Annotated in this window: 100 protein-coding genes and 1 other RNA gene (1 of these 101 cut by a window edge); 75 read left to right on the plus strand and 26 right to left on the minus strand. The window is 66.7% G+C overall.

The genetic code is table 11. The annotated features are described in order from the left end of the window. The 27 genes from rplC to AC06FA_RS05645 form a co-directional block, all read left to right on the plus strand. Positions 1-373 carry the 3' portion of a 50S ribosomal protein L3 gene (rplC, locus tag AC06FA_RS05515; protein WP_004145336.1) on the plus strand. Its footprint begins 278 nt before the window's first position, so the window shows 373 of its 651 coding nt (coding positions 279-651); the start codon falls outside the window, past its left edge; its stop codon occupies positions 371-373. A 12-nt stretch (positions 374-385) separates the two neighbouring features. Beyond that, on the plus strand, positions 386-991 hold the full coding sequence (gene rplD, locus AC06FA_RS05520) for a 50S ribosomal protein L4 (RefSeq protein WP_102944279.1): 606 nt from the start codon (positions 386-388) through the stop codon (positions 989-991). Beyond that, the gene (gene rplW, locus AC06FA_RS05525; protein WP_049470489.1) at positions 988-1287 is read left to right on the plus strand and encodes a 50S ribosomal protein L23; all 300 of its coding nucleotides are present in this window, start codon (positions 988-990) and stop codon (positions 1285-1287) included. The genes rplD and rplW overlap by 4 nt, the downstream gene beginning before the upstream one ends. 10 nt (positions 1288-1297) lie before the next feature. After that, positions 1298-2125, plus strand: coding sequence for a 50S ribosomal protein L2 (rplB, locus tag AC06FA_RS05530; protein ID WP_108748657.1), 828 nt, complete (start codon positions 1298-1300; stop codon positions 2123-2125). A gap of 6 nt (positions 2126-2131) precedes the next feature. Next, positions 2132-2401, plus strand: a complete 270-nt coding sequence (rpsS, locus tag AC06FA_RS05535; RefSeq protein ID WP_005415413.1) for a 30S ribosomal protein S19 — start codon at positions 2132-2134, stop codon at positions 2399-2401. Between the two features lie 12 nt (positions 2402-2413). Further along, positions 2414-2749 carry a 50S ribosomal protein L22 gene (gene rplV, locus AC06FA_RS05540; RefSeq protein WP_080375339.1) on the plus strand — a complete coding sequence of 112 codons (336 nt, stop codon included), beginning with the start codon at positions 2414-2416 and terminating at the stop codon, positions 2747-2749. A gap of 18 nt (positions 2750-2767) precedes the next feature. Beyond that, positions 2768-3502 (plus strand): 30S ribosomal protein S3, encoded by a 735-nt coding sequence (rpsC, locus tag AC06FA_RS05545; RefSeq protein WP_005415414.1) that lies wholly within the window; start codon positions 2768-2770, stop codon positions 3500-3502. A gap of 5 nt (positions 3503-3507) precedes the next feature. Next, positions 3508-3921, plus strand: a complete 414-nt coding sequence (rplP, locus tag AC06FA_RS05550; protein WP_025879305.1) for a 50S ribosomal protein L16 — start codon at positions 3508-3510, stop codon at positions 3919-3921. After that, positions 3921-4106 (plus strand): 50S ribosomal protein L29, encoded by a 186-nt coding sequence (gene rpmC / locus AC06FA_RS05555; RefSeq protein ID WP_004154487.1) that lies wholly within the window; start codon positions 3921-3923, stop codon positions 4104-4106. The genes rplP and rpmC overlap by 1 nt, the downstream gene beginning before the upstream one ends. A gap of 11 nt (positions 4107-4117) precedes the next feature. Then, complete coding sequence (rpsQ, locus tag AC06FA_RS05560; RefSeq protein WP_004145355.1) at positions 4118-4387, plus strand: 30S ribosomal protein S17; 270 nt, start codon at positions 4118-4120, stop codon at positions 4385-4387. 12 nt (positions 4388-4399) lie between these two features. After that, positions 4400-4768 carry a 50S ribosomal protein L14 gene (gene rplN / locus AC06FA_RS05565; protein WP_010483978.1) on the plus strand — a complete coding sequence of 123 codons (369 nt, stop codon included), beginning with the start codon at positions 4400-4402 and terminating at the stop codon, positions 4766-4768. A gap of 16 nt (positions 4769-4784) precedes the next feature. Next, positions 4785-5102 (plus strand): 50S ribosomal protein L24, encoded by a 318-nt coding sequence (rplX, locus tag AC06FA_RS05570; protein WP_108748658.1) that lies wholly within the window; start codon positions 4785-4787, stop codon positions 5100-5102. Positions 5103-5113: 11 nt separating this feature from the next. Beyond that, a complete protein-coding gene (rplE, locus tag AC06FA_RS05575) occupies positions 5114-5656 on the plus strand; it encodes a 50S ribosomal protein L5 (protein ID WP_004145361.1) in 543 nt (180 codons plus the stop codon). An 18-nt stretch (positions 5657-5674) separates the two neighbouring features. Further along, positions 5675-5980 carry a 30S ribosomal protein S14 gene (rpsN, locus tag AC06FA_RS05580; protein WP_199932085.1) on the plus strand — a complete coding sequence of 102 codons (306 nt, stop codon included), beginning with the start codon at positions 5675-5677 and terminating at the stop codon, positions 5978-5980. A gap of 258 nt (positions 5981-6238) precedes the next feature. Further along, entirely contained in the window at positions 6239-6637 is a 399-nt protein-coding gene (rpsH, locus tag AC06FA_RS05585) for a 30S ribosomal protein S8 (RefSeq protein ID WP_005408210.1), read from the plus strand. An 18-nt stretch (positions 6638-6655) separates the two neighbouring features. Beyond that, a complete protein-coding gene (gene rplF, locus AC06FA_RS05590) occupies positions 6656-7180 on the plus strand; it encodes a 50S ribosomal protein L6 (RefSeq protein WP_478067452.1) in 525 nt (174 codons plus the stop codon). A gap of 56 nt (positions 7181-7236) precedes the next feature. Beyond that, positions 7237-7590, plus strand: coding sequence for a 50S ribosomal protein L18 (gene rplR, locus AC06FA_RS05595; protein WP_478067453.1), 354 nt, complete (start codon positions 7237-7239; stop codon positions 7588-7590). Between the two features lie 160 nt (positions 7591-7750). After that, a complete protein-coding gene (rpsE, locus tag AC06FA_RS05600) occupies positions 7751-8293 on the plus strand; it encodes a 30S ribosomal protein S5 (RefSeq protein ID WP_053448882.1) in 543 nt (180 codons plus the stop codon). After that, positions 8286-8477, plus strand: a complete 192-nt coding sequence (gene rpmD, locus AC06FA_RS05605; protein ID WP_004145412.1) for a 50S ribosomal protein L30 — start codon at positions 8286-8288, stop codon at positions 8475-8477. The genes rpsE and rpmD overlap by 8 nt, the downstream gene beginning before the upstream one ends. Positions 8478-8483: 6 nt before the next feature. Continuing rightward, positions 8484-8927, plus strand: a complete 444-nt coding sequence (rplO, locus tag AC06FA_RS05610) for a 50S ribosomal protein L15 (RefSeq protein WP_004154498.1) — start codon at positions 8484-8486, stop codon at positions 8925-8927. 7 nt (positions 8928-8934) lie between these two features. Next, positions 8935-10302, plus strand: a complete 1368-nt coding sequence (gene secY / locus AC06FA_RS05615) for a preprotein translocase subunit SecY (RefSeq protein ID WP_108752276.1) — start codon at positions 8935-8937, stop codon at positions 10300-10302. 347 nt (positions 10303-10649) lie between these two features. Further along, positions 10650-11006, plus strand: a complete 357-nt coding sequence (gene rpsM, locus AC06FA_RS05620; RefSeq protein WP_004145437.1) for a 30S ribosomal protein S13 — start codon at positions 10650-10652, stop codon at positions 11004-11006. A gap of 11 nt (positions 11007-11017) precedes the next feature. Continuing rightward, positions 11018-11407 carry a 30S ribosomal protein S11 gene (rpsK, locus tag AC06FA_RS05625; protein WP_042614211.1) on the plus strand — a complete coding sequence of 130 codons (390 nt, stop codon included), beginning with the start codon at positions 11018-11020 and terminating at the stop codon, positions 11405-11407. A gap of 15 nt (positions 11408-11422) precedes the next feature. Continuing rightward, positions 11423-12052: a 30S ribosomal protein S4 gene (gene rpsD / locus AC06FA_RS05630; RefSeq protein ID WP_004145446.1), complete on the plus strand. Its 630-nt coding sequence runs from the start codon at positions 11423-11425 to the stop codon at positions 12050-12052. 55 nt (positions 12053-12107) lie between these two features. After that, entirely contained in the window at positions 12108-13106 is a 999-nt protein-coding gene (locus AC06FA_RS05635) for a DNA-directed RNA polymerase subunit alpha (RefSeq protein WP_010483975.1), read from the plus strand. A gap of 199 nt (positions 13107-13305) precedes the next feature. After that, complete coding sequence (gene rplQ, locus AC06FA_RS05640) at positions 13306-13689, plus strand: 50S ribosomal protein L17 (protein WP_053519752.1); 384 nt, start codon at positions 13306-13308, stop codon at positions 13687-13689. A 252-nt stretch (positions 13690-13941) separates the two neighbouring features. Next, positions 13942-14448, plus strand: a complete 507-nt coding sequence (locus tag AC06FA_RS05645; RefSeq protein WP_478067454.1) for a disulfide bond formation protein B — start codon at positions 13942-13944, stop codon at positions 14446-14448. 66 nt (positions 14449-14514) lie between these two features. Here the strand turns inward: AC06FA_RS05645 and AC06FA_RS05650 are convergent, their stop codons facing one another. Further along, positions 14515-16641 (minus strand): TonB-dependent receptor, encoded by a 2127-nt coding sequence (locus AC06FA_RS05650; protein WP_478067455.1) that lies wholly within the window; start codon positions 16639-16641, stop codon positions 14515-14517. 230 nt (positions 16642-16871) lie between these two features. Between AC06FA_RS05650 and AC06FA_RS05655 the strand changes: the two genes are divergently transcribed. Next, the gene (locus AC06FA_RS05655; RefSeq protein ID WP_478067456.1) at positions 16872-18263 is read left to right on the plus strand and encodes a class II 3-deoxy-7-phosphoheptulonate synthase; all 1392 of its coding nucleotides are present in this window, start codon (positions 16872-16874) and stop codon (positions 18261-18263) included. Between the two features lie 542 nt (positions 18264-18805). Here the strand turns inward: AC06FA_RS05655 and AC06FA_RS05660 are convergent. From AC06FA_RS05660 to AC06FA_RS05690, 7 genes are all read right to left on the minus strand, one after another. Next, the gene (locus tag AC06FA_RS05660) at positions 18806-19252 is read right to left on the minus strand and encodes a DUF192 domain-containing protein (protein WP_478067457.1); all 447 of its coding nucleotides are present in this window, start codon (positions 19250-19252) and stop codon (positions 18806-18808) included. Positions 19253-19273: 21 nt separating this feature from the next. Beyond that, on the minus strand, positions 19274-19921 hold the full coding sequence (rpiA, locus tag AC06FA_RS05665) for a ribose-5-phosphate isomerase RpiA (RefSeq protein WP_478067458.1): 648 nt from the start codon (positions 19919-19921) through the stop codon (positions 19274-19276). Positions 19922-19943: 22 nt separating this feature from the next. Then, positions 19944-20423, minus strand: a complete 480-nt coding sequence (locus AC06FA_RS05670) for an EVE domain-containing protein (protein ID WP_478067459.1) — start codon at positions 20421-20423, stop codon at positions 19944-19946. After that, positions 20420-21013, minus strand: a complete 594-nt coding sequence (locus AC06FA_RS05675) for a 5-formyltetrahydrofolate cyclo-ligase (protein WP_478067460.1) — start codon at positions 21011-21013, stop codon at positions 20420-20422. The genes AC06FA_RS05670 and AC06FA_RS05675 overlap by 4 nt, the downstream gene beginning before the upstream one ends. A gap of 83 nt (positions 21014-21096) precedes the next feature. After that, positions 21097-21282, minus strand: a non-coding RNA gene (gene ssrS, locus AC06FA_RS05680) — 6S RNA. Between the two features lie 97 nt (positions 21283-21379). Beyond that, complete coding sequence (locus AC06FA_RS05685) at positions 21380-21676, minus strand: cell division protein ZapA (RefSeq protein ID WP_108750986.1); 297 nt, start codon at positions 21674-21676, stop codon at positions 21380-21382. After that, positions 21673-21894: a TIGR02449 family protein gene (locus AC06FA_RS05690; protein WP_079223080.1), complete on the minus strand. Its 222-nt coding sequence runs from the start codon at positions 21892-21894 to the stop codon at positions 21673-21675. Before AC06FA_RS05690 ends, AC06FA_RS05685 begins: the two co-directional genes overlap by 4 nt. A gap of 151 nt (positions 21895-22045) precedes the next feature. On the opposite strand from AC06FA_RS05690, the gene AC06FA_RS05695 reads away from it, so the two are divergent. Both AC06FA_RS05695 and AC06FA_RS05700 read left to right on the plus strand, forming a co-directional pair. Beyond that, positions 22046-22594 carry a UPF0149 family protein gene (locus AC06FA_RS05695; protein WP_478067461.1) on the plus strand — a complete coding sequence of 183 codons (549 nt, stop codon included), beginning with the start codon at positions 22046-22048 and terminating at the stop codon, positions 22592-22594. Between the two features lie 5 nt (positions 22595-22599). Then, positions 22600-23922, plus strand: coding sequence for an aminopeptidase P N-terminal domain-containing protein (locus AC06FA_RS05700; protein WP_478067515.1), 1323 nt, complete (start codon positions 22600-22602; stop codon positions 23920-23922). A gap of 509 nt (positions 23923-24431) precedes the next feature. On the opposite strand, the gene pepQ is transcribed toward AC06FA_RS05700, so the two are convergent. From pepQ to rph, 7 genes are all read right to left on the minus strand, one after another. Then, positions 24432-25763, minus strand: coding sequence for a Xaa-Pro dipeptidase (gene pepQ / locus AC06FA_RS05705; RefSeq protein ID WP_478067462.1), 1332 nt, complete (start codon positions 25761-25763; stop codon positions 24432-24434). Positions 25764-25838: 75 nt separating this feature from the next. Beyond that, complete coding sequence (locus tag AC06FA_RS05710) at positions 25839-26213, minus strand: PilZ domain-containing protein (RefSeq protein WP_478067463.1); 375 nt, start codon at positions 26211-26213, stop codon at positions 25839-25841. Next, a complete protein-coding gene (locus AC06FA_RS05715; protein ID WP_478067464.1) occupies positions 26210-28495 on the minus strand; it encodes a DUF1631 family protein in 2286 nt (761 codons plus the stop codon). Before AC06FA_RS05715 ends, AC06FA_RS05710 begins: the two co-directional genes overlap by 4 nt. A gap of 84 nt (positions 28496-28579) precedes the next feature. After that, positions 28580-29812 carry a radical SAM family heme chaperone HemW gene (gene hemW, locus AC06FA_RS05720; RefSeq protein WP_478067465.1) on the minus strand — a complete coding sequence of 411 codons (1233 nt, stop codon included), beginning with the start codon at positions 29810-29812 and terminating at the stop codon, positions 28580-28582. Between the two features lie 27 nt (positions 29813-29839). Then, positions 29840-30436 carry an RdgB/HAM1 family non-canonical purine NTP pyrophosphatase gene (gene rdgB / locus AC06FA_RS05725; protein ID WP_478067466.1) on the minus strand — a complete coding sequence of 199 codons (597 nt, stop codon included), beginning with the start codon at positions 30434-30436 and terminating at the stop codon, positions 29840-29842. Continuing rightward, positions 30433-30822 carry a VOC family protein gene (locus AC06FA_RS05730; protein ID WP_108754036.1) on the minus strand — a complete coding sequence of 130 codons (390 nt, stop codon included), beginning with the start codon at positions 30820-30822 and terminating at the stop codon, positions 30433-30435. Before AC06FA_RS05730 ends, rdgB begins: the two co-directional genes overlap by 4 nt. Continuing rightward, the gene (gene rph / locus AC06FA_RS05735) at positions 30819-31544 is read right to left on the minus strand and encodes a ribonuclease PH (protein ID WP_108750979.1); all 726 of its coding nucleotides are present in this window, start codon (positions 31542-31544) and stop codon (positions 30819-30821) included. The genes AC06FA_RS05730 and rph overlap by 4 nt, the downstream gene beginning before the upstream one ends. Before the next feature lie 128 nt (positions 31545-31672). Between rph and AC06FA_RS05740 the strand changes: the two genes are divergently transcribed. From AC06FA_RS05740 to recG, 6 genes are all read left to right on the plus strand, one after another. Further along, positions 31673-32533: a YicC/YloC family endoribonuclease gene (locus AC06FA_RS05740; RefSeq protein ID WP_478067467.1), complete on the plus strand. Its 861-nt coding sequence runs from the start codon at positions 31673-31675 to the stop codon at positions 32531-32533. Beyond that, positions 32530-33195, plus strand: coding sequence for a guanylate kinase (gmk, locus tag AC06FA_RS05745; RefSeq protein WP_108754034.1), 666 nt, complete (start codon positions 32530-32532; stop codon positions 33193-33195). Before AC06FA_RS05740 ends, gmk begins: the two co-directional genes overlap by 4 nt. A 110-nt stretch (positions 33196-33305) precedes the next feature. Next, positions 33306-33605 (plus strand): DNA-directed RNA polymerase subunit omega, encoded by a 300-nt coding sequence (gene rpoZ / locus AC06FA_RS05750; protein WP_108750976.1) that lies wholly within the window; start codon positions 33306-33308, stop codon positions 33603-33605. A gap of 105 nt (positions 33606-33710) precedes the next feature. Next, positions 33711-35867 carry a RelA/SpoT family protein gene (locus AC06FA_RS05755; protein WP_108750975.1) on the plus strand — a complete coding sequence of 719 codons (2157 nt, stop codon included), beginning with the start codon at positions 33711-33713 and terminating at the stop codon, positions 35865-35867. Positions 35868-35998: 131 nt separating this feature from the next. Continuing rightward, on the plus strand, positions 35999-36385 hold the full coding sequence (locus AC06FA_RS05760; protein ID WP_108750974.1) for a RidA family protein: 387 nt from the start codon (positions 35999-36001) through the stop codon (positions 36383-36385). A gap of 7 nt (positions 36386-36392) precedes the next feature. Then, complete coding sequence (recG, locus tag AC06FA_RS05765; protein ID WP_478067468.1) at positions 36393-38504, plus strand: ATP-dependent DNA helicase RecG; 2112 nt, start codon at positions 36393-36395, stop codon at positions 38502-38504. 235 nt (positions 38505-38739) lie between these two features. Here the strand turns inward: recG and AC06FA_RS05770 are convergent, their stop codons facing one another. Beyond that, on the minus strand, positions 38740-39150 hold the full coding sequence (locus AC06FA_RS05770) for a hypothetical protein (RefSeq protein WP_478067469.1): 411 nt from the start codon (positions 39148-39150) through the stop codon (positions 38740-38742). 701 nt (positions 39151-39851) lie between these two features. Between AC06FA_RS05770 and AC06FA_RS05775 the strand changes: the two genes are divergently transcribed. From AC06FA_RS05775 to AC06FA_RS05830, 12 genes are all read left to right on the plus strand, one after another. Next, positions 39852-40790 (plus strand): nucleoside hydrolase, encoded by a 939-nt coding sequence (locus tag AC06FA_RS05775; protein ID WP_478067470.1) that lies wholly within the window; start codon positions 39852-39854, stop codon positions 40788-40790. Between the two features lie 88 nt (positions 40791-40878). Next, positions 40879-41121, plus strand: a complete 243-nt coding sequence (locus AC06FA_RS05780; RefSeq protein WP_079223041.1) for a type B 50S ribosomal protein L31 — start codon at positions 40879-40881, stop codon at positions 41119-41121. A 296-nt stretch (positions 41122-41417) separates the two neighbouring features. After that, positions 41418-42695, plus strand: coding sequence for a citrate synthase (locus AC06FA_RS05785; protein ID WP_312709837.1), 1278 nt, complete (start codon positions 41418-41420; stop codon positions 42693-42695). 631 nt (positions 42696-43326) lie between these two features. Beyond that, positions 43327-43608, plus strand: coding sequence for a hypothetical protein (locus AC06FA_RS05790; RefSeq protein WP_478067471.1), 282 nt, complete (start codon positions 43327-43329; stop codon positions 43606-43608). Positions 43609-43660: 52 nt separating this feature from the next. Further along, complete coding sequence (locus AC06FA_RS05795; protein WP_478067472.1) at positions 43661-43939, plus strand: hypothetical protein; 279 nt, start codon at positions 43661-43663, stop codon at positions 43937-43939. A gap of 73 nt (positions 43940-44012) precedes the next feature. Then, positions 44013-45605 carry a class III lanthionine synthetase LanKC N-terminal domain-containing protein gene (locus tag AC06FA_RS05800; protein ID WP_478067473.1) on the plus strand — a complete coding sequence of 531 codons (1593 nt, stop codon included), beginning with the start codon at positions 44013-44015 and terminating at the stop codon, positions 45603-45605. Between the two features lie 262 nt (positions 45606-45867). Then, positions 45868-46374 carry a CS1 type fimbrial major subunit gene (locus AC06FA_RS05805; RefSeq protein ID WP_478067474.1) on the plus strand — a complete coding sequence of 169 codons (507 nt, stop codon included), beginning with the start codon at positions 45868-45870 and terminating at the stop codon, positions 46372-46374. A 50-nt stretch (positions 46375-46424) separates the two neighbouring features. Next, positions 46425-49151: a TcfC E-set like domain-containing protein gene (locus AC06FA_RS05810; RefSeq protein ID WP_478067475.1), complete on the plus strand. Its 2727-nt coding sequence runs from the start codon at positions 46425-46427 to the stop codon at positions 49149-49151. Beyond that, a complete protein-coding gene (locus tag AC06FA_RS05815; RefSeq protein WP_478067476.1) occupies positions 49148-50281 on the plus strand; it encodes a CfaE/CblD family pilus tip adhesin in 1134 nt (377 codons plus the stop codon). The genes AC06FA_RS05810 and AC06FA_RS05815 overlap by 4 nt, the downstream gene beginning before the upstream one ends. 16 nt (positions 50282-50297) lie before the next feature. Then, positions 50298-51005, plus strand: coding sequence for a pilus assembly protein (locus AC06FA_RS05820; RefSeq protein WP_111205127.1), 708 nt, complete (start codon positions 50298-50300; stop codon positions 51003-51005). Positions 51006-51073: 68 nt separating this feature from the next. Further along, complete coding sequence (locus tag AC06FA_RS05825; RefSeq protein WP_478067477.1) at positions 51074-55393, plus strand: ESPR-type extended signal peptide-containing protein; 4320 nt, start codon at positions 51074-51076, stop codon at positions 55391-55393. Between the two features lie 3 nt (positions 55394-55396). Continuing rightward, the gene (locus tag AC06FA_RS05830; protein WP_478067478.1) at positions 55397-56200 is read left to right on the plus strand and encodes a hypothetical protein; all 804 of its coding nucleotides are present in this window, start codon (positions 55397-55399) and stop codon (positions 56198-56200) included. A gap of 37 nt (positions 56201-56237) precedes the next feature. On the opposite strand, the gene AC06FA_RS05835 is transcribed toward AC06FA_RS05830, so the two are convergent. Both AC06FA_RS05835 and AC06FA_RS05840 read right to left on the minus strand, forming a co-directional pair. Further along, a complete protein-coding gene (locus AC06FA_RS05835; RefSeq protein ID WP_478067479.1) occupies positions 56238-56882 on the minus strand; it encodes a hypothetical protein in 645 nt (214 codons plus the stop codon). A gap of 458 nt (positions 56883-57340) precedes the next feature. Continuing rightward, positions 57341-59758: a penicillin-binding protein 1A gene (locus AC06FA_RS05840; protein ID WP_478067481.1), complete on the minus strand. Its 2418-nt coding sequence runs from the start codon at positions 59756-59758 to the stop codon at positions 57341-57343. A 219-nt stretch (positions 59759-59977) separates the two neighbouring features. Here AC06FA_RS05840 and AC06FA_RS05845 point away from each other — a divergent pair, with 219 nt between their 5' ends. The 14 genes from AC06FA_RS05845 (at position 59978) to tkt (ending at position 76168) form a co-directional block, all read left to right on the plus strand. Further along, positions 59978-61036: a pilus assembly protein PilM gene (locus AC06FA_RS05845; protein WP_478067482.1), complete on the plus strand. Its 1059-nt coding sequence runs from the start codon at positions 59978-59980 to the stop codon at positions 61034-61036. Then, positions 61036-61926 carry a PilN domain-containing protein gene (locus AC06FA_RS05850; RefSeq protein WP_478067483.1) on the plus strand — a complete coding sequence of 297 codons (891 nt, stop codon included), beginning with the start codon at positions 61036-61038 and terminating at the stop codon, positions 61924-61926. The genes AC06FA_RS05845 and AC06FA_RS05850 overlap by 1 nt, the downstream gene beginning before the upstream one ends. Beyond that, positions 61923-62588, plus strand: a complete 666-nt coding sequence (locus AC06FA_RS05855; protein WP_478067484.1) for a type IV pilus inner membrane component PilO — start codon at positions 61923-61925, stop codon at positions 62586-62588. The genes AC06FA_RS05850 and AC06FA_RS05855 overlap by 4 nt, the downstream gene beginning before the upstream one ends. Before the next feature lie 26 nt (positions 62589-62614). Next, positions 62615-63121 carry a pilus assembly protein PilP gene (locus AC06FA_RS05860; RefSeq protein ID WP_478067517.1) on the plus strand — a complete coding sequence of 169 codons (507 nt, stop codon included), beginning with the start codon at positions 62615-62617 and terminating at the stop codon, positions 63119-63121. A 21-nt stretch (positions 63122-63142) separates the two neighbouring features. Then, the gene (locus tag AC06FA_RS05865; RefSeq protein ID WP_478067485.1) at positions 63143-65119 is read left to right on the plus strand and encodes a type IV pilus secretin PilQ; all 1977 of its coding nucleotides are present in this window, start codon (positions 63143-63145) and stop codon (positions 65117-65119) included. A gap of 163 nt (positions 65120-65282) precedes the next feature. Beyond that, positions 65283-66308 (plus strand): AAA family ATPase, encoded by a 1026-nt coding sequence (locus tag AC06FA_RS05870; RefSeq protein ID WP_478067486.1) that lies wholly within the window; start codon positions 65283-65285, stop codon positions 66306-66308. Positions 66309-66316: 8 nt separating this feature from the next. Continuing rightward, a complete protein-coding gene (locus AC06FA_RS05875; protein ID WP_478067487.1) occupies positions 66317-67231 on the plus strand; it encodes a DUF58 domain-containing protein in 915 nt (304 codons plus the stop codon). After that, positions 67228-67677 carry a DUF4381 family protein gene (locus AC06FA_RS05880; protein ID WP_478067488.1) on the plus strand — a complete coding sequence of 150 codons (450 nt, stop codon included), beginning with the start codon at positions 67228-67230 and terminating at the stop codon, positions 67675-67677. The genes AC06FA_RS05875 and AC06FA_RS05880 overlap by 4 nt, the downstream gene beginning before the upstream one ends. After that, complete coding sequence (locus tag AC06FA_RS05885) at positions 67674-68678, plus strand: vWA domain-containing protein (protein WP_478067489.1); 1005 nt, start codon at positions 67674-67676, stop codon at positions 68676-68678. The genes AC06FA_RS05880 and AC06FA_RS05885 overlap by 4 nt, the downstream gene beginning before the upstream one ends. Next, positions 68675-70480: a tetratricopeptide repeat protein gene (locus AC06FA_RS05890; protein WP_478067490.1), complete on the plus strand. Its 1806-nt coding sequence runs from the start codon at positions 68675-68677 to the stop codon at positions 70478-70480. The genes AC06FA_RS05885 and AC06FA_RS05890 overlap by 4 nt, the downstream gene beginning before the upstream one ends. Continuing rightward, positions 70477-72168 (plus strand): BatD family protein, encoded by a 1692-nt coding sequence (locus AC06FA_RS05895; protein WP_478067491.1) that lies wholly within the window; start codon positions 70477-70479, stop codon positions 72166-72168. Before AC06FA_RS05890 ends, AC06FA_RS05895 begins: the two co-directional genes overlap by 4 nt. Before the next feature lie 56 nt (positions 72169-72224). Next, a complete protein-coding gene (locus AC06FA_RS05900; RefSeq protein WP_478067493.1) occupies positions 72225-73544 on the plus strand; it encodes a dicarboxylate/amino acid:cation symporter in 1320 nt (439 codons plus the stop codon). A 77-nt stretch (positions 73545-73621) separates the two neighbouring features. After that, positions 73622-74044, plus strand: a complete 423-nt coding sequence (locus tag AC06FA_RS05905; RefSeq protein WP_233614725.1) for a hypothetical protein — start codon at positions 73622-73624, stop codon at positions 74042-74044. Between the two features lie 126 nt (positions 74045-74170). Beyond that, positions 74171-76168, plus strand: coding sequence for a transketolase (gene tkt / locus AC06FA_RS05910; RefSeq protein ID WP_478067494.1), 1998 nt, complete (start codon positions 74171-74173; stop codon positions 76166-76168). Positions 76169-76331: 163 nt separating this feature from the next. On the opposite strand, the gene AC06FA_RS05915 is transcribed toward tkt, so the two are convergent. The 3 genes from AC06FA_RS05915 to AC06FA_RS05925 all read right to left on the minus strand — a co-directional run bounded on the left by AC06FA_RS05915 (position 76332) and on the right by AC06FA_RS05925 (position 79556). Continuing rightward, positions 76332-76880 (minus strand): NADAR family protein, encoded by a 549-nt coding sequence (locus tag AC06FA_RS05915; RefSeq protein ID WP_478067495.1) that lies wholly within the window; start codon positions 76878-76880, stop codon positions 76332-76334. Positions 76881-77011: 131 nt separating this feature from the next. Beyond that, complete coding sequence (locus AC06FA_RS05920; protein WP_478067496.1) at positions 77012-78964, minus strand: acetyl-CoA hydrolase/transferase C-terminal domain-containing protein; 1953 nt, start codon at positions 78962-78964, stop codon at positions 77012-77014. Positions 78965-78998: 34 nt separating this feature from the next. Next, complete coding sequence (locus AC06FA_RS05925; protein WP_478067497.1) at positions 78999-79556, minus strand: flavin reductase family protein; 558 nt, start codon at positions 79554-79556, stop codon at positions 78999-79001. Positions 79557-79674: 118 nt separating this feature from the next. Between AC06FA_RS05925 and AC06FA_RS05930 the strand changes: the two genes are divergently transcribed. From AC06FA_RS05930 to AC06FA_RS05940, 3 genes are read left to right on the plus strand one after another with little or no spacing between them, the layout of a single operon-like run. Next, positions 79675-80040: a BlaI/MecI/CopY family transcriptional regulator gene (locus AC06FA_RS05930; RefSeq protein ID WP_478067498.1), complete on the plus strand. Its 366-nt coding sequence runs from the start codon at positions 79675-79677 to the stop codon at positions 80038-80040. After that, positions 80033-81229: a M56 family metallopeptidase gene (locus AC06FA_RS05935; RefSeq protein WP_478067499.1), complete on the plus strand. Its 1197-nt coding sequence runs from the start codon at positions 80033-80035 to the stop codon at positions 81227-81229. The genes AC06FA_RS05930 and AC06FA_RS05935 overlap by 8 nt, the downstream gene beginning before the upstream one ends. Next, the gene (locus AC06FA_RS05940; RefSeq protein WP_478067500.1) at positions 81226-81789 is read left to right on the plus strand and encodes a hypothetical protein; all 564 of its coding nucleotides are present in this window, start codon (positions 81226-81228) and stop codon (positions 81787-81789) included. Before AC06FA_RS05935 ends, AC06FA_RS05940 begins: the two co-directional genes overlap by 4 nt. A gap of 57 nt (positions 81790-81846) precedes the next feature. Here the strand turns inward: AC06FA_RS05940 and AC06FA_RS05945 are convergent, their stop codons facing one another. Both AC06FA_RS05945 and AC06FA_RS05950 read right to left on the minus strand, forming a co-directional pair. After that, the gene (locus tag AC06FA_RS05945) at positions 81847-82647 is read right to left on the minus strand and encodes an MBL fold metallo-hydrolase (protein WP_478067501.1); all 801 of its coding nucleotides are present in this window, start codon (positions 82645-82647) and stop codon (positions 81847-81849) included. A 9-nt stretch (positions 82648-82656) separates the two neighbouring features. Beyond that, on the minus strand, positions 82657-83475 hold the full coding sequence (locus AC06FA_RS05950; RefSeq protein WP_478067502.1) for a S1/P1 nuclease: 819 nt from the start codon (positions 83473-83475) through the stop codon (positions 82657-82659). 127 nt (positions 83476-83602) lie between these two features. Between AC06FA_RS05950 and AC06FA_RS05955 the strand changes: the two genes are divergently transcribed. Further along, a complete protein-coding gene (locus AC06FA_RS05955; protein ID WP_478067503.1) occupies positions 83603-84730 on the plus strand; it encodes a GGDEF domain-containing protein in 1128 nt (375 codons plus the stop codon). Positions 84731-85018: 288 nt separating this feature from the next. Here the strand turns inward: AC06FA_RS05955 and AC06FA_RS05960 are convergent, their stop codons facing one another. After that, positions 85019-85648, minus strand: a complete 630-nt coding sequence (locus tag AC06FA_RS05960; protein ID WP_478067504.1) for an OmpW/AlkL family protein — start codon at positions 85646-85648, stop codon at positions 85019-85021. A 193-nt stretch (positions 85649-85841) separates the two neighbouring features. Between AC06FA_RS05960 and gap the strand changes: the two genes are divergently transcribed. The 8 genes from gap to AC06FA_RS06000 all read left to right on the plus strand — a co-directional run bounded on the left by gap (position 85842) and on the right by AC06FA_RS06000 (position 97619). Further along, positions 85842-86846 (plus strand): type I glyceraldehyde-3-phosphate dehydrogenase, encoded by a 1005-nt coding sequence (gene gap, locus AC06FA_RS05965; protein ID WP_019660012.1) that lies wholly within the window; start codon positions 85842-85844, stop codon positions 86844-86846. 127 nt (positions 86847-86973) lie between these two features. Further along, complete coding sequence (locus AC06FA_RS05970) at positions 86974-89607, plus strand: DUF2339 domain-containing protein (RefSeq protein WP_478067505.1); 2634 nt, start codon at positions 86974-86976, stop codon at positions 89605-89607. Beyond that, positions 89604-90980 (plus strand): DUF3999 domain-containing protein, encoded by a 1377-nt coding sequence (locus AC06FA_RS05975; RefSeq protein WP_478067506.1) that lies wholly within the window; start codon positions 89604-89606, stop codon positions 90978-90980. The genes AC06FA_RS05970 and AC06FA_RS05975 overlap by 4 nt, the downstream gene beginning before the upstream one ends. Before the next feature lie 641 nt (positions 90981-91621). After that, the gene (locus AC06FA_RS05980; RefSeq protein WP_478067507.1) at positions 91622-92797 is read left to right on the plus strand and encodes a phosphoglycerate kinase; all 1176 of its coding nucleotides are present in this window, start codon (positions 91622-91624) and stop codon (positions 92795-92797) included. Then, positions 92797-93465 carry an HAD hydrolase-like protein gene (locus AC06FA_RS05985; protein ID WP_478067508.1) on the plus strand — a complete coding sequence of 223 codons (669 nt, stop codon included), beginning with the start codon at positions 92797-92799 and terminating at the stop codon, positions 93463-93465. The genes AC06FA_RS05980 and AC06FA_RS05985 overlap by 1 nt, the downstream gene beginning before the upstream one ends. Before the next feature lie 313 nt (positions 93466-93778). After that, positions 93779-95245: a pyruvate kinase gene (pyk, locus tag AC06FA_RS05990; RefSeq protein WP_478067509.1), complete on the plus strand. Its 1467-nt coding sequence runs from the start codon at positions 93779-93781 to the stop codon at positions 95243-95245. Positions 95246-95453: 208 nt separating this feature from the next. Beyond that, on the plus strand, positions 95454-96458 hold the full coding sequence (locus AC06FA_RS05995) for a class I fructose-bisphosphate aldolase (RefSeq protein ID WP_312710356.1): 1005 nt from the start codon (positions 95454-95456) through the stop codon (positions 96456-96458). Between the two features lie 120 nt (positions 96459-96578). Then, positions 96579-97619: an ABC transporter substrate-binding protein gene (locus AC06FA_RS06000; RefSeq protein ID WP_478067510.1), complete on the plus strand. Its 1041-nt coding sequence runs from the start codon at positions 96579-96581 to the stop codon at positions 97617-97619. A gap of 6 nt (positions 97620-97625) precedes the next feature. Here AC06FA_RS06000 and AC06FA_RS06005 read toward each other — a convergent pair whose 3' ends face one another. Both AC06FA_RS06005 and cysK read right to left on the minus strand, forming a co-directional pair. Then, complete coding sequence (locus AC06FA_RS06005; protein ID WP_478067511.1) at positions 97626-98222, minus strand: O-acetyl-ADP-ribose deacetylase; 597 nt, start codon at positions 98220-98222, stop codon at positions 97626-97628. Between the two features lie 334 nt (positions 98223-98556). Then, a complete protein-coding gene (gene cysK / locus AC06FA_RS06010) occupies positions 98557-99516 on the minus strand; it encodes a cysteine synthase A (RefSeq protein WP_478067512.1) in 960 nt (319 codons plus the stop codon). Between the two features lie 207 nt (positions 99517-99723). On the opposite strand from cysK, the gene AC06FA_RS06015 reads away from it, so the two are divergent. Beyond that, positions 99724-100707: a LysR family transcriptional regulator gene (locus AC06FA_RS06015; RefSeq protein ID WP_312710361.1), complete on the plus strand. Its 984-nt coding sequence runs from the start codon at positions 99724-99726 to the stop codon at positions 100705-100707. Positions 100708-100828 lie beyond the last annotated feature (121 nt).

Raw genomic sequence — 100828 nt, forward strand, 5'->3', positions numbered from 1 at the left:
GCTCGGCGATTTCGCCGTTGGCGGCGAAGTCAAGGCGGACATCTTCGAAGTCGGCCAGATCGTCGACGTCCAGGGTGTCACCAAGGGTAAGGGTTTCCAGGGCACCATCAAGCGCCACAACTTCCGTATGGGCGATGCAACCCACGGTAACTCGCTGTCGCATCGCGCGCCGGGTTCGCTGGGTCAGCGCCAGACCCCGGGTCGCGTTTTCCCGGGCAAGAAGATGTCGGGCCACATGGGCGCGGTGCAGCAGAGCACCCAGAACCTGGAAGTGGTCAAGGTCGACGTCGAGCGCGGTCTGATCGCAGTTCGCGGCGCCGTTCCGGGCGCGGCGGGTGGCGACGTGATCGTCCGTCCGGCGAGCAAGGCATAAGGAGAGATGACGATGGAACTCGTTATCACGGGTAGCAACAACAAGGTCTCGGTCTCCGACGCCGTGTTCGGTCGCGATTTCAGCGAAGATCTGGTCCACCAGGTCGTCGTTGCTTACCGCAACGCCGGTCGCGCCGGCACCAAGGCGCAGAAGACTCGCTCCGAAGTGGCAGGTACCACCAAGAAGTCGAAGAAGCAGAAGGGCGGCGGCGCGCGTCATGGCGCACTGACGGCTCCGATCTTCGTCGGCGGCGGTGTCACCTTTGCGGCCAAGCCGCGCAGCTTCGAGCAGAAGGTCAATCGTAAGCAGTACCGTGCCGCCATGTGCGCGATCCTGTCCGAGCTGAACCGTCAGGGCCGTCTGACCATCGTGGAGTCCTTCGACGTCGAAGCGACCAGCACGAAGGGTCTGATCGCCAAGCTGGCCGGCCTGGAAGTGGGCAAGCGCCCGCTGATCGTCACCGAGGAAGCCTCCGAACACCTGTACCTGTCGGCTCGCAACGTTCCCTACGTGGAAGTGCGTGACGTGCAGGGCCTGGATCCGGTGTCCCTGGTTGGTGCCGACACGGTCGTCATCACCGCTGACGCGGTCAAGAAGGTCGAGGAGTGGCTGGCATGAACAGCAACGAAAAAATCTTCAGCGTGCTGCGTGCCCCGCGTGTCTCCGAAAAGACCGCGCGCCTGCAGGAACTCTCCAATCAGTATGTCTTCGAAATTTCGAACGAAGCCACCAAGGCCGATGTAAAGGCCGCGGTTGAGCAGCTGTTCGACGTCAAGGTCGAAGCCGTCAACGTGGTCAACGTCAAGGGCAAGAACAAGTCCTTCCGTAACCGTGCTGGCCGCCGCGGCGATTGGCGCAAGGCGTACGTTCGCCTGGCCGACGGCCAGTCGATCGATGTAACGGCCAAGGCCTGAGGTACATCCCATGCCATTGATGAAATTCAAGCCCACTTCCCCCGGCCGCCGTTCGGCCGTGCGCGTGGTCACTCCCGACCTGCACAAGGGTGCTCCGCACGCCGCGCTGGTCGAGTCGCAGAGCCGCTCGGGTGGTCGTAACCACCATGGCCGCATCACCGTGCGTCACGTCGGTGGTGGCCACAAGCAGCACTACCGCATCATCGACTTCAAGCGCAACAAGCTGGGCATCCCGGCGCGCGTGGAACGCATCGAATACGATCCGAATCGCACCGCCCACATCGCCCTGCTGTGCTACGTCGACGGTGAGCGCCGCTACATCATCGCCCCGAAGGGTCTGAAGGCTGGTGATCAGGTGATCGCTGGTTCGGACGCCCCGATCAAGGCCGGCAACACCCTGCCGCTGCGCAACATCCCGGTCGGTACCACCATCCACTGCATCGAACTGAAGCCCGGCAAGGGCGCTCAGATCGCCCGCGCCGCTGGTGCGGCCGTGCAGCTGGTTGCCCGCGAAGGCATCTACGCCACCCTGCGCCTGCGCTCGGGTGAAATGCGTAAGGTTCCGGTCGAGTGCTGCGCCACCATCGGTGAAGTCGGCAACGACGAGCACAGCCTGGAAAAGCTGGGCAAGGCCGGTGCCAAGCGTTGGCGCGGCGTCCGCCCGACCGTTCGTGGTGCTGCCATGAACCCGGTTGACCACCCGCACGGTGGTGGTGAGGCGAAGGCCGGCCAGGGTAACCCGCATCCGGTCACCCCGTGGGGTGTTCCGACCAAGGGTTACAAGACGCGCCATAACAAGCGCACTCAGCAGTTCATCGTCCGCGATCGTAGGGGCTAATCGACCATGGCACGTTCACTCAAGAAGGGCCCGTTCGTCGATCACCACCTCGTCAAGAAGGTGGAGGCCGCTGCGGGCAGCAAGAAGCCGATCAAGACCTGGTCGCGCCGTTCGATGATCCTGCCTGACATGGTAGGCATCACCATTGCCGTGCATAACGGCAAGAACCACATCCCGGTTCTCGTCAACGAGAACATGGTCGGCCACAAGCTCGGCGAATTTGCCATCACCCGGACCTTCAAGGGTCACGGTGGTGACAAGAAGTCGGGCAAGTAAGGAGAGATGACAATGGAAGCGAAAGCCATCCTGCGCACTGCGCGCATCTCCCCGCAGAAGGCTCGTCTGGTCGCTGACCAGGTGCGCGGTCTGCCGGCCGAACGTGCGGTCAACCTGCTGAAGTTCTCGGACAAGAAGGCTGCCCACCTGATCAAGAAGGTGGTGGAGTCGGCTATTGCCAACGCCGAGAACAACCAGGGCGCCGACGTCGACGAGCTGAAGGTTCAGACCATCATGGTTGATGAAGGTCCGACCCTGAAGCGTTTCATGGCGCGGGCGAAAGGCCGCGGTACCCGCATCCTCAAGCGCACCAGCCACATCACTGTGGTTGTGGGCGCCGGCAAGTAAGCGGATAAGGAAAAGACCATGGGTCATAAAGTTCATCCGATTGGTATCCGTCTCGGTATTTCCAAGGACTGGAACTCCAAGTGGTACGCCAACAAGGCCGAGTTCGCTGGTTACCTGGCAGCCGACCTGAAAGTGCGCGACATGCTGCGCAAGAAGCTGGCTCAGGCCGGCATCAGCAAGATCCTGATCGAGCGTCCGGCCAAGACCGCTCGCGTGACGATCCACACCGCCCGTCCGGGCGTGGTGATCGGCAAGCGCGGTGAGGACATCGAGAAGCTGCGCAAGGAAGTGAGCGAAATGATGGGCGTCCCGGCGCACATCAACGTCACCGAAGTGCGCAAGCCGGAACTGGACGCGCAGCTCGTTGCCGAGTCGATCGCCCAGCAGCTGGAGCGTCGCATCATGTTCCGCCGTGCAATGAAGCGCTCGGTCGGCAACGCGATGCGCCTGGGTGCCCTGGGCATCAAGGTCAACGTCGGTGGCCGCCTCAACGGTGCAGAAATCGCCCGTTCGGAGTGGTACCGCGAAGGCCGCGTGCCGCTGCACACCCTGCGTGCCGACATCGACTATGGCTTCGCTGAAGCTAAGACGACCTACGGCATCATCGGCATCAAGGTCTGGATCTACAAGGGCGAGGTCTTCGATTTCTCCCAGGTTGGCCAGGAAAAGCAGGACGACACCCCGTCGCGCAACGATCGTCACGATCGCGGCGACCGCGGTGACCGTCAGCGCCCGGCTCGTGAAGCGAGGTAACGACAATGTTGCAACCCAAGCGAACCAAGTACCGCAAGGTACACAAGGGCCGTAACGAAGGCCTGAGCTGGAGCGCCAACGCTGTCAGCTTCGGCGAGTACGGTCTGAAAGCAACCGCCCACGGTCAGCTGACCGCGCGCCAGATCGAAGCGGCCCGCCGCTCGATCAGCCGCTACGTCAAGCGCGGCGGCAAGATGTGGATCCGTGTGTTCCCCGACAAGCCCATCACCAAGAAGCCCATCGAAGTTCGAATGGGTTCGGGTAAGGGCAACGTGGAATACTGGGTGGCCCAGATCCAGCCCGGCCGCATGATCTATGAAATCGAGGGTGTTACCGAAGAAGTGGCACGCGAGGCATTCCGCCTGGCCGCCGCCAAGCTCTCGGTCACCACCACTTTCGTGACCCGGACGGTGCGCTGATGGATATCAAAACTCTCCGTGAAAAGTCGGCTGACGAACTCAAGGCCCACCTGATCGACCTGCGTAAGGAACAGTTCTCTGTCCGTATGCAGCAGGTCACCGGCCAGCTGCCGAAGACCCACGACATCCGCCGGGTCCGTCGCGAGATTGCTCGCGTCAAGACCCTGCTCGGCAGCACGAAGTAAGGATGGCCGCTATGAGCGACAATACTGAAAACAAGGCGCTGCGCACGGTCGAAGGCCGTGTCGTCAGCAACAAGATGGACAAGACGGTTACCGTCCTGGTTGAGCGTCAGGTCAAGCACGCGCTGTACGGCAAGTACATCAAGCGCTCGACCAAGCTGCACGCCCACGATGCCGACAATGCCTGCAAGGAAGGCGATGTCGTCCGCGTGACCGAGATTGCTCCGATGTCCAAGACCAAGAACTGGCGCGTGGTGGAAGTCATCACGCGTGCGGCTGAATAAGGAGTCTGAATCATGATCCAGATGCAGAGCTACCTTGACGTCGCGGACAATTCGGGTGCCAAGCAGGTGATGTGCTTCAAGGTGCTGGGTGGTTCCAAGCGCCGTTACGCCGGTATCGGCGACATCATCAAGGTCACCGTGAAGGATGCGATTCCGCGCGGCAAGGTCAAGAAGGGTGAAGTGTATGACGCCGTCGTGGTGCGTACCCGCAAGGGTGTGCGTCGCGCCGACGGCTCGCTGATCCGCTTCGACGGCAACGCTGCCGTTCTGCTGAACAACAAGCAGGAGCCGATCGGTACCCGTATCTTCGGGCCGGTGACCCGTGAACTTCGTTCGGAGAAGTTCATGAAGATCGTCTCGCTCGCTCCCGAAGTGCTGTGAGCGACAGGAGATAATCATGGCTAACCGTATCAAGAAGGGCGACCAGGTTGTCGTCAATGCCGGCAAGGACAAGGGCGAGCGTGGCGAAGTGCTTCGCGTCGACGGCGACCGCGTGGTCGTTGCCAACGTGAACATCGTCAAGCGCCACACCAAGCCGAATCCGCAGGCAGGCGTTGCCGGCGGCGTGGTCGAGCGTGAAGCGTCGATCCATATCTCCAACGTGAATGTGCTGAACCCGGCTTCGGGCAAGGGCGAACGCGTTGGCTTCAAGGTGCTGGAGGATGGACGCAAACTGCGTGTGTTCCGCTCCAGCGGTGAGGCGCTCGACGCCTGAGGAATGTGAAGATGACTTCCCGTCTCGAAAAATTTTACAAGGAAGAAGTGGTGCCGGCGCTGATGAAGCAGTTCGGCTACACCAATCCGATGGAAGTGCCGAAGCTGGTCAAGGTCACCCTGAACATGGGTGTCGGCGAAGCGGCCACCAACAAGAAGATCCTGGAAAACGCCGTCGGCGACATGACCAAGATTTCCGGCCAGAAGCCGGTTGTCACCAAGTCGCGTATCTCGGTTGCGTCGTTCAAGATCCGTGATGGTTGGCCGATTGGCTGCAAGACCACGCTGCGTCGCCACAAGATGTACGAGTTCCTGGACCGCCTGATCAACATCTCGCTGCCGCGCGTGCGCGACTTCCGTGGTGTTTCCGGTCGTTCCTTCGACGGTCGCGGCAACTTCAACATGGGTGTGAAGGAACAGATCATCTTCCCGGAAATCGACTTCGACGCTGTCGACGCGATCCGCGGCATGGATATCGCCATCACCACCACTGCGAAGACCGACGCGGAAGCGAAGGCGCTGCTGGCAGCGTTCAAGTTCCCGTTCCGTAACTGATCTGTCGAGGAAACCGAAATGGCAAAGACCTCCATGGTCAACCGCGACATCAAGCGGGAAAAGCTGGCCAAGAAGTACGCTGAGAAGCGTGCGGCTCTGAAGAAGATCGTGTCCTCGCAGGACGCGACCTACGAAGAGAAGATCGACGCCGCAACCAAGCTGGCCAAGCTGCCGCGCGATTCGTCGCCGAGCCGTCAGCGCAACCGTTGCGAGCTGTCGGGCCGTCCGCGTGGCGTCTACAGCAAGTTCGGCCTGGGCCGCAACAAGCTGCGTGAAGCCACCATGCGTGGCGACGTGCCGGGCCTGCGCAAGGCCAGCTGGTAGTCCCAGCCGGTCCTGCGATCAGGAGCCCCTTCGGGGGTTCCTGAACAGGTCAGGGCAGGCATTCAGCCTTGCCCAAGCAAAAAACCCGAAGAGCCCGGCGCAAGTCGGGCTCTTTTGGCGTATACTCCCGCGTCTTGCCCTGCGCGAGCGGGGTTGTAGGGGTAGGCCATTGGCCTGCCGCAAGAAGGGACCTGGCCCGTTTCCAGGAGACAACAGATTTTCGCGAAAGCGGATATCGGTGCACTCAAAGGTACTCATATGAGCATGACTGATCCCATCGCCGACCTGCTGGTCCGCATCAAGAATGCGGCCGCGGTTGGCAAGCAGACGGTGAAAGCCCCGTCGTCCAAGATCAAGGTTGCGATCGCCCAGGTCCTGAAGGACGAGGGTTACATCACCGACCTGCGCGTGACCCAGCTGGAAAACAACAAGTCCGAGCTGGAAATCGTGCTGAAGTATTTCGAAGGCAAGCCGGTCATCGCGACCCTGAAGCGCTTCTCGCGTTCGGGCCTGCGCCAGTACCGCGGCAAGAGCGAACTGCCGAAGGTCATGAATGGCCTGGGTATCTCCATCATTTCCACCTCCAAGGGCATCATGACTGATGCGCAGGCGCGCCAGCTGGGCGTCGGCGGCGAAGTCCTGTGCTTCGTGGCCTAAGGCGAGAGGAGTAAGAATATGTCCCGCGTAGCCAAGAAGCCCGTCGTCCTGGGTAAGGTTGAACTGAACGTCCAGTCCGAATCCGTCACCGTCAAGGGCCCGAAGGGCACCCTGTCGCTGCCGAAGCCGGCCGGCATTGCCATCAACGTCGAGAACGGCGTTGCCACCCTGAGCGCCGAGAATGCGGATCTGATCCCGCTGACCGGTACCGTCCGCGCCATCCTGTCCAACATGGTCAAGGGTGTTTCCGAAGGCTTCGAGCGCAAGCTGGAGCTGGTCGGCGTGGGTTACCGTGCTGCCATGCAGGGCAAGGACCTGAGCCTGTCGCTCGGCTTCTCGCACCCGGTGGTGTTCGTTGCTCCGGAAGGCATCACCATCACCACCCCGACCCAGACCGAGATCCTGGTCCAGGGCGCCGACAAGCAGGTCGTTGGTGAAGTTGCCGCCAAGATCCGTGCGTTCCGCAAGCCGGAACCGTACAAGGGCAAGGGCGTGAAGTACTCCGACGAAGTCATCATCCGTAAGGAAGCCAAGAAGGCCTAAGCGCGAGTCCCTCACCAGGGAAAAGCCTGACCTTCAGCTTTCAAGGAAAACACATCATGAACAAGAACATCGCCCGCCTGCGTCGCGCCAAGTCGACCCGTGCTCACATCCGCGACCTGGGTGTGGCCCGTCTGTCGGTGCTGCGCACCGGCCAGCACCTGTACGCACAGGTCTTCACCGCCGACGGCTCCAAGGTGCTGGCTGCTGCCAACACCACCCAGGCCGACATCAAGGACGGCCTGAAGAACGGCAAGAACGCCGACGCCGCTGCCAAGGTTGGCCGCATCGTTGCCGAGCGCGCCAAGGCCGCTGGCATCGAGAAGGTGGCCTTCGATCGTTCGGGTTACCGTTACCACGGCCGCATCAAGGCCCTGGCTGACGCCGCCCGCGAAGCCGGCCTGCAGTTCTAAGAGGTCAGGGCAGGGCACCTTCGTCTCCTGCCCGCCTGCTCGCCCGCCTGAGTGAGGCGGGGCGGCGCCGCTCTTCTGCAGCGGCCCACCGCAACAACGCGGTACTTCACAACCATAAGCGGCTTCGAGCCGTACATACCCAAACAACCAAGGAATCAAGATGGCAGAAGAACGTCAGCAGCGGGGTCGCGATCGCGACCGCAACCGCGAAGAGAAAGTCGACGACGGCATGATCGAGAAGCTGGTCGCGGTCAACCGCGTCAGCAAGACCGTCAAGGGCGGTCGCCAGTTCACCTTCACCGCCCTGACCGTGGTCGGCGACGGCGAAGGCAAGGTCGGTTTCGGTTACGGCAAGGCGCGCGAAGTGCCGGTCGCCATCCAGAAGTCGATGGAACAGGCTCGCAAGAACCTGGTCAGCGTTGACCTGAACAACGGCACCCTGTGGCACACCATCAAGGATGGCCACGGCGCTGCACGCGTGTTCATGCAGCCGGCTTCGGAAGGTACGGGCGTCATCGCCGGCGGTGCCATGCGCGCCGTGCTGGAAGCGGTGGGCGTGAAGAACGTGCTGGCCAAGGCCACCGGTTCGCGCAACCCGATCAACCTGGTGCGTGCCACCGTGAAGGGCCTGACTGCTGCGCAGTCGCCGGCTCGCATCGCGGCCAAGCGCGGCAAGAAGGTGGAGGAACTCAACCATGGCTAATGAGTCCAACAAGACTGTGAAGGTGCGCCTGGTGCGCGGCCTGCGTGGTGCTCAGTCGCGTCACCGCCTGTCGGTGCGTGCTCTGGGTCTGAACAAGCTCAACGATGTGCGTGAACTGAAGGACAGCCCGCAGGTTCGCGGTCTGATCAACACCGTTCACTACCTCGTCAAGGTTGAGGAGTAATCGATCATGACTCTGCGTCTCAATGAACTGAGCCCGGCACCGGGCGCCCGCACCGAGCGCACCCGCGTCGGTCGCGGTATCGGCTCGGGCCTGGGCAAGACTGCCGGCCGCGGCCACAAGGGTTCGTTCGCCCGTAAGGGTGGCGGCAAGATCAAGGCTGGCTTCGAAGGCGGCCAGACCCCCATGCAGCGTCGTCTGCCGAAGATCGGCTTCCGTTCGCCGATCGCCAAGGACACCGCTGAAGTGCTGCTGTACGCGCTGGACAAGCTGCCGGCCGGTGAGATCGACTTCGCCGCCCTGCGTGCTGCCAAGCTGGTGCCGAGCACTGCCAAGAAGGCCAAGGTCGTCGTCAAGGGCGAAGTGACCAAGGCGTTCACCCTGAAGGGTATTGCTGCCACGGCTGGTGCCAAGGCCGCGATCGAAGCTGCCGGCGGCAGCGTAACGGAGTAAGAAAATCATGGCGCAAGCTGGCATCGGTAACCTCGCGGGCGGAATGGGCAAGTTCACTGAACTTCGCCAACGTTTGCTGTTCGTCGTCGGGGCTTTGATCGTCTATCGCATTGGCTGCTACGTGCCGGTGCCGGGCGTCAATCCCGATGCCATGCTTGCCATGATGCAACAGCAGGGCGGCGGCATCGTGGACATGTTCAACATGTTCTCGGGCGGCGCCCTGCACCGTTTCAGCATCTTTGCGCTGAACGTGATGCCGTACATTTCGGCATCGATCGTGATGCAGCTGGCCGTCCACATCTTCCCCGCGCTGAAGGCGATGCAGAAGGAAGGTGAGTCCGGTCGCCGCAAGATCACCCAGTATTCGCGCATCGGCGCCGTGCTGCTGGCAGTGGTGCAGGGCGGTTCGATCGCGCTGGCCCTGCAGGGCCAGGTCTCGCCGTCGGGCGCTCCGGTTGTCTACGCGCCGGGCATGGGCTTCGTGCTCACCGCCGTGATCGCGCTGACCGCCGGCACCATGTTCCTGATGTGGGTCGGTGAGCAGGTGACCGAGCGTGGCATCGGCAACGGCGTGTCGCTGATCATCTTCGCCGGCATCGTGGCCGGTCTGCCGACCGCGGTCATCCATACCTTCGATGCCTACCGCGACGGCAACATCCAGTTCATCCAGCTGCTGCTGATCGCAATCGTGGTGCTGGCCTTTACCTTCTTCGTGGTGTTCGTCGAACGCGGCCAGCGCCGCATCACGGTGAACTACGCACGTCGCCAGGGCGGCCGCAACGCGTACATGAACCAGACGTCGTTCCTGCCGCTGAAGCTGAACATGGCGGGTGTGATCCCGGCCATCTTCGCCTCCAGCCTGCTGGCCTTCCCGGCCACGCTGACCATGTGGGCCGGCCAGGCCGCCAACCAGAGCACCTTTGGCCAGATCCTGCAGAAGGTCGCCAATGCCCTGGGCCCGGGCGAGCCGCTGCACATGATCGTGTTCGCTGCGCTGATCACCGGCTTTGCGTTCTTCTACACCGCGCTGGTGTTCAACTCGCAGGAAACCGCCGACAACCTGAAGAAGTCGGGCGCGCTGATTCCGGGCATCCGTCCGGGCAAGGCCACCGCCGACTACATCGACGGCGTGCTGACCCGCCTGACTGCAGCCGGTTCGGCCTACCTGGTGATCGTCTGCCTGCTGCCGGAACTGATGCGCACGCAGCTGAACGCCTCGTTCTACTTCGGCGGTACTTCGCTGCTGATCGTGGTGGTGGTGGTGATGGACTTCATCGCCCAGGTGCAGGCGCACCTGATGTCGCACCAGTACGAGAGCCTGCTGAAGAAGGCCAACCTGAAGGGCGGCAACCGCGGCGGCTTTGCTCGCGGCTGATCAGCCTGTTATACTTTCGTCTTCCTGACGTGATGGTCCCTCCGCTTCGCGGACTCCGGCCACACAAACGAAGGGCGGCCCCCGCAGCGGTTCCGGGTGGGGGTGTGATGAGGTGGTCCCGCGCAGGAGTAGCGCGGGCGGCCCCGGAGGCAACTCCAGGTCCAACCCCATCCGGCGCCGGAGCCTGGGCACACTCCCCGGGCCGGGTTCATGAAACCAATGGTTTCACGGGCTTCCATGTAAACCGGAACCTTGTTAGTATCGCTAGTTCACTTTTTTGATCCATCCTGCCGGATAGGCGCGCCCACGGTGCGCTGTCGGCCATCACTCAGCTGGAGAACCGCGTCATGGCGCGTATTGCAGGCGTCAACCTGCCAGCCCAGAAGCACGTCTGGGTCGGGTTGCAAAGCATTTACGGCATCGGCCGTACCCGTTCGAAGAAGGTCTGCGAAGTCGCAGGCGTTGCTTCGACCACCAAGATCCGCGATCTGTCGGAGCCGGAAATCGAGCGCCTGCGCGCCGAAGTCGGCAAGTACATCGTGGAAGGCGATCTGCGCCGTGAGATCGGTATCGCGATCAAGCGCCTGATGGACCTGGGCTGCTACCGCGGCCTGCGTCACCGTCGTGGCCTCCCGCTGCGTGGCCAGCGCACCCGTACCAACGCCCGCACCCGCAAGGGTCCGCGCAAGGCGATCAGGAAGTAAGGGACTGACAAATGGCTAAGCCCGCTGCTAAGACCAAGAAGAAGATCAAGCGCGTCATCACTGATGGCGTTGCCCACGTCCACGCTTCGTTCAACAACACCATCGTGACCATCACCGACCGCCAGGGCAACGCTCTGTCGTGGGCGACCTCCGGTGGCGCTGGCTTCCGCGGTTCGCGCAAGTCGACCCCCTTCGCTGCCCAGGTGGCTGCTGAAAAGGCCGGTCGTGCTGCGCTGGACTACGGCGTGAAGTCGCTGGAAGTCCGCATCAAGGGCCCGGGTCCGGGCCGTGAGTCGGCCGTGCGTTCGTTGAACAACGTCGGCTACAAGATCACCAACATCATCGACGTGACGCCTATCCCGCACAACGGGTGCCGTCCGCCGAAGAAGCGTCGCGTCTAAAGGGAGCGATAAGAAATGGCTCGTTATATCGGTCCTACCTGTAAGCTCGCCCGTCGCGAAGGCGCCGACCTGTCCCTGAAGAGCCCGGCGCGTGCGCTGGACTCCAAGTGCAAGCTGGAGCAGAAGCCCGGCCAGCACGGCGCCACTGCCCGCAAGGGCAAGCTGTCCGACTACGCCACCCAGCTGCGCGAAAAGCAGAAGGTCAAGCGTATCTACGGTCTGCTGGAGCGTCAGTTCCGCAACTACTACAAGAAGGCCTCGACCAAGAAGGGCAACACCGGCGAGAACCTGCTGCAGCTGCTGGAAACCCGCCTGGACAACGTCGTCTACCGCATGGGCTTCGCCGTGACCCGTCCGGCTGCCCGTCAGCTGGTGTCGCACCGCGGCGTCACCGTGAACGGCAAGTCGGTCAACCTGGCTTCGTACCAGGTCAAGGCTGGCGACGCCATCGCTCTGTCGGAAAAGGCTGCCAAGCAGCTGCGCGTCCAGGAAGCCCTGACCGTCGCCGCCCAGCATGACCTGAGCCCGTCGTGGGTCGAAGTGGATTCCGGTAAGTTCACCGGCATCTTCAAGGCTGTTCCGGATCGTTCGGACCTGCCTGCGGACATCAACGAAGCGCTGATCGTCGAGCTGTATTCGAAGTAATTCACATTGGAGAGCCCCCGGCGACGGCCGGGGGTTCACTAGGAGAACCCGCAACATGACGGTTACCGCCAACCAGGTTCTGCGTCCTCGCGGTCCGCAGATCGAACGCCTTACCGACACCCGTGCAAAGGTCGTTATCGAACCTTTGGAGCGGGGTTACGGGCATACGCTGGGCAACGCCCTGCGTCGCGTGCTGCTGTCGTCCATCCCGGGCTTCGCCATCACGGAAGTCGAAATCGACGGCGTGTTGCATGAGTACACCACGGTCGAAGGTCTGCAGGAGGACGTGCTCGAAGTCCTGCTGAACCTGAAGGACGTGGCCATCCGTATGCACTCCGGCGACAGCGCCACCCTGTCCCTGTCCAAGCAGGGCCCGGGCGTTGTCACCGCTGCCGATATCAAGGTCGACCACAATGTGGAGATCCTGAACGGCGAACATGTGATCTGCCACCTGACCAAGGACACGGCAATCAACATGCGTCTGAAGATCGAGCGTGGTTTCGGCTACCAGCCGGCCGCTGCGCGTCGTCGTCCGGACGAAGAAACCCGTGCCATCGGCCGTCTGGTCCTGGATGCCTCGTTCTCGCCGGTCCGCCGTGTCGCCTACGCCGTGGAAGCGGCGCGCGTCGAACAGCGTACCGACCTGGACAAGCTGGTCATCGATATCGAGACCAACGGCACCATCGATGCCGAGGAAGCCGTGCGCACCGCCGCCGACATCCTCAGCGACCAGCTGTCGGTGTTCGGTGACTTCACCCACCGCGACCGCGGTGCGGCCAAGCCGGCCAACAACGGCGTGGATCCGGTGCTGCTGCGCCCGATCGACGACCTGGAACTGACCGTGCGCTCGGCCAACTGCCTGAAGGCGGAAAGCATCTACTACATCGGCGATCTGATCCAGAAGACCGAAGTGGAGCTGCTGAAGACCCCGAACCTGGGCAAGAAGTCGCTCACCGAAATCAAGGAAGTGCTGGCCCAGCGTGGCCTGTCGCTTGGCATGAAGCTGGAGAACTGGCCGCCGGCCGGCGTCGCCAGCCACGGCATGCTGGGCTGATACGGCCCCCTGCTGTACCCGGAGGCTCCACCGGCAACGGTGGAGCCTTCAACCGGTTTACGAAACACGCCACGACGAACCCAATGTTCGCGGGCAGGTCGTCCAGGACGGATGACCAGGACCATCCGCAGTCCGTGCAGCAACGTCAGGAAGGCGACATCGATCCACAGCGCCTCATCATTAACCAAGGAATTCCACCATGCGTCACCAGAAGTCTGGCCGTAAGTTCAGCCGCACCAGCGCCCACCGCGAAGCGATGTTCAAGAACATGGCCGCCTCGCTGTTCAAGCACGAGCTGATCAAGACCACCCTGCCGAAGGCCAAGGAACTGCGCCGCGTTGCCGAGCCGCTGATCACCCTGGCCAAGGTCGACTCCGTCGCCAACCGCCGTCTGGCCTTCGCCCGCCTGCGCGACAACGAAGCCGTGGGCAACCTGTTCACCATCCTGGGCCCGCGCTACGCGAACCGTCCGGGCGGCTACCTGCGTCTGCTGAAGTGCGGCTTCCGCGCCGGCGACAATGCGCCGATGGCCTACGTCGAACTGGTCGACCGTCCGGCCGTGGCCGAGGAAGTGGCCGAGTAATCGGACCGCTCCAACGCGACACAGCGAAAGCCCGGCAACTGCCGGGCTTTTGCGTTTCCGGGGGCGGATCCGGGGTCGGATCCCGTGCCGCAGGCACGGGTTCTGACCCCATGATCGCCGCGTACCGGGTCAGAGCCCTTTGCCTGCGCAAAGGGATCTGACCCACACCGTTCCGACAAGCGTGGCCTGCAGCGGTTCGAACGGCGCAGGGTCTCGGTTACGCTTGGCGCCTGATCCATTCGAGCGTTGCTGATGAATCCTCTGCGTTGGCCCTTCCGCGCCCAGTTCCTGCTGGGCTTCCTGATCTGCGCAGGCCTGCTGGGCTACGCCATCTTCCTGCAGTTGAAGATGGGGCTGGAGCCCTGTCCGCTGTGCATCTTCCAGCGCCTGGCCTTTGCCGCACTCGGCCTGCTGTTCCTGATCGGTGCGCTGCACGGGCCGTCGAACCGGCCCGGCCGCGCCACGTATGGCGTGCTGGCCTTCATCGCCGCCGCGGTCGGTTTCGGCATTGCCGCGCGCCACGTGTACGTGCAGCTGCTGCCGCCGGAAATGGGCGCAACCTGCGGCCCGCCGCTGAGCTTCCTGAGCGAAACGATGGGCCCGCTGGAAGTGTTCCGCACGGTGCTGACCGGCACCGGCAACTGCGGCAACATCGACTGGACGTTCCTGGGCCTGACCATGCCGATGTGGTCGGGTGTGTGGTTCGCGCTGCTGGCGCTGTGGGCGCTGCTGGTGTCGCTGCGCAAGGTTGCGCGTTGAGAACCAAGCGGGGTCAGAGCCCTTTGCTGCGCAAAGGGATCCGACCCCTGTCTGACCCCTGTCTGCTTAGAAGTCCTGCTGCAGGCTGAGGTAAGCGCCGCGGCGCGGCCCCCACTGCGGGGCAAAGACGCCTACGCCGCCGCCGTCACGCAGCTGGTAGCTGCGGTCCAATGCGTTGATGACCGCCACCTGCACGTGCAGCGGGTGGCCACTGTCGGCGTTGAAATCGTGCCCGGCGCTCAGGTTCACCTGCAGGTACGACGGCAGCTCGCCGCCATTGGGCGCGGTGTCGGTGTCCGAACGCAGGCCGCTGCCGAACACGTAGTTCGCGCCCACCCGGTTGTGCCCGGCGAAGGCGTAGCTCAGGCCGCCGGACGAGGTCAGGCGCTGGTCGTGGTCCAGGTGGATCCAGTGCTGGGCGGCATAGGCCAGCGCGTCCGGATCGAGGTTGTACTGGCCGGTAACGACGTCGGTGCCGATGGCCTTGCTCAGTGCCGCGTTGAAGTAGGCGCTGAAGGGCCCGTTGCTGTAGTCGGCGCTGAATTCCAGCCCACGGATATGGCCGCGGCGGTAGTTGAAGGTGGAGTAGATGTAGGCAGCGCCGAACTGGCCTTCGTCCTGCAGGCGGTCCACCCGGCGGTCGTAGGCATCCAGGCCCAGGGTGAGGTGATCGCCCACCTGCTGTGAAACGCCGATGTCGTAATAGTCGCTGCGCTCGGCCAGCGGCGTGGTCGTGCCGCCGGCGGGCTGTGCGTTGGTGGTGCCGTCGTAGAGGGCGATGTCGGTGCTGCCGATCAGTTCGCTGGCCGGTGGCGTGAAGTAGCGCGAGTAGCCGGCGTGGACGGTGGTGCTGTCGCTGGCGTTCCAGACCACGCCCAGGCGCGGGCTCAACTGGCCTTCGGTATGGCCGAAGGCCGTGTAGCGGTCGCCGCGCAGGCCGTAGTTCACGGTCCAGTCGTCACCGATGCGCCATTCGTCCTGCACATACAGCGCGGCGGTGCGCGCGGTGAATGCATTGGCGTCGGCAATCTGCAGCGGCGTGGTACTGGCCTGCTGGCCCTGCGCATCCACCGGGAACACCCAGCTGGCGTTGCTGGCCCGCGCATCTTCGTGGTTGCCGTACAGCCCATAGCGCAGGGTGTGGTTCATGCCCAGCGGCGTGGAGAAATCGGCCTGCACGGTGCTGGCGCGGTTGCTGCGCTGCACCTGCGATGCGACGCCGCTGAACACCAGGTCGCCGGCGACGTCGGGATTGAAGCCCACATCGCTGTAGCGCTGGCCGGCCGAGAGCTGGTAGGCGGTGTCGCCCAGGTTGCCCTGCAGCACCAGCATGCCGAAGCGGGTGGTTTCGCGCTGGGTTTCGTCCAGCTGGCTGGAGTCGAAGGTGGTGGTGTCCAGGTAACCGAACTGCGGATCCTGTCCGGGGTTCACCGGAATCTGGAAGCGGTTGTTGGCAAAGCCGGCGAACAGGCTCAGGCGTGTGCTGTCGTTGACCAGATAGGTCAGGTCGGCGAACGCCTTGCCCTGGTGGGTGTCGTCATGCTGCGGCCGGCGGGCGTTGGTCGGGCTTTCCAGGCCGACCTCGTTCTGGTCGTAGTTGCCGGTCAGGAACCAGCTCCAGCGCCCCTGGCTGCCCCACCACGAGGCGTTGGGGTTCACCTTGCCGTAGGAGCCCGTGGTGAGGCCGACGCTGCCGCCATTGCCCAGCTCGGCGCCGCTGCGGGTGGTGATGTCGACCACTGCGGCGGTGCGCTCGCCGAACTGGGCCGGGAGTGCGCCGTCCATCAGGCGGATGCTCTTGATGGTGCGCGCATCCAGGGTCTGGCCGAAGCCGGAAATGGATTCGGGCAGCAGCACGCCGTTGATCCGGTACTGCAGATTGGCGTGGTCGCCGCGCACGTGTACGCCGCCGTAGGAGTCCTGGACCACGCCCGGTGCCTGCAGCAGCACCTGGCTGAGCGGCGCCGCAGCGCCCAGCGGCTGTTTCTGGATGTCCTCGGCGGTGATCTGGTACTGGCTGCTGCCGATGTCCGGGGAGAGCGCATTGCGTGCCTGGTCGAGCTGGGCGCTGACGGTGACCACGTCCAGGTCTTTCACGGCCGGGGACGCGCTGTCGGCGGCCTGGGCCAGGGTGGGCAGGCTGGCCAGGGCCAGGACGAGGGTGACGGCCGTTGCGAGCGGGGAGGGCTTCATGGTCGGGAGAGGGTCGAAGGGAGGGAAGGGCCGGTCCATGACGGGAAGTGTTACTTCCTAACAACTGAGTGCGGATCATGCGCCTGCGCGGGGCCGGTGGGGCATGCCGGATGTGGCGGATCGGCGTGCGCTTTCTGCGCCGTTCAGCTGGCCGACCCGGACCAGGTGCTTTGCGTCAGCCGCGGCCTCTGCGACCATGAACGCTCCCCCCGTTCCTCCGGATGTCCGCAATGAGCCTGTCCGCTGTTCCGCCTGCCGTTGACCCCGCTGCCCCTGCCGTTGGCGCTGGCTGGTCGCCGGAGAGCTGGCGCGGCAAGACCGCCCTGCAGATGCCGACCTACCCGGATCCGGTGGCCTTGGATGCGGCCCTGCATGAACTCAAGCGGCTGCCGCCGCTGGTGACCTCCTGGGAGATCCTGGCGCTGAAGCAGCAGTTGGCCGACGCGCAGGAAGGCAAGCGCTTCCTGCTGCAGGGCGGAGACTGCGCGGAGAATTTCAGCGACTGTGAGTCGGGCACGATTTCCAATCGGCTGAAGGTGCTGCTGCAGATGAGCCTGGTGCTGGTGCATGGCCTGCGCCAGCCGGTGATCCGCGTGGGTCGCTTCGCCGGCCAGTACGCCAAGCCGCGCTCGGCCGACACCGAGACCCGCGACGGTGTGACCCTGCCCAGCTACCGCGGCGATGTGATCAACGCGCCGGCGTTCACCGAGGCGGCGCGCCTGCCCGACCCGAAGCGGATGCTGCAGGCGCACGCCCATTCGGCAATGACGATGAACTTCGTGCGTGCGCTGATCGACGGCGGCTTCGCCGACCTGCATCACCCCGAATACTGGAACCTGGACTGGGTGCGGCATTCGCCGCTGGCCGCCGAGTACCAGAAGATGGTGGCCTCGATCGGTGACGCCGTGCATTTCATGGAAACCCTGGCCGGGGCCCGGGTGCACAACCTCAACCGCATTGATTTCTACACCTCGCACGAAGCCCTGCTGCTGCACTACGAGCAGGCGTTGACCCGACAGGTGCCGCGCCAGCAGGGCTGGTTGAACCTGAGCACGCATTACCCGTGGATCGGCATGCGCACGGCGGCGCTGGATGGCGCGCACGTGGAATACCTGCGTGGCGTGCGCAATCCGATCGCGATCAAGGTGGGGCCGTCGGTGCAGCCGGACCAGTTGCTGCGCCTGATCGATGTGCTCAACCCCGAGGACGAACCGGGCCGCCTGAGCTTCATCCACCGCATGGGCGCAGCGCAGATTGCGGAAAAGCTGCCGCCGTTGCTGGACGCAGTCAAGCGCGATGGCCGTCGCGTGCTGTGGGTCTGCGATGCCATGCATGGCAATACCGAAAGCACGGCGAACGGTTTCAAGACGCGCCGCTTCGACAACGTGCGCAGCGAAGTGGAGCTGTCCTTCGATCTGCACGCGGCAGCGGGCACGCGGCTGGGCGGCGTGCACCTGGAGCTGACCGGCGAGGATGTGACTGAATGCACCGGCGGTGCGCGTGAACTGACCGAGCGCGACCTGGAGCGTGCCTACCGTTCGACGGTGGACCCGCGCCTGAACTACGAACAATCGCTGGAGATCGCGATGGCGATCGTGCGCAAGCAGGAACAGGCACGGTAAGGGGTTTTTGGGCAGGGCTTGCAGCCCTGCACCTGCTTTGGAGCAACGTCAACGGCAAAAGCGGGTTTTCCGCGAGTGGGCGGGGCGGTGTCGCAGTGCGGGGACGCCGCAAGTACGTCCGTGTAGGCTTGGCCGCCGCATCCATGCGGCGGACACCCCGCACTGCGACACCGCCCCGCCTCTGACAGGTTCACGCGTCTGTTGGGGCGCGCGGTTGTTGGTAGGTGTCGACCTTGGTCGACACGGTTTTTCTGTCAGATATCGAAATCCATCTGGGGTCGGAGCCCGTTGCGCAGCAACGGGATCCGACCCCGTGCCGTTCCGACGGATCGCGGCCAACTGTCGAAGGCGGGGTGGGTCCGGTTGCGGGGGTGTCCGCGGCATGGATGCCGCGGCCAAGGCTACAGGGACGTACTTGCGCCGTCCCCCGCAACCGGACCCACCCCGCCATCCTTCGAAATGCGCGAATTTGACGTTGACGTTGACGTTGACGTTGACGTTGACGTTGATTCGGCGGGTGCCGGGCGCAGCCCGGCCGTCCCTCAGTTCGCGATGCCCGGGCCGAAGGTCAGCTCGGTACCGTCCTTCAGCTTCAGCTTCTCAGCCTGGCCCGCGTTGAGTTCCAGCACGTAGCGGGCAGGGCCGCTGCTGGGGTAGGGCGGGCACAGGTCACCGGCCGAGCAGGGCGGCACATCGCGCTGCTGGCTGACCAGCCGGCGCTGGCTGTCGAAGTACAGGATGTCCAGCGCGATCCGGGTGTTCTTCATCCAGTACGCCTGCATGTCCTCCTGCTCGTGCACGAACAGCATGCCGTGGTCGGCCGGCATCTGGTCGCGGAACATCAGACCGCGGGCGCGGGTGGCATCGTTGGTGGCCAGCTCGACCTGGTAACGGGCACCGTCCAGTTCCACCCAGTGGCGGGCGGCGTCGGTGGCACAGCCGGTCAGGGCCAGCAGCGGAAGCATCAGCAGCGAACGCAACAGCGACATCGTCAGGGTCCTTCGCAGGGGTCAGAGCACGACCGGCGGTTCGCCGCCGACAATCACCACATCGGCGCGGCGGCGGGCGAACAAGCCCACGCAGACCACGCCCGGCAGCTGGTTCAGTTCACGCTCCAGCTTTTCCGGATCGGTGATCTGCAGGTTGTGGATGTCCAGGATCTGGTTGCCGTTGTCGGTCACCACGCCCTCGCGCCAGGTCGGCTGGCCGCCGGTCATGTCGCGGATCTGCCGGGCCACCAGGCTGCGTGCCATCGGAATCACTTCCACCGGCAGCGGGAAGGTGCCCAGCACCGGTACCTGCTTGCTGGGATCGACGATGCAGACGAAACGCTCGCTGGCCTCGGCGATGATCTTTTCGCGGGTCAGCGCGGCACCACCGCCCTTGATCAGGCACTTGCCCGGATCGCACTCATCGGCGCCGTCCACGTACAGCGACAGGGTGCCGGTGTGGTTCAGCTCGATCACCTCGATGCCGTGCTGCTTCAGGCGCGCGGTGCTCTGCTCCGAGCTGGACACCGCACCCTTGATGCGGTGCTGGATGCGGGCCAGCGCATCAATGAAGTAGGCCACGGTGGAACCGGTGCCGACCCCGACGATCATGCCGTCTTCGACGTATTCGATGGCTTTTTCAGCGGCCAGGCGCTTGGCTTCGGACATGGGAGAACTCTCAGGCAGGGAATCAGGATTTCTTTTCCAGCGACAGCAGCAGCTTCCACTGCGGCGCCGTGACCGGGAACACCGACAGCCGGTTGCCCTTGGCCACCAGCGGGAAACCTTCGCCGAGTTCGTCGGCGTGCAGCTTGATCTCGTCCAGCGCGATCACCTGCGGCAGCTTGCGCTCGAAGGCCACGTCCACCAGCATCCAGCGCGGGTTCTCGCGCGTGCTCTTGGGGTCGTGGTAGTCGGATCCGGGGTCGAACTGGGTGTCGTCCGGGTAGGCCGGGCTGGCCACCGTGGCCAGGCCGACGATGCCGGGCACCTTGGTATTGGAGTGGTAGAACAGGATGCCGTCGCCCACCTGCATGCCATCGCGCATGAAGTTGCGCGCCTGGTAGTTGCGCACGCCGTTCCAGGGCTCGACCTTCACTTTGGCCAGGTCATCGATGGAAAAAGCGTCCGGTTCGGACTTCATCAGCCAATAGCGCTTGCGGGCGGTCATGCGTTCACGGGGGCAGCGGAGGGGAACAGGGTGCCGTCTTCGGTGCAGATCGCATCCACCGGCACGTCCCACGACGCCACCGGCAAGGACTCGACCTGCTGCGCCGCGAACGCCGCACCGACCAGCCAGGGCGGTGCCGGCCGATCATGGCGGAAGGCGAAGCTGCGATCATACCAGCCGCCCCCCATGCCCAGCCGCCGGCACTGTGCGTCGAAGCCCACCAGTGGGGTGACCACCAGCGCCATCTGTGTCGCATCCAGGGTGTCGGCCGTGGCCACGTCGGGCTCGGGAATGCCGTAACGGTTGCTGGTCAAGGGCTGGCCCGGCCGCCACGGGGCGAAGCGCAGCACCTCGCCGGCCAGCACCGGCAGGCAGTAGGTCACGGTGTCAGGCAACTGCAGCTGCCAGCGGTGCAGGGCGATCTCGCCATCCAGCGCCCAGTAGCCGGCCACGGCGCCTTCGCGCGGGGCGAAGGGCAGGGCCAGCAGGGCGTCGGCCAGCGATTCGGCCGCAGCGATGCGGAGAGGCGCGGAAAGTGCGCGGCGGCGTTGCCGCAGGTCGTGGCGCAGGGCCTGGCGCAGGTCGGTCATGGCAGGTGGCGGCAGGAAACAGCGGCCATTGTGCCGGAAAGAACAAGGGCGACGCCCGAAGACGCCGCCCTTGCTGGAATATTGCATTCTCCGCAATGTCGATGCATGCGAAACGACCTTGAACCCGGGGGCTCAAGTGGGAACGCTGGAGAACCATCGGGCTTCCCGCTACAAGGCGGACCTGCACTCCCGGTGCTGTCGCGCTCCCGGTGTCGTTCTTAAGGGACAAGGCGAATGTTTGCACATGCCGTCGAGTACCGCAGAGAACGCGTGGCCATTATAGCCAGCACGCACGATCTGGATAGGCCGTTCGTCGGCAACAGTCCGTGCCAATTCAGATATGAGAAGACGTGTTGCGCGCCTTGCTCACACGCTGCTATCGATCGCGCGGTCCAGGCGCCGGTTCAGATCGGCCAGTGTCTGCTGCAGGGCCACGGCCTGGCGTGCGTTTTCGTCGCGCAGCAGCTGCAGTTCGTGGGCCAGGTTCAGTGCGGCCAGCACCGCCACCCGATCCACGGCCGCCATGCGGTTGCTGCCGCGGATCTCGCGCATGCGTGCATCCAGCAGGCGCGCGGCGGCCATCAGGCTGTCGCGTTCATCGCCGCCCACGCCCACGGTGTATTCACGATCAAGGATGCGGACACTGACCGGTTCTGCGCTCATGTGTGCTGCTCCAGTGATTTGAGCCGGCTGATCATCGCTTCCACCCGCGAACGGGCCTGTTCGTTCTTGGCCAGCAGGGTGGACCGCTCGGCCACCAGCTGCTCCTGCTGGTGGCGCAGGCTGCGGTTCTCCTCGGCCAGGCGCTGGTTGCGCTCAAGCAGCGCTTCCACGCGGGCGGCAAAAGCCTGCAGCTGGGCAAGGGGGTCGGCGGGTTCCATGCCGCACGATAGGCAAGCCGGGTGAGGGCGGTCAAGCGTTGTCGCAGCAGGGCCGGACTGCCACGAGGAGGACCCGGTTGGGTTGCTACACTACAGGGCTCACGGGCGCGCGCGTGCGCACCCCGGGTTTCCCTTACGAACGAGCCGCACGATGACCGAACTTCCCTCCGTCGACGACGTTTCCCGCGCCAGCCAGGAACTGGGCCTGGGCGCCACCGCTGCCGAGCTGCATGGCGGCCTGTGCGGCTGGCTGGCCGCCGGCGGCGCCCCCGGCAACGACTGGCCGGCCCGCGTGCTGGCCGACGACAACCTGGCCCCGGTCGCCCCGGGCAGCGCGCTGGCGCAGCTGCTGGAAGCCACCATCAAGCAGCTGGAAGACCGCGATTTCGCCTTCGAGCTGCTGCTGACCGACAACGATGACGTGGCCGCGCAGGCCGATGCCATGTTCAGCTGGACCCGTTCGTTCCTGGGCGGTTTTGGCCTGGGCAGCGGCGGTCGCCGTCCCATCCTGTCCGAAGAGGGCGAGGAAGCCCTGACCGACATGGCCAGCCTGGCACGTGCCTCCAGCGAGGATTTCGAAGCCGGTGGCGAGGACGATGACGAGGCACTGTCGGAAATCGAGGAATTCATCCGCGTGGCGGTGCTGCTGCTGCACGGCGATGTGGTGTTGGCCGCACGCCACCGCCAGCGCCTGAACTGATGGATATCAAGCAGCGCACCGGCATTGCCGCCGGCGAGTACAAGCGCCGCCGCCGCCAGCTGATGGACATGGCCGGCGACGATGCGATCCTGGTCCTGCCGGCGGCCTCGGAGAAGGTGCGCAGCCTGGATACCCATTTCCCGTTCCGCCAGGATTCGGACTTCCAGTACCTGAGTGGGTTCCCGGAACCGGAGGCGGTGCTGGTGCTGATTCCCGGCCGCCGCCACGGCGAAGCCATCCTGTTCTGCCGCGAACGCGATGCCGAGCGCGAAGCCTGGGATGGCAGCCGTGCCGGCCAGGACGGGGCGGTGGCGCACTACGGCATGGACGATGCCTACCCGATCGATGATCTGGACGACATCCTGCCGGGGCTGCTGGAAGGGCGTTCGCGCGTCTACTACCACTTTGGCCGCGAAGCGGATTTCGACCTGAAGCTGATCGGCTGGGTGAACCGCGTGCGTTCGCAGGTGCGCCACGGCGCGCAGCCACCGCATGAGTTCCTGGAACTGGGGCACCTGCTGCACGAGCAGCGCCTGTTCAAGTCCGGTGCGGAAGTGGCGTTGATGCAGCACGCCGCGCAGGTCAGCGTGCGCGCCCACCTCGCAGCAATGAAGGCCGCAAAAGCGGGCATCCACGAGTACGAACTGCAGGCCGAGCTGGAACGCGTGTTCCGCGCCAACGATGCCGTGCCGGCGTACTGCAGCATTGTCGGTGCCGGGCGCAACGGTTGCATCCTGCACTACCGCGACAACAATGCGCGCTCGCGTGATGGCGAGCTGGTGCTGATCGATGCCGGTGCCGAGTACCGTGGCTACGCCAGTGACATCACCCGCACGTTCCCGGTGAATGGCCGTTTCAGCGCCGAACAGCGCGCGCTGCACGATCTGGTCGGCCAGGCGCAGGCGGCGGCACTGGCCCAGGCGCGGCCCGGCGTGGCTTACGAGACGGGCCATCTGGCCGCGGTGCAGACCCTGACCGAAGGCCTGCTGCGTCTGGGCCTGCTGAAGGGCACGCTGGAAAAGAACCTGGCCGAAGGGCTGTACCAGCGTTTCTACCGGCACAAGACCGGGCATTGGATCGGCCTGGACGTGCACGACGTGGGCGACTACCGGCTGGCTGGCGAATCGCGCCTGCTGGAGCCGGGCATGGCGTTCACCATCGAGCCGGGCCTGTACATCGGCGTGGATGACACCACGGTCGAGCCGCGCTGGCGGGGTATCGGCATCCGCACCGAGGATGACGTGCTGATCACCGACGACGGCCATCGCGTGCTGACCGAAGGCCTGGCGCGCAGCGCCGACGAGATCGAAGCGGTGATGGCAGGCTAAGGGGTTTCGGCAGGGCTTGCAGCCCTGCACCCGCTGCAAGCCGAAGCAACGGCAACGGCTAAAGCAAGAGCGGCATTCCGTGGGATGGCGGGGCACTGCGGGTTTGCGGGGACGCCGTAAACCCGTCCATGGGGGCTTGGTCGCCGCATCCATGCGGCTCACACCCCGCAAACCCGCAGTGCCCCGCCTTCGACGGGTTCACGCGGCTGTTGGTAACGGCGATTCTTGAAACGTGCGGTGTTGGTTCACGCGGCCGTTGGTAGGTGTCGACCTTGGTCGACACAGAGCGAGCGCAGCGAGCGACCCGCTCTTGATTTCCTTTTTCTTTTCCGTGGCTGGACGCGCACGGAAACTGTCCGTGGCCGGGCGGATGGGTTGCGCAGGGGCGTGAGCCGCATGGATGCGGCGACCGAGCTTACATGGATGTACTTGCAGCGTCCCCTGCGCAGCCCATCCGCCCGGCCAGGTATCAGTAATCCCGCCGCACCCAGCGCCCAGCCACGAGGGGCTCAGCCGTTGGCCGCTGCAAACACCGGCCGCGTGAGGTTGTCCGCGTCGCCTTCGGTGCACAGCACTTCGTCTTCGATTCGGATGCCGCCATACGGGCGGAAGAAGTCCACGCGGTCCCAGTTGATCGCATCGCCATGGCCGGCGGCCTTCACTTCATTCAACAGCATGTCGATGAAGTACAGGCCCGGTTCGATGGTCACCACCATGCCCGGTTCCAGCACGCGGGTCAGGCGCAGGTACGGGTGGCCAGCCGGGCGCTCGATGCGGCCACCGTCTTCGCTGGCGGCAAAACCCGCCACGTCGTGCACCTGCAGGCCGATCAGATGGCCGATGCCGTGCGGGAAGAACGCGGCGCTGACGCCGGTTTCCAGTGCGGTCTGCGCCGAAACCCTGATCACGCCGAAGTCCTTCAGCACGCCCATCAGCGACAGATGTGCGTCCACGTGCAGCTGCTTGTAATCGAAGCCGGCACGCACCGCCGCGCACATCTGCTGCTGGGCCGCGTCCACCGCGTCGACCATCGCGGCGAATTCGTCGTGGCCATGCGCCGCGTAGGTGCGGGTGATGTCGCTGGCGTAGCCGTGCGCGCTGGCGCCGGCATCGATCAGGAAGCTGCGCAGCGGCTGCGGTGGCTTGCGGCCCAGCTCGGTGTAATGCAGCACGGCGGCGTGTTCGTTCAGTGCCACGATGTTGCCGTAAGGCAGTTCGTTGGCATCCTGGCCGACGGCCTGGCAGTACGCCATGTGGATGTTGAATTCGTCGGCACCGTTGCGGAAGGCAGCCTCGGCCGCGCGGTGGCCGCGTACGCCCAGCACCTGCGCCTGGCGCATCAGCGCGACTTCATACGGCGTCTTGTAGGCGCGGTGCCATTCCAGGTAGTTCACCACCTGCGCGGGGTTGTTCGGCACGTAGGCGCCCAGCGCGCTCTGCGGTTCCCCCAGGATCGCGCAGCGCGCCGGATTGGTCGGCAGCAGCGCCAGCGCATCTTCCGGCGTGCGGATGATGTGGATGTCGAAGTGCTCCACCCACCAGCCGCTGGGCGCATCGGGCACCACGTGCCAGTAGTCGAACGGCTGGTGGAAGATCACCGCCGGGCGCTTGCCCGGGGTGAATACCACCCAGCTGTTGGGCACGCGGGTGAGCGGCAGCCAGGCCTTGAACTGCGGATTCACCGCATAGGGGTAGTCACGATCGTCGAACACCTGGTAGTGCAGGGTGCCGCTGGGCACCACCAGATGGTCGAAGCCGCCGCGTGCCAGCGCCTGTTCGGCGCGTCGGCACAGCACGGCCAGGTGGTCGGAATACAGGGCGCCGGGGTCTTGCTGGATCATTGCGGTGGCTCGACTCGGAAAACGGCCCTAGATTCTGCCGCATACCGCAGAAAACCGCTGTGCCGGAACCGGCACTCAGCCTGTCGAAACCCGTTCGCCGTCGTTGTCTTCGCCAATCCAGCCGCGCAGCAGCTGGCGGTGCTCGCGCGACAGCGTCAGGAAACGAAAGCCCGCCCAGTGCTGGCCAGGCACGTGCGCCGGCTCGCTCCACAGCAGGTGCACGCCGACGTCGATGGTTTCGCTGCGACCGTCGCCCAGCGCCAGCGGGAAGCGCAGCTGGTACAGCGCATCCTCGCGCAGGCCGGTACTGGCCAGCATCAGCATGCCGGTTTCGGAAACGTTGCCCAGCCGGCCGATCACGCAGTCGCGCATCTGGTCGGTGACCGGCACCAGGTCGGCCACCTGCCGGCGCGGTGCGCGGCGGGTATCCACGGGCGGTTGCGTGCTCATGCCTTGGGCTCCGGGGTCAGGCGGCTGGCCAGCGAACGCAGGGCCGACAGGCTGGCCTGCCAGGCGCGGTCCACCAGACGGCCCTTCTCTTCTGTCACCAGCTGGGCCTGGCCGCTGGCCATCTGCCGCGCCAGCGTGTCCAGGCTGGTTTCGCCGGACTTCTGCCCACGGGCGTTCACCAGCAGCACGTGCCCGGTCAGCAGGCTGTACCAGGACAGGCGCTGGCGCCGCTGCGCGCCTTCGCCCTGGTCGATGTCAAACCAGGCGCCGAACGGCAGCGTGACCAGCTGCTGGTAGCAGGCTTCTTCGCTGTCGGTGCGCGCGCTGCGGCCGGCCTCGGCCTGGCTGTCTGTGCCGCTCTCGTTCTGTTCACCCAGGCGCGCACGTGCCTTCAGGCGCGCGCTCAGTTCGGTGCGCGAGGTGCTTTCGTCTTCGCCGCCGGGGGTGGCCAGGCGGCGGGCAACGGCCGCGGCTTCTTCGGCGTGGTAGCCCACCTGCAGCAGCGCCGCTTCCACGTCGGCCGCCAGCGGTGCGTCGGTCATGCCGGCCGCGCTGGCCGGTGCGGCCGTGACCGTGGCGATGCGCTCGGTCTGCTGCAGGCGCTCGCGCCACTGCGGGGAATCTTCGCCGTGGCGCAGGCGGGTGAGGGTGAGCGCATCGGCCCAGGCCTGGCGCAGCAGGGTCTGCACGAAGCGCGGCGGCTGCGTGGTCTGGCACCACTGGTCGATCTGGGCCGTGGCTTCGCGGCGTGCCAGTTCCAGCCGTTCCTTGCCGCGCGCGGCTTCTACGTGGCGGCGCTCGGCCAGCTCGGCGCGGTGCGCGGCGGCGCGCTGGTGCTGCTGGATTTCCTCATTGGCGGCAGCAAACGCTTCCGGCGTGCGTGCATCCTGGCCCAGCAGGCCCTGCACGCTCTGCGCCAGCCGCTGCAGCAGCTGCGGGTCCACGTCGTCGTCGCCCAGCCAGCGTGCGCCGGCTTCGGCCACGTGGTTCAGCAGTTCGCGCGCCGGGTGCTCGTCGCGCACGAAGAAGGCCGGGTCGGCCATCGCCGCACGGGCCAGTGGCACCTGCAGGCGCGCCAGCAGTGCGGCCGGCACCGGGTCGGCGCGTTGTTGCTGCTGCACCTGCTGCAACAGCAGGCGCAGCAGGTCCAGGTTGTCGCGGTCGTGACCGGCCAGCTGTGCCTGCGCGCCGTGTTCGCTGCGCAGTTGGGCCAGCAGGGCGCCCTGCAGGTCGGTCACGCTGGTGGCGGCGCTGGCCTGGCCCTGCAGGCGTGCCAACACCGCGTCCACGGCGGCGGTGGGCAGCGCGGCCGGCTCCAGTGCCAGTGGCTGCGCGGGCAGGCGCCGTGCCTGCTGCAGCAGTTCGTGCAGCACGGTGTTGGCCGGTACGGTCAGCCCGGCGGCGGCCGCGTCGGCGCCGGCGAAGGCGTCCTGCATCAGGTTCGACCACGACCCGGCCGGCGCCGAACCGCCCCAGCCGGTCATGGGGGTGACCGTGCGCGGCGCGGGGCGGCCGCTGCGTTCATGGCCCACCGAACGGGTGATGACCCGGCGGGTGGCGGACGAGCGCGCCAGATAGGGGGTGTAGACCAGGCCGGGCAGGATGCCGTGCTGGGCCAGCAGCGCGTTGGCACGGTCCAGGGTGTCACCCAGGCGTTCCAGGCACTGCCGCTCGAAACTGCGGTACAGCGCCAGCTGCACCTCCATGCTCAAGCCATCGCGTTCGGCCAGGCGCCGCACCATCGCGCACAGCGCCTGTGGCGCCAGCGGCAGCGTGTCGGCATCGAAGGCCGGTGCCGCGGCCAGCACGCCCATGCGCTGGCCCAGCAGGTTCAGGGCGTTGCCCGAGCGCAGTGCTTCCCGACGCACCATCTCGGTCAGCAGCAGGTCGCGGTCGACCTCGTGCTCGGCCACCAGCGACAGGCCCATCATGGCCGGCAACGGGGGCGGCGTGACGGTCGGCGCAGGCGCTGCCGCCGGCTCACGCAGCCGCACCAGCGCATCGGTCAGGGCATCGAGCATGCGCTCGCTGAAGTGGCCGGCGAAGGCGTGCAGCTGGCCGCGCTGGGCCAGCAGGTCGGCCTGCTGCTGCGGGTTGCGCGCGTGGTCGGCGTCATGCAGCAGGGTCTGTTCCAGCGCCTCCACGGTCAGGATCAACGGCGCGGTCAGGGTGTGGTGGCACAGCCCGATCAACGCGCCCAGCACTTCGCGGACCCGCGGCGGCAGGTCGGCGGCGGCCAGGCGCGCGGTGTCCGCGCTGGACAATGAAAAGACGGCAGACATCGACGAGGGGTTCCGGATTCCCGCGGATCGTTGGGGCAATCTACCGTGTCGGCAGGGCAGGGCGCCAGCCGCCGGGCAGGGCGATCAATCTTCCAGGAACAGGCTCACCACGTCGTTGGTGAAGCGCCGGCCCAGCTCGGTGGGCTGCACATGGCCGTCGGCCAGCTGCAGCCAGCCGCGCTGCCGGGCCTGCGCCAGCGGCGCGTCCAGCACGCTGCGCGGCAGCCCGGTCCGCGATTCGAAATCACGCAGGCTGAAACCCTCGTGCAGGCGCAGCAGGTTCAGCATGTACTCGAACGGCAGGCGCTCGGCAGCGATCACCTCGTCACCGCCGAACGAGGCCGGGGTGCCGGCGCTGTCCAGGTACGCCTGCGGGTGCTTGACCTTCCAGCGCCGCAGCACGTGTTCTTCGGCACCGGAACTGATCTTGCCGTGTGCGCCGGCGCCGATGCCCAGGTAATCGCCGAAGCGCCAGTAGTTCAGGTTGTGCGCGCTCTGCCGGCCGGGGCGGGCATAGGCGCTGACTTCGTACTGGCCGTAACCGGCCTGCGCCAGCAGGGCCTGGCAGTGCTCCTGCATGTCCCAGGCGTTGTCTTCATCGGGAATGCCCTGCGGCGGCCGCGCGAAGAACACGGTGTTCGGTTCCAGGGTCAGCTGGTAGTGCGAGATGTGCGTCGGTTGCAGCGCGAATGCGCGTTCCAGGTCGGCCTCGGCACCGGCCAGGGTCTGTTCCGGCAGCGCGTACATCAGGTCGATGTTGAAGTTGTCGTAGCCCGCGTCCTGGGCCATCTTCACCGCACGCTCGGCCTCGCCACTGTCATGGATGCGGCCCAGCCGTTTCAGCGCGGCATCGTCGAAACTCTGGATGCCGAAGCTGAGCCGGTTCACGCCCGCCGCACGATAGCGGTCGAAGCGCCCGTGTTCGGCCGTGCCCGGGTTGGTTTCCAGGGTGATTTCCGCATTCGGCGCAAAGCGAAGCCGCGCGCTGGCCTGCTGCAGGAAGCGGTCGATGGCCTCGGGCGGGAACAGGCTGGGGGTACCGCCGCCGAAGAACACGCTGTGCACCACCCGGCCCCAGACCAGCGGCAGATCCTGGTCCAGGTCGCGCAGCAGGGCGTCGATGTAGGCATCGAACGGCAGCTCGCCCTTGGCCTGGTGCGAGTTGAAATCGCAGTACGGGCATTTGCGCACGCACCAGGGCAGGTGCACGTACAGCGACAGCGGCGGCGGCACCAGCCGCACCGGTGCGGCGTGGCCGTGGTCGCCGTCGCAGGCTTCGCCGGGCAGGTGGTTGCAGTGATCGTGGGCGTGGGACATGACGGCAGAACTACGTGCGGGTGTGGGTCAGAGAGCGGCAGCCAGCTGCAGCTTCAGCTGCTGCAGGGCCAGTGCGCGGTGGCTGATCGCGTTCTTCAGCGCCGGCTCCATTTCCGCGGCGGTCAGGCCGTGGGTGGTGTCCAGGAACACCGGGTTGTAGCCAAAGCCATTCGTGCCGCGCAGTTCGCGGATGATCTGCCCTTCCCAGCGGCCTTCGCAGATCAGCGGCTGCGGGTCGGTGGCGTGGCGCAGCAGGACGATCACTGCATAGAAACGCGCGCTGCGCTGGCCATCGGGCACCTCGGCCATGGCCTGCAGCAGCTTGGCGTTGTTGGCCGCCGCGTTGGTCGGGTGGCCGGCATAGCGCGCGCTGTACAGGCCGGGGGCACCGCCCAATGCATCAACGATCAGGCCCGAATCATCGGCCAGCGCCGGCAGGCCGGTGGCTTCGCAGGCGGCGCGTGCCTTCAGCAGCGCGTTCTCGACGAAGGTCAGGCCGGTTTCCTCCACATCGCCCAGCCCCAGTTCGGCCGCCGAGGTGATCTGCAGCGGCAGGTCGGCCAGGATCTCCTGCATTTCCACCAGTTTGCCGGCGTTGTGGCTGGCAAGGACGAGGTTCTTCATGCGCGGGGCTCCAGCAGGTCCCAGGTGTTGCCATACAGGTCGCGGAAAACCGCGACGGTGGCATAGGGTTCTTCGCGCGGGGCTTCCAGGAATTCCACCCCGGCCGCCAGCATGGCGGCGTGGTCGCGGCGGAAATCGTCGGTGTTCAGGAAGAAACCGACGCGGCCACCGGTCTGGTTGCCGATACGGCTGCGCTGTTCCTCATTGCTGGCGCGGGCCAGCAGCAGGGCGGCGGCGCTGCCGTCGGTCGGCCCGACCACCACCCAGCGCTTGCTGCCCTGGTCGATATCCTCAAGCAGGGCGAAGCCGAGCTTGCCGGTGTACCAGGCAATGGCTTCGTCGTAGTCGGCCACCACCAGGGTGGTCAGGGCGATGCGCCGGTTCATGCCGACAGCGCCGCCTGCTGCGCGGCCAGCAGTTCGCCCACGCCCTTTTCGGCCAGGCCCAGCAGCGCATCCAGTTCATCGCGGCGGAAGGCATGGCCTTCGGCGGTGCCCTGCAGTTCGATGAAGCCGCCGCCATCGTTCATGACAACGTTCATGTCGGTATCGCAGTCGCTGTCTTCGGCGTAATCCAGGTCCAGCACCGGCGTGCCGCGGTACACGCCCACCGACACGGCAGCCACTGCGCCCAGGATCGGGTTGCGCTTGATGTCGCCGCGCTTCATCAGCACGTTCACCGCATCGACCAGGGCCACATAGGCACCGGTGATGGCGGCGGTGCGGGTGCCGCCGTCGGCCTGCAGCACGTCGCAGTCCAGGGTGATGGTGCGTTCGCCCAGCGCGTTGCGGTCCACGCAGGCGCGCAGGCTGCGGCCGATCAGGCGCTGGATTTCCAGCGTGCGGCCGCCCTGCTTGCCGCGCGCGGCTTCACGGTCGCTGCGGGTGTGGGTGGCGCGCGGCAGCATGCCGTACTCGGCGGTCACCCAGCCTTCGCCCTTGCCGCGCAGGAAGCCGGGCACGCGGTTTTCCACGCTGGCGGTGCACAGCACGCGGGTTTCGCCGAAGCAGACCAGCACCGAGCCTTCGGCGTGGCGGGTGAAACCGCGTTGGATGACGACCGGACGAAGCTGGTCGGGCTGGCGGCCACTGGGGCGGGCATCGGACATGGTGCGAATTCCCTGGAGGGTAAGACAGGCAGGTACGCCGCCATGCCCGCACCCGTCAGGGGCAGGCAGGGAGGCTCGAATAGGGCCGCTAGGGTACCATTCCCCCTTTGAGAGCATCGGAAACGCTGATGATTCGAAGCATGACGGCCTATGCCGGTGGCGAGCGCGCCACGGCCTGGGGCACGCTGGGCTGCGAGCTGCGCTCGGTCAACCACCGCTTCCTGGAAGTGGGCACCCGCCTGCCCGAGGAACTGCGTGCGCTGGAACCGCAGCTGCGCGAACGCATCGCCGCGCGCCTGAGCCGCGGCAAGCTGGACCTGGTGATGCGCCTGCGCGCACCCGAAGCCGCCGCCAGCCTGCAGGTGAACGAAGCGCTGCTGGGCCAGCTGGGCCAGTTGGCGCACCGCCTCACCTCGGATTTCCCCAACCTGCAGGTCAGCTTCACCGATCTGCTGCAGCTGCCGGGCGTGACCCAGGGCGAGGCCACCGATGCCGCCGCCCTGCAGGTCGAAGCGCTGGCCCTGCTGGAGCAGGTGCTGGACGGCTTCGTGGCCGCGCGTGAGCGTGAAGGCGACAAGCTGGCCACCGCCATTGCCGAACGCGTGGATGCGATCGAGCGCATCGCCGCCGAAGTACGCACGCTCATTCCGGCCATTCGCGACGGCCAGCGCGCCAAGCTCGCCGCCCGCCTGGCCGACCTGCCGCACCCGGTCGACCCCGGCCGCGCCGAGCAGGAACTGGTCATGTGGCTGCAGAAGCTGGACGTGGATGAAGAGCTGGACCGCCTGGGCAGCCACATCGTGGAAATCCGCCGCGTGCTGAAGCAGCGCGAGCCGGTCGGCCGCCGCCTCGATTTCCTGCTGCAGGAATTCAACCGCGAAGCCAACACCCTGGGTTCCAAGTCGGTGGACAGCCGCACGTCCAATGCGGCGGTGGAACTGAAGGTGCTGATCGACCAGATCCGCGAACAGGTGCAGAACATCGAATGAGCAGCCAGCCCACCCCGATCGGTGCGCCCGCGCGCGGCACCCTGTACATCGTGGCCGCGCCGTCCGGCGCCGGCAAAAGCAGCATCGTCAACGCCACCCTGGCGCGCGACCCGCAGATCGCGCTGTCGATCTCCTTCACCTCGCGCGCCATGCGCCCGGGCGAAGTGAACGGCGAGCACTACCACTTCGTCAGCGCGGAGAAGTTCGAGGAAATGATCGCCGCCGGCGATTTCTTCGAACACGCCTGGGTGCACGGCGACTGGAAGGGCACCGCCCGGCAGTCGGTGGAACCGCAGCTGGCCGCCGGCCAGGACGTGCTGCTGGAAATCGACTGGCAGGGCGCCCAGCAGGTGCGCCAGCTGGTGCCGGGCACGGTAACGGTGTTCATCCTGCCGCCGTCCAAGCAGGCCCTGCAGGACCGCATGCGCAAGCGCGGCCAGGACAGCGAGGCGGTGATCGCCCAGCGGCTGGGCGCGGCGCGCGAGGAAATGCTGCACTTCAACGACTTCGACTACGTGATCGTGAACGAAGTCTTCGACACCGCGGTGAACGAGCTGTGCGCCATCTTCACCGCCAGCCGCCTGCGCCGGGAGGCCCAGAAGGTCCGCCATGCCGGCCTGATCCAGGCCCTGCTGACCCCGGATTCGGGCGCAACTGACTGATTCCAAAAGGCTCCGCCAGGGGTTGGCTTGATTTTGTCCAGCCCCTGGCCGTACACTCCGTCCCCTTTCCCTCATTCGACTGAGCGGCCGACCGGTCGCCGGGAGCCCGTATGGCCCGCATTACCGTAGAAGATTGCCTGGAAGTCGTTAACAACCGTTTCGACCTGGTCATGATGGCCTCCAAGCGCGCCCGCCAGCTCGCCAATGGCGTGCAGGCCACGCTGGACAACAGCGAAACCGAAGACAAGCCGACCGTGCTGGCGCTGCGCGAAATCGCCGCCCGCAAGATCGACAACGCGCTGATCGACGAAGTCGAGAAGGCCGAGCGCGAGCGTGCCGAGCGCGAAGCGCTGGAATGGGCCGCCGCTGAAGTGGTTGCCGACGAAGACATGTCCAAGAACGACGATTGATCGCATCGATCAAGGTCATTGCTGGACAGCCGAACAGCCCGCCCCGTGCGGGCTGTTTCGCATTCAGGGTTTGCCGTAAACGTCGCGCTGGAATAGGCTTCGGGCATGAACCCAGGCCCCACTGCCAAGGTAGCCGCGCCCACCGCCGCGGCCGTACCTGATTACGTCCTCCAGCTTGAACGCGCCGCCCACTACCTGCCCCCCGAGCAGCTGCCGCTGCTGCGCCGGGCCTGGGAAGTCGGTGCGTCGGCACATGCTGGGCAGACGCGCAAGTCGGGCGAACCCTACATCACCCACCCGGTGGCCGTGGCCCAGGTGCTGGCCGAGCTGGGCCTGGATGTGGAAGCGCTGATCGCCGCGATCCTGCACGACACCATCGAAGACACCCCGCTGACCCGCGAGGAACTGGCCGCCGAGTTCGGCGAAGCCGTGGCCGAGCTGGTCGACGGCGTGACCAAGCTGGACAAGCTGAAGTTCCGCGACCGCCAGGAAGCGGCCGCCGAAAGCTTCCGCAAGATGCTGCTGGCGATGTCGCGCGACCTGCGCGTGATCATGATCAAGCTGGCCGACCGCCTGCACAACATGCGCACGCTGGGCGCGCAGAGCCGCGAAGCCCGCGGCCGCATCGCCCGCGAGACGCTGGAAATCTACGCGCCCATCGCCCAGCGCCTGGGCATGAGCCTGGTCAAGAGCGAACTGCAGAACCTGGGTTTCAAGGCGCTGTACCCGTGGCGCCACGCGATCATCGAAAAGCACATCCGCAGCCAGCCGGTGGTGCGCCGCGAGGCCATGGCGCAGGTGGAAGTGCAGCTGTCGCAGCGGTTGGCCAAAGAAGGCCTGGAACACCGCCTGGTCAGCCGCATCAAGACCCCGTGGAGCATCTACAACAAGATGCGCGACGAGAACAAATCCTTCGACCAGGTGATGGACGTGTTCGGCTTCCGCCTGGTCGTGCGCAGCGTGCCCAGCTGCTACCACTCGCTGGGTGCGGTGCATGCCACCTTCAAGCCGCTGGACGGGCGTTTCCGCGATTTCATCGCCATTCCCAAGGCCAACGGTTACCAGTCGCTGCACACCGTGCTGTTCGGGCCGTACGGTTCGCCCATCGAAGTGCAGATCCGCACCGAGGAAATGGACCTGATCGCCGAACGCGGCGTGGCCGCGCACTGGACCTACAAGTTCGGCGGCGACACCCCCAACAGCGCGCAGAGCCGGGCCCATGCCTGGATCGTGGAGCTGATCGATTCGCAGCGTGCGGCCGGTTCGTCGCTGGAATTCCTCGACAACGTGAAGGTCGACCTGTTCCCGGACGAGGTCTACCTGTTCACCCCGAAGGGCAAGATCCTGGCCCTGCCGCGCAACGCTACCGCGCTGGATTTCGCCTACGCCGTGCACACCGACGTGGGCAACATGGCCGTGGCCTCGCGCGTGGACAAGAAGCTGGTGCCGCTGCGCACCAAGCTGGTGTCGGGGCAGTCGGTGGAGATCATCACCGCCCGTTCGGCCACGCCCAAGCCGCAGTGGCTGGAATTCGTGGTGACCAGCAAGGCGCGTACCGCCATCCGCCACCAGCTGAAACAGCTGGAACACGAAGACGCCGTGCAGCTGGGCCACCGCATGCTGGACCGTGCGCTGGAAGCGATGGATTCGTCGCTGGAGCGCCTGCCCAAGGGCCGCCTGGACGCCTTCCTGGCCGAGCACCGCTACCCGCGCCTGGAAGCGTTGCTGGCCGAAGTGGCACTGGGCAACTGGATGCCAACCCAGGCTGCGCAGGCGCTGATGTCCTACGCCGAACTGCGTGGCGGCCCGCGCCACCATTCGCAGGAAAAGATCCTGATCAACGGCAGCGAACGCGGCGTGGTCACCTTCGCCGGCTGCTGCCAGCCGATTCCCGGCGACGAGATCATGGGCTACCACACCGCCGGCAAGGGCATCGTGGTGCACCGCATGGATTGCCCGAACCTGGCAGAGCTGCGCAAATCGCCCGAACGCTGGGTGCCGATCGGTTGGGACACCACCGTGTCCGGCGACTACGACACCGCGCTGGTGGTGGAAGTGGAGAACGGCACCGGCGTGCTGGCGCAGTTGGCCGCCGCGATTGCCCAGAGCCACTCCAACATCGAACGGGTGGACTACCTGGACCGCGACTTCAACGCCGCGGTGCTGGCATTCAACATCCAAGTGCGCGACCGCAACCACCTGGCCGAAGTGATGCGCCGCCTGCGCCGCCTGTCGGTAGTGCAGTCGGTACGCCGCCAATAACGCAGACCTGGGGTCGGATCCCTCTCCAACGGAGAGGGCTCTGACCCCAAGGCCGTAGATCCACGCCATGCGTGGATGCATCCCCACCCGGTACAATCACCGCTCTGTTTTCCCAAAGTACCGGAGCGACCATGTCCCGCCAGATCATCAACACCGAAAAGGCACCCGCCGCCATCGGCCCGTACTCGCAGGCCGTGCGCGCCGGCAACACCGTGTACTTCTCCGGCCAGATTCCGCTGGACCCGGCCACCGGTGACATCGTCGGTGCCGGTGATATCGAAGCGCAGGCCCGCCGCGCCTTCGACAACCTGAAGGCCGTGGCCGAAGCCGCCGGCGGTTCGCTGGACAAGGTCGTGCGCCTGGGCCTGTACCTGACCGACCTGGGCGAGTTCGCCAAGGTCAACGCGGTCATGCAGGACTACTTCCAGGCGCCGTTCCCGGCCCGTTCCACCATCGAAGTCTCGGGCCTGCCGAAGGGCGCCAACTTCGAGGTTGATGCGGTGATGGTCATCGACTGACCCCCACGTGGCACGCAAGGCGGCGGTCACCCCGGCACTGTCACCGTCCGGCGAAGCATCCCTGGCGATGCTGGCCGGCGTGGGTCCGGCCGTGGCCGCCAAACTGCAGGCGCGTGGCCTGGCCACCCTGCAGGATCTGTGGCTGCACCTGCCACTGCGCTATGAAGACCGTACCCGCCTGACCCTGATTGAAGACCTGCGCAACGGCGTGCCGGCGCAGGTGGACGTGCGCGTGGTGGCGGTCGAACGCGGCATGCGCCACCGGCCCATGCTGAAGGTGGCGGTGGAGGATGAAGGCCGCGGCACCCTGGTGTTGCGCTTCTTCCACTTCCGCCAGCAGCAGGTGGGCCAGTTCGCGGTGGGTAACCGGCTGCGCTGCTTCGGCACGCCGAAACCGGGCCATCTGGGGCTGGAAATCGTCCACCCCAGCTACCAGGTGCTGGGCCGCCATGACGATCCCGACCTGGGCGATCGCCTGGACCCGGTCTATCCCACGGTGGAAGGCGTGGGGCCGATGACGATGCGCAAGCTGATCGGCCAGGCGCTGGACCGCCTTCCCGAAGAAGACACGCTGGAGCTGCTGCCCACTGGCTGGCTCGATGGCCTGGGCCTGCCCTCGCTGCGCAGCGCGCTGCTGACCGTGCACCGGCCGCCGCCGGATGCCGATCTGGCCGCGCTGGCCGCCGGCACCCACCCGGCGCAGCGCCGACTGGCGATGGAAGAACTGCTGGCCCACCACCTCAGCCTGCGCCGCCAGCGCATTGCCCTGCAGGCCCACCACGCGCCGCCGCTGGCGGGCCCGGGCAAGCTGGCCAAGGCCCTGCTGAAGCAACTGCCGTTCGCTCTGACCGGCGCGCAGGCACGGGTGTTCAAGCAGATCCGCGAAGACCTGGCACGGCCCAGCCCGATGCTGCGGCTGGTGCAGGGCGATGTCGGCTCCGGCAAGACCGTGGTGGCCGCGCTGGCGGCCATGCTGGCAGTGGAGCAGGGCAAGCAGGTCGCCCTGGCCGCGCCCACCGAACTGCTGGCCGAACAGCACCTCAACAACCTGCGCGGCTGGCTGGAACCGCTGGGCGTGCGCATTGCCTGGCTGGCCGGCAAGGTGACCGGCAAGGCCCGCGCCAAGGTGATCGAGCAGGTCGCCAACGGCGAAGCGCAGGTGGTGGTCGGTACCCACGCGCTGATGCAGGAGGCGGTGGTGTTCCAGGATCTGGCCCTGGCCATCGCCGACGAGCAGCACCGCTTCGGCGTGCACCAGCGCTTGGCGCTGCGTGACAAGGGGGCCGGCGCACACAGCGTGCCGCACCAGTTGGTGATGACCGCCACGCCCATTCCGCGCACGCTGGCCATGTCCGAATATGCCGATCTGGATGTCTCGGCCATCGACGAACTGCCGCCCGGCCGCACCCCGGTGCAGACCGTGGCACTGAACAACGACCGTCGCCCGGAACTGATCGAGCGCATCGCCCTGGCCTGCCAGGAAGGCCGGCAGGTGTACTGGGTGTGCACCCTCATCGAGGAAAGCGAAGAGCTGGATGCCACACCCGCGCAGGCCACCTACGAATCGCTGCAGGCGCTGCTGCCGGGCGTGCGGGTGGGGCTGGTGCATGGCCGGCTGAAGGCGGCGGAAAAGCTGGCGACGATGGTCGCCTTCAAAGCCGGCGACATCGATCTGCTGGTGGCCACCACGGTGATTGAAGTGGGCGTGGACGTGCCCAACGCCTCGCTGATGGTGATCGAGAATGCCGAGCGTCTGGGCCTGGCGCAGTTGCACCAGCTGCGCGGGCGGGTAGGGCGCGGCTCGGCGGTGTCGCGCTGCGTGCTGCTGTACCAGGCGCCGCTTTCGCAGATGGCGCGCGAGCGCCTGCAGACCATGCGCGAAACCAACGATGGCTTCGTCATTGCCGAAAAGGATCTGGAACTGCGCGGCCCCGGCGAACTGCTGGGCACCCGGCAGACCGGCCTGGCCGGCTTCCGCATTGCCGACCTGGCCCGTGACGCCGGCCTGCTGCCGGGCGTGCACGACCTGGCCGAACGCCTGCTGGCCCAGCAGCCCGCGCTGGCCGACCGCGTGGTGCAGCGCTGGATCGGCACCGCCGTGCGCTACGCCTCGGCGTAAGGCACGGGGTCAGATCCCTTTGCGCAGCAAAGGGCTCTGACCCCATGGCTCGCGATGCCCATCCACGCACGGCGTGGTTCTACCCGGTAGCGCCGGGCCATGCCCGGCGGCGCGGCGCGCAGGATTCTGCCGCATGCCCTGTAGAGCCAAGCCATGCTTGGCTGCTGTTCGCGTGGCGGGCGTCAGTCGAGCATGGCTCGACCCTACAAAAAGCCCATCTACCCGGGGCGTGGCCTTACCCGGTCGGCAGTTGCGTGCCCATGTATTCGCACAACCCGCGGCAGGCCAGCAACAGGCCTTCGCGCACGTCGTCCCCCACCTGCTGGTCCGGCTCGCCGTCCACACGCACGCGTTCCGCGGCATGCAGCACTTCCAGCAGAACACCCATGCCGGCCGTAGCGCGGTCCAACCGGGCCAGCACCGCACGCTGGCTGGCAGAACGGCCCCGGCCCGGCACCGGCTGGCCATCGGCGCCGTCGCCCTGGCGAATGTGGCGCAGGCATGTGAGCAGGGTGAGGCCATCGCTGGTGTTGGCAGATTGCGTGGCGGCCAATGTGAATTCCAGCGTACGCGCCAGATCATCCGGCAACCGGCCCGCCGCCTCACCCAGCGTGGCGACAAGAAAAGGGTAGTGGGTAGTGCTCATCGTGGTGTCCTCAGTGGATGACCACCGACGCGGCAGCGTGGGTGGCGGGCGGTGCGTGGCTCCAATACCGGTGATCTGAAGAAAGCCGGTGGGCATGACGCCCTCCACGCACCGCCCGCCGTAGCGCACAGACGGATTGCCTGCCGACGCCGTCCGGACCAGAACGAACGACGCCGACAGGCAAGCGTAAACAACCCTCAGATCAATCGGGATTGGAGTCCCGTGCCATCCGTTGTCGATGGCCCCTCATGTTTTCCACGAGGCCCCTGCCACCTCAATGAGGAAAGTTTGAAACATCGAAATTCGTGCAAGCGCACGACGCCCATTCCAAAGCAGGCATTCGCGACACATCGAATCCATCAAGAACGGGGTCGGAGCCCGTTGCAACGCAACGGGATCCGACCCCATCGCCGTTTCGGCAGATCGCAGGAAACCGTCGAAGGCGGGGTGGGTCCGGTTGCGGGGGCGTGAGCGCCATGGATGGCGCGACCGAGCTTACATGGACGTACTTGCAGCGTCCCCCGCAACCGGACCCACCCCGCCATCCCACGGAATGCCGGCTTTTGACGTTGCTACTTCAGTCGAGCATGGCTCGACTCTACAGGCGGGGCAGGGCGCAGCCCTGCCAGACACCCCACCCCCGTACTTGCAACGGTCATCAACCCGGTCCACACTTCGTTGCCGATCTGAAGACGGCAACGATGACCCACAAGATCCCGCTGTTGATCGACACCGACCCCGGTGTGGACGACGCCCTGGCCCTGCTGATGGCCTTCGCCGACGAACGGCACGACGTGGTCGCCCTGACCATCGCCGCCGGCAATGTCGGCCTCGACTACACCGTCCGCAACGCCCTCAAGCTCTGCGACATCGTCGGCCGCGCCGACGTGCCGGTGTTCGCCGGCAGTCCCGATCCGCTGCTGCACCCCTCGGTGGATGCCGCCCACGTGCACGGCCGCGACGGCTACGGCGACGTGGACCTGCCGCCGCCCAGCCGCCAGGCCGAAACCGAGCACGCCGCGCTGGCCATCCTGCGCCTGTCGCACCAGTACGCCGGCGAGCTGATGCTGGTCATGCTGGGCCCGCTGACCAACCTGGCCCTGGCACTGAAACTCGACCCGACCCTGCCCCAGCGCATCAAGCGCATCGTGGTGATGGGCGGAGCGGTCACCTGCCACGGCAACATCACCCCGGCGGCTGAATTCAACATCGCCTTCGACCCGGAAGCGGCGCACGTGGTGTTCACCTCGTTCAAGCACCTGCTGGTGTCGGACTGGGAAGCCACCGTCGCCCACGGCCTGCCGCTGGAGCAGGCCGAGCAGTGGCTGCAGGCCGATTCCGACCGCGCGCGCTTCTACGAACTGATTTCGCGCAAGACCCGCGCGCTGTCCGAAGACGCCAAGGGCGGCCGCTGGTACACCGCCGATGCGGTGGCCATGGCCTGGGCGCTGAACCCGGAAGGGCAGCTGCAGGTGGAATCGCGTCCGCTGAACGTGGAGCTGAACGGTACGTTCAGCCGCGGCGCCACCATCGTCGACTGGAACCGCCAGACCGGCCAGCCCGACAACTGCGACCTGCTCATGGCCTATGACCAGGCCCGTTTCGAGGCCCTGGTACGCCAGGCCCTGGGCGCGGTCTGAGGCCAATGCCCACGCACCGGTTGCCCCGCGCGGCAACCGGTGCTTATAATGCCGCTCTTGACCACCAGCCCATTTACGGTGTGAGCCCATGAAGGCCGATATCCATCCGAACTACCGCGACGTCGTCTTCGAAGACGTCACCTCCGATTTCAAGATCCTGACCCGCTCGACCATGGCGACCAAGGAAACCACCACCTGGACCGACGGTAACGAATACCCGCTGGTCAAGGTCGAAATTTCCTCGGCTTCGCACCCGTTCTACACGGGCAAGCACAAGGTCATCGACACCTCGGGCCGTATCGACAAGTTCCAGAAGCGCTACGCGCGCTGATACGTCGTTACTGCTTGGAACCGACGGCCGCGCATTGCGCGGCCGTTTGTTTTTGTCCGGCGCCTGCCCAACGGGCGTTTGGATGGACGGAACAGTGCGTTCAGCCCCTGGCATCTTTGCCCATCCGGGCCGCTTGTCGGCAGGCCTGCGGCTGCCTGCTGTCTACGACTTCTGTCTAGCACCCGGCAAATGCTGCTGTGCGATAATGGCGTGATCCCCGGCACAGGCCGAGGACGTCATTCACGTGCCTGACCAATGCGCTTGGGCAGGCGCCTTCCCATGAAGGAGCGCACACAGTGTCCGATCTTGATCAGGTCACGCTCAACGCCGGCGACAAGTCGGTCGTTCTGCCCGTCATCAAACCCACCCTTGGCAACGACTGCGTCGACATCGCGAAGCTGACCAAGGAAACGGGGTTCTTCACCTACGATTCCGGCTTCACCGCCACCGCCAGCTGCAAGTCGGCCATCACCTACATCGATGGCGACAAGGGCGTGCTGCTGTACCGCGGCTACCCGATCGAACAGCTGTCGGAAAAGTCGAGCTACGTCGAAGTGGCCTACCTGCTGATCAACGGCGAGCGTCCCAGCGCCGAGCAGCTGAAGGCCTTCACCGATGAGCTGACCGCCGAAGCCAACGTCGACGATTCGGTCAACGCGCTGATCGCCAGCTTCGCCAAGGATGCCCACCCGATGGCCATCCTGGCAGCCGCCATCGCGCAGCTGTCGGCCATCTACCACGACTCGCTGGACCTGTCCGACGCCGAACAGCGCCGCCAGGCCGCCGTGCGCCTGATCGCCAAGGTGCCGACCCTGTCGGCGCTGATCTACCGCCACGGCAAGGGCCTGCCGGCCAACAAGCCGGACACCTCGCTGGACTACGTCAGCCGCTTCCTGAAGCAGACCTTCGAGTCGGCCGACGGCCAGTACGATCTGAACCCGGACGTGGTGAAGGCGCTGGACCTGCTGTTCATCCTGCACGCCGACCACGAGCAGAACGCCTCGACCTCGACCGTGCGCCTGGTCGGTTCGACCGGTGCCAACCCGTACGCGTCGGTCGCCGCTGGCGTCACCGCGCTGTGGGGTCCGGCCCACGGCGGCGCCAACGAAGCCGTGCTGAAGATGCTGGAAGAAATCGGTTCGGCCGACAACGTCGAATCGGCCGTGGTGAAGGCCAAGGACAAGACCTCCGGCTTCCGCCTGATGGGCTTCGGCCACCGCGTGTACAAGAACTTCGACCCGCGCGCCAAGGTCATCGGTGAGATGACCAGCAAGGTGCTCAAGCAGCTGGGCGTGCAGGATCCGCTGCTGGACGTGGCCGTGAAGCTGGAACAGGCCGCGCTGCAGGACGAGTACTTCGTCGCCCGCAAGCTGTACCCGAACGTCGATTTCTACAGCGGCATCATCTACAAGGCGCTGCAGATCCCGACCGAAATGTTCACCGTCATGTTCGCCCTGGGCCGTACCTCCGGCTGGGTCTCGCATTGGCTGGAACAGCAGGTCGACCCGGAAATGAAGATCGGCCGTCCGCGCCAGGTCTACACCGGCAGCGACGTGCGCGACTACCAGGGCTGATCGCCCCGGCAGGTTGCAATGAAGACGCCCCGCCTGTGTGCGGGGCGTTTTTTTGCGCAGAACGGGGCGCTGCAGCCGTCACCGGACGCGTGAATATGAGAACGCCTGCGAAGCGGAACTGTGCGTGCCCGCGCAGAATGGAATGGTGAATGGGTGCTCATGCAGAAACCCCATTGACCGGCCCGGTGTTGCGGCAGACGCTGCATCGCACACCCTGGGATGGAACGCGGCCAGGGTATCGCCCACACGGCGCCGCCGTCGCATGGCGGCCCTGCCAATGCTGCAGTGCTGATCCGGAACGCAAGGGGATTGCGATGGGGAAGACGAGGCAACGCACGTAGACACACCCGCAGCAGGCCGCACATCGCGCAGGCCTGCGCCGGTGGTCCCGAACTGATTCCGAATGCCGCCGTGCCGGTCATCGACCGTCGCCGCGTGCCGTGCCCGTGCCGCTGGCAGGGGTGTCGGTGCCCGGTCGTGCGCGCGGCACGCGCCACCACCCGTTGACGATGGGGGGCCGTTCACGTGCGCGCGCGGCGCAGGCCGCGGCGCCCCTGCACGCATCGTCGGAAGCACTACCGGCCTGCCGCCGGCACACGCTGTTCCTTCCAACGGAAAGGGAGATACGCACATGGCTGTCCAGACCGAGTTCGTACAGAAACTGTTGTCTGATCCCGCATTCGCCGAGCAGATCCGCAGCCAGGCCCTGGCGGCGGTGGTGGGTGGGCAGGAAAGCCCTGCCTGGAAAACCTACTTCGGCGGCCAGCACTTCGGTGGCCTGGCGACCGATCCGGCCAAGCTGCAGGCCCTGGGGGCCAAGGCCGGCGCGGCGGCCTGCACCTGCAACAGCACCACGGTCACCACCACCACCAGCCCGATCTGCACCGGCACTACCACCACCGGTTCGGGCTGAGGGCATCGCTGCATCGTCCCCCGCGTCCTCATCGATCCACAAGGAGTTGAAGATGGCACTCTCGCAGAAGACAAACGACGTGGTGCAGAAGGCGATCAATGACAAGGCCTTCGCCGACCAGCTGCGCGCGCAGGGCTTGAAAGCGATCCATGCCGGTGCTGGCAGCAACGAATGGAAGACGTACTTCTCGCAGTTCGCTTCCAGCCCGGAAGAGCTGCAGGCGATGTCGGCCGGCGACAGTTCGGTGGCCGCCTGCACCTGTCACAGCCGCACGGTCACCACCACCAGCACGCCGCTGTGCACCACCACCACCACCACGACCAGCAGTTGATGTCCCACCGGTGTGCGGGTGTGCGCTGCGCACCCGCACACCGCTTCCTGCCGTTGCTGCAAGGAGAGCTGCCGTGCTGCATATCGATACCGCAATCGACCACGCGCCCGCACCGGGCACCCCGCCGGTGCCGGCGGCGCACCGCGAACAGGAATGGCGCGCACTGGTGGACCAGTACCTGCCGGTGGTGCCGCAACGGTCGGGCTGGCGCTACCGTCCGCCGCAGGCCGAACATCCGTCGCAGGGCTGGAAGCTGCACGTGTCGGCCACCCTGCCCAATGCCATCGATGTATTCCGCCGCTGCGCGCCGCTGCTGGTGGAGCAGGGCGTGGCGTTCAAATCGGTGAAGACGCTGAACATCCTCAATCGTCTGAACAGTGCCATCCCGTTCGGCTTCAGCCAGATCGGCAAGTTCATCACCGTCTACCCGCGCGATGCGGCGCATGCGCTGGTGCTGGCCGAACTGCTGGACCAGGCCACGCGTGATCTTGCTGCGCCCGCCGTACCGTTTGATCGCTGTTACCGGCGCGGCAGTGCGGTGTACTTCCGCTACGGCGCATTCGGTCATGAAGAAATGGAAGATGCCGACGGGCGCAAGGTCAGCGCGCTGCGACTGCCCAGCGGCGAACAGGTGCCCGACCGGCGCGAACCGGGCAAAGCCGTGCCCGATTGGGTGGAGTGCCCGTTTGAACCGGTCGTCGACGCCGTGGTTCCGCCTACGCCGTTGCAGACCCGTTTCCTGTGCCACGACGCCTTCATGCAGCGCGGCAAGGGCGGCGTGTACCGCGCGGTGGACATCGCCTCGTCACCGGCGCGGCTGTGCGTGGTGAAGGAAGGCCGCCGCCATGGCGAAACCAACTGGCTGGGCCTGGATGGCCGCAGTTTCGTCGAACGCGAAGAAGCCTTCCTGCGTGCCGCAGACGGTGCCGCGTTCGCCGCGCCGGCGGTGATCGATGCGTTCTGCATTGGCGAGCATCGCTACCTGGTGATGGAACACATCGACGGCGAGCCGCTGCTGCAGGCCTGCGCCGACCCGCAGCGCAAGATCGCGCTGGATACCGCGCTGGCCTACGCCGCAGCGGTGGCCACCGTGCTGGCGCACCTGCATGCGGCCGGATGGGTGTGGCGCGACTTGAAGCCGGCCAACCTGATGGTGGACCGCAGCGGTCGCCTGCGCCCGCTCGATTTCGAAGGCGCCCTGCGCGTGGATGCCACCAGTGACGTGCCGTGGGGCACACCCAGCTACATGCCGCCGGAAGCGCGCCACGGCGCGTTCCAGGGTAGCCACCTGCGCGAAGACCTGTATGGGCTGGGTGCCACGATTCACCAGTTGCTGACCTCGTGGCTGATGCACCGCGACGAAGCCGAGCCAGGTGAGTCCGCCAGCGCACAGCAGCGGCCCAGTGTGGGGCGGCTGCGCCGGGGCGTACCGCGCGCGGTACGCGAGCTGGTAGCGGCCCTGATGCACACCGATCCCCTGCAGCGCCCCACCGCCGCCAGCGCCGCCGCGCTGCTGTCTTCCTACGCGCGTGAAGTGCTGCCGGTGCCGGTGCCTCCCACGCGCGATTCGGCGCTGGTGCGGCGCGTGCGCGAGAAGATGTGGAACGAGGTGCAGGAAATGCTGCTGCTGGACCCGATGGAGGCCAGCCCGCCTCCGCAGTTGTAGAGCCGAGCGTTGCTCGGCTGGATTGCAATGAAACTTGTTGCAAACCCGACCTGAGGAAACTTGCATAACTCTCGAACATTGAGCGAATTCAAAGATTCCACTTAACGTTCAACGTTTTAGGAATGCTTGAATAGCCGCAAGGGGGTAGGGATTCCTACCATTCTCTCCGTCGCCCACCCCCACCCAGGCGGGCGGCGCTCCCCTCCCTTACCTCCGTTCGGGAGGGGAGGTTTCCCCATTTTCATGTCCGAGAGAGACACTCATGCACATCTTCAAGAAGGCCGCGCTCGCTGCAGCGCTGGCCACTGCTTCGCTGTCCGCGCACGCCGTGGAAACCAAGATCTCCGTCTACGCCGACGTCGACCCGACCCTGGCGCTGCTGCGCGACGACGGCACCCCGCTGCCGGACATGGTCACCCTGACCCACGATCCGCTGCGCGGCCTGATTCCGAACACGCAGCGCGTGCGCATCCACTCCAACGATGAAACCGCGGACATCGAAGCGCGCATCGATGGCACTTTCTTCCTCGCCAACGAGACCGGCGCCGTGACCGTGCCGATGACCATCAGCCTGAACAATCGCGCGCTGGGTGCGGCCGCCATCGAATACAAGGCCGCAGACCTGTTCAACGGTGCGGGCTCGACCCCGGGCGCCTCGATCTCGATGCCGCTGACCATCGCACAGACCACGCCGGGGCCGATCCTCACCAAGGGCGCGTACAGCGGCCTGGTCAACGTCGTGCTGAACCAGAAGGCGACCACGCCGTAATCCCCCGCGCCGGCCCGCGTTCCGGGCCGGCCGCTTGCAGCGATACCCCCATGACCTTACACGCCCCCGCCGTCACCCGGCTGGCGGTCGCGCTCGCCCTGGCGTTGTCCACTCCGCTGGCGGCCGCGCGCGGCGTCCCGCCCGGTTTTGAAGATCTGGTCGAAGGCCAGACCGAACAACTCGACATCCAGCTGTTCGGCCGCTCGGCCGGGCTGTCGCCGGTGCGCGTGACCCTGGAGCACGTGCAGCTGGAAGATCCCGCGCGCGTGCTGCAGTCACTGGACCTGCCTGCCGAGGCGCAGGCCACCCTGCTGCCTGCGCTGTCGCAGCCGCTGCCGCGCAACAGCCATCTGGCCTGCCGCTTCGGTGGTGCCAGCGCCGGCTGCGGCTACATCGATCCGCCGGAAGCTCCCGACGAGGTGCGCGCGCTGTATGACGAAGGCGAGGGCGCGGTGCGCTTGTTCGTGGCGCGCCAGTGGATTCCAGGCAAGCCTGCCGCCGAGCGTTTCCACACGGTCACCGCCAATGCCGAGAACGCGTTCCTGCATCAGCAGACGCTCAACCTCAGTGGTGGCCGTGATTACCAGTCGCTGTCGGCACGCGGCGTCGGCACGCTGGGCCTGTTCGATCGCGGCCACCTGTCGGCCGAGTGGTACTACAACCAGCAGCGCTATCGCAGCCACAGCGACGACGATTTCCAGTTCGACAACGTCTATTACCGCCACGACCTGGGGCCGGCGCACTACCTGCAGGCCGGGCGCATGGACCGCCGCAACCTGTCCAGCCCGCAGGGCGGCACCTTCAGCTTCAGCATGCTGCCGCTGGACCGCTTCCAGGGCGCACGCCTGGGTACCACCCAGGCCTATGTGGACACCGACGCGGCGGTGCAGGCCAGCCCACTGACCGTGCTGCTGGCACGCGATGCGCGGGTGGACGTGTTCGATGGCGAGCGCCTGCTGCAGACCTTCTACCTGCAGGCCGGCATCAACCAGATCGACACCCGCAATTTCCCGTTCGGCAACTACTTGGTCCGCATGCGCATCTACGAGGACGGTGTGCTGGTGCGCACCGAGGAGGCGCCCTTCGACAAAGGCGGCGACTGGACCAACAGCCAGTGGCAATGGTTCGTGCAGGGCGGCCACCGCAACGAACGCCGCAGCGACGCTTTCGATGGCGAGCGCATCGCGATGGCCGGCGTGCGCGTGCCCTTGGGCCGCGACGCGGCGATGACCGCCGGTGCCGCCACGCTCGGCGGGCACCGCTACGGCGAGCTGCGCCTGGACCTGCGCCGGGTGATGGCCACGCAGGAAGTACGCGCCACCTTCAGCGGCATGCGCGGCAGCGACGGCAGCAATGGGCAGCAGCGCCAGCTGTCGTACCGACGCACGGCGTCGTGGAATCTCTACCAGCAGCGCATGCGTGGCAAGGCCTGCCAGTTCGAGGCCGAGGCGCGCGACCAGTTGGGGTGCACCAATGCGCTCAGTGGCTCGATGTCGCTGCCGCTGGCGGGCGGCAATGTTTACGTGGGCTACACCCGGCGCCAGACCTGGCGCACCGGCTGGCACCGGCCGCAGTTCGAGCAGGATCCGTTGTTCGGGCTTGAGCCGCTGTTGCCGCCGGGGCCTTTGGAACCCCGCCGCGAGCCGCTGCTCAGCCGCACTTGGCAGGCCAGCTTCAGCCGCAGCCATCGCTGGCAGGATTTCAGCGTCTCCACGCGCGTGGGCGTGTGGCGGCAGCACAGCACCGACAGCGTACGTGGCAGCACCGAGCGCGACCGTGGCATCTACGTCAACCTCAGCCTGAGCCGTCGGCACCGCAGTGCTGCCGGCGATGGACAGCGCCGCTATGCCGTGGATGTGCGCCAGCCGCAGCATCAGCGCCCGGCGATCGATTACAGCATCGGCCAGAGCCTGCGCCAGGAACTGGACACACTGTATCGCGAGCTGTCCGGCGAGCTGCGCGCCAACAACAACGAGCGCTACAGCGCTTCACTGGGCGGCCAGCTGCAGAATGGCATCGGTCACACCAGCGCCAGCGTGGCACGCTACCAGCAGCGTGGCCGCAGCGAAACCGGCTACAGCGGCGCACACAGTTCCGGCTTCGCGCTCGGCCGTCGCGGCTTTTACTGGAGCGGTGCCAACGGCGCCGATGCCGGCCTTGCCGTGCAGATAGCCGATACCGATGACGCAGACCTGCGCGGCGTGGCCGCCGAACTGCAGGTGGGCGGGCTGCGCAGGCAACGCCTGCAGATCGGCGAACGCCGATTGCTGCCGCTGCCGGCCTATCAATCGCAACGTGCCGAAGTGCAGGACGCCAGCACGCTGGACAGCATCGCCGCCATCCGCGTGACCGGCGTGGGCGGTGCACGGCCGATGTTCCTGACGCCGGGACGGCTGCTGCGCATGCCGGTGCCGATCGAAGTGACCTACACCTTCATCGGCCATGCCCGTGACCTGGCCGGTGCGCCGCTGGGCGGCGCCCGCATTCTCAACGCGCCGGTGCCCGGCACCAGCGCCAACGGCGGCTTCGTCGCCGATTTCCCGCGTCGCGAAACGACGCTGTACCTGCTGCAGGGCGACCGCCTGCTGCAATGCCCGCTGCAGGTGCGCGAGCGCCGCCAGGTGGTGCTGCTGGTAGGTGCCGTGCACTGCGAGCCGCTGGCCGTGGCCCAGCTGCCGGCCGAGATCCGCCAGCAGGCCCGCGTGACCCGGCTGCTGCAGGAACGCGCGTTGATTGCCGCCACGCCCCGGACCGCTGCTGCAGGAGGTACGCCATGAACCGGCGTTGGATGTTCGTGTTGATGCTGGTGTGTGCGCTGGTGCTGGTGATGCCGCGGGCGTGGGCGCAGTGGCCGCCGGAAACGCATCCGGCCGACCAGAGCCGGGACATCGTAATGAGCTGGGATCGCTCGGCGGTACCGGGTGATGTGGAGTTGTGGGCGCCGCGGACGGTGTTGGGATTCAGTCACGACCTGGCGCTGAAGTATGGGCAGATCCATGTGGTTTGTGAGTCTGCTTCTGACAGTGAATTCGGTCGGTGCCCTCTTGATGGTGAACCGGGAGTGTCACTTGGCAGTAGCAATGTCGATCTGCTGTTCGTGGAGCAGAGGACTGGCCTACGTAGCGAGCTTCGGGCGCAGGGATATTTACAGAGAGTCATGTCGGATTGGGTTTGCGCTATCGACTACTGGGACACGCTCAGAAGGCAGTTGAATGCGTCGTTCTGGTACATATGCAGTTCCGGCCAGCCAGTTGGTACAGGCGTATATCTGGAAATCCCAGCGACCGAGCTCTCCAGACTCGTCGCAGGCCACTGGAAGGCCACGATGCGCCTGAACATCAAGGCCGATCCCACCGCAGCACCCGTCGCCACAGCCACCTTCAACTTCGATTTCACCGTCACCGACTACGACGCGATCTCGATCTACTTCCCGACCTTCGACACCGTCGCGCCGCTGGTCAATCTCGATCTGCGCTACAACCCCATCCAGAAGGTGGTGGGTGGCAGGAAACAGCTGGATATGTGCCTGTACGACGGCCTGGGTTCGCAGAGCGAATACCTCGACGTCACGGTTCGCGACAGCGGTCCACGCCCACCTGCGGGGTCGGACTTCTCGCTCTGGCACCGCGATGGCGGCAGCGATGCCAGCCAGCGCCTGGACTACCGGGTCCACCTGGACTACGGCGGCCATCGCCTGGCGATGAAGCACAACGTCAAGCAGCAGCTGCGCGGTATCGACAGCGCACAGCTGCGGCTGGTGATGCTGCCGGGCATCAGCCAGCCGGTGTACTGCGTGCCGACGCCGCTGACCCTGGAAACACCGCCCACCCCTATCGCCAGCCAGCGCCCCGGCCTGTACGAGGGCGAGCTGACCGTGGTGCTCGATGTCCCCACTGCCAAACCCTGATCCCGAGGAGCCTGCCATGAAGAAGCTGCTGTTCTGCCTGCTGCCGGTGAGCGCCCTGCTTGCACTGCCGGCACACGCCAACCTTTCCATTCACCCGATGCGCGCAGCGGTGGATGCCAAGCGCGGCACCCAGATACGTGTGTACTCGCAGTCGACCATTCCGCAGTACGTGCAGACCCGCCTGCGGCGCATCGTCAATCCCGCCACGCCTGCCGAAGAAGAACAGGAGATGGAGGCCTCGGATGCGGCGATTGCCATCACCCCCGGCAAGTTCGCACTTTCCGGCGGTGGCAACCGCCTGATCCGGGTGATTCCGCTGCAGCAGGTCCAGAAGGAAACGGCCTACCGCCTCTACTTCGAAGGCGTGCGCGGGCCGGATGACGCTCCCCTCGAAGACGGCGAAGGCGCACAGGCAAACATCGGCGTCAGCCTGGTCTGGGGGGCGCTGGTCAACGTCACCCCCGACGACGGTGTGGTGGACCTGCGCCTCCAGGACAACACGCTGCACAACACCGGCACGTTGCGCGTTGGAATCATCGGTGCCGAGCAGTGCACGGCCGCGGGTGCCTGCACGCCACATCCCGTGTCGCACAGCCTCTATCCCGATGCCGCACTGACGCTGCCGTTCCAGCTTCAGCCGGGCAACTCGCTGCAGCTGCGCTACCGGCTCACCCGCGATGGCTATCGCGAACACGTGCGGACAATCGCGCCGACAACAACCTGAGCCCGCACTTTGCCCGCCCCGTGCCTGGCACGGGGCCTCACTTTCCTTGTCCTGTTAAGGAGAAACACATGAATCGAATCTATCGTCGTATCTGGAACCACGCCAAAGGCTGCTGGGACGTAGCCAGCGAACTGACCCGGGCCTGCGGCAGGAAATCCAGCCGTGCAGTCAGCGCCGGCGGAATGCTGATGATCGCGCTGCTGTTGGTGGGCGGGGAGGCGCACGCCAAGACCCGTTACTACATTGGGTGTGATCCCTTCAATCTGGGAAATAGCGAGTTTGTCTCCTGTTCGCCCATCACAGGTCGCTACGACGACACCATGTTCGTCGGCTATGCGCTGACCAACGGCCTGAACTCGCTTGGCTACGGCGCAGGCGTCAACATGAAGGGCGATGGCACTACCGCATTTGGTATCGGCGCCCGGATTGACGGGCAGAACAGCGCCGCGTTTGGCTTCAAGGCACGGACCAGTGGCGTCGATAGTGTTGCCTTTGGGTACAACGCCAGTGCCAATGGCGGCCACGCACTGGCAATAGGTGCCAACGCATACACCGGAGCACTTGGGGCTACGGCCGTGGGCAACGATGCTGCAGCCACCCGGCAGAATGCGGTGGCCCTTGGCAGCGGCTCCAGCGCGGAAAAGGAGAATGCGGTGGCGCTGGGTGCCAACGCATTGTCCAACGGTGTAGATGGAGTGGCGCTGGGAAGCAAGGCAATGGTCGACACCGGTGCGGGCGCGGGTGGCGTCGCCATCGGTGGTGGTGCTCGCGCGGGGAGCTGGGGTTACACCGGTGCCATCGCCATCGGCGGTGAAAGCCGTGCCCTTACGGACGGCGTTGCGCTGGGCTATGCGGCGTCTGCCTCCGCACAGGGCGCCGTAGCCCTGGGTGTTCGCTCGGTGGCCACGGAAGCCAATACGGTGTCGGTAGGCAGCGCCTCGGTGCGCCGTCGCATCGTGAACGTGGCCGATGGTCGTGTCACCGCCTCCAGCACCGATGCGGTCACCGGCAAGCAGCTGCATGCCATGAACGAGCGGGTTGACGGCATGATCAAGCAGGATTCCGCAGGTGGCATCGTGCGCATCGCCAACAGCAATACCGGCTCGGAAGTCAGCATGCGCAATGCGGTGCTGGCCACGCGCAAGGTGAGTGGCGTGTCCGACGGCGCGCTGACGACGACCAGCACCGAAGCCGTGAACGGACGCCAGCTCAACACGACCAATGGCAATGTCATCAAGGCGCAGACCGCTGCGGATGCGGCCAAGGCCGATGCCAGCAAGGCGCTGGCGGCTGCGGGAGAGGCCAAATCTGATGCGAGCAACGCGCTGACTCAGGTGGTGACGCTGGGCGGCCTGGTCGGGGAGGTGTCTGCAACCGGCAATGTCCGCTTGGGTGAAAAGAACAGCGGAACGGTGTTGGATGTGCGCAATAGCGCCAATGCGAACCGGAAACTGACCGGCGTGGCCGATGGGGTGGTCAGCGACAGCAGCTTTGAGGCCGTCAACGGCAGGCAGCTCAATGCCACTAATGACAAGGTGGCGGCGGTGGAGAGTATTGCCATAGCTGCGGGCACAGAGGCGGCGGCGGCAAAGACGGATGCAGCCAAGGCGTTGATCGAGACTGCAGCGCTTGGCGGGCTTGTGGCACAAGTGTCTGCGACTGGCAATGTGCGTCTGGGCGAAAGGAACAGCGGAACGACGTTGGATGTTCGCAATAGCGCCAATGCCAACCGGAAGATCAGTGGTGTGGCGGATGGCTTGTTGAACGCCAGCAGCGCTGAAGCTGTGTCTGGGAAACAGCTCTACTCAACCAATTCACGGGTATCAGCTCTAGAGGACGTAAGTCAGTTCGTGAGCATCGGTGCGGCTCCTGCCAGCGAACCTGCTGAGGCAGGACCACTGGGTGTCGCTATAGGTAATTCGGCTAAGACAGGCAGCGAGGGTGGGACTGCAGTGGGAACACACTCGAAGTCACTGGGTAGAAATTCGGTGGCCGTTGGACGTGCTTCAACGGTACATGAAGGTTCCGACAATGGCTTTGCCCTTGGGGCGGGCGCTGAGGTCGGTATTTCGGAGGGTGGTGCAAGGGGGGGAGTTGCGATTGGCGCTGGAGCGAAGGTTGGGAAAGGGGCGGATGGATCACTGGCGATCGGTGAAGGCTCGCAAGCGAATGAGGCTGGCGTTGCATCATTTGGAAGCGCAACTGCTTATCGCCGCTTAGTGAACGTTGCTCGAGGTGCTGCCGACCACAATGCCACTACCGTCTCCCAGCTCAAAGACTCCCTCGCTACCCTTGGCGGCGGAGCAGGCATGGACGCCAGCGGAAATATCATCGCCCCAACCTATTCGGTACAGGCCGGAACGCAGAACTCGGTCGAAGACGCATTGATGGCGCTTGATGGCGCCGTCATCACCGTAGGCCGCCGTGCGGACAAGGTCGAAGGTCAGCTCAGCTCGATTTTCCAGGACTCGCCGTCGGCCCGTACCGATGGCATGAACCAGATCGCGCTCAGTGGCGCGAACGGCATGGTGCTGACCAACTTGGCTGATGGACGAGTGGCGCCAGGAAGTCGTGATGCTGTAACCGGTAGCCAGCTGTACGCCGCAGAGCAGAAGATCTCGCAGAATCGGAATGATCTGGAGGCGATGCGAAAGGAGCGAGAGGTCGGCGAACATGCAATGCGTGGACTGGATGCTAGCGGCCCAATCGACTTCGGCGGTGCGCGTTTGACTGGCGTGTCGGACGGAGATGTGTCGGTCGGCAGCCGAGATGCCGTCAATGGTGCGCAGCTGAACGAGACAAACGCAAACGTGATCGCTGCTCAAAGTACAGCGGATGTTGCGAGACTGGAATCGACCAAGGCTCTGGTTGAAACATCCACGCTGAGTGGTCTGGTCGGGCAGGTGGCAGAAACGGGAACTGTCCGTTTGGGTGAAAGGAACAGTGGCGCCCTGATCGATGTGCGGAACAGCGATGGCGCTAACCGAAGAGTCACTGGGATAGCTGATGCTAGCCTTGGCGCCGGTAGCAATGACGCTGTGACTGGAGGTCAGCTGTTCTCCTCGAATCTCCGCATTTTGGCGGTTGAAAGAAAGAGCATGCTCTTTGACACTGGAAGGGAGGATGGGGCAGCTCCCGCGCGCGCTGGACAGTACAGCGTGGCACTTGGAAATGGTGCGGTAGCTTCCGTCACTGCAGAGGGCGGCACCGCAGTAGGAGCATTCTCGGGGGCGCACGCGAAGAATTCGGTTGCACTTGGGCGTGCCGCGACCGTAGCGGAGAGCGCAGAAGCTGGTTTCGCATTGGGAGCCGGATCCTACGTCGCCGAGAAAGGGGGAATGGCGCTGGGCACGGGATCTGTAGTTGAGGCCGGCGCCCAATTGAGTGTTGCCTTGGGCCAAGGTTCGGTGGCCGGTGAGAATGGCGTTGTTTCATTTGGAAACAGCGATCTTAAACGCCGCCTCGTAAACATCGCCAACGGCACCGCCAACCACAACGCCGCCACCGTCGGCCAGCTACGGGGTGCGCTGTCCGCGCTCGGCGGTGAAGTCGATGCCAACGGCAACATCGTCGGCCCCAGCTTCACCGTGCAGGGCCAGTCCCAGTCCACGCTCAATGGTGCATTGGAAGCGCTCGACGGCGCAGTGGTCAGCAACCGCTCGCGGGTGAACCAGGTCGAGTCGCAGCTGCGCAGCGTGTTCCAGGACACGCCCTCGGTCCGCGCCGACGGTCTCAACCAGCTCACCCTGGCCGGAACCCACGGCATGGTCATTTCCAACGTGGCCAATGGCCTGATCGCGGCTGGCAGTCGTGATGCCGTCAATGGCGGCCAGCTGCACTCGATGCAGCAGCAGCTCAACGGCCGCATGGACGGGCTGGAGCAGCGCATCGATGCACCGCCGCCGCAGGCAATGGCAGTGGCTTCAGTGCCCGAACCGGAAGCCCCGGTGCCGCAGGCCGAAGGCGGCCAGCAGGTGGCGTCGGTCGGCGAGGGTGAGAAACCCGCACCGCAGCCGAAGACGAAGAAGGAAGACACCCCGAAGCCCCAGGTCGATACCGCTGAACTGGAGAAGATGCTGGCCCGTGCCAACGAGTACACCGATGGTGCGATCAGCAACTTCGAGCGTCGCCTGGACAAGATGGACAAGCGCTTCAACCGCATGGCGGCGATGAGCAGCGCGCAGACCGCGATGGCGATGAACACCGCCGGCCTGGCCACCTACAACCGCCTGGGTGCGGGCGTGGGCTACAGCGAGGGTGAGTCCGCGATGGCAGTGGGCTACCAGCGTGTGCTCAACGAGAAGGGCTCGGCCACGTTCAGCCTCAATGGCGCGTTCACCAACAGCGGTGAACGCACCATGGGCGTGGGTCTGGGCATTGGCTGGTGAACCATGAACACTGACATGCAGAACCCCGAACCGCAGCGCCGTTCCAGTCTGCTGGAACAGGAAATGCGAAACTATCGCTACGTGAGCCGCTTCATCAGCTACCGGCGCTATTACGTGTGGCGTGCGAAGTTCCACTACTACCGGCGCTACGTCAACAAGACTACATTCCTCATCGCGCTCATGGGGCTGTGCGTGGCCACCCTGTGCTGGGTGCAGTGGCGCGCGCTCAATCCCACGGTGCCACGCATCCATCCGCAGGCGGCGCAGGTGCGCATGGAGGCGCTGTCGATCGAGGCGTATCGGCGGATGGGGGCGGTGCGCTATGCCGATGGTCGGGGTCTGACCCCGTTCACTACCCACGCGCGCATCGTGGCCGGTGCGGAGCGCGCCATCCGGGTGCGGCAGGTGCTCCAGGTGCCGGTAGCGCTGCAGCTGCAGGCGGACATGCTGGCCGACATTGCCGACTACATCGGCATGGCCGGCGTATGCGCGCCGTATCCCTGCGATGTGGTGCGTGAGTACGTCCAGACCCTGCATGAAGCGGGCGAGCGAAGCCTGCAGGTGCAGCAGGCGCTGGAGCCGGTGCTGCAGGTGCCCGAGCACGTGGTGCCTGCGCTGGGCGGCGAGCGCAGTCGCCTGGCCGATGGCTGGGCGGACAGTTTCGACGATGTGGACGCCCACCTGTGGATACTGCATCAGCTGCGGCGCATGCACGGCAACATGATGGTGCAGTCCCGCACGCGGGAGCCATGGCCGCTGCTGGCGCGGGTGACGCATCGCGACCAGCTGCCGCCCAACCGGTGGTAGTCGGGCGAGGGCAGCGCCGGTCGTGCCCGGCGCTGCCTCACATGCCGAAGTAGCTGCTGGCTTCGTCTTCGGCTAGCAGCTGCCGCACCTGCGCAGCCGAAGCTCGCCGCATCGGCTTTTCATCCACCGGTGAAAGGGGGGCCTGGCGCAGCGCATCGTAGGGCAGCACGGCCAGGTCGAAGGTCAGTTCTTCGGCGCTGAACACCCATACCGGGACGTCCAGGCTGCGCTCGCGGTCCAGCCGCAGGCGGCGCGTGCGCGACTCGGCGGGAATGCAGTGTTCGTCCAGGAAGCGGTGCACGGCCTCGGCATCATCGCTGTGCAGGTGCAGCTGCACGGGGCTGTTGGCGTCGGCGGTGCCGTCCAGCACGGGACCGACCAGGCGCGGGGCGAAGCCGTGCAGGAAATCCAGCGCGTTGACCGCCGCTTCGCGGCGGCGGTGTAGCTGGCTGCTGTGCTGGGGGCCGGCGAACAGCCGCTGGTGTTCGCGCAGCGCGTCTTCGATCTCGGAATTGCGGGGCAGGGAGGCATCGTCGTGGATGCCGAGCCGACTGGCGGCCTTCAACTTGGCCTGGTGGTAGTCGCGGATACCGCCTTCGGCCATGAGCCGGGCGGCTTCGTGGGCGAGGCGATGGCGGCGCTCGCGGGTCTGGCTGGCAGCATGCTGGCGTGCGCGATGCATGCGATGACTCCTGTTGCGACCTGGGTACAGAGTAGCGCAGGGATGTGACATGCGCGTGCTCGGTCGGCATTCGCTCTGGTAGGTGCCGACCTTGGTCGGCATTCGCTGTGGTAGGTGCCAACCTTGGTCGGCACGAAGGGCCAACCAAGGTTGGCCCGCTACCAGGCGGCGAAGGGCCAGCCAAGGTTGGCCCGCTACCAAGCGGCGAAGGGCCAACCAAGGTTGGCCCGCTACCAAGCGGCGAAGGGCCAACCAAGGTTGGCCCGCTACCAAGCGGCGAAGGGCCAACCAAGGTTGGCCCGCTACCAGGCGGCGAAGGGCCAACCAAGGTTGGCCAGCTACCAGCGGCGAAGGGCCAACCAAGGTTGGCCAGCTACCAGCGGCGAAGGGCCAACCAAGGTTGGCCCGCTACCGGGCTGCGTGGGGCCAACCAAGGTTGGCCCCCACCCATGCGTGCGTTAGAAGATATCGAACGCGGCCGCGTCGGCCTGCGGGGTGCTCTGCAGGTCCAGGTCGTAGTCGGTCAGGCGGTCCATGTCTTCCACCTTCACCCACTCGGTGGCACCGTTCAACGTGGTCTGCACCATGCCCGCCGGCGGTTCGTTCTGCGCGATCGGGGTGTCCTTCAGCGCAACGCGCATGTAGTCGATCCAGATCGGCAGGGCGGCCTTGCCGCCGTACTCGCGGTAACCCAGCGAACGGAAGTCGTCGCGGCCCACCCAGACGGTGGTGGCGTACGGGCCGCCGAAGCCGGAGAACCAGGCGTCGCGGTGGTCGTTGGTGGAACCGGTCTTGCCACCCACGTCCTCACGGCCCAGTACCTTGGCGGCAGTACCGGTACCGCGCTGCACGACGTCGCGCATCATCGACACCAGCTGGTAGGCGGTGCGGGCATCGATGGCGCGCGGGGCGGTGCGGGCATCCGGGTTGGCCGGCGCGGCGGGCGTCTCGGCAACCGGCTTGGCGGCGGCCGGGTCCACCTTCGGCGCCGGGGCACCGAAGTTGAAGCCGTCCACCACCTGGTTCACCGGCTGGTCGCTGCTGCCGGCGCACTCGCGGCAGGCCAGCGCCGGGTTTTCCTTGAACACCAGGTTGCCGTCGCGGTCGTTCACCTGGTCGATCAGCCAGGTGTCCACGCGCGAACCGCCGTTGGCGAACACGGCATAGCCACGGGCCACCGACAGCGGGGTCAGCGAGGCGGTACCCAGCGACATCGACAGGTTCGGCGGCAGTTCCGATTCGGCGAAACCAAACTCGCTGATGTACTTGCGCGCGTAGTCCACGCCCATGCCGTCGAGCAGGCGCACCGACACCAGGTTGCGCGACTGCACCAGCGCTTCACGCAGGCGCATCGGGCCGCGGAAACCGCCACCGTCGTTCTGCGGCGCCCAGGTCTTGCCGCGGCGGTCGCGGAACACCACCGGGGCATCGAGCACGATCGAGGCCGGGTTGTAGCCCTTGTCGAAGGCGGCCGCATAGACAAACGGCTTGAAGCTGGAACCGGGCTGGCGGCGGGCCTGGGTGGCACGGTTGAACTTGTTGCCCGAGAAGCTGAAGCCACCCACCAGCGCCTTCAGCGCGCCGCTGTGGGCGTCCAGCGAGACCAGCGCGGATTGGCCGCGCGGAATCTGGTCCAGCAGCCACTCACCTTCCTTGGCACCGACCCGCACGCGCACGATGTCACCGCGCTGCACCAGCTTGCCGGGGGTCTTGTTGGTCCACTTGGCGGCGCCGGCCGGCAGCACGATCTCGCTGCGGTTGGCCAGGACCACCGTGGCGCTGCCATCGGCGCCGGTGCTGGCCACGATGGCCGGCAGCAGGCCGGCCTGGCCGTACATGCCGCGCAGGTGCTCGGCCAGGGCCGCGGCATCGTCGCCGGCGCCCAGCGTCACCTGCTTTTCCACGCCGTGCCAGCCGTGGCGGTGGTCGTACAGCAGCAGGCCGTCACGCACGGCCAGGTTGGCCGCGGTCTGCAGCGTGCCATCAATGGTGGTGGTGACGTGGTACCCCTTGTTGACCACATCGCCGCCGAAGCGGGCGATCATCTCCTGGCGCACCAGTTCGGCCACGTAGGGCGCTTCCACCTGCACCGGCGGTTCGTGCGCGCTGGCGTGCATCGGCACCGCCTTGGCCGCGTCGGCCTCGGCCTGGGTGACGAACTTCAGGTCGGCCATGCGCTGCAGCACGTAGTTGTCGCGGCGCTGGCGGGCCCGTTCCGGGTTTGAGATCGGGTTGCCGGAGGAGGGGAACTTGGGGATGCCGGCCAGCGAGGCCATTTCATCCAGGTCCAGCTCGTTCAGCTTCTTGCCGTAGTAGAACTCGGCCGCCGCCGCCACACCGTAGGCACGGTTGCCGAAGAAGCTCTTGTTCAGGTACAGCTCGAAGATCTCGTCCTTGCTCAGCTCCGACTCGATCTTGCGGGCCAGCAGGATCTCGGCCAGCTTGCGGGTGTAGCTGTACTCGGAACTGAGGAAGAACTGGCGGGCGACCTGCTGGGTGATGGTGGAGCCACCGGGCACGCGCTTGTCGTTGGTGGTGGCCAGCAGCCACACCGCGCGGCCGATGCCCTTGTAGTCCACGCCCCCGTGTTCATAGAAGCGGGCGTCTTCGGTGGCCAGGAACGCCTTCTTCAGCTTGTCCGGCACGTCCTTCATGGTGATGGGGGTACGGCGGGTCTCGCCGAAGACCGCCATCAGCTTGCCATCGGCAGCGTAGACGTACATCGGCTCCTGCATTTCCACGTCGCGCAGGGTCTGCACGTCGGGAAGCTTGGAAGACACAGCGTAGTACAGGCCGCCCACGGCGGCCGCTCCGACCAGCGCCAGGACCAGTACAACAAGGAAGATCCAGCGCAGCCAGCGGCGGAGTCGAGTCATCGGGTTCAGATTCCGATTGCGAATTTCGTGGTCGCAGAGTATAGATTACGCACGGTGGCGGCTGGGGTCGCTACCAGGGGACGCAACGACAAACGCCAGGGGCTGCATCGTGAACCTGTGAGGGACTTCACAGCAGGGTGGTTGCCATTTGCTAAGAATACGTTATTAATGCGCGGACACAGTTCTTGTGTCCAAGTGCCCGTCGGCAGGGGAGAAACCGTGGGGCTTATCCCAAAAAGTCAGTCGCCACTCATAGGCGTCGACATCAGTTCGACTGCGGTGAAGCTCTTGCAGCTTTCCCGCAGCGGTAGCCGTTTCCGCGTGGAACATTACGCCGTGGAACCTCTTCCGCCGAATGCGGTGGTGGAGAAGAACATCGTGGAAGTGGAGGCCGTGGGTGAGGCCATCCGCCGCGCGATGAACCGCTCCGGCAGCAAGGCCAAGCTGGCCGCCGCTGCCGTGGCCGGCTCGGCGGTGATCACCAAGGTGATCCCGATGCCCGCCGATCTGGACGAAAACGACATGGAAGCCCAGATCGAGCTGGAAGCGGTCAACTACATTCCATACCCGATCGAGGAAGTGAACCTGGACTTCGAGGTGATCGGGGCGATCCCGAACAACCCGGAAATTGTCCAGGTGCTGCTGGCCGCGTCGCGGTCGGAGAACGTGGAACTGCGCCAGTCGGCGCTGGAACTGGGCGGCCTGCAGGCCAAGGTGATGGACGTGGAGGCCTTCGCGGTCGAGAACGCCTTCGCCCTGGTGGCCAGCGAACTGCCGGTATCCAGCGATGGCGTGGTGGCCCTGGTCGACATCGGCGCCACCATGACCACCCTGAATGTCCTGCGCGGCGGCCGCAGCCTGTACAGCCGCGAACAGGTGTTCGGCGGCAAGCAGCTGACCGACGAGATCATGCGCCGCTACGGCCTGAGCTACGAGGAAGCCGGTCTGGCCAAGCGCCAGGGTGGGCTGCCGGAAAGCTACGAAATGGAAGTGCTGGAACCGTTCAAGGAAGCCACGGTGCAGCAGATCAGCCGCCTGCTGCAGTTCTTCTACGCGGGCAGCGAATTCAACCGGGTTGATCACATCGTGCTGGCCGGCGGTTGCGCGGCGCTGGCGGGCCTGCCGGAAATGGTCGAAGAACAGCTGGGTGTGCCGACCGTGGTCGCCAACCCGCTGGCACAGATGACCCTGGGCCCGAAGGTGCAGGCCCAGGCGCTGGCCCAGGATGCCCCGGCGCTGATGATCGCCACCGGTCTGGCACTGAGGAGCTTCGACTGATGGCACGCATCAATCTATTGCCCTGGCGCGCCGAGCGGCGCAAGCAACGCCAGCGCGAGTTCGGGGTCATGCTGGGCATGGCCGCACTCGGCGGCGTGCTGCTTTCGTTGCTGGTCTGGTTCTACTACGACATGCAGGTGAGCGGCCAGATGGACCGCAACGCGTACCTGCAGGCCGAAATCACCAAGGTGAAGGCGCAGAACGCCGAGATCGACCGCCTGGACGAGCAGAAGAACCGTCTGCTGGCCCGCAAGGCGGTGATCGAACAGCTGCAGGCCAAGCGCTCGCAGATGGTGCATCTGTTCGATGCGCTGGTGCGCACCATCCCCGATGGTGTGGTGCTGACCGCCCTGCAGCAGGATGGCGACACCCTCACCCTGGAAGGCCGCACGCAGTCCAACGCGCGCGTGTCCACCTACATGCGCAACCTGGAAGTGTCCGGCTGGATGACCAACCCGGAACTGTCGATCATCAAGGCCAGCGAGCCGGAGAAAGACAAGGAAGCCGCACCGGTGGGCCCGGTGGCTGACATCAAGGCGCTGCCGTACGTGTTCAAGGTGACGGTGAAGCTGCCGGCGCAGAGCGAGGAGTCGACCACGCCGGGCCTGAACGCCGACGGCAGCGTGGCAACGGGTGCACCGGCCGCGCCGACCGTGGCGCCGCTGAGTGCGGGCCCGGATGCCGCGGCACCGGCAGCACCGGGCGCCGCGCCGGCTCCGGCCACTGCACCGGCCCCGGGCAATGCCCCGGCACCGGCACCGCAGGCACCGGCCGCACCGGCCACCCCCGCAGCGCAACCGGCACAACCGGCCGCGCCGAAGACCGAGGGTAGCCGCCTGGCCCAGCCGCCGCAGGCCTTCCATGCCCTGCCGCAGGGGGACCGCGCATGAGCAAGAAAGTCGAACTGAAGAACCTGGATTTCAACGACATCGGCAACTGGCCGCGCAACGCCAAGATTGTCTTCTGCTCGCTGATCGCCCTGGTCATCATCTTCGTGCTGTGGATGCTGCTGGTCAGCGACAAGCGCGAAGAGCTGCAGACCCTGGAAAGCCAGGAAACGACCCTGCGCCAGGAGTTCACCAAGGAACAGGAGCGTGCGGTCAACCTGGAGCCGCTGAAGCAGCAGCTGGCACAGATGGAACAGGTGCTGCAGCAGATGCTGCGCCAGCTGCCCAGCAAGACCGAGATGCCCGACCTGATCATCGACATCTCGCAGACCGCGTTGTCCAGCGGCCTGGCCAACCAGCTGTTCGAGCCGGAAGAAGAGCAGATCAAGGAGTTCTACGCCGAAAAGCCGATCAAGCTGAGCATGGTGGGCAGCTACCACCAGTTTGGTGCGTTCGTCAGCGGCGTGGCCTCGCTGCCGCGCGTGGTCATCCTGACCATGCACGACATCAACCTGAAACCGGCCGACAAGACCAACGGCAACATCCGCGCCGGCGCGCTGGTGCTGTCCGGTACGGTCAAGACCTACCGTTACCTGGATGAAACCGAGGTGGCGGAACAGCAGAAGGCTGAAGCAGGCGAAGCAGGCAAGGAGGCGCAGAAGTGATCCGTTCCTTCATTGCACGCGGTGGCATGGCGATGGCGGTACTGCTGCTGGCCGCATGCGGCCGCGGTGTGACCAGCACGCCGGGCGATGCCCCCAACCTTGAAAAGTGGGTCGAGAGCGAACGCGCACGCCCGGCGCAGCCGCTGGAGCCGCTGCCCGTCATGCAGCAGTTCGAGACCTTCGAGTATTCCGCGCAGGGCATGCGCGATCCGTTCACCGATGCCTGGACCAATCCGCAGCAGGGGACTGGCGGATTGCGCCCGGACCCGAACCGGCGCAAGGAACCGCTGGAAGGGTACCCGCTGGATGCACTGGACATGGTCGGCACCATCGGCACCGGCGGCGGGACCGTCGCGCTGGTGATGGGGCCGGACAAGGTGACCTACCGGGTGCGCCCGGGGGGCTACCTGGGGCAGAGCGACGGGCGGGTCACCGCGGTCTTCGAAGACCGCGTGGAGCTGATCGAACTGGTGCCGGATGGCGCGGGTGGCTGGCTGGAACGTCCGGCTACGCTCGCGCTGGAAGATCAATGATCGTTTACTGGGGATAGCACGATGACTTTTCACCAAGCCAAGGGGCTGCGACCCATCCGGCGCTCTACCTTGAACCGCATCAGCGCGCTGGGAGTCGCGTTGATGCTGGCCTGCGCTCCGGCGCTGGCTGCCGCACCGGCAGAAAAGCCGGCCACCACCACCGTTGCTGCGTCGGCCACCGCGCCGGCCAGCCTGGCGGTGTCGCGCATCGACTTCAAGCGCGGCGATGACGGCAGCGGCCGACTGATCGTCCAGTTCGACGGCCAGGGCGCCATCCCGGATCTGCGCACGCAGGACAACAGCGTGATCGTGGATGTGGGCAACGCGCGGCTGCCGGCGAACCTGCAGAAGCCGATGAACGTGACCGACTTCGCCACGCCGGTGCAGCGCATTGATGCCAAGCCGTCCGGCGCCGGCACCCAGCTGGTGCTCAGCACCGGCGGTGCGGTCGAATCGCTGGCTTACCAGAGCGGCAACGAGTACGTGGTGGAGATCACCCCGCGCAAGGCGCCGGCCGCAGTGGGTGCGGTCACCGCCGGCAGCGTCAGCCAGGCGGCCAAGGGCGTTCCGCAGCGCGGCTACAGCGGCAAGCCGGTCACCTTCAACTTCCAGGACGTGCCGGTGCGCACCGTGCTGCAGTTGATCGCCGAAGAATCCAACCTGAACGTGGTGGCCTCCGATTCGGTGCAGGGCAACGTGACCCTGCGCCTGGTCAATGTGCCGTGGGACCAGGCACTGGACATCGTGCTGCGCGCCAAGGGCCTGGACAAGCGCCGCGACGGCAGCGTGATCTGGGTGGCGCCGCAGGCCGAACTGGCCAAGTTCGAGCAGGAAAAGGAAGACGCGCGCATTGCGATCGAGAACCGCGAAGACCTGGTGACCGATTACGTGCAGATCAACTACCACAGCGCCACGCAGATCTTCAAAGCGCTGACCGAAGCCAAGGGCATCGGCGGCGGCGGCAGCGGTGGCCAGGGGGGCGGTGGCAGTGGTTCGTCGTCGCAGGAAGAGAGCGGTTTCCTCTCCTCGCGCGGCCGCATCGTGGCCGATGAGCGCACCAATACGCTGATGATCAGCGACATTCCGAAGAAGATCGCGCGCATGCGTGAGCTGATTGGGGTGATCGACCGCCCGGTCGACCAGGTGCTGATCGAAAGCCGCATCGTCATCGCCACCGATACCTTCGCCCGCGAACTGGGTGCGAAGTTCGGCATCAGCGGCAGCCGTGACAACGTGTACTTCAGTGGAGATCTGGATTCGAACCTGGCGACCCGCAATTCGCAGGTCGACGCCAATGCCACCAATGCCAAGGCCGAGCGCGACTGGATCGCCGGCGGCCGTGTCGGCCCGGCACCGGTGCCGATCAGCTCGGCCATCACCCGTGGCCTGAACTGGAACCTGCCGGTGGCCTCCACCAGCAACCCCGGCTCGCTGGCCCTGTCGATCCTCAACGCCGGCTACCTGCTGGACGTGGAGCTGTCGGCCATGCAGGAAGAGTCGCGTGGTGAAGTGATCTCCAACCCGCGCGTGGTGACCACCAACCAGCGCGAAGCGCTGATCAAGCAGGGTAAGGAAATCGGCTACGTCACCATCAGTGGTGGTGGCACCGGTGCCGCGGCCACGCCGAACGTGCAGTTCAAGGAAGTGGTGCTGGAGCTGAAGGTCACCCCGACCATCACCGACGACAACCGCGTGTTCCTGAACATGGCGGTGAAGAAGGACGAGGTCGAGAGCTACATCGTGCTGGAAGGCTACGGCCAGGTGCCGAACATCAACCGTCGCGAGGTCAACACCGCCGTGCTGGTGGAAGATGGCCAGACCGTGGTGATCGGTGGCGTGTACGAGTTCACCGACCGCAACAGCGTCAGCAAGGTGCCGTTCCTGGGCGACGTGCCGTTCCTGGGCAATCTGTTCAAGAAGCGCGGCCGCAACAAGGACAAGGCGGAACTGCTGGTGTTCGTGACCCCGAAGGTGCTGCGCGTGGCCAAGCGCAGCTGATCGGCGCCACTGGATGTACGCGAGGGGCCGCCACGTGCGGCCCCTTTTCGTTGTAGAACCGTGCCCTGCGTGGATGGCCATTCATCCATCCTTGATCCAATCCCCGGACCAGCCTGCGATGATGTGGGGAACCCGTGCCGTCCTGCGCCGGTCAAAGGCCCCCATGAACCTGCCACCGCCGATGCCCGAAACCGTCTCCCCGCCGCCCGCGCCGGCCACGTCGCGGCTGCATGCGGGCTTTGCCACGCTGCGCGATGCCCTGTCGGCCGAGATCGTCGGCCAGGCCGCGCTGGTCGAGCGCCTGCTGATTGCCCTGCTGGCCGATGGCCATCTGCTGGTGGAAGGTGCGCCTGGCCTGGCCAAGACCACCGCCATCCGCGCCTTGGCCGCGCGCCTGGAAACCGAATTCGCCCGCGTGCAGTTCACCCCCGATCTGTTGCCGGCCGACCTGACCGGTACCGAGATCTGGCGCCCGCAGGAAGGCCGCTTCGAGTTCGTGCCCGGCCCGATCTTCCATCCCATCCTGTTGGCCGACGAGATCAACCGTGCCCCGGCCAAGGTGCAGTCGGCGCTGCTGGAAGCCATGGGCGAACGCCAGGTAACGGTGGGCCGCCATACGTATGCACTGCCATCGCTGTTCCTGGTCATGGCCACGCAGAACCCGATCGAGCAGGAAGGCACCTTCCCGCTGCCGGAAGCACAGCTGGACCGTTTCCTGATGCACGTGCGCATCGGTTACCCCGACCAGGCCGCCGAAGCGGAGATCCTGCGGCTGGCCCGCGAACGTGCTCGCGGCGCGCTGGGTGAAGCGCCGCCGGCGCCGGACAAGCTGCCGATGCAGGACGTGTTCGATGCACGGCGGCAGGTGCTCGACCTGCACATGGCGCCGGCGCTGGAACGCTACCTGGTGGAACTGGTGCTGGCTTCGCGCGATCCAAGCCGCTACGACCCCGCGCTGGGCCGTCGCATCGCCTGGGGCGCCAGTCCGCGCGGATCCATCGCCCTGGAACGCTGCGCACGCGCACGCGCCTGGTTGGCCGGCCGCGATTTCGTCACCCCTGACGACGTGCGCGCGGTGGCCGCCGACGTGCTGCGCCATCGCGTGCTGCCCAGCTACGAAGCCACCGCTGAAGGCTGGGATGGCGAACGCCTGGTGCAGGAACTGCTGGCCCGCGTGCCGGCGCCCTGAGCCTGCGCATGTCCGATCCCTCCACGCCCAGTGCCGGTGACGGCCTGCGACCGCAGTTGGCCGAGCTGGTGGCGCTGCGCGGTCTGGCGCAGCGCCCACCCGCACCCCGTCGTGGCCGCACCGGCCTTGCCGGGCAGGCGCCGTCACCGCTGCGTGGCCGTGGCATGGAATACGCAGAATCGCGCGAGTACGTGCCCGGCGATGATGCGCGCCATATCGACTGGCGTGTGACCGCCCGCAGCGGTCGCGCGCATACGAAACTGTTCCAGGCCGAGCGCGAACGGGTCACGCTGATCGTGGCCGATACCGCACCGGCGCTGTACTTCGGCACGCGCGTGCGCTTCAAGTCGGTGCAGGCCGCCCGCGCCGGCGCCATTGCGGCGTGGTCCGCACAGCGTCGCGGCGACCGCATCGGCGCGTTACGTGGCAGCGACCGCGAGCCACCCGTGGCGCCGGCCGGTGGGCCGCGCGGTGTACTGCGGGTGCTGGACGCACTCACTCGCTGGTATGCGCAGCCGCCTGCCGATGATCTGGGCCTGGAGCGCGCGCTCGATCACGCCAGCCGCGTGCTGCGTCCGGGTGCGCGGTTGCTGGTGCTGGCCGATCCGCAGCAGGCCCTGCGCATTGCGCTCGCACGCTGGGGTGCGCTTGCCCAGCACCATGACGTGACCTTGCTGCTGCTGGTGGATCCGCTGGAATCGCAGCCGCCGTCGGCCGCGCTGCAGTTCCTGGCGGCACAGCAGCGGGTCAGCCTGGACCTGCGCCGCAGGGAGGTGCAGGCGCACTGGCGCGCGCATTTCGTTGAACCGGTGGAAGCCCTGCAGCGGCAACTGGCCGCGCGGCGCATTGATGTACAACTGCTTTCCACCGATGCCGCCAGTGATGCCTGGTTGGCGCCGGCGGTCACCGAGGTGCCGGCATGAGCGCCGCGTTGCCGCTGCGTGACGTCGCGCTGCCACCGGCACCGGCCTGGTGGCCGCCCGCACCGGGGTGGCTGATGGTGATGGCTGCGGTGGTGCTGGTGCTGGCTGTCATCGTGGTGATCGGGGTCAGGCGCCGCCATCGTCGCCAGCGCTGGTTGCGCGGCTTCGACCAGGAGCTGCGGGACGCGGGCAGCGGACCGGCCGAACTGGCGCTGATCGCCAGCCTGCTGCGCCGCGCCGCACGCCAGGCCCAGCCCGGCAGCGAGGCGCTGCACGACGCGGCCTGGTGGGCGCGCATTGACCCGCAGAACGCCTTGCCCGACGCGCAGCGCCGCCTGCTGGCCGAAGGACCGTATCGGCCGCAGGTAGAGACGGCGCAACTGGACGCCGTGCGCACCTGGGCGCGCCAACGCTATCTGCAGCTGCTGCAGGAGCGGCGCCGATGAACCTGCTGGCCGCTTACTGGCCCTGGCCGGACCTGCAACTGGCGTGGCCACTGGCACTGCTGGCCCTGCCGTTGCCGCTGCTGATGCGGTTCTGGCCCCGCCGCGCCGTTGCCGGTGCGGCACTGCGCGTGCCCTATGCCGCCGCCGAACTGCAGGCCCTGGCCGGTGGTGGGCGCGTGGATGCGTCGTGGCTGCGCACCGTGCTGCTGTGGTTGGGCTGGGCCGCGCTGTGCGTGGCCATGGCGCGGCCGCAGCAACTGGGCGAAGCGATCACGCCACCGCAGCAGGGGCGGCAGATGATGCTGGCGATGGACGTGTCCGGCAGCATGAGCGAACCGGACATGGTGCTGGGCCCGCAGGCGGTCGAGCGACTCACCGCGGCCAAGGCCGTGCTGGCCGATTTCCTTGACCGGCGTGCCGGCGATCGCGTGGGCCTGCTGGTGTTCGGCGACCGTGCCTACACACTCACGCCGATCACCGCCGACCTGGCCAGCGTGCGTGATCAGCTGCGCGACAGCGTGGTGGGCCTGGCGGGCCGTGAAACGGCCATCGGCGATGCCATCGCACTGGCCGTCAAACGGCTGCGCGCGCAGCCGGAAGGCCAGCGCGTGCTGATCCTGCTGACCGATGGTGTCAGCAATGCCGGTGTGCTGGAGCCCCTGCGCGCCGCCGAACTGGCAAAGGCCGAAGGCGTGCGCGTGCACACCGTGGCCTTCGGCGGCGACGGCAGCATGCGCCTGTTCGGCATGCCCATCGCCGCCGACCGCGACCCGGTGGATGAGGCCACGCTGCGGCGGATTGCCGAACAGACCGGTGGCCGCTTCTTCCGTGCACGCGACACCGACGAACTGGTGGGCATCTATGCCGAACTGGACCGCCTGGAGCCGGTGGCCGGCAGGGGGCCCAGCACCCGCCCGCGCGATGAACGCTATGCCTGGCCGCTGGCGCTGGCCCTGCTGTTGGGCGCACTGGCCTGGCTGTGGCCGGAGCGCCGCCGATGATGGCGTTGTCACTGCCCGCGCTGGACTGGAACGCACTGCATTTCCTGCGGCCTGATTGGCTGTGGGCGCTGCTGGCCCTGCCGCTGATCATCGCGCTCTCGCTCTGGCGGCAACGCCGCAGCGAGGGCTGGCGGCAGGCCGTGGATGCGCATCTGCTGTCGCACCTGATGGCCGCCGAAGGGCGCAGGCGCCTGCAATTGCCGTGGGCCATCGCGCTGGGCTGGACGCTGGCGGTGCTGGCGCTGGCCGGGCCCAGTTGGCGACAACAGGCGCAACCGGTGTTCCAGTCCAGCGCACCGCTGGTCGTGGTGCTGGATCTGTCCAGCCGCATCACCGCGACCGATCTGCCACCGTCGCGTCTGCTGCAGGCACGGGCCAAGATCGGCGCGCTGCTGCGGGAACGACAGGGCGGCCAGGTGGGGCTGGTGGTGTACGCCGAGGATGCCTATACGGTGGCCCCGCTCACCGATGACGTGGCCAACGTCGCGCTGTACCTGGATGCATTGGCGCCGGACGTGATGCCGCGCGACGGCCAGCGTGCGGACCGTGGCATTGACTGGGCCACCCAGTTGCTGCGGCAGACCGGCGCGCTGCGCGGCGGCATCCTGCTGATCAGCGACCAGGCCAATGGCGAAGCTGCGCTGGCGGCCGCGCAGGCCCGTGCACTCGGACTGCGGGTGTCGGTGCTGGGGCTGGGCACACCGGGTGGTGCGGCGTACCGCGATGGTAGCGGCCAGATCGCACAGGCCGCGCTGGAGGAAACCGGATTGCGTGCCGTTGCCACGGCCGGTGGCGGCCGCTACCAGCGCATTGCCGCCGATGATCGCGACCTGCAGGCGCTGGATGTACTGGATGGCAGCGACGGCCAGGCGCAGAGCCGCCCAGGCCAGACCCGGCAGTGGCAGGACGAAGGCTACTGGCTGTTGCCGCCCGTCCTGCTGCTGGCGCTGCTCGCGTTCCGTCGCCGCGCGTTGCTGGCCGCCGTGCTGGCCGTCGGGCTGCTGCCGCTGACCGGGCAGGTGCAGGCCGCGCCGCGGAACGGGCCCGCCACTGCAGAGCAGGGCACCCTCTGGCAACGCAGCGACCAGCGCGCGCATGCGCGGCTGGCCGAGGGCGTGCAGGCCTATCGCAACGGCGATTTCGCCGCAGCCCAACAGAAGTTCGAGGGCATCGACAGCGATGCGGGCTGGTACAACCTGGGCAATGCACTGGCCCGTCAGGGTGACTACGACGGTGCCATTGCCGCCTATGACCGGGCACTGGCCAAGCACCCCGGCATGGCCGATGCGGTTGCCAACCGCGCGGTGGTGGATGCCGCACGCAAGCGCAAGCCGCCAGCGGGCAGCAAGGACGGGCAGGGCAAGCAGCCGCCCAAGCCGCAGAACCCGTCGCAGCCGTCCAAGCCTTCGCAGGGCCAGCAAGGCCAGCAAGGTCAGCAAGGTCAGCAAGGTCAGCAAGCTCAGCCGCAGCCCGCACAGGACGGCAGATCCGACCCGAAGCAGGGCGATCCCGGCGCGGGCGATTCGCAGCAGGCACCCCAGCAACCCCAGTCCGCCGACGCCAAGGCGCAGGCACAGGCCGATGCACAGCAGCGCCAGCGCATGCAGCAATCCCTGCAGCAGGCGCAGCGCGCCGGCGAAGAAGGCAAGGTCGCCGCCCGCGGCGATGGCCGCACCCCGCAGCAACGCGAGGAACAACAGGCCGTCGAGGCCTGGATGCGCCGCGTTCCCGACGATCCGGGGGCGCTGCTGCGCACCAAGTTCCAGCTGGAAAACGAACGCAGAAAGAGGGAAGGGCGATGAAGCGCAGGCATCAACGGTGGGCGTTGCCGGCGCTGGCCCTGTGGCTGTTGTGGCTGCCGCTGGCGGCGATGGCACAGACCCGCGCGTGGCTGGAACCGGACACCATCGCCGCTGGCGAATCGGTCACGCTGAATGTGGAAACCGACCAGGGCGCGCCCGACTACACGCCGCTGAACGTCGATTTCGCATTGGGCGCACAGAGCAGCAGCCGCCAGGTGCAGTGGAGCAATGGCGGCATGCAGCGGCGCGACGTGTACACGGTGCTGCTCACCCCGCGCCGCACCGGCGTGCTGCAGGTGCCCTCGCTACAGGTGGGCGGCGCACGCACCGTGCCGCTCACCCTGCAGGTGAATGCCGCCGCAGTCGCCACCGCGCAGAGCAATGCCGCAGCCTTCGTCGAAACCGAGGTGGACGACGACACGCCATACGTGCAGCAGAGCGTGGGCGTGGTGGTGCGGCTGTACTTCGCTTCGCAGCTGGCTTCGGGCGAACTGGTGCTCGACACCCCGCAGGGCGCCTCGCTGCAGCGGGTGGGCGAGGACCGCACCGACGTGCGCCAGATCAATGGCCGCCGCTACAACGTGGTGGAACGGCGCTTCCTGCTCATTCCCGAGCGCAGCGGCGCGCTGCGGTTGCCTGGTGCACGCTTCAGCGGCCGCAGTGCCGGCGGGTTCTTCGACGATTTCTTCGGCAATGGCGGCGATGGCCGCATGAATGCCGCTGCGCCCGAACGCACCCTGCAGGTGCGCGAACAACCGGCGCAGGCTCCACAGCCCTGGCTGCCGCTGCATGGCCTGCAGCTGCGCTACACCAGCGCGCCCACTACCGCGCGTACCGGTGAGGCCGCCACCGTGGTGGTCGAAGCCGTGGCCAACGGCGCCACCCGCGCGCAGTTCACCGATCTGCCGGTGCCCGACCTGGGCAATGCGGCGCAGGTGTTCGCCGAACCGGCGCAGTACGATGAAACCTTCACCGGCAGTACGCCGCGGCTGAAGATCACCCGCCGCTATTCGATCGTGCCGCGCACGCCGGGCGAGCTGGTGGTGCCCGGCCCCACGCTGGCCTGGTGGAACGTAGACAGTGGCAGTGCGCAGCAGGCACGCCTGCCCGAACTGCGCCTGACGGTCACGGCCGGGCGCGGCGGGGTGCCGGCTCCACAACCGATTGATACGCAATCGGCCCTGCCGGGCCAGGACGCGGCCCCGGCCGCACCGACGGCGCTGGCCGCCACGGCGCGCGCGCTGCCGGCCTGGCCGTGGATGGCCGCCGTGGTGGGGCTGGTGCTGCTGTGGCTGCTGACCCTGCTGTGGGGCTGGCGCCGTGGGCGCTCGGTGCAGGCACCTGCCGGTGTGGCGGCGGCCACGGTTGCCTCCACGCCGCGCCGCGGCGGGGGCAGTACGGCCGACCTGCGCCGTGCCCTGGACGCCGATGGCTTCGACCAGGTGCAGGCGCAGCTGTGCGCCATGGCCGGGGTCGATCGGTTGGAACAGGTGATCGAACGCCTGGCCGATGCCGAACAGCGCCAGGTGCTGCTCGACCTGCAGCAGGCGCGCTGGGGGGGCCAGGGTGAACTGACGGCGCTGCGGGCGCGACTGCGGGTGGCCTTCCGTGACGGACCGCACTGGTCGGCTACGCAGGCCGCCGACGACACTGGACTGGCGCCGCTGTACCCCACGCGGCGACCCTGAACCAGCGCGGCCTGCGCGCTTTGTTAGAGTAGATTCATTTTTCGAGGAACCCGCATATGACAGCAGCTGCTGCCGGCAAGAAGAAGTTGCCCCTGCACTGGAAGATGGGCATCGGCTTCGCGATCGGCCTGGTCCTGGGACTGGTCGTGCACGCCCTGGGTGGCAGCGTGGAAGGCTTGCAGACCGGCGCCAAGTGGGTGATGGACTACATCACCACGCCCGCCTCGGGCCTGTTCCTCAACCTGATCTTCATGCTGATCGTGCCGCTGATCTTCTCGGCACTCATCATGGGTGTGTCGGAAATGGGCGATATCCGCGCCCTCGGCCGCATCGGCTGGAAGACCCTGGCCTATACCGTGCTGCTGTCCGGTATTGCCGTGGGCATCGGCCTGGTACTGGTGAACGTGCTCAAGCCCGGCGCCGGCGTGGATCCGCAGACCGCCGCGCTGATGCTTTCGGAAAACGCCGAGCGCAGCAAGGAGATCGTCGCCGGCATCCATGGCACGCCCAAGGGCATGGACATGCTGCTGTCGATCGTGCCCAGCAACGTGCTGCAGGCTGCATCGGACAACGGCGCCATCCTGTCGCTGATGTTCTTCGCGCTGATGTTCGGCATCGGCATGGTGCTGACCGACGATGAGAAGGTCGCGCCGCTGCGCCGCGCCATCGAAGGCGTGTTTGAAATCTCGATGACCCTGATCAACCTGGTCATCCGCCTGGCCCCGTACGCGGTGGCCTGCTTCATGTTCAACCTGGCCGCACTGTTCGGCTTCGAGCTGATCATCCGCCTGGGCGCCTACGTGGGCGTGGTGGTACTGGCCCTGGGCCTGCACATGGTGGTGACCTACGGCACCGCCGTGTGGCTGTCGGGGCGTTCGCCGCTGTCGTTCTTCCGCGATACGCAGGAAGCGACGGTGATGGCGTTCTCCACCGCCTCCAGCAACGCGACCCTGCCCACCGCCCTGCGCGTGGCCGACCAGATGGGCCTGCCGCAGCGCGTGTCGCGCTTCGTGCTGACCGTGGGTGCCACCGCCAACCAGAACGGCACCGCGCTGTTCGAGGGCGTGACGGTGATCTTCCTGGCCCAGTTCTTCGGCGTGGACCTGAGCATCGGCCAGCAGATCATGGTCATGGCCGTGTGCATCCTCGGCGGTATCGGTACGGCGGGCGTGCCGTCGGGCTCGCTGCCGGTGGTCGCCATGATCTGTGCCATGGTCGGGGTGAACCCGCTGGGCATCGGCCTGATCCTGGGCGTGAACCACTTCCTGGACATGTGCCGTACCGCCCTGAACGTGACCGGCGACCTGGCCCTGACCACCCTGGTGGCCAAGGGCGAAGCGCACGACGGCCCGGAGCCGGCTGCGTCGCGCGATTGAACGCCCCCTGAATGCCATGGATACTATCCCGACGCATGGAAGGCGTCGGGATTGGCGCCGTGCGAACGGGAGCAGAAATGAGGATTTCGTACGTGATGGTCGCCGCTCTGGGCCTGCTGGCCTTCGATGCCAGCGCCCAGAAGGCCTGTGAAACCAACTACACCAAGACCGGCAGCTTCTTCGCCGGGCGTACCTTCACGACCTGGGATGTGGTGCCCAACGCGACTCCGGCTGACGCGCTCAAGCGCATCCAGATCGAGGGCGTGAAGTCGGGCCTGAAGGTGGCCACCGTGGACAAGGACCTGGGCATGCTCACCATGGAGCAGAACGTCCAGTTCAATGGCGGCCAGACCACCCTGCCGTGGAACGTGCTGATCGAGGCCGAGGGCAAGGGGTCCAAGATCACCGTGACCAAGACCACCCCGGCCACCTACGCCACCGGCGAGGACTTCCAGAAGAAGTCGATGTGCGCCGTGATCGAGGCCGCCGCGCCGAAGTAAGCGGTTGGCGGGGCCAGATCCCTTTCACTGGCAAGGGATCTGGCCCTACGCCTGAACCCGGCCCCGGGTCTGTGGGACAATGGGGGGCCCGCACGTCCGCGGCCGCCTCCCGATTCCGACAGAACCATGACGCAGCCTACCCGTCGCCAGTTGGCCAACGCCATCCGCTTCCTTGCCGCCGATGCGGTTGAAACCGCAAAGTCCGGCCATCCCGGCATGCCCATGGGCATGGCCGATATCGCCGAAGTCCTCTGGAACGACTATCTCCGGCACAACCCGAACAACCCCCAGTGGTTCAACCGTGACCGCTTCGTGCTGTCCAACGGCCACGGCTCGATGCTGCAGTACGCCCTGCTGCACCTGAGCGGGTACGACCTGCCGATCGAACAGCTCAAGCAGTTCCGCCAGCTCGGCAGCCACACCGCCGGCCACCCGGAACGCCACGAGACCCCGGGCGTGGAAACCACCACCGGCCCGCTGGGCCAGGGTTTCGCCAACGCCGTGGGCTTCGCCCTGGCCGAGAAGCTGCTGGCACAGCGCTTCAACCGCCCGGAGCTGGAAATCGTCGATCACCGCACCTGGGTGTTCATGGGCGATGGCTGCCTGATGGAAGGCGTGTCGCATGAAGCCGCTTCGCTGGCCGGCACCTGGGGCCTGCACAAGCTGGTCTGCTTCTGGGACAACAACCACATCTCCATCGACGGCAACGTCGAAGGCTGGTTCACCGACAACACCCCCGAGCGTTTCGAGGCCTACGGCTGGAACGTGGTGCGCGATGTCGATGGCCACGATCCGGAAAGCATCAAGGCCGGCATCGAAGCGGCCCTGTCGCAGGACGACAAGCCGACCCTGATCTGCTGCCGCACCACCATCGGTTTCGGTTCGCCCAACAAGGCCGGCAAGGAATCCAGCCACGGCGCGCCGCTGGGCAAGGACGAACTGGAAGCCACCCGCAAGCAGCTGGGCTGGAACTACGGCCCCTTCGAGATTCCCGAAGAAATCTACGCCGGCTGGCGTGCTGGCGGTACCGGCACCCTGCGCCAGGCCGAATGGGAACAGCAGTTCGACAAGTACGCCGCGCAGTTCCCGGCCGAAGCCGCCGAACTGACCCGCCGTTCGCATGGTGAACTGCCGGCCGATTTCGTCGCCAAGGCCGATGCCTACATCGCCCAGGTGGCCGCCGAAGGCCCGACGATCGCTTCGCGCAAGGCCTCGCAGCTGGCCATCGAAGCCTTCGCCCCGCTGCTGCCGGAGATCGTCGGCGGTTCGGCTGACCTGGCGCACTCCAACCTGACCCTGTGGAAGGGCAGCAAGTCGGTCGCCAGCGACGACGCCAACGCCAACTACGTGTACTACGGCGTGCGCGAGTTCGGCATGACCGCCATTGCCAATGGCCTGGCCCTGCACGGCGGCTTCATTCCGTTCGACGCCACCTTCCTGGTGTTCAGCGACTACGCCCGCAACGGTGTGCGCATGAGCGCGCTGATCCCGGCCCATGCCATCCACGTCTATACCCACGACTCGATCGGCCTGGGCGAAGACGGCCCGACCCACCAGCCGGTGGAACACCTGGCCTCGCTGCGCTACATCCCGAACAACGATGTGTGGCGTCCGTGCGATGCGGTGGAATCGGCGGTTAGCTGGAAGGCCGCGATCACCCGTCAGGACGGTCCGAGCTGCCTGGTGTTCAGCCGCCAGAACCTGCCGCACCAGCCGCGCAACGCCGAGCAGATCGCACAGATCGAACGCGGCGGCTACGTGCTGGCCGATGCCGCCGGCACCCCGGACGTGATCCTGATCGCCACCGGTTCGGAAGTGTCGCTGGCCACCGAAGCCAAGGCCCAGCTGGATGCCGCCGGCCTGAAGACCCGCGTGGTTTCCATGCCGTCCACCGACGTGTTCCTGCGCCAGGATGCGGCCTACCGTGAGTCGGTGCTGCCCAACGCCGTGCGCAAGCGCGTGGCGGTGGAAGCCGGCGTGACCGGTTTCTGGCGCCAGTTCGTCGGCCTGGACGGTGCGGTGATCGGCATCGACACCTTCGGCGCCTCGGCCCCGGCCGACAAGCTGTACCAGCACTTCGGCATCACCGCCACGCACGTGGTGGAAGCGGCCAAGGCGCTGTAAGCGGCCTCGCGAAGCAGGAAAGGGAAAGGCCGGCGCAAGCCGGCCTTTCTCGTTCTGCGACCTCTGGCAGGCAGAGCATCGGGAACATCCGGCGATCGCGCGTCTCGATTTCCCCGATGCCCTGAACCGCCAGCAGTAGATCCACGCCATGCGTGGATGAGCGCTACATCGCCTCGCGCACATCCATCAGCGCAAACCCCAGCAGGTTCAATCCGCGCCACTGCGCCGGGTTGTGCGCGTCGGCGTGGTCCTTGGCCAGGCCAATGCCCCAGATGAAGTCCACCGGGCTGGCTTCCACCAGCACCCAGCCCGCAGTGGCACGCAGGAAGGCGCCCAGTTCCGGGTTCTGGCTGAACTTGGCACGGTTGCCGGCCACCACCAGGTCGTAGCGTGCCTGTATCCAGCGCGCTTCATCGAAGCCTTCGATCTGGCGGCCCAGCGCCTTGGCCTTGTCCGGCGTGGCGCTGGCGATGATCTTGTCGAGCAGCGCGCTGGCGCCGAACAGGCGCGCCTTGCCGGCCATCATGTAGTGCTCGGCGGTGCGGTAGTGCACGCCATCGATGTCGAAGCCGGCGTCGTACCACTGGCTGAAGCAGGACGCAGACACACCGCTGCGCGGCGGCTGGTGGCCCCAGAAACACAGGTAGCGCAGGTCTTCGCCTGCGGCCTGGCGCTGTTGCAGGTCGTGCAGGTATCGGGAATCGTCGTTCATCGGCACAGCATAGCGTGTCGCCACGCTGCGCCGCTCTGGTAGGTGCCAACCGTCGTGCTCTGGTAGGTGCCAACCTTGGTTGGCACTGATGCTTGTCCGCCCGGCATGGCCCGGCGCCACCATGAGCGCGATTACGCGGTGCGCGCCAACGCCAGCCTCAGCAGCCGCGCGTTCAATCGTTCGCCAAAATCCTTCGGCGCCTGCAGGCCCATGCGCTGCAGATACACCGCATCGCCGTCACCGACGGGCTGGCGCAGCGCAGCCCACGCCGTGCGCAGGGTCGCGCCGCGAGTCTGCGTGTTGGCCTTCAACCACCCCAGTGCCTTCACCAGCACCTGTTCGATCTCGTTGAAGTCGCTGCCCAGCGGGTAGTCGGGCAGGGTGCCATCGCTGCGGAACGGCGCCAATGCCGCGGCCAGCGCCGCCGGTGTGTTGCGTTGCAGGCGCTGCGGATCCGGTTGCTGCGCTGTGCGCAGCTTGCGCGCGGCGTGCGCCTGCTGCAGCAGACCCTCCTGGAACGGTGCCTCGGTGATCGCGGTCATGGCCTGCACGCAGTCCGCGTCGGTCAACCCGCGCAGATCGGCAATGCCGTACTCGTTCAGATAGATATCGCGCAGGTGCCGTGGAATGGTGGTGTGACCGTAGTTCCAGCGCACGTTCGAGGCACGCTGGCCCTTCTCATCGCGCGCGGCGCGGAACATCAGCATGCTGCGCGCTTCCGGCAAGGCATGGGCCATGGCCACGAAGTTGTACTGACCACCCACGCCGGAGACCACGCGCCCATCGTCCAGCGCGTCGGACACGGCGGCGCCCAGTGCGGTGGCCATCATGCAGGAATTGAAGAAGCGCGCGTGGCGGCGCTGCAGGCGCTCCAGCGTTTCGTTGCCACCGTACAACTGGTTGATCTCGCTGATGCGGCGCATGCCGATGGCGCGGCATTCGTCTTCGGGCAGCGTGCGCAGCCATTCATAGAATTCCGGCGAACCCAGGTAGAACGCGCCGTGCAGGAACTCACCTTCGGCGGCCAGCGTGGCATGGTCGATCGACAGCGTGCTGCCGTTCTCGATGCGCTGCATCAGGGCCAGATCGTCGTGCACCTTGCGCTTGATGACCCCGGTCTGCACCAGCCGACGGAAGCCTTCGTTGAGCATCTCGCTGCAGCCATACAGGCCGACCTCGAACGGCTCCAGGCCACCGATTTCCTGTACCAGCGGGTGGCTGGCCAGCTGCGGGTCCAGCGCATGCAGCACGCGGCGGTAACGCGCGTTGTCGGTGTGGCGCAGCACCAGCGCGTGGCTGAGTGCATCGGCCAGGGTGCCGATGCCGATCTGCAACGTGCCGCCATCGCGTACCAGGGTGCTGGCATACAGGCCGATGGCGTAGTCGGCGTCGGCCACCGGCTGCCGCGGCAGGCCGAACAGTGCGGGGTAGGGCGGCGGCGGGGTGATCACCAGGTCGAAGAAGGACACATCCACCGTGGCCGAACCGCCCAGATAGGGCAGCTGCGGATCGATCTCGGCGATCAGCAACGGGCGCGGCAGGCCGCGTGCGGCAATGGCATCCAGTGTGTCCTGGGTGATGTCGTTGTTGCATGACAACGACAGCCGGCGATCATCCGGGCGCATCGCCACCTTCTGCACGATCACCTGCGGCGCGCGCTGCGCCACGGCATCGGCGGCGTGCGTGTAGTTCAGGCTGGTGTAGCTGGACTGCGCCTGGCGCGAGCCCAGCAGGGCACCGGACTGCATGTAGAACTCTTCCACCTGCACATGCGCTGGCAGTGCATCGCGGGTGATGGCATCGGCATAGGCCAGGCGCGGGAAATCCTCGCCGAAATGACGCTGCACGAATGGCGCCATGAAGCGCGCTTCCAGACCATCGCCCCGCGCCTTGGGCGGGTTCAGCGACAGCGCTGTGTACAGTTCCAGCGGCCGCGAGGGATCGCTGGCCACGCGTGCGTACAAGGCATTGAGCAGCCGGTGCGGCTTGCCCAGCGCCAGCGGCGCACCCACCCGCAACGGCCCGTCCACGCGCGCGAACAGCCAATCAATGGCGGCGTCCAGGTCGGTCAGGTGTTCGGTCATGCGGCAAGGTCCTGCGGGCTGGGGAGTGCGGGCATTACAGCATGTCGGGCTTGAACCGCCGTCGACGCGAGACTTCGGCGCCGGACACCATGAACTGGCCATCACCGCGGTAGTGGAGGGTGCGCGGCAGCTTCGGTCGCGGTGCTACGTGCGCGCGCACGATCTGCCAGATGAAAAGATTGTTCGACGCTACCTGGCTGTCATCGTACAAACGGCATTCGAAGCAGGAATGGCACTGGCCCACCAGCGGGGCGGCCACGTCGCGCGCTGGCAGTGCATCCAGGCCGAAGTGGGCGAACTTGTCGAGGTCGCGGCCGCTGCAGTTGCCGATGTCCACCACCGTATCCAGCAGTTCCACCCCTGGCACGTTGATCACGCATTCGCCGCTGTCCCGGGCCAGGGCGAAGCTGTGGTTCTCGTTCCACAGGTAGGTGGCCACCAGCGAGGGCGAAAAGCCCATCACCATGTGCCAGCCCATCGTCATCAGGTTGCGCTGGCCCTGCGCGGCCGTGCTGACCAGCACGATCGGGCCCGGCTCCAGAAACCGGCGCGCGTCCTCGACGGGGTAGTCCTTCTTGCGCAGCGGCTTCATGCAGGCTCCGTGGGCGGTGGAATCGATGCTGTCCCCCGCTGGATGAACCGCACGTCGAGGGGCTTGACAGCGGGTTCGATTACGCGCGTAATCAAATCGTCGATTACGGATGTAAACCATGAGCGCGATCAGTGAAGCCGAAGCCGTTGTGATGGAGGTGCTGTGGCAGCAGTCGCCGCGCAGCGCGGATGATGTGGTCGCCGCGCTGGCCCACCGCGACTGGGCCGAACCGACCATCAAGACCCTGCTGAACCGCCTGCTGACCAAGGGCGTGATTGCCGCCGAGCGCGATGGCCGTCGCTATCTGTACCTGCCCGTGCTGCAACGCCAGGCGTGGGTGGAAGCGCAGAGCCAGGCGTTCATCGGCCGCGTGTTCGATGGGCGGGTGGCACCGTTGGTGGCGCACTTCAGCGAGCGCGGGCAGCTGACGGCGCAGGACATCGCCGAACTGAAGAAGCTGATCCAGGAGATGGACGATGAATGAGCTGCTCGATGGACTGTGGCAGGTCAGCCTGTGGCTGGCGCTGGGCGTCGTTCTGCTTGCCGCCGTGCGGCCCGTGCTGGTGAAGCTGGGCGGCGCGGAACTGGCCTATCGCAGCTGGTGGTTGCTGCCGCTGCTGCTGCCCATGCCGGCGTTGCCGGTGCTGCAGCACGTGCCCACGCTGCCGTTCAAGGTGGTACCAGGCACCGTGGAAGGGCCCGCCGCGCAGCGGTCGCTGTGGCCGTGGCTGCTGGCGTTGGCCTGGGCGCTGGGCGCCGGCATGCAGCTGCTGCGCGAACTGCGTGCGCAACGGCGTTTCGAGCGGGCGCTGGGTACGCTGCAGGCGCGCGCCGATGGCAGCTGGCAGGCCAGCGCCGACCCCGGTCTGCCTGCGCTGGTGGGGCTGTGGCAGCCGCGCATCGTGGTCGGCCCGCACTTCGATCAGCAGTTCGATGCTGAAGAACAGGCCCTGATCCTGCGGCATGAGCGCAGCCATCGCCGCAACGGCGATCACTGGGCCAATGGTGGCCTGCTGCTGGCGCGCACGGTTCTCTGGTTCCACCCGTTGCTGCCCTGGGCCGCGCGCCGTTTCCTGCGCGACCAGGAACTGGCCTGCGATGCGCGCACCGTCGCCACGCAGCCTGCGCAGCGGCGTCTCTATGCCAGCACGCTGCTGAAGGCGCAGCTGGTCCACCCGGTTGCCCCGATGGCCTGCCATTGGCGTAGCCAACCTGTGTTGAAGGAGCGTATTGCCATGTTGAAGCAGTCAAAGCGGAAGGCATTGCCGTGGGTGGCAGGTCAGGTGCTGCTGTTGGGCCTGTGCATGAGCGTTGCCGCATTGGCCTGGGCCCAGCAGGGGGGCGGCGTCGAGGGCGGCACCTCAGCGGCTGCCGTGGACCGCGACATCCAGATCGACAAGATGCCCCCACCCAGCTATCCGCGTGCGGCGTTTGAAAACGGCCAGACCGGCGTGGTCACGCTGCGGGTGGAGGTGGACGCGCAAGGCAAGCTGAGCGATGTGCGGGTGCTCAGCGCGACCAATCCGGGTGTGTTTGATGCGGTGTCTCTGGCCGCCGCGCGCAGCTGGACCTACCGGCCTGCGCTGAAGGACGGCGTGCCGGTGGCCGCCGCGGTGAAGGTGCCCATCACCTTCGCCATGGATGACGATGAGGTGGCCGGTAGCCGCAAATGAGGGGCGCGCTCCTGTGCCTGCTGGCGGCGCTCGTGGCCGGCTGCGCCAGTCATGAACGCCTGACCACGGTCGATACCCGCAACGAGAGCGTCGGCCACCAGCGCCTGCAGCCCGATGCGGCCGGTGGTGCTGGGCAGGTCCAGGCGTACACGCTGGCCGCGACCGAGGGCTACCGGATGCCGCAGTTGCATGCCGCACCGGACCCGGTGGTGGGCGAGCGCGATCCACGCACCGCGTTGCCACCGACCAGGGTCTGCCTGCAGGTGGTGGTGGATGCACAGGGCGCGGTCGAACGCAGCATGCCGTTGACCGACCGCACCGAATGCAGCGCAGGTTCGGTCGCGGAGAATGCCCCGCTGCTGCAGGCCGCGCAGGACGCGGTCGCGCAATGGCAGTATTCCCCGGCGGCGGTCTGCCATTTTGCAGCGGGCAAGGTGCCGAAAGACCGCGGTGACTGCCAGGGCGCCGAAAGCATCGAAGCGGTCGCCGTCACGCTGCAGTACGCCTTCACCTTTGAAATCGTCAAGGGCCAGCACGTGGTGCGCACGCAGGGCCGGTAGTGCCGGGCACGTAAACGGTAGCGCCGGGCCATGCCCGGCGCATCCTGACCACCGCCGTCAGGCACCACCCTGGATGTTGGCCTTCACCGCTGGCTGCATCAGCTTCGGTTCGGCCAGGGTGGCATCGCGGGCTTCACGCACGCTGACGAATGCGGCCTCATCCACGCCGTCGTGCACGTGGATGTTGTGCGCGCGCTGCGCGCCGATGGTGGTTTCATTGGCAATCGCGCGCCCACCCGGGCCGTAGTCGTGGCAGACGAACACGCGGGTGGCATCGGGCAGCGCCAGCAGGCGCTGGATCGAACGGTACAGCTGCGCCGCGTCACCGCCGGGGAAATCGCAGCGTGCAGTGCCGCCATCGGGCATGAACAGCGAGTCGCCGGTGAACAGGGCATCGCCGATCAGGTAGGCGATGCTGTCGCTGGTGTGGCCCGGCACGGCGATGATGCGCCCCTGCAGCGTGCCCAGCGCGAATGTCTCGCCATCGGCGAACAGGTGGTCGAAGTGCGCGTCCTGCGCGGGCACGTCCAGGCCATAGCGCGGTGCAAAGGTGGCCTGGACCGCGCGGATGCCTTCGCCGATGGCCAGCGTGGCCTGCGGGAAGCGCGCCTTCAGCCGCCGCCCGGCCGACACGTGGTCGGCGTGGGCGTGGGTTTCCAGCAGCCAGCGCAGTTGCAGGCCCTGTTGTTCGATGGCCTGCAGCAGCGGGCGCACGGGCGCGTCGCTGCTGGCGTCGGTGTCCGGGTCGTAATCCAGGACCGGATCGATCAACGCGGCCTCGCCACTGGCCGGATCGCTGACCAGATAGCTGAAGGTGTTGCTGTCGCGGTGGAAGAAGGATTGGACCTGGACCGACATGGGGCCTCCTCAGCGTGTGCCCAGCACGCGGTTCAGCAGCTGGGCCAGGTTCTCACCGGCCAGCCGCAGCTGCGCCTCGGCCAGCGGACGGTAGCGCGCGGTGTATTCATCGCCGATCTTGTGCGACGCCGGGTAAACGCCCGGTTGCACGGAGATGCGGCAGCTGGCTTCGGCCCAGCTCTGCGGATCGCGCTGCGGGTTGGACTGGCGTGCCAGCTTCGGCGCCGGCAGGGCGCGCAGTACCGGCAGGTAACCGGCGTCATCCAGCTTGCGGGTGTTGAGCATGCCGCTGTCCCACAGCGAATGCAGGTTGGTACCGCGGTTGCCGAACTGCAGCTGGAAATCGTTGCCGCCCTTGTCGTGGCCGTAGCCGGCGTGCATGGGCTGGTGCACGTCGCCCACCAGGTGCACCACGAACTTCAGCGCCTGCAGGCGTTCGCCGTCGGTCAGCTTGCGATCGCCCAGGATCGTGCTCTGCGCCTTCAGGGCTTCGACGATGCAGTTGCCGTTTTTGCAGTGCTTGGGGGCTTGGTAATGGCAGCCGTCTTCGGCGATGTTCACGTAATGCCAGCCTGCCGAGCGGCGGCCCAGGCCAGGGTCCTTGGCGCGTAACTGGTCGGCCCAGGGGGCGATGCTGGCCAGGGTGGCGCCCGGCTCGGTGGCCAGCAGGCGGTCCACTTCGGCGCGGGCCGTGGGGTTCAGGCGGGTGTCGGCCACTTCAGCCACCAGACGGTGGCCTTGTGCGCCCCAGGCATGGGCGGGCGCGGACAGGGTCAGCAGGGCCGGGGCAAGCGCGGCGGCGAGGAGCAGGGAGTGCAGGGCTTTCATCCGCCCATTCTAGCGGCGTGGCCGGGACAGGGAATTGACGCAACGCGGCGCATTGCCGGTGGGGCGCCGCCCACGCCGCGTTGATCCGCTTGCCGCTAGGCTGGCGCGGCCACGCATGGGGACGGCGATGATCACCACCGACAGGCGCGTTACGGCAGTACCGATCGACGAATCCGGGTTTGCCGCCGCCTTCGATGCGCAGGTGCTGTGGCGGATGCGTTGGGCCTGTGCGGTGGCGGCCTGCTTCTCGCTGTTGTTCATTGCGCTGGACCAGCAATGGTTGCCGCCGGATATCGGCGAGGTGGTGCTGCGCTGGCGCCTGGGTGTGCTGCTGCCGGCGCTGCTGGTGGGCGTGGTGATGACCTATCTGCCGGCCTGGCGCCGCCACCAGCAGTACATCGGCGGGGCCATGGTGCTGTGCAGCGGGTTGGCGCTGGTGGCCATGGTGTGGACCGCGCACCACGCCGAAGCCGGCTACCCGTATGAAGGGGTCAGTCTGTTCCTGCTGTTCAATTATTTCCTGTGCGGGCTGCGCTTCAAGGTGGCCACGTTCAATGGCACGGTCATCAGCGCCGCCTTCGTGCTGGCCGAAGTGAACGTGCTGCCCGCCGGGCCGGCCCTGGCCGAGGCGCTGATGTTCGTGCTGGCCACGCACGTGGCGGGCATGGTGGGGTGCTACATCTCCGAACGCCAGGCACGTGCCACCTTCATTGCCGAGCAGCGGCTGGACGCGCTGGCCAATCACGATGGCCTGACCGGCCTGCTGAACCGCCGCGCCTTCGACCGCCGTGCCCGGCAGATCTTCCAGCAGTACCTGCGCACCCCGCACCCGCGCGGCGCACTGCGCATCGCCATGATCGACATCGATTACTTCAAACGCTACAACGATCACCATGGCCACCCCGCCGGCGACACCGTGCTGCACGCGGTGGCCGCCGCATTGTCGGCGCAGCTGCACGACCGGGATTCGGTGGTGGCGCGCTACGGTGGCGAAGAGTTCGTGGCACTGGGCCACTGGCAGCCGGGCCAGCCGCAGTCTGCACCGTTCGAACAACTGCGCCAGCAGGTTCAGGCACTGGCCATCACCCATGCCGATTCCGATGCCGCACCGGTGGTCAGCGTCAGCATCGGCGTGGCGCGCTGGCATGACGATGGCGGCGACACCCTGGAACAGGCACTGGGCCGAGCCGACCAGGCGCTCTACCGCGCCAAGGCCGCCGGCCGCAACCGGGTGGAAGTGGCCGCAGACCAATGAAATCCAATGCCTACTCAACGCATGCGCGCGGATTTTGACTTCGCTGGCACGCGCGCGGAAATGGGGAGGGCGGGGCGGGTGGATTGCTCGGGACCGCAGGCGCCATGGATGGCGCCTACGAGCCTACACGGACGTACTTGCGGCGTGTCCCGAGCAATCCACCCGCCCCGCCCAATCAAAAAAGCCCCGGCACACACACCGGGGCAACATGCTGCGAGCGTCTTTGCTTGGTGGGTTGCTGCTTGAGACGGGGGAGCGGGGGCGAAGCTCCCGCACTCAGAACATTCCTTAGAACTTGAAGACGTACGACACGCCGTACACCAGCGGATCGATGTTCACAGTGCCGATCTTCTCGCCGTCCAGCTTCACCTTGCTGTCGATGTCGATCCAGCGCATGTCCACGCGCAGGGCGCCCTTGTCGCTGATCGCGAAGTCCACGCCGGCATGCGCGGCCAGGCCCCAGGAATCTTCCAGCTTCAGCTTGCTGCCGGCCAGCGCGCCGGTCGTGTCTTCGCTGAAGAACGTGGTGTAGTTCAGGCCGGCACCCACGAACGGGGACACCTTGCCCTTGCTGTTGAAGTGGTACTGCAGGGTGACCACCGGCGGCAGCTGCTTGCTGCTGCCCACCCGGCCCAGGCCATTGATGTTGATGTCGTGCTTGAACGGCAGAGCGGCCAGCACTTCAATGCCCAGGTTGTCGGCAATGAAGTATTCGCCGGTGATGGTCGGCTTCACGTCATTGTCCACGTCCACCTTCAGGGTGCCGCCGGCCAGCGAACCGTTGTTGGACTTCGGTGCGACCTGGTGGACGCCGGCCGACACGGTCCAGTCGCCCTTGGACTGGGCCATGGCCGGGGCGGCGGCCAGCGACAGGGCGGCGGCCAGGCTGGCCAGGATCAGGGGGGAATGCATGCGCATGGGGGTGTTCTCGTTGCGGGGTTGATGGGGCCAGTTTCGGCCTCACGCCGCGCTAACGCTTTGATCCGGATCAAATCCCCGCCGCGGCCCGGGCCGGCCGGGCGTCTGGCCCACGGTGGTCAGGTCCGGTTTGCTAGACTTGGGGGCCCTATCCATCCCGCCGCACCTGTCGCGGCCGCAGGAGCTTGAGAACATGGCAATCAAGGTTGGTATCAACGGTTTCGGTCGCATCGGGCGTAACGTCCTGCGCTCGGCGGTGCTGAACTTCGGCGACGACATCGAAATCGTGGCCATCAACGATCTGCTGGAGCCGGACTACCTGGCGTACATGCTCAAGTACGACTCCGTGCACGGCCGCTTCAAGGCCGACGTGGCCGTGCAGGGCAACGACCTGCTGGTGAACGGCAAGAAGATCCGCCTGACCCAGGAACGCGATCCGGCCAACCTGAAGTGGGACGAAGTCGGCGCCGACGTGGTGCTGGAAGCCACCGGCCTGTTCCTGACCAAGGAAACCGCGCAGAAGCACATCGATGCCGGTGCGAAGAAGGTCATCATGTCCGCACCGTCCAAGGACGACACGCCGATGTTCGTGTTCGGTGTGAACGACAAGACCTACGCCGGCCAGGCGATCATTTCCAACGCGTCGTGCACCACCAACTGCCTGGCCCCGCTGGCAAAGGTCATCAACGACAAGTGGGGCATCAAGCGTGGCCTGATGACCACCGTGCACGCGGCAACCGCCACCCAGAAGACTGTTGACGGCCCGTCCAACAAGGACTGGCGCGGCGGCCGTGGCATCCTGGAAAACATCATTCCCTCGTCCACCGGTGCGGCCAAGGCCGTGGGCGTGGTCATTCCGGAACTGAACAAGAAGCTGACCGGCATGAGCTTCCGCGTGCCGACCTCGGACGTCTCGGTGGTCGACCTGACCGTGGAACTGGAAAAGGAAGCCACCTACGCCGAAATCTGCGCCGAAGTGAAGGCACAGAGCGAAGGCGCGCTGAAGGGCATCCTGGGCTACACCGAAGACAAGGTGGTGGCCACCGATTTCGTCGGTGAAACCCACACCTCGGTGTTCGATGCCGACGCCGGCATCGCCCTGGACGGCACCTTCGTCAAGCTGGTGTCGTGGTACGACAACGAGTGGGGCTATTCCAACAAGTGCCTGGAAATGGCCAAGGTCGTCGCGGCCAAGTAAGGCCCGCGAAGATCGCCGAACGAACCCCGGCCTGGCCGGGGTTCGTCGTTTATGCGGCCCGGGCATGCCGTAGCATGGCGGGGTCGACCGCTGCCGTTGGGGCGCGGGTGCGGAGGAAAGACACGCAATGGAAGCCTTGATCGTTCTGGCGGTACTGGCGCTGCTGGCCATCCCGCTGCTGCTGGTGGTGGCCCTGGTGATGATTGCCGGGCTGCGCCGCCGCGTGGCCGTGCTGGAACAGGCTGCTGCCACGAAGCCTGTGGTGTCGCCTGCGGAACCGCCAGTGGCCGAGCCCGTGCCGCGTCCGACAGCGCCCGTCATGGCCGAAGCGCCAGCGCCTGTCGTCGTCGCTCCCGTCGCGCCCGCGCAGACTGCCGTGCCGCCGCGCAGACCCGCACCGCCGCCGCCGCTACCGCCTGAGCCCGTGCTGCCGCCACTGCCGGCCGAGCCGGCACTGCCCAACGTCATCGAACGCGCGGCCGCCGCCGTCAAACGCTGGTTCACCGAAGGCAACGTGCCGGTGAAGATCGGCATGCTGGTGCTGCTGGCCGGCGTTGCGGCGCTGTTGAAGTACGTCAGCGACCAGGGGTGGCTGGTGGTGCCCATCGAGCTGCGCCTGGCCGGCATCACGGTGGCCGCGCTGGGTCTGCTCGGCTTCGGCTGGCAGCAGCGCGAGCGCCGCCGCATGTTCGCCCTGGCGCTGCAGGGCGGGGCGATCGGCGTGCTGCTGCTGACCGTGTTTGCGGCATTCAAGCGCTACGAGCTGCTCAATGCCGGGTTCGCCTTCGGCAGCTCCATCGCCCTGGTGGCGGGGCTGTGCGTACTGGCGGTGCTGCAGAATTCGCGCACGCTGGCCGTACTCGGCATCCTGGCCGGCTTCATGGCGCCGCTGTGGCTGTCCACCGGCAGTGGCAACCATGTGGGCTTGTTCAGCTACTACGCGGTGCTCAATGCCGGCATCTTCGCCATCGCCTGGTTCCGCCCGTGGCGCGCGCTGAACCTGCTCGGCTTCGCCTTCACCTTCGGCATCGGTACGTTCTGGGGCGTGCTGCAGTACCGGCCGGAGCAGTTCGCCAGCACCGAACCGTTCCTGCTGCTGTTCTTTGCCTTCTACCTGCTGATCCCGCTGCTGTACGCACGGCGCCAGCCGGCCGCGCGGCGTGATCTGGTCGATGGCAGCCTGGTGTTCGGCACCCCGCTCGTGGCGTTCTCGCTGCAGGCCGGCATGCTGCACACCCAGCCGATGACCCTGGCCCTGTGTGCGCTGGGGCTGGCCGCGATCTATGCGGTGCTGGCCCGTGCGCTGCTGGCGCGTGCGTCGTACACCGTGCTGGCGCAGTCGCATGCGGTGCTGGCGGTGGGCTTTGCCACGCTGGCGGTACCGCTGGCGCTGTCGGCGCGTGCCACCGGCGCGGTGTTCGCGCTGGAAGGGGCGGGCCTGGCCTGGCTGGGGCTGCGCCAGCAGCGTTGGCTGCCGCAGGTGGCTGGCGCGCTGCTGCAGCTGGGCGCGGCGTTCGCCTTCGTGGTGGGCGCCGATTACTGGCACGGCGATGGCCGCTTCCTGTTGAACCCCACGGCCATTGGGGCGCTGCTGCTGGCGCTGGCCGGGTTCGCCTCGGCATGGAGCTACCAGCAGCGCAGCCGCCATGACGTGGCGCTGGTCTATTACCTGTGGGGCCTGCTGTGGTGGTTTGGCGGGTTTGCCCATGACATCGCGCGCTTCCTGCCGTTGCTGTCGCAGGCCGACGCGCTGCTGGTGCTGGTAGCCGTGACCGGCTGGCTGGCCGCCGAAGTGCAGCACCGTCGCCCCGCGCGTGCGCTGGGCCTGACGGCGCTGGGTATGCTGGCGCTGGCCTTCCCGGTGGCGCTGTGGCAAAGCGATGCCCATCACCAGCCGTTCGCAGGTTACGGCGCGCTGGCCTGGGCCGTGTTCGCGGTGCTGGGCGTGCGTTCGCTGCTGTGCCTGCGCCGCGGCGAAGGCTGGGTGGCTTCCCTCGCCCAGTTCCTGTGGCTGCTGCTGTGGCCGACCTTGCTGTCATTGCTGGCCCTGTGGGGCGGTGATGCTGCGGCGCTGGCGCAGGGCTGGACCACCCTGCTGGTCGCCCTGCCGTGGTTGCTGCTGGCGGCGCTGTCGCTGTGGCGCTGGCAGACATTGAGCTGGCCGCTGGGCGAGGCGTTTGCGGGCGCACGGTCGCCGTTGCAGACCCTGGTGTTTGCGCTGCTGGGCGTGGCCTGGGTGGCGGCACTGCTGCAGCCGGGCGATGCGGCACCGTTGGCCTGGCTTCCCGTGCTGAACCCGGCCGAGCTGACGCAGTGGCTGGGGCTGCTGCTGGGCGCTTACTGGCTCTACACCGCCGAGGCGCCGATCGAACTGCGGAAACTGCGGGTTCCGCTGCTGGCCGTGGTCGGCTTCGTCACCCTCACCAGCACCGTGCTGCACGGCGTGCACCACTGGGGCGGGCTGCCGTGGAACAGCCGCATGGCCCATTCCAGCCTGGCCCAGACCAGCCTGACCGTGCTGTGGAGCGTGCTGGGCGTGATTGCCTGGGTGTGGGGCTCCAAGCGCGGCCAGCGTGTGCTGTGGATGGTGGGCGCAGTGCTGATGGGCGTGGTGCTGGCCAAGCTGGTGCTGATCGACCGCCAGCACCTGGGCAACCTGCTGGGTATCGCATCGTTCATTGCCTACGGCCTGCTGTGCACGGTCGTGGGCTATCTGGCGCCGGCCCCGCCGGCGGCGCCATCCGTGGAGAAAGGCGCATGAAACTCTGGAGCGCGGCGGTGTTGCCGCTGCTGTTGGCTGTCACCGGCAGCGTGGCCGCACAGGCGACCGATTACCGCCAGCATTACGCCGAACAATGGCCGTTGAGCCTGTCCAGCGCGCAGTCCGGTGCCTACCGGGTGGTGCTGGAACCGGCCATCTATCGCCGCGCGGGAACGGCCGACCTGGCCGACCTGCAGGTGTTCAACGCGGCCGGGCAGGCACTGCCGTCGGCGCTGCTGGCGCCGGACCAGCCGTTGGCGCAGGCACCGGTACAGCGCGAACTTCCGTGGTTCGCCCTGCCGCCGCTGGCAGACGCACAGCGCAACGATCTGCAGCTGCTGACCGAGCGCGACACCGATGGCCGCGTGCGTCGGGTGGAAGCGCGCGTGGGCGCTGGCGCGGCTGCGAGCGGGCAGGGCGGCTGGCTGGTCGATGCCAGCGTGCTGGGCCAGCAGCCACTGGCGGCGCTGGTGCTGGATTGGGCCGACAGCGGCCAGCCACTGCAGGCGCAGGTGCAGGTGGATGCCAGCGACGATCTGCAGCACTGGCGCGCGGTCGCCCGCGATGTACCGCTGGTGGACCTGCAGCGCGCCGGCAAGCGCCTGCTGCAGCGTCGCCTGCAGATTGATGGCACCACCCGCTACCTGCGCATCCTGCCGCAGGGCAGTGCCGCCCTGCCGGTGCTGCGCAGCGTGCTGGCCGAACTGCCGCCGGCACCGGCCACGGTGCCCTGGGAATGGGTGCCGCTGCAGCCGCGCACGCAGGGCAAGGGCGAATTCACCTTTGAGCTGGATGGCCGTTTCCCCGTTTCGCGCGCCGATGTGGCCAGCACCGGCAACAGCCTGGTGCAGTGGACGCTGTACAGCCGCGATGATGCCGATGCCGAGTGGCAGCGCCGCAGCGCGCCGTGGATCGCCTACCAGTTGCAGCAGGGCGCGGCAGGCCAGCGCCAGCAGTCGGCCTCGCAGCCGCTGGCGGGCACCTGGCGCGATCGCTACTGGAAGCTGGTGGCCGATCCCGCGCAGACCGGCGGCACGCCGACGCTGCGCCTGGGCTACCAGCCGGAAGTGATGGTGTTCCTGAGCCAGGGCGCTGCGCCGTATGCATTGGCCGTGGGCAGCGCCACGGCACGTCGCGCCGAAGCACCGATCACGGTGCTGATCGAAGAGCTGCGCCAGCGCAACGACCCGGCCTGGCAGCCCACGCTGGCACGTTTCGAAGGCAGCCCGGAAGTGCTGGCTGGCGAGGCGGCACTGCAGCCGCAGCGCGACTGGAAGGCATGGTTGCTGTGGGCGTTGCTGGGGCTGGGCGTGCTGGTGGTTGGTGGTCTGGCGATCAGCCTGCTGAAGCAGAAGCCCGCGCCTTCGGCGTAGTGTCCTGCCAACGGCGCAGCCCCTCGTGGGTGGTTGGCTGGTCGCGTAGAGCAGAAGCCGCGCTTGGCCGGGCGGGTGGACTGGGCAGGGGACGCCGCAAGTACGTCCTTGTAGGCTTAGCCGCGCCATCCATGGCGCGGATACCCCTGCCCAGTCCACCCGCCCGGCCTCTGACAGTTTCCGGGGGCGGCCACCCACGGAAAAGAAAAAAGAAGAGCAAAAGCAAAAGCAAAAGCCGGTCGCGCGCTGCGCGCACTCGCTGCGGGGTCGGATCCGTTTTCCGCAGGAAAACGGCCCCGACCCCTTCTTTCCCCACCCGACATCAGAAACCGCTCTTGCTTCGGCCGTTGCCGTCCGCTCCGCCCATGAACCTGTCGAGGCCGGGGCGGTGTGGGCTGGCAGGGGTGTCCGCGGCATGGATGCCGCGGCCAAGCCTACAAGGACGTACTTGCGGCGTCCCCTGCCAGCCCATACCGCCCCGGCCCACCCACAGCACCAAGAAGCGCCAGCGCTTCAGCTCTGGCTCTGGCTTCGGCAGTTGCCGCGCGCTTCTGCCTGCCGCAGGCATCGGCCCCCCACCACCCGATACAATGGCCGTCTGCCGTACACCGGCATCCCGTCCCTGAGCCAAAGAGTTGCCCATGTCCATCGTCCGCATGACCGACCTCGACCTCTCCGGCAAGCGCGTGCTGATCCGCCAGGATCTGAACGTGCCGATCGAGAATGGCCGCATCACCTCCGAACAGCGCATCACCGCCTCGCTGCCGACGCTCAAGCGCGCGCTGGAACAGGGCGCCGCGGTGATGGTCACCTCGCACCTGGGCCGTCCGAAGGAGGGCGTGTGGAGCGAAGCCGATTCGCTGGCACCGGTTGCTGCGCGCCTGTCCGAGCTGCTGGGCCGTGACGTGCCGCTGGTGCGTGACTGGGTGGACGGCGTGGACGTGCAGCCGGGCCAGCTGGTGCTGCTGGAAAACTGCCGCATGAACGTCGGCGAAGGCAAGGATGACGAAGCCTTGTCGAAGCAGTACGCCGCGCTGTGCGATGTGTTCGTGATGGATGCCTTCGGTACCGCACACCGCGCGCAGGCCTCCACCCATGGCGTGATCCGCTTCGCGCCGGTGGCCGCTGGCGGCCCGCTGCTGATGGCCGAACTGGACGCGCTGGCCAAGGCGCTGGACGCTCCGGCCCAGCCGCTGCTGGCCATCGTGGCCGGCAGCAAGGTCAGCACCAAGCTGGAACTGCTGGCCAATCTGGTCGGCAAGGTGGACCAGCTGATCGTGGGCGGTGGCATCGCCAACACCTTCATCGCCGCAGCCGGCTACAAGGTGGGCAAGTCGCTGTACGAACCGGACCTGCTGGATACCGCCAGGAAGATCGTGGCCGATGCGCAGGCACGCGGCGCGGCCATTCCGCTGCCGGTGGATGTGGTCACCGCCAAGCAGTTCCTGCCCGACGCCGCTGCTGAAGTGAAGGCCGTCGATGCCGTGGCCGAAGACGATCTGATCCTGGACATCGGCCCGCAGACCGCGGCGCAGTACGCGCAGCTGATCGCGCAGGCTGGCACCGTGGTCTGGAACGGCCCGGTGGGCGTGTTCGAGTTCGAGGCCTTCAGCAAGGGCACCGAAGCGCTGGCGCGCGCGATCGCCGGCTCCAAGGCGTTCTCCATCGCCGGTGGCGGTGACACCCTGGCGGCGGTGGACAAGTTTGATATCGCCGGCGATGTCAGCTACATCTCCACCGGTGGCGGCGCGTTCCTGGAATTCCTGGAAGGCAAGACCCTGCCGGCGGTGGCCGCTCTGGCCGCGCGCGGCAACTGATGTCCGGCCAGTCGCAACCGATCGGGGAAGGGCGTGCCACGCTCTTCTTCGACATGGATGGCACGCTGATCGATTCGGAAGTGGGCATCACCACCTGCATCGCCTACGCGCTGCAGAAGATGGACTACCCGGTGCCGCCGCAGGAAACCCTGCTGGGCTGGATCGGCCCGTCGCTGCGCGCCACCTTCACCCCGCTGTTCGGCGACGCGCAGCGGGTGGAACAGGCGGTGGCGCTGTACCGCGAGCGCTTCGATGTGGAGGGCTGGCGCGAGCACACGGTCTACCCGCAGATCGAAGCAACCGTGCGTGCGCTGCATGCACGCGGTCATCGCTTGGCCGTGGTGACCGCCAAGAACGAGGTGCATGCCCGCCGTATCGCCGAACATCTGCCGTTTGGCGATCTGTTCGACGAGGTGATCGGCTCCACCCCGGATGGCTCGCGCAGCAGCAAGCCGCAGCTGGTGGGCGAAGCCCTGCAGCGGCTGCAGCTGGACCCGGCACAGTGCTGGATGATCGGCGACCGCCGCATGGACATCGAAGGCGCGCGCTTCCACGGCGTGCGCAACGTCGGTGTGCTGTGGGGGTTTGGCGGCGAAGCCGAGCTGACCGAGGCCGGCGCGGGGCATCTGGCCCGTGAACCGGCGCAGCTGCTCACCCTGCTGGCCTGACCGACCCAGGGGTCGGATCCCTCTCCCAGGGAGAGGGCTCTGACCCCGTTCCCCGCTAGGGGTCGGACCCCTCTCCCAGGGAGAGGGCTCTGACCCCGTTCCCCGCCAGGGGTCGGATCCCTCTCCAAGGGAGAGGGCTCTGACCCCTCTGTCCGGGCCCCGTACAACGGCAGGAACCGGTTACATCCATTCCCTGTCCGGGCACTGTCCGCTCCATGTCCCGAAGAGTCAGGCGCCGCAAGGGTGTAACCGTATACATGGGGCGTGAAGGATGTGCTAATTTCCCCCCTTTCACGGGAGAGGCCCATTCACCATGTTCGAGCGTCAGCGTCGCACCAAGATCCTTGCCACCCTCGGTCCGGCGACCGACCCGCCGGGCGTGCTGGAGGATCTGTTCCGCGCCGGCGTGAACGTGGTGCGCCTCAACTTCAGCCACGGTGACCCGTCCGGCCAGGCCAAGCGCGCCGCCGACGTGCGCGCCGCCGCCGCCCGCGTGGGCGTGGAAGTGGGCATCCTGGCCGACCTGCCGGGCCCGAAGATCCGCATCGAGCGCTTTGCCGAAGGCAAGGTGTTCCTGAAGGCCGGTGACCGTTTCGACCTGATTGCCAGCGAAAGCGCCGGTCCCGGCGATGCCAGCCAGGTGGGCGTGAGCTACCTGGGGCTGCCGCAGGACGTGGGTCCGGGCGATGTGCTGCTGCTCGATGACGGCCTGATGCAGCTGCAGGTGGTGGAAGTGCAGGGCGATCGCATCATCAACACCGTGCTCAACGACGGCGCCCTGTCCGACCGCAAGGGCCTGAACAAGCAGGGCGGCGGGCTGTCGCTGGGCGCGCTGACCGAGCGCGACAAGGAACTGATTGGCATCGTCGCCAAGATCGGCGTGGACTTCATCGCCGTCTCGTTCTGCCGCAATGCGCAGGACATGAACGATGCGCGCGACATCGCCCGTTCGCACGGTTGCGACGCCGCCCTGGTCTCGAAGATCGAGCGCACCGAAGCGATCGAGAACCTGGAAGAGATCGTCGAAGCCAGCGACGTGGTGATGGTGGCCCGTGGCGACCTGGGCGTGGAAATCGGCGATGCCGAGCTGCCGGGCCTGCAGAAGAAGATCATCAAGGCCTCGCTGGCGCAGAACAAGGTGGTGATCACCGCCACGCAGATGCTGCAGTCGATGGTGGAAAGCCCCATTCCGACCCGCGCCGAAGTGCTGGACGTGGCCAACTCGGTCATCGACGGTACCGATGCGGTGATGCTGTCGGCCGAAACCGCCGCCGGTGCCTACCCGGTGAAGGCCGTGGAGGCCATGGCGCGCATCTGCCTGGGTGCCGAACGCCAGTTCCAGACCGAAACCGACTTCAACGCCTCGCCGCGCAACCTGGAACGTGCCGACCAGGCCATCGCCATGGCCACCATGTTCCTGTCCCAGCACGTGGGCGTGCGCGCCATCGTGGCGATGACCGAATCCGGTGGCACCGCCCGCTACCTGTCGCGCTTCCGCGCCAAGGCGCCGGTGTTCGCGGTCACCCGCCACGACGGCGCCCGCCGCCAGATGGCGCTGATGCGCGATGTCTACCCGATCAACTTCGACAGCCGCGGCCTGACCCCGCGCGAAGCCGCGCGTGGCAGCATCCGCCTGCTGGTGGAATCGGAACTGCTGCAGGCCGGTGATCGTGTCGTGTTCACCAGCGGCGAGCACATGGAAACCCTGGGTGCCACCAACACCCTGCGCCTGCTGGAAGTGGGCGAAGACGGCCGCGCCAGCGGTCTGGGCGATCTGTAAGCGCAGCCGCCGGGCCAGGGTCAGAGCCCCTTCGGGGATCTGACCCCATCGCGCACAGGGTCAGATCCCCGAAGGGGCTCTGACCCGAGGTCGCAGGACAGCAATTGTCCTGGGCACATCTGGAATCGTTTCCATCCTGTCCTCCACGTCGGGGCAACGGATGGCGGGGCTATAATTGCGTTTTTCCCGCACCCGCCACAGGAAATACATGAGCATCGAACAGCTGGCCGAAACCGCCCAGGCCATGGTCGCCCCGGGCAAGGGCATCATCGCGATCGACGAATCCACCGCTACCATCGCCAAGCGTTTTGCCAGCGTCGGTATCGAGAACACCGAGGAAAACCGTCGCGCCTACCGCGAGCTGCTGCTGACCACGCCGAAGCTCAACGAGCACATTTCCGGCGCCATCCTGTACGACGAAACCATCCGCCAGGCCACCAAGGACGGCGTGCCGTTCGCCAAGTACATGGCCGACCACGGCATGATTCCGGGCATCAAGGTGGACAAGGGTGCGCACCCGCTGGCCGGCTGCCCGGGCGAGCTGGTCACCGAAGGCCTGGATGGCCTGCGCGAGCGCCTGCAGGAGTACTACAAGCTGGGTGCCCGCTTCGCCAAGTGGCGCGCGGTCATCAACATCGGCGACAACACCCCGTCGGGCACCTGCATCGAATCCAACGCCCACGCGCTGGCCCGTTACGCAGCCCTGTGCCAGGAATGCGGCCTGGTGCCGATGGTCGAGCCGGAAGTGATCATGGACGGCGACCATGACATCGAAACCTGCTACGAAGTGACCGAAGCCACCCTGCGTTCGCTGTTCGACGCCCTGTACCAGCAGAACGTGCTGCTGGAAGGCACGATCCTGAAGGCCTCGATGGTCATCTCCGGCAAGGGCTGCGATGAGCAGGCCGACGTGGAAGAAGTGGCTGAATCGACCGTGATGTGCCTGAAGAGCACCGTGCCGGCCATCCTGCCGGGCGTGGTGTTCCTGTCCGGTGGCCAGAGCGACGAGCAGTCCACCGCCCACCTGAACGCCATGAACCAGCTCGGCAACCTGCCGTGGCCGCTCAGCTTCTCCTACGGCCGTGCCATGCAGCAGGCCGCGCTGAAGCTGTGGGCCAAGGACATGAAGGGCAACTACGCCGCCGCACAGAAGACCGTGTTCGAGCGCGCCAAGGAAAACGGCCTGGCCGCACTGGGCAAGTGGAACGGCTGAGCCGCGCCACCGCCTGGGCAGTAAGGGACGCCGGCCTTGTGCCGGCGTCTTCATTTGCGGGTATCGTTGCGCTCCAGCGGGTGCCGTATCGGCGTCCGGTTTCCAGGGAAGGAGCAGCGCATGCGCAAGACCGCCATCGTGATCGCCATGGCCACGGCACTGACCGTGGCCGGTTGCAACCGCCTGCCAGGCAGCAGCGCCGAGGCGGGCAAGGTCCCGCCGCTGGCGCTGGACAAGCCGCTGTCCGGTGAGATCACCGCACGCAGCGCACTGAACTACAACGACGGCAGCCACTACCAGGTCTACGCATTGGCGCTGCAGGACAAGCAGCGGGTCGGCATCAAGCTGACCGGCACGCTCAACGGGTCGATCAGTGTGTTCGACAACGGCACCCTGGTGGCCAGCAGCCGCAGCGGCTATGAAAGCGGCGATGAAGTGTCCGTGGCCTTCCGCGCCGACGGCAGCGGCACCTACCAGGTGGCGGTGAGTGCCGATGGCCCCGATGCGTTCGGGCCGTTCCGGCTGCGCGCCGACGCGCTGGAGCCCTATGACGGCAAGCCGATCGTCGGGGCCGGTCGCATCGACGACCTGCTGCTGGACGAACGCCAGGAGTACACCCTGAAGGTGGACAGCCCCGGCCTGTATGAAATCCAGCTGCGTTCAGACGCGTTCGATACCCTGTTGTCGCTGGAAGGCAATGGCCAGGAAAGCGAGAACGACGACGGCGGCGAAGGCACCAATTCCCGCCTCACCCTGCCGCTGCAGCCGGGCGAGTACACCCTCACCGTGCGCGGTCTTGGCGACGGCGACCAGGGCGCCTTCAGCCTGGAGGCCACGCGCAGTGCCATGCCGGCCAACCTGGTCGACACCGATGGCACCGCGCTGCCGCGCAACGGCAGCGTGTACACGCTGCTGGAAGGCGAGGGCCGCCGGCGCTTCCTGCTGACCCTGGACGCGCCGGCCGAGGTGCAGCTGGATGCGGTGTCCAGCCAGGTGGACACCGTGCTGCGCCTGGTCGGTGGCGATATCGAGCGCAGCGATGATGACGGTGGCAATGGAACCGACGCGCGCCTGCAGGAAACGCTGCCTGCAGGCCACTACACCGTGGATGTCAGCAACCTGAGCGAAACCAGCGGTCTGGTCGAGATCAAGGTGCGCTAGTCGCGCTCAGTGCGCTGCGGCGAAGCCAGCATCGCCTACCGGCGGTAGTGGCAGGATGCGTTCGGCCTCCACGGCCTGGCCGGCCGCGGCCAGCGCCTGCTGGTAGGCCTTGGCGGTGGCGGTGTTGAAGGCCACCAGCACGATGCGCATCGGCTGCGCATGGCTGCGCTGCCACGCCAGCGTTTCGGTCACTGCCACCTGCGCCGCCTGGTACAGCGGGTAGCCGTACACGCCGCAGCTGATGGCCGGGAACGCGATGGACTGCACGCCCAACGATTCGGCCATCTGCAGCGATTTCCAGTAGCAGTTGGCCAGCAGTGCCGGTTCGTCGCGCTGGCCGTCGTGCCAGACCGGGCCCACGGTGTGCAGCACGTGCCGCGCGGGCAGCGCGTGGCCGGCCGTGGCGCGGACTTCGCCGGTAGGGCAGCGCACGCCCGGGCGCAGTTGCGGCAGTTGTTCGCATTCCTGCAGCAGGCCCGGGCCTGCCGCACGGTGGATCGCCCCATCCACACCACCGCCGCCCAGCAGTGATTCATTGGCCGCGTTGACGATCGCATCCACCGCCAGGGTCGTGATGTCGCCCTGCCACACTTCGATCTTCATGCGTCCGTCTCCTGCCTGTCGGTTGTTCCGCGCATCCTCCGCGCTGGCTGTACCCACGGTAGGGCACAGGGCATGGATGCTGCGTCATGACCGTCTCACAACCTGCGATCCGGTCTTCACGCACGATGGCGGCAATTACCTTCACGCAGGCTGAAGCAGAAAGGGGTCAGAGCCCTTTCCCTGCGGGAAAGGGATCCGACCCCGCGAGTGGTTACGGCAGTAGAAAGGGGTCAGATCCTTTTCCGCATGGAAAAGGCTCTGACCCCTGTTGTTGCCCTACGTCGGTGGGGTCAGAGCCCTTTCCCTGCGGGAAAGGGATCCGACCCCGTGTCCGTTACGGCAGGCCGGCCAGCCAGTCGTCGTCGGACCCTTCGTTCACATCGGCAAACAGCGGGGTGGAGAAGTAGCGCTCGCCGGTGTCCGGCAGCATGGCCAGGATCACCGAGCCGGCTTCGGCGCGGTTGGCCACATCCAGCGCGCTGGCTACGGTCGCGCCGGCCGAGATGCCCACGAACAGGCCCTCCTCGGCGGCCAGGCGTCGCGCGGTGGCGATCGCGCGCTCGTCTTCGACCGTCAGCAGTTCATCCACCACATCGCGGTTCAGCACATCGGGCACGAAGTCCGGGGTCCACCCCTGGATCTTGTGCGGCTTCCAGTCGTCGCCTTTCAGCAGCGCCGCGCCCGCCGGTTCGGTGGCCACGATGCGCGTCTGCGGGCGTGCCACCTTCAGCACTTCGCCCACCCCGGTGAGCGTGCCGCCGGTGCCCCAGCCACTCACGAAGTAGTCCAGGCGCTTGCCGGCGAAGTCGCGCAGGATCTCTGCCGCGGTGGTGTTGCGGTGGTAGGCCGGGTTGGCCGGGTTGGCGAACTGGCTGGCCAGGAACCAGCCATGTTGTTCGGCCAGCTCGCGCGCCTTGCGCACCATGCCGCTGCCGCGTTCGGCGGCGGGGGTCAGGATCACCTTGGCGCCGTAGGCGCGCATCAGCTTGCGGCGTTCGATCGAGAAGGTTTCCACCATGGTGGCCACGAACTTGTAGCCGCGTGCGGCGGCCACCATGGCCAGGGCCACGCCGGTGTTGCCCGAGGTGGCCTCCACGATGGTGTCGCCGGGCTTGAGCAGGCCGCGCGCTTCCGCGTCCAGGATGATGGCCAGCGCGAGGCGGTCCTTCACCGAACCACCGGGATTGAAGGATTCAACCTTGGCGTACAGGGTCACGCCCTGCGGCGCCAGGCGCTGCAGCTTGACGATGGGGGTGTTGCCGATGGTGTCGAGGATGGAGTCGTACAGGGCCATGGAAGCGCTCCAGAAGCAGGCCGCGCCGGGCTGCGGCGGGCGGAAGAGGGGAGGGCTGGCCGTCCAGGCCAGCGGCTGCCGGCTGACCGTAGCGCCGGCATATGACACCCGGAAATGACCAGATACCTTTCTTAAACAACGTTTGGTTATAAGCTGGTGACGGAAATTGACCCTAGAGTGGACCTCCGCCCCCGCCGCCTGCCCGCCATGACGCTCACCCAGCTGCGCTACCTGGTTGCCATCGCCGATGCCGAGCTGAACATCACGCTCGCCGCCTCGCGCGTGCATGCGACCCAGCCTGGTCTGTCCAAGCAGCTCAAGCAGCTGGAAGACGAGCTGGGTTTCCTGTTGTTCGTGCGCAAGGGGCGCAGCTTGGAATCGGTCACCCCGGCCGGTACCGAGGTCATCACCCGCGCCCGCGCGGTGCTTTCCGAAGCCAACAACATCCGTACCTATGCGGCCAACCAGCGCCGCGAAAGCCAGGGCCAGCTGATCCTGACCACCACCCACACGCAGGCGCGCTTCGTACTGCCGCCGGCGGTGGCGGCAATCAAGCAGGCCTACCCGCAGGTAAGCGTGCATCTGCAGCAGGCCGGCGAAGCCGATGCGCTGGACCGGCTCAACCAGGGTGATGCGGACATCGCCATCATCAGTACTGCCGGCAGCGAACCGACCGACGGCATTGCCGTGCCGTTGTTCCGCTGGCGCCGTCTGGTGGTGGTGCCCAAGGGCCATCCGCTGGACCGCGCCGGTCGCGCGCCGGACCTGGCGGCGTTGGCGCGCCAGCCGTTGATCAGTTACGAATCGTCCACGCGACCGAATTCATCGCTGCAGCGTGCGTTCGCCGCGCAGGGGCTGGTGCCCGACCTGGCACTGACCGCGCTCGATGCCGACCTGATCAAGACGTATGTGCGCACCGGTCTGGGCGTGGGCCTGCTGGCGGAGATGGCGGTCAGTGCCTACGACGAAGATCTGAAATCGTGGCCGGCACCGGCGCCGATCACCGAATGCATTGCCTGGGCGGTGCTGCCGCGTGATCGCGTGCTGCGCGATTACGCGTTGGAACTGGTGCACGTGTTGGCGCCGCAGATTGACCCGCGCGACCTGCGCCGAGTGCTGGACGGCAACCAGGCCGCCGCGTGGCCGCAGCCGCCCACGTGGGAATCGCTGACCCAGACCATCACCGTCTGAGGGGTGGGGCGTAGCAGGGCTGCGCCCTGCACCTGCTCAACGTCAACGTCAACGTCAACGTCAACGTCAAAAGCGGGCTATCCGTGGGTTGGCGGGGCGGTGTCGGAGTGCGGGGACGCCG

The sequence above is a fragment of the Stenotrophomonas sp. Steno-C17 genome (assembly GCF_056393165.1).

What these genes read in the sequence shown, in the direction of transcription:
- AC06FA_RS05940 (WP_478067500.1), top strand. Translation starts at nt 81,226, where the DNA reads ATGAGGGGCGCGCTCCTGTGCCTGCTGGCGGCGCTCGTGGCCGGCTGC.
- AC06FA_RS05730 (WP_108754036.1), bottom strand. Translation starts at nt 30,822, where the DNA reads ATGAACCGGCGCATCGCCCTGACCACCCTGGTGGTGGCCGACTACGAC.
- rpsN (WP_199932085.1), top strand. Translation starts at nt 5,675, where the DNA reads ATGGCAAAGACCTCCATGGTCAACCGCGACATCAAGCGGGAAAAGCTG.
- AC06FA_RS06005 (WP_478067511.1), bottom strand. Translation starts at nt 98,222, where the DNA reads ATGAAGATCGAAGTGTGGCAGGGCGACATCACGACCCTGGCGGTGGAT.
- AC06FA_RS05870 (WP_478067486.1), top strand. Translation starts at nt 65,283, where the DNA reads ATGAACCTGCCACCGCCGATGCCCGAAACCGTCTCCCCGCCGCCCGCG.
- AC06FA_RS05710 (WP_478067463.1), bottom strand. Translation starts at nt 26,213, where the DNA reads ATGAGCACGCAACCGCCCGTGGATACCCGCCGCGCACCGCGCCGGCAG.
- rplE (WP_004145361.1), top strand. Translation starts at nt 5,114, where the DNA reads ATGACTTCCCGTCTCGAAAAATTTTACAAGGAAGAAGTGGTGCCGGCG.
- AC06FA_RS05675 (WP_478067460.1), bottom strand. Translation starts at nt 21,013, where the DNA reads ATGACCGACCTGCGCCAGGCCCTGCGCCACGACCTGCGGCAACGCCGC.
- AC06FA_RS05660 (WP_478067457.1), bottom strand. Translation starts at nt 19,252, where the DNA reads ATGTCGCTGTTGCGTTCGCTGCTGATGCTTCCGCTGCTGGCCCTGACC.
- AC06FA_RS05780 (WP_079223041.1), top strand. Translation starts at nt 40,879, where the DNA reads ATGAAGGCCGATATCCATCCGAACTACCGCGACGTCGTCTTCGAAGAC.
- cysK (WP_478067512.1), bottom strand. Translation starts at nt 99,516, where the DNA reads ATGGCCCTGTACGACTCCATCCTCGACACCATCGGCAACACCCCCATC.
- AC06FA_RS05695 (WP_478067461.1), top strand. Translation starts at nt 22,046, where the DNA reads ATGACCGAACTTCCCTCCGTCGACGACGTTTCCCGCGCCAGCCAGGAA.
- rpoZ (WP_108750976.1), top strand. Translation starts at nt 33,306, where the DNA reads ATGGCCCGCATTACCGTAGAAGATTGCCTGGAAGTCGTTAACAACCGT.
- AC06FA_RS05970 (WP_478067505.1), top strand. Translation starts at nt 86,974, where the DNA reads ATGGAAGCCTTGATCGTTCTGGCGGTACTGGCGCTGCTGGCCATCCCG.
- AC06FA_RS05950 (WP_478067502.1), bottom strand. Translation starts at nt 83,475, where the DNA reads ATGAAAGCCCTGCACTCCCTGCTCCTCGCCGCCGCGCTTGCCCCGGCC.
- rpiA (WP_478067458.1), bottom strand. Translation starts at nt 19,921, where the DNA reads ATGTCCGAAGCCAAGCGCCTGGCCGCTGAAAAAGCCATCGAATACGTC.
- hemW (WP_478067465.1), bottom strand. Translation starts at nt 29,812, where the DNA reads ATGTCCCACGCCCACGATCACTGCAACCACCTGCCCGGCGAAGCCTGC.
- AC06FA_RS05715 (WP_478067464.1), bottom strand. Translation starts at nt 28,495, where the DNA reads ATGTCTGCCGTCTTTTCATTGTCCAGCGCGGACACCGCGCGCCTGGCC.
- AC06FA_RS05645 (WP_478067454.1), top strand. Translation starts at nt 13,942, where the DNA reads ATGAATCCTCTGCGTTGGCCCTTCCGCGCCCAGTTCCTGCTGGGCTTC.
- AC06FA_RS05945 (WP_478067501.1), bottom strand. Translation starts at nt 82,647, where the DNA reads ATGTCGGTCCAGGTCCAATCCTTCTTCCACCGCGACAGCAACACCTTC.
- AC06FA_RS05840 (WP_478067481.1), bottom strand. Translation starts at nt 59,758, where the DNA reads ATGACTCGACTCCGCCGCTGGCTGCGCTGGATCTTCCTTGTTGTACTG.
- AC06FA_RS05960 (WP_478067504.1), bottom strand. Translation starts at nt 85,648, where the DNA reads ATGCGCATGCATTCCCCCCTGATCCTGGCCAGCCTGGCCGCCGCCCTG.
- AC06FA_RS05850 (WP_478067483.1), top strand. Translation starts at nt 61,036, where the DNA reads ATGGCACGCATCAATCTATTGCCCTGGCGCGCCGAGCGGCGCAAGCAA.
- rplO (WP_004154498.1), top strand. Translation starts at nt 8,484, where the DNA reads ATGACTCTGCGTCTCAATGAACTGAGCCCGGCACCGGGCGCCCGCACC.
- AC06FA_RS05920 (WP_478067496.1), bottom strand. Translation starts at nt 78,964, where the DNA reads ATGACCGAACACCTGACCGACCTGGACGCCGCCATTGATTGGCTGTTC.
- gmk (WP_108754034.1), top strand. Translation starts at nt 32,530, where the DNA reads ATGAGCAGCCAGCCCACCCCGATCGGTGCGCCCGCGCGCGGCACCCTG.
- AC06FA_RS05935 (WP_478067499.1), top strand. Translation starts at nt 80,033, where the DNA reads ATGAATGAGCTGCTCGATGGACTGTGGCAGGTCAGCCTGTGGCTGGCG.
- rplP (WP_025879305.1), top strand. Translation starts at nt 3,508, where the DNA reads ATGTTGCAACCCAAGCGAACCAAGTACCGCAAGGTACACAAGGGCCGT.
- AC06FA_RS05690 (WP_079223080.1), bottom strand. Translation starts at nt 21,894, where the DNA reads ATGGAACCCGCCGACCCCCTTGCCCAGCTGCAGGCTTTTGCCGCCCGC.
- AC06FA_RS05975 (WP_478067506.1), top strand. Translation starts at nt 89,604, where the DNA reads ATGAAACTCTGGAGCGCGGCGGTGTTGCCGCTGCTGTTGGCTGTCACC.
- AC06FA_RS05760 (WP_108750974.1), top strand. Translation starts at nt 35,999, where the DNA reads ATGTCCCGCCAGATCATCAACACCGAAAAGGCACCCGCCGCCATCGGC.
- AC06FA_RS05770 (WP_478067469.1), bottom strand. Translation starts at nt 39,150, where the DNA reads ATGAGCACTACCCACTACCCTTTTCTTGTCGCCACGCTGGGTGAGGCG.
- rplD (WP_102944279.1), top strand. Translation starts at nt 386, where the DNA reads ATGGAACTCGTTATCACGGGTAGCAACAACAAGGTCTCGGTCTCCGAC.
- AC06FA_RS05835 (WP_478067479.1), bottom strand. Translation starts at nt 56,882, where the DNA reads ATGCATCGCGCACGCCAGCATGCTGCCAGCCAGACCCGCGAGCGCCGC.
- rplW (WP_049470489.1), top strand. Translation starts at nt 988, where the DNA reads ATGAACAGCAACGAAAAAATCTTCAGCGTGCTGCGTGCCCCGCGTGTC.
- pyk (WP_478067509.1), top strand. Translation starts at nt 93,779, where the DNA reads ATGTTCGAGCGTCAGCGTCGCACCAAGATCCTTGCCACCCTCGGTCCG.
- rpsD (WP_004145446.1), top strand. Translation starts at nt 11,423, where the DNA reads ATGGCTCGTTATATCGGTCCTACCTGTAAGCTCGCCCGTCGCGAAGGC.
- rplR (WP_478067453.1), top strand. Translation starts at nt 7,237, where the DNA reads ATGAACAAGAACATCGCCCGCCTGCGTCGCGCCAAGTCGACCCGTGCT.
- AC06FA_RS05775 (WP_478067470.1), top strand. Translation starts at nt 39,852, where the DNA reads ATGACCCACAAGATCCCGCTGTTGATCGACACCGACCCCGGTGTGGAC.
- rpmD (WP_004145412.1), top strand. Translation starts at nt 8,286, where the DNA reads ATGGCTAATGAGTCCAACAAGACTGTGAAGGTGCGCCTGGTGCGCGGC.
- AC06FA_RS05985 (WP_478067508.1), top strand. Translation starts at nt 92,797, where the DNA reads ATGTCCGGCCAGTCGCAACCGATCGGGGAAGGGCGTGCCACGCTCTTC.
- AC06FA_RS06015 (WP_312710361.1), top strand. Translation starts at nt 99,724, where the DNA reads ATGACGCTCACCCAGCTGCGCTACCTGGTTGCCATCGCCGATGCCGAG.
- rpsE (WP_053448882.1), top strand. Translation starts at nt 7,751, where the DNA reads ATGGCAGAAGAACGTCAGCAGCGGGGTCGCGATCGCGACCGCAACCGC.
- AC06FA_RS05650 (WP_478067455.1), bottom strand. Translation starts at nt 16,641, where the DNA reads ATGAAGCCCTCCCCGCTCGCAACGGCCGTCACCCTCGTCCTGGCCCTG.
- AC06FA_RS05855 (WP_478067484.1), top strand. Translation starts at nt 61,923, where the DNA reads ATGAGCAAGAAAGTCGAACTGAAGAACCTGGATTTCAACGACATCGGC.
- AC06FA_RS05905 (WP_233614725.1), top strand. Translation starts at nt 73,622, where the DNA reads ATGAGGATTTCGTACGTGATGGTCGCCGCTCTGGGCCTGCTGGCCTTC.
- AC06FA_RS05865 (WP_478067485.1), top strand. Translation starts at nt 63,143, where the DNA reads ATGACTTTTCACCAAGCCAAGGGGCTGCGACCCATCCGGCGCTCTACC.
- AC06FA_RS05875 (WP_478067487.1), top strand. Translation starts at nt 66,317, where the DNA reads ATGTCCGATCCCTCCACGCCCAGTGCCGGTGACGGCCTGCGACCGCAG.
- rph (WP_108750979.1), bottom strand. Translation starts at nt 31,544, where the DNA reads ATGTCCGATGCCCGCCCCAGTGGCCGCCAGCCCGACCAGCTTCGTCCG.
- gap (WP_019660012.1), top strand. Translation starts at nt 85,842, where the DNA reads ATGGCAATCAAGGTTGGTATCAACGGTTTCGGTCGCATCGGGCGTAAC.
- tkt (WP_478067494.1), top strand. Translation starts at nt 74,171, where the DNA reads ATGACGCAGCCTACCCGTCGCCAGTTGGCCAACGCCATCCGCTTCCTT.
- AC06FA_RS05915 (WP_478067495.1), bottom strand. Translation starts at nt 76,880, where the DNA reads ATGAACGACGATTCCCGATACCTGCACGACCTGCAACAGCGCCAGGCC.
- rdgB (WP_478067466.1), bottom strand. Translation starts at nt 30,436, where the DNA reads ATGAAGAACCTCGTCCTTGCCAGCCACAACGCCGGCAAACTGGTGGAA.
- AC06FA_RS05925 (WP_478067497.1), bottom strand. Translation starts at nt 79,556, where the DNA reads ATGAAGCCGCTGCGCAAGAAGGACTACCCCGTCGAGGACGCGCGCCGG.
- rplB (WP_108748657.1), top strand. Translation starts at nt 1,298, where the DNA reads ATGCCATTGATGAAATTCAAGCCCACTTCCCCCGGCCGCCGTTCGGCC.
- AC06FA_RS05830 (WP_478067478.1), top strand. Translation starts at nt 55,397, where the DNA reads ATGAACACTGACATGCAGAACCCCGAACCGCAGCGCCGTTCCAGTCTG.
- rplX (WP_108748658.1), top strand. Translation starts at nt 4,785, where the DNA reads ATGGCTAACCGTATCAAGAAGGGCGACCAGGTTGTCGTCAATGCCGGC.
- AC06FA_RS05885 (WP_478067489.1), top strand. Translation starts at nt 67,674, where the DNA reads ATGAACCTGCTGGCCGCTTACTGGCCCTGGCCGGACCTGCAACTGGCG.
- AC06FA_RS05900 (WP_478067493.1), top strand. Translation starts at nt 72,225, where the DNA reads ATGACAGCAGCTGCTGCCGGCAAGAAGAAGTTGCCCCTGCACTGGAAG.
- AC06FA_RS05955 (WP_478067503.1), top strand. Translation starts at nt 83,603, where the DNA reads ATGATCACCACCGACAGGCGCGTTACGGCAGTACCGATCGACGAATCC.
- AC06FA_RS06000 (WP_478067510.1), top strand. Translation starts at nt 96,579, where the DNA reads ATGCGCAAGACCGCCATCGTGATCGCCATGGCCACGGCACTGACCGTG.
- rplV (WP_080375339.1), top strand. Translation starts at nt 2,414, where the DNA reads ATGGAAGCGAAAGCCATCCTGCGCACTGCGCGCATCTCCCCGCAGAAG.
- rpsH (WP_005408210.1), top strand. Translation starts at nt 6,239, where the DNA reads ATGAGCATGACTGATCCCATCGCCGACCTGCTGGTCCGCATCAAGAAT.
- rpsQ (WP_004145355.1), top strand. Translation starts at nt 4,118, where the DNA reads ATGAGCGACAATACTGAAAACAAGGCGCTGCGCACGGTCGAAGGCCGT.
- AC06FA_RS05930 (WP_478067498.1), top strand. Translation starts at nt 79,675, where the DNA reads ATGAGCGCGATCAGTGAAGCCGAAGCCGTTGTGATGGAGGTGCTGTGG.
- AC06FA_RS05670 (WP_478067459.1), bottom strand. Translation starts at nt 20,423, where the DNA reads ATGACCGCCCGCAAGCGCTATTGGCTGATGAAGTCCGAACCGGACGCT.
- AC06FA_RS05980 (WP_478067507.1), top strand. Translation starts at nt 91,622, where the DNA reads ATGTCCATCGTCCGCATGACCGACCTCGACCTCTCCGGCAAGCGCGTG.
- AC06FA_RS05805 (WP_478067474.1), top strand. Translation starts at nt 45,868, where the DNA reads ATGCACATCTTCAAGAAGGCCGCGCTCGCTGCAGCGCTGGCCACTGCT.
- AC06FA_RS05635 (WP_010483975.1), top strand. Translation starts at nt 12,108, where the DNA reads ATGACGGTTACCGCCAACCAGGTTCTGCGTCCTCGCGGTCCGCAGATC.
- AC06FA_RS05755 (WP_108750975.1), top strand. Translation starts at nt 33,711, where the DNA reads ATGAACCCAGGCCCCACTGCCAAGGTAGCCGCGCCCACCGCCGCGGCC.
- AC06FA_RS05810 (WP_478067475.1), top strand. Translation starts at nt 46,425, where the DNA reads ATGACCTTACACGCCCCCGCCGTCACCCGGCTGGCGGTCGCGCTCGCC.
- rpmC (WP_004154487.1), top strand. Translation starts at nt 3,921, where the DNA reads ATGGATATCAAAACTCTCCGTGAAAAGTCGGCTGACGAACTCAAGGCC.
- rpsC (WP_005415414.1), top strand. Translation starts at nt 2,768, where the DNA reads ATGGGTCATAAAGTTCATCCGATTGGTATCCGTCTCGGTATTTCCAAG.
- rpsM (WP_004145437.1), top strand. Translation starts at nt 10,650, where the DNA reads ATGGCGCGTATTGCAGGCGTCAACCTGCCAGCCCAGAAGCACGTCTGG.
- secY (WP_108752276.1), top strand. Translation starts at nt 8,935, where the DNA reads ATGGCGCAAGCTGGCATCGGTAACCTCGCGGGCGGAATGGGCAAGTTC.
- AC06FA_RS05995 (WP_312710356.1), top strand. Translation starts at nt 95,454, where the DNA reads ATGAGCATCGAACAGCTGGCCGAAACCGCCCAGGCCATGGTCGCCCCG.
- rpsS (WP_005415413.1), top strand. Translation starts at nt 2,132, where the DNA reads ATGGCACGTTCACTCAAGAAGGGCCCGTTCGTCGATCACCACCTCGTC.
- AC06FA_RS05685 (WP_108750986.1), bottom strand. Translation starts at nt 21,676, where the DNA reads ATGAGCGCAGAACCGGTCAGTGTCCGCATCCTTGATCGTGAATACACC.
- AC06FA_RS05860 (WP_478067517.1), top strand. Translation starts at nt 62,615, where the DNA reads ATGGCGATGGCGGTACTGCTGCTGGCCGCATGCGGCCGCGGTGTGACC.
- pepQ (WP_478067462.1), bottom strand. Translation starts at nt 25,763, where the DNA reads ATGATCCAGCAAGACCCCGGCGCCCTGTATTCCGACCACCTGGCCGTG.
- AC06FA_RS05825 (WP_478067477.1), top strand. Translation starts at nt 51,074, where the DNA reads ATGAATCGAATCTATCGTCGTATCTGGAACCACGCCAAAGGCTGCTGG.
- AC06FA_RS05880 (WP_478067488.1), top strand. Translation starts at nt 67,228, where the DNA reads ATGAGCGCCGCGTTGCCGCTGCGTGACGTCGCGCTGCCACCGGCACCG.
- AC06FA_RS05655 (WP_478067456.1), top strand. Translation starts at nt 16,872, where the DNA reads ATGAGCCTGTCCGCTGTTCCGCCTGCCGTTGACCCCGCTGCCCCTGCC.
- rplF (WP_478067452.1), top strand. Translation starts at nt 6,656, where the DNA reads ATGTCCCGCGTAGCCAAGAAGCCCGTCGTCCTGGGTAAGGTTGAACTG.
- AC06FA_RS05890 (WP_478067490.1), top strand. Translation starts at nt 68,675, where the DNA reads ATGATGGCGTTGTCACTGCCCGCGCTGGACTGGAACGCACTGCATTTC.
- AC06FA_RS05895 (WP_478067491.1), top strand. Translation starts at nt 70,477, where the DNA reads ATGAAGCGCAGGCATCAACGGTGGGCGTTGCCGGCGCTGGCCCTGTGG.
- rplQ (WP_053519752.1), top strand. Translation starts at nt 13,306, where the DNA reads ATGCGTCACCAGAAGTCTGGCCGTAAGTTCAGCCGCACCAGCGCCCAC.
- rpsK (WP_042614211.1), top strand. Translation starts at nt 11,018, where the DNA reads ATGGCTAAGCCCGCTGCTAAGACCAAGAAGAAGATCAAGCGCGTCATC.
- AC06FA_RS05790 (WP_478067471.1), top strand. Translation starts at nt 43,327, where the DNA reads ATGGCTGTCCAGACCGAGTTCGTACAGAAACTGTTGTCTGATCCCGCA.
- AC06FA_RS05820 (WP_111205127.1), top strand. Translation starts at nt 50,298, where the DNA reads ATGAAGAAGCTGCTGTTCTGCCTGCTGCCGGTGAGCGCCCTGCTTGCA.
- AC06FA_RS05815 (WP_478067476.1), top strand. Translation starts at nt 49,148, where the DNA reads ATGAACCGGCGTTGGATGTTCGTGTTGATGCTGGTGTGTGCGCTGGTG.
- AC06FA_RS05795 (WP_478067472.1), top strand. Translation starts at nt 43,661, where the DNA reads ATGGCACTCTCGCAGAAGACAAACGACGTGGTGCAGAAGGCGATCAAT.
- AC06FA_RS05740 (WP_478067467.1), top strand. Translation starts at nt 31,673, where the DNA reads ATGATTCGAAGCATGACGGCCTATGCCGGTGGCGAGCGCGCCACGGCC.
- rplN (WP_010483978.1), top strand. Translation starts at nt 4,400, where the DNA reads ATGATCCAGATGCAGAGCTACCTTGACGTCGCGGACAATTCGGGTGCC.